Raw genomic sequence first — 115,343 nt, 5'->3', positions numbered from 1 at the left:
TTCCAGCAGTCTTGCTTGTAATTCAGAAGCCTTTCTGACATTATCCGCGTTACCGGCAAGCAGGATTATTCCCGCAGCATCTGCCTGCCTATTAATAGGAGGAATTAAGGAGCATCCTTCGCTATGACCCAGCAGGAAGATTCTTTCAGGATTGATTTCCGGCAGCTCTCGTGCCGCCTTCACGGCGGCTATCCCATCATTAACTAAATCCCACATTCCTGTTTCATAAAAATCACCGCCGCTTATTCCTGCTCCCCGCTTATCATATCTGAGGACAGCCACCCCAATGGAAGCAAAAAACTCAGCAAGCAACTTATAAGCATTCATCTGCATAACCTTTGCATTGCCATCCCGGTCGACTGGACCTGAGCCATGAAATATAACAACAAGAGGAAATTTCCCTTCTGACTTCTTCGGAAGGCTCACTGTTCCCTTGAGGTTTACATCTGTTTTAAAATCAATCTCACGTTCTTTCATTATCAGCACCCCTATGCAGCGACTTTACATATAAGACGCTTACTAATATATAACGTTCAGTTTTTTATTAAATTTTTTAAGGCAATACTAATTGCAAATCTTATTTGCAATAGAAAGGGGTGAATTCATGCCAAAGAAAGCAGCTGCAGAAGGCAGAGATGATGAGAGCAAAAAAGATACTGCAGAATCATCAAGTGCAAATGAAAAAAGTGAAAATGAGGTCAGCAAGCTGAATCGAATGTTAGCTGCTGTATTGAATTATCTGTCGGATGATGAGGTGGAAGAAATCGATATCGAGTATTTGCTTGCAAATACGGAAGGCCTTCGGGAATGGTGGGACCAATACAGGGAAACTAATAAGAAACAAATCGAGGAAGAAATAAAGAAATCACTTGGCTCATTATCGCTTGAGGAGCTTGAGAGCATCCGCGAACAAATAAAGAGTAAATAGCTCTGCCACATAAAAAAGACTCGTTTGCCTTAAGCATACGAGTCCTTGTTTTTTATTGTTCTACAAGCTCTCCGCCTGTTAATTCAATATGTCCTTCCCCCCAATTGCACATTGCATCCAGGATTGGGCGAAGTGACCATCCATAATCTGTTAATGAATAGACAACCTTAGGAGGAACTTGATCAAAAACAGCACGGTTTACAACGCCATCCGCTTCAAGTTCGCGCAGCTGCTGAGTCAGCATTTTTTGTGTAATCCCAGGCATAAGCCGCTTAAGCTCGCTAGTACGTTTTTCACCTTTAATTAAATGACACATGATTACAACTTTCCACTTCCCGCCAATCACATCTAATGTAGCTTCTACCGGAATATTGTAAGCCAATTTCCTTCCCCCTCTGTTTGGCAGGCACTAAAAAGTACCTACATTACTTTAAAGTGCGTACTATTCATTTCGAATCATGCCATCCATAATAGCATAAGGAAGCATAAAACAAAATGGTGAAATTGACCATAGGTTACTTTTTAGTACCTGCATTACTTTAAAGTACGTACTGTTCACCGTGTTTGGCATGCTCCATAATATCTTTCATCAAGACTGTATGGCCAAGGCGCCTGGCTATAATGTCTTTGCTCCATCCCATACTTTAAATATAAGGAGGATTCATTGCCAATGAGTTCTATTGCTATAAATGCACAAAAAGAAAAAGGCGGCACTCCTGCCCTGCTTGCACTCGCAATCAGTGCATTCGGAATTGGCACCACAGAGTTTGTGCCTGTTGGGCTGCTGTCGACCATTTCAGGTGATTTAGGAATTTCCATTACATTAGCAGGTTTATTGATTTCGGGCTATGCCATGGGAGTTGCCATTGGAGCACCTGTACTAACTGCTTTGACAAGTAAAATGAACAGAAAGTTTCTTCTCATGTCATTAATGGTTTTGTTTATCATCGGAAATTCTGTCGCAGCCCTGTCTACCTCTTTTTCCCTTTTGCTGGCTGCACGTTTCATTACAGCATTTTCACACGGAATCTTTTTCTCAATAGGCTCGACCATAGCCGCTGATTTAGTTCCAGAGAACAAACGCGCCAGTGCGATAGCCTTTATGTTCACTGGTTTGACTGTTGCAACCGTGACAGGTGTACCGCTCGGAACGTTTATCGGGCAGACATTTGGCTGGAGAGCCACATTTTTGGGAGTTGCACTGCTTGGGGTAATTGGAATTATCGCCAGTGCCATACTTGTTCCCAAAAACCTTAAGCAAGCACCAGCTTCTAAGTTTAGTGAACAGCTGAAAATTCTAAGCAGCGGAAAACTGTTTTTAGCTTTTAGCATTACCGCATTGGGATACGGCGGAACATTCGTTGCTTTTACCTACCTGACTCCGCTTCTCGAAGATGTAACAGGGTTTAGCCCAAAATGGGTCAGTATCATTCTGCTCGCTTACGGAGTGGCCGTGGCAATAGGCAATGTCCTTGGCGGAAAAGCTTCAGACAGGGATCCATTAAAAGCATTGTTTTGGATGTTCGCTCTGCAAGCCTTTATTCTTGTCCTGCTTACCTTTGCAGCACCTTTTAAAATTCTTGGTCTTGCTGCTATTTTCCTAATGGGCTTATTTGCTTTCATGAATGTGCCCGGCCTTCAAATTCTCGTGGTGAACCTGGCAGAGAAATATGTTCCTTCTGCTGTCAATGTTGCTTCTGCATTAAATATCGCTGCCTTTAACATCGGAATTGCTATCGGCTCATTTGCAGGCGGACTGATCGTCGACTCGATTGGCTTAATTCACACACCGTGGATAGGCGGAGTAATGGTGCTTGGGGCCGTATTTCTGACGGGATGGCTAAAAAAACTTGAGAAACAAAACAAACAAACTAACTAATTAAGGAGTGTCTTATATGAATAATCTATCTTTATCAAGTACTGCAGCACTTGCAAACGGAGTTAAAATGCCCATGGTTGGCCTTGGCGTATTTAAAGTAGAAAAGGAAGAAGAACTAATAACCGCTGTAAAAGCGGCAATTGAAATTGGATATAGAAGCATCGACACAGCATCCATCTATGGCAACGAGGAATGGGTGGGAGAAGCCATCCGCCAGTCTGGCATTAATAGAGAGGAACTCTTTATCACTTCAAAAGTCTGGAATTCCGACCAGGGCTATGAAGCAACACTTAAGGCGTTTAACACCTCATTGGAGAAAATGGGACTTGAATATCTTGACCTTTATTTGATCCATTGGCCTGTTGAGGGGAAATACACAGAAACTTGGAGAGCATTGGAAGACTTATATAAAGAAGGTAAAATCAAAACGATTGGCGTCAGCAACTTTCAGATCAGCCATTTAGAAAATCTATTGAAAACAGCTGAGATCAAACCAATGATTAATCAAATTGAATTGCACCCTAAATTGGCTCAAACTGAACTCCGCGCCTTTGCCGCCAAACATGATATGCACATTGAAGCGTGGGCTCCACTAATGCAGGGCGGATTATTTGAAAATGAGATCCTTAAGGAACTGGCTGAAAAACATGGAAAATCCATTGCACAAATTGTCCTAAGGTGGCACCTGCAAAACAGCATTATTGTCATCCCTAAGTCAACAAAGCCTCATCGCATCAAAGAAAATGCAGATTTATTCGATTTTGAACTATCTCAGCAGGACATGGAATTGATTGATTCTTTAGATGAACATTTACGCGTTGGACCAGATCCTGACAACTTTGATTTCTAAATAAAAGAGGCGAGGAGCAGCAGACTCCTCGTCTTTTCTTATTTGTCTAACGAATTTTCTGCCTTAAAAGCGGCAATGTAATCTCTATTAAAGTACCTTCACCAATCTTGCTTTTATATACGATGCTGCCATGATGCTGCTTAATGATCTTATGGCAAATCATAAGTCCCAGACCAGTCCCTTTTTCTTTTAGTGTATAAAAAGGTTCTCCCAGTCTCGGCAGAAATTCGTCAGGTATTCCGCATCCCTGATCCTGAAAGGAGACAATACATTCCCCTTCATTATTATCCTTGAGGGAAATCTCAATATCCCCTCCTTTTTCCATAGCCTCCATGGCGTTTTTTAAGATATTCAAAAAAACCTGCTTGATTTGATTTTTTTCACATGATATCAAAAAGTCACCATCTGCAAAATTCAGCTTGAACTGGATACCGTTCATATTTGCCTGGGGGGATAATAACTCGACTGTATTCTCTATAATATCCGTTAACTTAGCCGTGTCCATTTGAATGGCCTGCGGTTTTCCAAGCGAAAGCATTTCAGTGGTGATATTTTCAATGCGCTCCAGTTCGCTAAGCAGCAATGCATTAATTTGGCTATTGCCGCTCTTATAAAGCTGCAGAAACCCTTTGATGGTTGTAAGCGGGTTTCTGATTTCATGGGCAACCCCGGCTGCAAGCTCCCCGACAATCGATAGTTTCTCAGACTGCAAAAGAAATTCCTCTGCTTTTTTTCGCTCAGAAATATCTCTGCTAATCATGACAACATGCTCGATAACACCATTTTCACCCTCAACCGGCATACACCGTGACTCAAATTCAATCCAATGGCCTCCTCTGTGTTTTAGGCGGAACTCCATTGCCATACGCTCATTATTTTCGAATATCCTTTGCATGCCTGCCTGAAAATACTCCGCTTCATCTGGATGAATAACAAAATCAACTTCCATATTTTGCAATTCTGCTACTTCATATCCTAATACAAGCTCATGAGACGGAGATAAATAACTTAAACTGCGATCCCTGTCCATAACTGCGATTAGGTCTGATGTATTTTCAGCGATTAGCCGGTATTTAGATTCACTTTCTTCCAGCGTCTTTTCCATCCGCTTTTTTTCTGTGATGATTCGAATCAATCGTTCATAGGATTCAATCAGCAAACTCCCAACAATGACACCAAGCCCCACAAACAGAATATATTGCAGGTGAAAAATCGGGCTGTCCCTAAAAACATTAAAAATTATCGGTACCGTTATAATATAAATGGCACAATACACACCATATAATATGGCCGTTTTTCTAACTGCCTTATGTTGGCGGCAATATTTATGTATGACTGTAAAAGCAATCAAAATAAGCAATAACCCTATTATGGCAGGCAGCCAATTCTCACTGATTGCAAGCCTTGTGACAAGAGCAATAATTGCGGTAATAATCCCTGCCCCTGGCCCTAAATAGGAAAATACCAAAATCAGAATGGCATAACGAATATCATAGGAATAACCCTGCTCGTTAAAAGATAACCCCACAAGAATGACAGAAATAATTCCTGCATAAATGCCGCCCAAAAGATGCAGGTCCTTGAGCGGTTTATGACTGATAAACGAGCGGAGAATTAAAGGCACACTGACCAATAATGAAAAAATAGAGAGATTGACAATGTAGTCTAATAGTATCAAGGAGGCTCCCACCTATTTTGAGAAATTCTTAATATTCTTTCTTTATCATAAACCAGAGATGGTGACCTTTCCACTACTATTTTAGTACCCCCAAAAGGATATTTTAAAAGGCCAATCCTGAAAGGATAGGCCTTTTTCGTTACACTTTCTTCACAAACTCCGACTTAAGCTTCATGGCGCCAAAGCCATCGATCTTACATTCAATATCATGATCCCCATCCACGATGCGAATGTTTTTAACCTTGGTTCCAATCTTAATAACAGAAGAAGTGCCTTTCACTTTAAGATCTTTAATGACTGATACCGTATCTCCATCAGTAAGTACATTTCCATTAGAATCCTTAATCAACTTTTCGTCCTCGAAACTATTGATTTCGGATTCAGCTGTCCACTCATGTGCACATACCGGACATACAAAGAGCATCCCGTCCTCGTACGTATACTCTGAACTGCATTTCGGGCAATTAGGCAAGCTAGACATTTCGTTTTCCTCCATTGTTCAGCATTTTTTTCCTTTTAGCCATGAATACGAATATCATGACAGCCGCTATAATAATGAATGCTATAACAGTATATAAGATATATGTTGAATCTTCATTCACGTCCTGAGGAATAAACCGATTGGCAATGGATCCCGCAGACAAAAAAACGGGTAATATAATCGTAAACCATGTTTTTGTATAAATAGCAGATACGATAAATATGACCGCACAAATTGCCACAATAACATTATTCTGATAGGGTGTTGCAGTAAAAATCGGTTCAAATCCCTGTTTCTGATTCCATAGTAAAATTAAGACCATTGAGCCTGTAACAGCCATGCTGGTTACTAAAAGAAGAACCGCTCCCCACTTGGAATGAAGAAATTTAGGAAGCACTCTGAAAATCAGAAGACCATAAGCTCCGACTGCAATTACTCCTGTAATAACAGCGATCCAAAGTGTACCTTTGGATAATGAGAATTTCCCTTCAATTGCAGGACCAATGCTGATATAAGCACCCAGCAAAAGGACCATCAGCGGCACCAGCCCCGCAATCTGACGGTAATCGGTACTCATTGATTCCCCGATGCTTTTCATATATTGCTTTGGGCTATCCCCGATAATATGAGACACATCTTTCCCATCGGCTTCAGCTTCCATTAAATGCACTTCAAGCTCTTCTGTTATTTCATTTATTTCATCATCGTTTTTTCCTTTTGACATCAGGTAAAAACGAAGCTCTGACAAAAACTGTTCAGACTCCTTTGAGACCATTCTTCATATCCCCCTTTTTATTTAATACATTGTCAACAGATGAACTTACCTGTTCCCAGCGCCCGATAAATAACTCCAGCTCCTGCTCGCCTTTTTCAGTTAATGTGTAATATTTTCGTTTAGGTCCAGCTGTTGACTTTCGCAAAGTAGCACTGATCAGTCCTTCTTTTTGCATACGCAGAAGCAGCGGATAAATAGTGCCTTCGCTCAATGAGTGAAATCCATATGACTCCAATTTCGCCGCCAATTCATACCCATAAATCTCCCCTTCTTTAATTATGGCTAATAAACAACCGTCCAGAATTCCTTTTAACATTTGCGTGGTATCTGACATTGACCTTACTCCCTCCACTACCTTGCAATACAAGATATACTCTTACTATACCTCTCACTATATTGTAATGCAAGGTATTCTTGTAAAAACCAGGTAATTTTTTACTCTAATCAATCAAACGTTTGATTGAACTATTTTTACTGCCATATCGATTGTTTTTACCCAAAGAGGGAATAATAAGTGAATGTGGACCAGCACCTGATCATCGGCCGCCGTTTTTAAACACATTCTCAATTATAAACTTAAATCTCATATTAGTTGAGATTGATTGAGGCAAAAAAAGGGTAATCAAAATAAGGAAGAGTTATACTGTTATTAAGGAGCTTAAGGCTGTTTTAAAAGTTCCATTCCGTACTGATTTCACCCTAAAAAAAGCGCAATTAAACATCGGAGTCTTATCTTGCCACTTAAAGTTTTCGCCCTTCAGCCGAAAAGGAGCAAATTTTCACAGCTTATCCCTTGACAAAAAATATATCGTATATGATAATTATTACCGAATTAGAATTATTATTAAATAGTTCGCTATTTAATTAATAATCATATCACTCAACCATTTAAGGAGGAATTTTATCATGGCATTAATCGGTTCAGAAGTACTACCATTTGCAGCAAAAGCTTACCATAACGGTGATTTCATCGATGTTACTGAAGAAAACTTCAAAGGAAAGTGGAGCGTAGTATGCTTCTACCCAGCAGACTTCACATTCGTATGTCCTACTGAATTAGAAGATCTTCAAAATGAATATGCAACTTTAAAAGATATGGGAGCAGAAGTTTATTCTGTATCAACTGATACTCACTTCACTCATAAAGCATGGCACGATAACTCAGAAACAATCAACAAGATTGAATACGTTATGATTGGTGACCCTAACCAAAGAATTTCCCGCAACTTCGAAGTTCTGAACGAAGAAGATGGATTGGCTGAACGCGGAACATTCATCATCGATCCAGATGGCATCATCCAAACTGTTGAAATCAACGCTGGCGGAATTGGCCGTGACGCAAGCCAGGTTGTAAGCAAGCTTAAAGCAGCTCAATATGTACGCAACAACCCAGGTGAAGTTTGCCCGGCTAAGTGGAAAGAAGGATCTGAAACACTTAAGCCAAGCCTTGATCTAGTAGGTAAAATCTAAGGAGCACGATAATCATGTTACTTGATGCAGATATAAAAGCACAATTAGCTCAATATCTTCAGATGATGGAGGGCAACATCCTTCTAAAAGTCAGCGCTGGATCAGATAAAGTATCCAGCGACATGCTGGCTTTAGTAGATGAGCTAGCCAATATGTCCTCCCACATTAAAGTTGAGCGCACTGAATTACAAAGGACGCCAAGCTTTAGTGTAAATCGTCCAGGTGAAGATACTGGCATTACCTTTGCCGGCATTCCTCTTGGACATGAATTTACTTCCTTAGTGCTTGCTCTGCTTCAAGTTAGCGGTAGGGCACCTAAGGTTGACCAGAAAGTCATCGACCAGGTGAAGAAGATTGAGGGCGAATATCGTTTTGAAACTTATGTCAGCTTAAGCTGCCACAACTGCCCTGATGTAGTACAGGCTCTTAACGTCATGAGTGTTCTTAACCCTAATATTTCACACACAATGATCGATGGTGCTGCTTACAAAGAAGAAGTAGATGCTAAAGAAATCATGGCAGTTCCGACAGTTCTTCTAAATGGCGAATCATTCGGCAGCGGCCGTATGTCCCTTGAAGAAATTCTGGCGAAAATGGGAACAGGCCCTGACGCATCAGAGTTTGCAGATAAGGATCCTTATGATGTGCTTGTCATTGGCGGCGGCCCTGCGGGATCAAGCGCGGCAATCTATGCTGCACGCAAAGGCATCCGCACCGGCATCGTTGCTGAACGCTTTGGCGGCCAGGTAATGGATACTTTAGGCATCGAAAACTTTATTAGTGTGAAGCATACAGAAGGCCCTAAACTTGTTGCAAGCCTTGAAGAACATGTGAAAGATTATGGCATCGATGTCATGAATCTGCAGCGTGCAAAGAGACTTGAAAAGAAGGACCTTGTTGAAATTGAACTTGAAAATGGTGCTGTACTGAAAAGTAAATCAGTCATCCTTTCAACTGGTGCACGCTGGAGAAATGTCAACGTGCCAGGTGAAGCAGAGTTCAAAAACAAAGGGGTTGCTTACTGCCCTCACTGTGATGGCCCATTATTTGAAGGCAAAGATGTAGCTGTTATCGGCGGAGGCAACTCCGGTGTTGAAGCAGCCATTGACCTTGCAGGGATTGTTAACCATGTAACGGTTATCGAATTCAATCCTGAATTGAAAGCAGATGCCGTTCTGCAGGAACGTCTGAACAGCCTTCCAAACGTAACGGTTGTCACAAATGCTCAGACAACTGAAATTACCGGAACTGATAAAGTAAACGGTATTTCATACATGGATCGTGAGACAGAAAAACAACACCATGTTGAACTGCAAGGTGTATTCGTCCAAATCGGCCTTGTTCCTAACACAGATTGGTTAGGCGACCAGATCGAGCGTACTCGCTTCGGCGAAATCGTTGTGGACAAGCACGGTGCCACAAACATCCCTGGTGTATTTGCTGCAGGAGACTGTACAGACAGTGCTTACAAGCAAATCATTATCTCCATGGGATCTGGTGCAACGGCAGCTTTGGGTGCGTTTGACTATCTGATCCGTAATTAATTTTTAACCTAAAACCGCTTCCTGCCTTTGGCAGGAAGCGGTTTATTTTTGAGCACCATGGGAATTTGGTTCAGACTCATTCTTTCTTAGTTCCCCTTCCCCTGTCCGAATGAGCACTGTGTTCGGACTTACCAACTCGGTTTTCTTCTTCCCCTGTCCGAATAAGCACTGTGTTCGGACTCGCCAACTCGGTTTTCTTCTTCTCCTGTCCGAATAAGCACTGTGTTCGGACTCACCAACTCGGTTTTCTTCTTCTCCTGTCCGAATAAGCAACACTAAGTTGAAAAGCACCGCTATAACAACTTCCACCTTTTCAATCAAATGTTTGATTGAAATAGAAAAAGAGCACAGACATAGCCTGTGCCCTTCCATTCTATCAGTGTACCAATGAGCCTTCTTTATATTTCTTCTCAAGTGTTGGCCAATACTCCTTGTTGGCTTCAATCAGATCATCTAAAACCTTTTTAGCAACAATGGCAGATGGAATTGTCTTGTTAAGCGTGAATGCCTGTAATGCTTTTTCATAAGACCCCTCTGTTATGGCTTCCACCAAAATTTTTTCGGATGCCAATTGCTGTTCAATCATGGCTTTGTGGAAATATGGAATTTCCCCGACATACTCAGGAACAGGTCCTTTATTGGTAATAAGTGCAGGCACTTCGATCATGGCATCTGCCGGCAGGTTAGGAATTGTTCCATTGTTTTCTACCATTACAAGATATCGTTTTGCCAGATTCTGTGCAATGGATACAGTAACATCTACAATAAAAATTCCGTGTACACCCACATGAAACGCATCATCCAGGATGCCAGTCTCTTCAAATTTTCTAATTGTTTCAAACAAAGACTTTTCTCTTCCTTCCATAACCTCATTGGCACGGGTATGCTCTTTATTTGAATTCTCCACAATATAATCCGGCAACAGGTAATACTGCAGGTATGGATTAGGAATATAATCCGGGAAGAAATCCATGATCGGCTTAATATTTTTAAATGTCTTAATCCAGGAAGAATCAGCATGGCGATAATCAATTTTAGAGATGTCCTCTGTCAGCAGTCCCCATTTGCTGATATGCTCACGAAGCTCCGGAAGGCGGTCTTCTCCGTCCACTTCTACTTTGGTGAACCAGCCAAAGTGATTTAATCCAAAGTAATCTACCACAAGGTCTTCTCTCTCCACTCCAAGGATGCCCGCCATGTTGCGCATCGTTGCTACAGGCATATCGCAGATGTTAATAACCTTTGCATTAGGGCGCAGCTTCCGCACACCTTCTGCTACGATTGAAGCAGGATTTGAATAGTTGACAATCCAGCACGATTCCTTCGCATATTTTTCTACATCATCAATAAGTTCTACCATAGGGAAAATCGTTCTTAAACCATACGCCAATCCGCCAGGCCCGCACGTTTCCTGACCTACTACATTATGTGACAGAGGTATTTTCTCATCAAGCTCCCTCATCGCATATTTGCCGACACGCATTTGCGCAAATACAAAGTCTGCATCTTCAAATGCTGTTTCCGGATCAGTTGTCACGGTTATTTTAATAGAATCTGTATATTCTGCAATAACCGCTTTAGCAGCGACTGCTACTTTCGATTGGCGCTCTCCATCAATATCGTAAAATCTAATCTCGGATAATGGCAAATCTTCTAATCTATCCATTAAGCTTCTCACAATTCCTGGTGTATACGTGCTTCCGCCGCCCGCAATCGCTAATTTATACATTTTCATAATTTAGTCCTCCCAGTTTTTGATCAACTTGATCTCGAACAGACTTTACGTTCAGACCATATACAACTTGAACATTGTTGCCTGACTTGATGACTCCTTTTGATCCAGTTTCTTTTAACAGCTGTTCATCTACTGCATTTGGATCCTTTAAAACAAGTCTTAATCTTGTATAACAATTATCTACATTTTCAATATTTCCGCTTCCGCCAAGTGCAGTTACAATCGTTTCACCTAGAGGAGACCCTGCTGCTGCATTCCCTTTTGTCTGAACTTCTGCTGGCTGGACAGTTTCCTCTGTACCTTCTTCACGGCCAGGTGTTTTCAGGTTTAATTTCAGGATCAGGAATCTGAAGATGATAAAATAGGCAGCAAACATAATCAGACCTACGACAATGAACATAGGCCAATTGGACTTTTCTGTACCAAGCGGCAAATTATAAAGCAGGAAATCAATAACGCCATTCGCGCCGATTGCATGAACACCAAAGACATTTAAGAGCATCATTCCTGTACCAGCCAGAACTGCATGGATAAAAAACAGGATTGGAGCAGTAAATAGGAACGCGAATTCAATTGGCTCCGTTACCCCAAGCAGGAATGAAGTGACGGCTGCCGGCAGGAGAATCGCTTTTGCCATCGCTTTTTTATTTTTATCAGCCGTAACGTACATAGCTAAAGCTGCACCAATTAATCCGAACATCTTTGCCAGGCCGCGTGCATCCCAGTTTACTGTGCTGCTTAATACAGCCACACTTGGGTCAGCCATTTCAGCAAAATAAATATTCCTTGCCCCATGGACAACTTCTCCTGCAACAGTTGTCGTTCCGCCCAGTTCTGTATATAAGAACGGTGTATAAACAAGGTGATGTAGTCCTGTCGGAATCAGGATTCTTTCCAGGAAGCCATAGATAAGGAAACCAAAGTCCCCTAAGCTTCGGATACCATTAGCCAGCGCTGTAATTCCATTTTGAACAATCGGCCAAAACTCGGCTGCAAGCGCCCCTAGAACCATTGCACTTGGTATTGCTAAAATAGCTACAAAACGATGACCTGAATAGATGGAAAAAACACCTTTGAATTCTGTATCGCAATATTTATTATGAAGAACACCAACTAAAGCTCCGATTAAAATACCTGCGAACACACCCATCTCTAAAACTTGAACATTCAATACCATTGCCTGTCCGGAAATTTGCATATCCTCTGCAGGAACTAAACGCTCTGAAAGATTCAGGACCTGATGCATCGCATTAATAAAAATGACAAAGGTTACTAGACCTGTTAATGCTGCATAACCTTTATCTTTCTTTGCTAACCCGATCGGAATGCCGACCGCAAAGATCAATGCGAGATTCTGAAGTATCGAAACTGCCGAAGAAGAGATAAACTTTCCGATATTTTGTATTATCGGATTTTCAAGAAGCGGGACGTACTGTGCCAGGTTCCCGTTTCCAAACACATTGCCAAACGCAATGAAAAGACCAATGATCGGCAATATTAAAATCGGGGCAAACAAGGATTTTCCAAATAGCTGGAGACCATTCACCACTTGTTTCATAGATGTCTTCCTTTCTAAATAAAAGTAAACGCTATCATTTCACATCCACAGTATAGCTTGGATTATTAGCGGAAGGAATGGGAATGAAGGAATCTGTACAATGTCACTAAATAAAGTAACATGTTACAGGGCTTAATACTCTTTGATAATCCCCTTTTTAATCGCTAAAATCAGGATAATATCAATGAACATAAACATATTAGACTCAAACGATGTGATCTCAAATTCACGCTGGGATTCAATTGTCGGATCGAGAATAGTAAACACAATATCGGCCAATTTCGCTGTCGTGCTTTTATCATTTCCTGTGAACAGGACGGTCTTTAACCCCTTTTCCTTAGCAATTTGGACTTTTTCAATTACCTTGCTTGTCTCTCCAGATCGCGAAAAGACAATCATCAGCCCATACTTCTGGATATTATTAAAGAAAATCGCCCTGCTGTCACTAGTCGATGTATTTGAAACATAATACCCGAAAAGCTCCAATTTCTTAGCAAGATAATTGGAGAACAGCGTAGAAAAGCCTGCTCCATAAAAATAAATCATCTTATGCTTTTCAATTTCATTTAAAAATTCCTGGATGCTTTCCTCATCTATGTAATCAAATGTAGTTCTGATATTTTTTATAAATTCATTGATGCTCGCTTCCAATGGACGATGAATCTCTTCTACTGATTCAGCATCTGAACTATGCACCTTCTTCACTTTCAGACCAAGATTATATACAAACTCACTGTATCCGCTAAACCCCAGCTTTTTACACAAACGAATGATGGATGTAGTTGAAACAAACAGCTCATCCGCTGCTTTCCGTATACTTAAATGCTGGTCATCTATCTTGCTTTTAATTAAAAATGAAAGAATCTCTTTCTCTGACTGATTCAAGTCTTTATCAATTGTATAATCTAAATATATCTTCTCTGCATTATCCATTGATTCATCCTCTTTACATCTCATTTTTCTTATTATGACCGGCTGGTTCTATTTGCATTGCTTCTATTATTAATATCCTACTATTATATAGGCGACATCAAAAGAATTTACCTTTCTACAGCAAAAAAGGAATGCCGCATTAAAGCAGCTTTCCTTTTAACTTTAATTCACCGCCATCCTCCCCAGTGGCCCATTTTCATCAATAATATCCTGCAGTGCATAAACGGAAATCGGAAACATCGGGAATCCATAAGCATAAGGCGTTATTTCATACAGCTGGAAATAGATGATCAGTGCTTTATCCGCTATATAAAAGTCCTGATCTGGCCTGATTGCTTTAAAGTCTACTAAGAGCGGTATATCACGCTCCTTGATTTGCACCTTAATCAGTTCGGATATTTTTTTTACATAGTCACTTCCCGGCTTGAATAAATCCTTAAGCTCCACCTGCCTTCTCTTCTGAAGGTCAAATGTCAGCGATTTTATAACTGTCATTCCATGGGCAGCATGATAGTGATATACATAATTGTTCAAGGACAAACTCAGTACATCACGCTGATTATTTTTAATCTCATAGTATCCATACAAATCAACCACGGTTGTATCCATATTGCCTGTCTGCTCGTTAATGATCTGCTGGTTTTGTCGGACAATTGTACTGTTAATAAATTGCTGCAGCTGCTTATTTTGCATTCCTTTCACACGGGGATAATAAACCACTTTAGTCGGCCCGCTGCTGATTGTCACCGTTTTGATGCCTACTGGAAAGTTGATTGCCACGGCTATCCATCCTTTTTGGGTTTTTAACATTCTATTCATCGGATAGGCGTTAAGGTGCATAACAGGTAATGGAAGTTTCAATGGTATATAATGATATCGATATATAAGAGACAGGAGCACACAAAATGGATAAAAAGCAAACCAGCCTAAAACCATTCATTTCACTCATACTATCGACAAAAATACCAAAGGCTGCCCTCATCATTGGTTTAACAGCCAGCATTTTAACAACCTTGACTGGCCTTCTCGTACCGCTGCTGACCAAAAATCTGGTGGACGGTTTTTCTGTTAAATCTTTAAGCGTTCCGCTCATGATCGGAATTGGGGCAGCCTTTATCGTCCAGGCCATCATCAGCGGGATCTCCATCTACCTGCTCAGCTATGTCGGCCAAAAAGTGGTGGCGCGGCTTCGGGACCGGATGTGGATGAAGCTCATACGGCTGCCGGTCAGTTATTTTGACAAGCAATCCAGCGGCCAGACTGTCAGCCGTGTAGTTAATGATACCAGCATTGTCAGGGAGCTGATTACCAATCACTTTCCGCAATTTATTACCGGTATTATCAGTATTATCGGTGCAATTATTATCCTGCTTGTGATGGACTGGAAAATGACACTGCTGATGCTTACTTCTGTTCCTATTACACTGGCAATTATGATTCCACTTGGCCGAAAGATGGCCAAAATATCCCGTGGCCTTCAAGATGAAACTGCTATCTTTACCGGAAACATTACCCAAACACTCGGTGAAATCCGCTTAATGAAGTCTTCTACTGCAGAGCAAAATGAAGAAGAAAAGGGATTGGATGGGATCGACAAACTGCTTGGCTACGGCTTGCGGGAAGCCCGCATTTTTGCGATGATTGGTCCCACTATGTACCTGATCATGATGGTTGTTATTGTCATGATCATCGCCTATGGAGGCATGCGGGTGGCTAGCGGAACGATGTCAACGGGTTCTCTTGTAGCCTTTTTGCTGTATTTGTTCCAGATTATTATGCCAATTACCTCATTTGCGATGTTTTTTACTCAGCTGCAAAAAGCAATAGGCGCAACAGAACGGATCATTGATATTTTAGAGGAGCCTTTGGAAGACGGACAAGACGGCATCGAAATGGATATCAGCAGCAAGCCGATTACAATCAACAATGTCTCCTTCTCCTATAGCGCAGAAGAGAGTGTTCTGGAAAATATCTCTCTTGAAGCCCAGCCAGGTCAGATGATTGCACTGGCAGGTCCAAGCGGAAGCGGAAAAACAACCCTGTTTGGTTTGCTTGAACGATTTTACGAACCAGCTGCTGGTGAAATCAAAATTGGCGATACACCCATCCAGCAGATATCCCTTAAATCCTGGCGCAGCCAGATCGGCTATGTTTCACAGGAAAGCGCCATGATGGCAGGTACAATCCGTGAAAATTTATGCTATGGACTCGAAGATTCCAAAAGCATTGCGGATGAGAAGTTATGGGAAGTGGCGAAAATGGCATACGCCGATCAATTCATTGCCGACTTTCCGAAGGGGCTTGATACAGAAGTTGGTGAGCGGGGTGTGAAGCTATCCGGGGGACAAAGGCAGCGTATTGCTATAGCACGGGCTTTCCTGCGCGACCCTAAAATATTGATGATGGACGAAGCCACTGCCAGTCTGGACAGCCAATCTGAAGGTATCGTCCAGCAGGCCCTTACCCGCTTAATGGAAGGCCGGACAACTTTCGTCATCGCACACCGCCTTTCCACAATTGTCGACGCAGACCAAATTATTTTCATCGAAAAAGGCCAGGTCACAGGCATTGGCACACATTCCGAATTGACTCAATCACATGATCTATACCGTGAATTTGCCGAGCAGCAGCTTGCATAAGAAGTAGCCAGTCTATCAAAGACTGGCCATTTTACTGCAGATTTTGATTCCAGACCCCTCTTAAAACCGAAAACCTGTGATAAAATGTGACAAATTATCCATATAAACAAGAAGGTGAATTCCTTATAATGGAATTAAGATCTCAGTTAGTCATGCCAATCCAAAAGGAGGCTGAAGACTATGTCAATAGATCACACACTTAACATGCTTGAAACATTGAAATATTATTGTGACTCTGAAATCACTCAGACCTTTTCAAATGACAAGCAGCAGGTTTTATCTGTATGTTATTTGAAAAACAATCATTCTTTTGAAATTACCTACACAGAAACTAATATAAAGAAAAATTTCCGCCACATAGAATCAGCAGCAGAAGCAATCGAAAAAGCTTTAAGGTGATTAAGACATCCTTAAAGCTTTTTTTGATTGTTCTCCTTCCATGTAATTTACGAGTACAGGATACTGCTCCCTGCATCTGTTCATTTAAGCAGAAATCATACTGCAGCTTAAATCAATCAAACGTTTGAATGACTTTTTTCTGGCTGTTATAAAGCTTTCTCAGCCTGAAGAACTCTCATAATTTCCTTGCTGTCTTTTGTCAGAATGTCTTTCACATTTGGTCCAAACCATTCCAAAGATGCATCCATTTCCATCAAATTCGAAGCCTCTCTTAAAAACATCCTGTAATCTACAGCTCCTTCAAATAATGAAACCATGCCTTCCCTGCTGCCCGCTGCTGCATAGACATTATTAGGAGCAAACACGCCAAGCTGGGAACGGGACTGGATATTTTTAAAATGAAAGTGCGATATATATGGACGCAGCTGTTTTAGCGCAAAGATCGGATCCACTCCTGATTCCCATATATGAAGCACATCAAAATTAACCCTTAACGCTGAATGGTCTGTTTCCTCAATGAGCTGAAGTGTGGAGGATGGGTTATCTGTCAGTGTATTAGGATGAGTTTCAACCAGAAGCATCTGTCCCTCGGCTTCAGCCATTTTGCAGAGCATTTTCATGCGCGAAACCAGTTCGATTCTTTCCAGCCTGCTGATATCCGCACTGCCTTTTGTCCCGGCAAACGTTCTTACTTTCTTCGTTCCCCACCTATGTGCCAGTGCACATAATTTTTGCATTTCTGTCATTAAAACTGGAAGAGGAGCATCAAGAGGCAGATAGTCGCTCAGCATGGTCGTTTCAAGATTATAGGAGCTAAGCCACTCACTTCCATAATGAATATCTTCCGCCAGGTTTTTGGCATGTACACCCCATATTTCTATCCCCTGGAATCCATTTGTCTGGGCATAGTGTGCGATTTGGTCAATGGACTGAAGATGATGCCGGAATGAGATGGTGCAGAGAGATAGCTTCATAGAGTTGCCTCCTTCATATTTTGGGATTCCTGCAGTTTAATCCAGGCTTCAAAGCTTTTCTGCAATCCCTGCTTAATTTTAAATTCCAGGATATTTAGTTCATCCAGTTTTAAAGAGATTTCATTTTTCAAACCCAGGTTTCCTGTCATGGCAAGCTTCATCGCCCGATATTGGATAACCGTATATCCTTTTACGAGCTTCTCAATTTCATTACACCAGGCTTCAAAGCCTTCCCCTTCATACCCAAGTGAATCCCAGAAAAACGCAAAAGCATGTTCATAGGCGTATTTTCGGATGGCGAGGACAGGGAGTTCCCTTAATGCGAATGTCAATCCTGATAAAGCGTAGTTATCGCTTCCGGATGTATATAGACCGACAATCTTTCCAACTGCATCAGTCATTGGGTTGCAGTCAAGCTTAATGCATGTATTAAAATATGCCTCCACTGTTTCAGCAGATGGGGGAATGATATTGGCTGCATCAAAGAAATATCCCCCTTCAGCAGAAGGATCCTCAATAGCTGCCAAAATCCTCTCCTTCGGCAAAATTCCTTCCCAGCGGAAGTCCGGATCATACATAAACCATTCCTCTTCGTTTCCTGTCAATTCCAGCATCACATAATGCGGAAATGGACTTTGATGAAACTTATTCTCCCTTTCAGGCAGCTTGGACAAATCAAGCATCACCATTACATACTGGTGGTGCTTCTTGTTCTCAAGCAGGCCCAGAAGCTTGTTTATGTTTTCCTGTTTGCTGCGTTTTTCGTCATACCATCTATATAGCTTAATTCCATACAGCATTTCATACCATTGGTGGAAAAAATCATGGTCGATCCGTTTGGAATGATAGGTCAGAACTCCATTATCCAATACATCGAAATCAGCATCCCATACTCCGAAATAATAAGGTCTGTGATCGGCCCCTTGCGTCTTTTTGACTGCCTCACATACACAGCTCACAAAACAATGGACTTTAATCATAAGAAGCCTCCGCTGTGACAGGCTTCTGCAGGTGATTCAGAAAGTCGGCCAGGCTTCCTACAGTCCTGAAATCTTTAGGCACCAGCATTTCATCCGGGATATCAAAGCCAAGATCCACTTCCAAATGAAGGATAAGCTGCAGGATCATGATGGAATCCATATATAAATCTTCATTTAAACGGGCACCCTCATGAAAGGCCGCCATCGAAGGCAGTTCTATTTGATGCTGCATAATATCGTGTAAAGCCTGTAAAATTTCTTCTCTTGTCATGCCAGCACTCCTTCTCCTAGCCTTTTTCTGCTGATCTTGCCATTCGGGAGCTTTTCGATTTCTTCTGTCTGGATAAATTCCATCGGGATTTGGTAAGGAGCGAGATATTCCCTGCACCACTCCCGCAGTTCCTGCTCCTCTATAGGCTGGGTGCATACATACTGCGCACAGACTCTTTCTCCGGAAAGCGGGTGGATTTTTTTGTAAACCACTGCTTCTGCAATTCTTGGTTCTGCCATCAGGACATCTTCCACCTCCTGCGGATATACGTTCAATCCCGCTACATTAATGGTGTCATCCATTCTTGCAAGAAATGACAGGACACCGTCTTCCATAAAGCCAAGGTCCTTAGTAAAGATGGTTTTCTCAGAATCACGGATGATAATTTCATCAGGGTTTTCCTTACTTCCAGCCTCCACTTTTACATGGGGAAGCGGATAGCCCATCTCACGGGGGTCACATACATCCGGGTGAATGGCCACACACCCTGCCTCCGAACATCCATACTGCTGAAGAACCCGGTTTGAAACACTTTTTAAAGATTCCAGCCAGCCCGATGGCATTAAAGTGCCCGATGTCATCACACAATCGAACTGTACGCCATCACGAACCAGATGTGTTAATGTATGCAAAAGCGCAGGAGCCCCATAGAGAATATGCTTCGGATATTCCTTAATTTTGCTAAGCACATACTTCGGGTTCATATTTGTCAGAATGACCGGTTCCGAACCGCGCCTTAAGCTTGCAAATACGCCGCAGATCAACCCATATGAATGAGTAACCGGACAGGCAACAATAGATGTGGTCTGATGATCTGCCGGCAATACAGAAACATAGCTTTCCAGTTCAAGCTCGATGGAATCCCAGCTGCGTTCAATGCATTTTGGTGCACCAGTCGTACCCGAACTCATTTGGACCAGGACACCCTCACGGACATTCTTTTGTTTTGACAGTTCGATCGGTGTATGAGTATTTCCGTAAAGCAAGCTATGACTTCCAGCCGATGAAGCTATTCGGATTGCCCCTTCTTTCGGCATGGAAGGATGGATCGGAACAATGGATCCCCCTTTTCTGCGTACAAATAAACAAAGAGCGAGCCACTGAAACACATCCGGAATACAAACAGCTAATCTTCTATTTCCGCAATCACTTAAATGAGGAGTGTTTTCAAATTCTGTATATTGCTGCTCAAGGTCATCTAATGTATAGTAATGATCATTTACAAAAAACATCTCAATTCTCCTTTTGATGGTTATCTTAAAGAGTTTTTGACATAATGGCGAAACCCGCCAGCCTCATCTTTTTGAACTTTTCTCTTCAGCAGTGATTCCGCATAAATTACCGGTGCAGTATGCTGCAGCAAATAATTTCGGAATATCAATTCCGGATAACAGCTCAGGTGCTCCGTTAAAGCTTCTCCTGTCAGCTTCCAAAATCGCTTCTCACTGAAGCCATATTGCTCTTCAAGTACATAGGACAGTTCAGACAGATGAAAAACAAATAATGTATCCATTGCCAGTTCTCTAAGCGATTCAATAGAAGACATCCAATAATACTGATCTTCCCTGCCTTTTTTAAATTGTTCATGAATGCCCGCAAACTCCGGAATACGGTTTGGCTCCTCCAAAAAGTCATGGCAATACTCAACACTGTCATGGAAATCCCTCAGTGCAACACGTGTTGGCCAGCCGTCCTTATGAAGAAGAATCATATTCTGGGCATGCGCCTCAACGGCAATTCCATGCGCGGCCAGCAAATGCCATACAGGAACCACACATACTTCCACAAGCCTTTTCAGCCATTTTTCAATTCCATAGCGTTTCAGCCATTCGTCAATAAACGGAAATCCGTCCCTCTCCATTAATGGCAATGCCGTACAAGGCACCGCCGCTTCATCTTCTTCCATATAAAGCCGGATGCTCTCTCTCCATATAGCTCCGAACTTTGCGCAAGGTTCTTCCTCCTCGGGATGATAAGAAATCCCTGCGTATTCCTTAAGAATGACCAATGAAGCTTCATCTTTTAAAAATGGATCTCCTTCCACTGTATCTGCTATCCATTTGGAAATATGGGGTGCGGCACAAACCGCGTGTGTGTCCAGAGTTCTTAGCGATGATGTGTTCACCATATTCATCGATAGTTTCACATGAGCTTTTTCTGGATTTGTCATATTCCATAGCGTACGGACGGACTGTGTTGACCGATAAGAATCTCCGCTGCTCCCCAGAAGCACTATGTCTGCATCAGCATTTGCTAACTTCACCTGCCAGGGGTGAATGGGCAGAAATGTGTATTCTTCAAAGGTTTTGCCAATATGCTGCAAATCAGCAAGTAATTGTCCAAACATGGAAGGGCCAAGTTCCCGTTCCCAGAAACTTGTTTCATCCTCAAGCAGTTCGATTCTGGCATATTCACGTCTGACAGCTGCCCATTGCAGCTCGAATGACTGTCTTGCTTCCGGCCCATATGCCGCATGATCCCCAAGTGAAAATCCGCTTCTCGCCTTAAAGCAGGGATGGTAGGGGTGCCCTTCCCATATCTCTGATTCCAATTCTTCATAGCTGAAATTTCTCCTGGACATAGAATGCATTAGATGAGTTTCATTCCACTCACTCAGCAGAATGGTTTGTTCCAGCTCATTTATGAGCTGATTCCTTTTTTCCGGATCTGCAATAAGGTCTTCAGCCAATTCCTCAATCACGGTTTCTGTTCGTGAGCCATCAGGGTGGACTGAGCGAATGCTTCCTTCTATTAAACGCACACGGTCAAACGAAGTAATTTTCCCCTCACAGCAGTATGTTCGCCGATTTCCGAAAATCGTAAAATGTAAGAGCGGATCTTCTGGCCGTTCAGCCGATTTGGCATAATCCATTAATCCTTCAAAAATAATAGCCTCCATGAACTGTCTGAGTACTCTTCTTTCAATAGTTTTAGACAATTGCGGATGCAGCTTCAGCATAGTTTTCCTCCTTCTTCATGGCGGCGAATGGATTGGGCAAATAGGTGTATACCGCTTGTTCGTTCTTTGCCATCAGCTCATCAACATCATGAAATCGGGTTAAAAGATTGGCTTTATAAGATAATTTCTCAGATTGAAGAATATGCCGAATGAAACCTTTCCCCTGTCCAAACAATCCTTTTTCCAGAGAGCTCAGCTGGTTTCGGCACCATTTGATTAAACGGTCCTCACTGATAAGATCATCCTGCCCAAGTCTTGAGATGACTGAAAAAAGCTGATTCATGAACAGATAATATGTAAACCTTTCCTGAATGAGAGCATCCTCATAGAATAATTCCTGGCATTCTTCCAATTCAGGCAGCAGTTTGCAAAGTTTCTCTCTATGAAGATTTGATAGATAATATCCTTGATTATCCCTGTAAAAATAAGTTTCCGGGTAGCCGGAAGAAAGATCCAGAACGCTATTTTGCTGATGAGCCTCTAATGCCATCCCATGTTCATCATATAAACGAATGAGAGGCTCTATTGCACATTTCCAATATTTCCGGAACCATTCCATGCTGACATCTTGGATATTACGAGATTCTTCCAATGCTATTCTCTCAATGGTTCGGCGCAGCCTTGAACGCATGCCAGGCAAAGGATCCTGAACCAATGCCGCAATGGAAGTAATTCCTCTCTGTTTTTTTCCCTGAAATTGATTGGATCGCAGTATAACTTCAAAGCCTGATTCCTTCTGACCAGGGAATATGGCAGTAATATAGGCCGGATCATCAATCATCCTGAAAACCGGGTGTTCTTCTGTAAATCGGATTTTCTTGATTAACTCCGCCATAGCCGTGCCTGCCCTTAACTCATGGAAGCGATTTTTCCTTAGCGAATTTGTTATTTTTACCGGGACCGAAAACTTATACATCCACTCCTCTTCAGTATTGTAAACTGTCCTGATCGAAGAAGTAGCTGAATAATAAGGCCCCATACTGCCAAGGTCCTTTATAAGGCCCTTCTCTATTGCCTCTCTGACATAGTCCTGCTGCAGAAGCCATTGGGCCTGTAGAGGGTGCATTGGAATGAGGCATTCCTTTTCCGGAACAGTAAGGTGCGGCAGTGATTTTTTTATCGATTGAAGAATAATTTGACTTGCAGTTTCCTTGTCATTAGAGGATTCTTTTACCATCTCCCTGTCAAATTGGAAATAATGGAGCTGAAACTGTCCTTTTAATTCTGGCGCATAGCTTGGCTGCTGCCATCCAGTCATTCCTTGTCTGCTTTTCGGTGTAGGGTGAAGCCAGTGCCCAAACAGGAGCGATTGTTCTGCTTCAATGAAAGTACAATCCTCTGAATACAGGCTGTCCTCATCATTCATTCTCGCTTCAATATATGCCGCCATTGTCTGGTAGCTCTCAATCATCCTTAGCACAAGTTCATCAAAATGGGATGCAAGCTCATGACAGCCATTAGCTTTGGCCATCAAATGCATCTCATGGATTAGTGTAATCATCATCGGAAGTCTATCCTGGTGAATCCATTCCCGCCGATTTGAACAATATTTAAGTGCATGGCCGATTATATGTCTTCCTGTACGTGAACGATAAAGGACTTCGACAGCGAATTTAACGGACTGGCCAGATAATTCGATTTCTGCTACCGCCACCCCTGAAAGAGGGATGGATACCTGTTGTTCCTCAATCCACTCCCTGCTTTCCATCCAATGCCCGCTGTCCACTTCCCGCAAATAACTATTAATAAAAGCTTGAAACGTTGCATTTTCTGCAATTTGTTTGGCTGAATGATGCATAATTCCATCCTTTCACCGAGTCTTTAGACCTAGTAATTGATAACCATTCTCAATAACAGTTAAAAAATTTGATTCTTTTCCAATAAAAGAATCAAGATACTGGAGAGAACGGGTGCAAATGCGTCCCGGCCTCCCGCTGTAAGTTATTCGCTTAATAGAAGCGATTCAATTTCTTTCAAGCCCTTTTGACGCTCAATCGGATCCCAGAACCCCCATGTAGTGGAAAGAGTATGTACCTTGTCATTTTGAACAGCCTTCAGGCTTTTCCAAACTTCACCCTGAGTCACTGAATCGTAAAATTCACCGCTGTTAAAGAAAGTAAGGTCAATAATATTGTCAGGATTATATTTTGCTAGCCCTTCAATTGAAATATTCTCGCCAAAATCCTCTGGAAGGTTCTCAGCAGGTGTTAATTTCAAATCATCAAATAATAATGAGTTGGTTGCATGGTTTGTCAGTCCAAAAACACGAATATCTTTTTTATTGATTGCCACTGCCATGAAAGTTTCTTCTCCTGTTTTCTCACGGACACGTGTTCCGATATCCTCTGCTTTCTTCTCCAGGTCTTCTATGACTTTCTTTCCTTCATCAAGCTTGCCTACAGCTTCTGCAACTTTCAGGTGATCTTCCTTCCAGTCACCGCCCACTTCAACAACAACTGTTGGGATAGTTTCAGAAAGCTGATCATAGAGCGGCTTATAGCGATCACTGATGATAAGAAGATCCGGATCAAGCTTCACGATTTCTTCTGAATTCATTTCATCAGCATAAGGGAGCGCCTTAACACCTTCAAGCTCCTTCGTTAAATGCGGCGGGAACTCATTATCATATGCCATTACCGCATAGGGCTTTACCCCTACCGATACAAGTGATCCTTCCCAGGAAACATGTGAAAGCAAAACTACTTTTTTCGGTTCTGCGGGCACTTCTGCTTTTCCGAAAAGATGTTCAACCGTTCTGGTTTCCTCTGTCTTTTCTTTCTCTTTCTTTTCAGATGCTTCTGTAGAGGCCTCTTCACCTTTACCGCATCCTGTTAAAATTATTAAAAATAACATGAAAACAATGCTCCATGGAGCACAAAACTTCTTCATGGATGATTCCTCCTAAGCAATAATGAAATTCATTCTCAATGATAATCATTATCACAGCGGCTTAACATGGACTTTTGCAACTTCTTGCATGGACAAAACATACAAAACCTGCAATCCACTAAAAATAGGGTCCAGCGGAAAAAACAGCTGGACCCTTGTTCGCATTAATTAAGCCTTAAGTTTTGCTTTCAGCAAATCGTCCGGAAACGCCTCCAGCATTTTCTTTCTCCCAAGCGGTCCCCAAGGATCCCACTCATGGCTGTCAGGATAATATACCTCACCTGTTTGGACAGCACGGATCTTATTCCATTCGGGAGTATGCGCAGCTCTCCAAACATCTCTTTCATGGCTCCATAAGATGAGTAGCTTATCGGGATTAAGATCAGCCACATCCTTCAGGCCAGCAATCCGGTATCCTTCAAAATGCAAATCAGGATGAGGCTCGAAACCCAAATTCTGAAAGAACAGATTGAGCAGAGCATGCCCGCCCTGTCCATAAAGACGGATTTCCTCCGGGCGGATCCAAATGACTGCCCATCTGCCTTTTTTCGTTATTGGACATAGCTTATCTCTTACTTTACATTCAAGGCAGCGGATGTCTTTTTCTATGCATTCTGCCCGGCTTGTACATCCTATCATAGAAGCGATTTCGTAAAGATACTGCCGCCAATCCGGCTGCAGCTGAATATGATGGACCTTCTCCTGCTGTGAAAGAAGCACATTTTGGAGCTGATAATTATGCAGAGGCGTCTTTATGATTCGATCAGGCTGTGTTATGAGAATAGCCTCTGGCTGAAAGGGCTTTTCTGCATTAAGGAGCATGGTGCCCTCCAATTCTTTTTGAAGATAGCTCGGCACTCCATTGCTGGCAGGATAAACAGTTGGATAGGATGGCGCTGCAACAGGCTGTACACCCAGCGAAAGGAGATGGTCCTGCAAAAAGAGCTGACTGACTACCGCAATTCTTTCCTTAGCCCTTTTCATAAATACAGATGGCGGCAAGCCTGCTTTCATTTTAAAAAGACGGCTGAAATAAAACTCATCCTGCATACCGATTTGCTGCGCCACTTCTTTTGCCGTAATCCCTTTCTTCTGCAGCATAAGCTGTTTCGCTGCTCTCATTCTTTCTCCATTCAGGAATTCCTTCGGTGCCATCCCGGTTCGTTTTCGAAAGGCCCTGGTAAACGATACTGGGCTCATGTTTGCTTTAGATGCCAGCTCTGCCACCGTAACCGGCTGGGACAGATTATTTCTGATCAGGTCCACTGCCTCTTCAATCCCGTCTACTTCTGTCCTGTCTGTCAGAATTGACATCATATTCCACAGCTGGGACTGAAATCGGCACTCAGCCGATATCGATTTATCTTTGTTCCATTTCCTCAGCTCTTCCCACAAGGGCACCATCTTTGATGGCTCCTGATTAGCCAGTATCCCGGAAAGAAACCTGGAAAACACATCTTTATCCTTTGACCAGGTGAGTATATAAACCGTTAACAGGTCTGCAGATGCGGAAGTAATTATGCCGGTTTCCGAGAAAAAGCAGCTCTTCCCCGCCTCTATCTTCAGCCGGCGATTGCGAGTTTCGATTGTGCCTTTCCCTGCTGAAATATATATAAGTGTAAAATCATTGCTATTTTCATTGATGGTTTTCGACAATCCCCCTCTCAAGCTTGAAACTGCAATTTTATACGGTTCAAATTGTTTGCCGCTCAGCATATACAAAAAATACTCCCTTCTATTTCCTTAAATAAGAATTGACAAAAGCTGTGAAAGGATAGTAGATTAATTACGATTATTTAGAACGATAACGATTATCATTTTCACTTAAAATTTACATAGAAAAGGACTGAATGTAATGGCCAGAACCGCAGCTGACATAACAGAGCACAGGCAGCCTGTACACCAAAAATCTATAAAATGGGGCCTGGCAGGAATTGTGCTGGTGCTTATCGGGCTGCTTGCATCGATTGGGCTGGGTGCAATCTGGATTCCCCCTTCCGTGGTGTGGGAGTCATTTGTCTCCTTTCAGGGAGGCCAAATTGAACATCAGCTTATCAGAGAAGTCAGGCTTCCCCGGGCATTGACCGGGGCACTTATTGGGGCAGCTCTTGCTGTAGCCGGCACCATTATGCAGGGAATTACACGCAACCCGCTGGCAGATCCCTCCATAATCGGCATTACACATGGAGCGGGCCTGGCCATCGCAATTGCACTTGCTTTTCTTTCCGGCGGTTCATACTGGGTTCTGCTCATCTGGTCATTTGCAGGTTCCGCTGCTGGAGCCTTGCTTGTATTATCTTTCTCCATGCTGTCAAAAGAGCGGATATCACCTGTCACTTTGACACTGGCAGGAGCAGCATTAAGCACTTTGTTCAGCGCTCTTTCAACCGGCATCGCCCTTTATTTTCAGACTGCACAGGACCTGAGCTTCTGGTTTGCCGGAGGTCTTTCAGGAACACAATGGCGCCATGTGTATATTTTGCTTCCCGCCGTATTTTTAGGCTTGCTCCTGTCCCTTTGGATCAGCCGCTCCCTGACAATCCTGGCATTGGGAGAAGAAGTGGCTGCAGGGCTTGGTCAATCTCAGCAGAAAGTCCGCTGGATCGGGCTTGCAGCGGTTATATTATTATCTGGAGCGGCCGTTTCCATTGCTGGAGCTATAGGCTTTATCGGACTGGTGGTTCCCCATATGGTCAGGCTTTTGATTGGGTCTGACTACCGCTGGCTTATCCCGCTTAGTGCCATTGCAGGTGCACTGCTTCTAATAGCGGCAGATATCGGGGCACGGATGATCAACCCGCCGTTTGAGACTCCTGTCAGTGCTGTTACTGCACTAATCGGTGTTCCATTTTTCTTATATTTGTCCAGAAGGAAAAGGGGGTATATGTAATGGATTGGAAACAGGCTTTACTCCAATCGCGGGGCTGGATGGCAGCCTTTATATTCCTTATCCTGGTTACTTTTATACTAAGTCTCTCGACTGGTGTGATGCCAGTAGGAATGAATGAAATTTTGGCTGTTCTTTCAGGCAGCGGCACTCCGAAACAGGAGCTCGTACTGCTTCATTTAAGATTGCCAAGAATGATCATTGCCCTTCTAATAGGAGCAGGCCTGGCTCTTTCCGGCAGCATCCTTCAGGGGCTATCCCGGAATTCACTGGCTGATCCCGGCATTCTCGGCATTAATGCCGGGGCCGGATTAGCAGTTGTTCTCTCAATCTACCTGTTCGGGCAATCGGGAGGAAGCCTTCTGGCAAAACCGTTCTTCCTTCCCGTATTTGCTTTCGCCGGAGCACTCGCCATAGCAGCTCTGATCTATCGATTTTCGTGGAAAGGCGGAATAGACCCGGAACGGCTTCTCCTCGTTGGCCTTGGATTTAATGCACTATGCGGTGCCTTGCTGCTGATCCTGCAGCTGAAAATGGATCCAAAGGATTTTCAGCAGGCAGCCATTTGGCTGACTGGCAGCATCTGGGGTATTCAGTGGCCATATGTGTGGGCACTCCTTCCCTGGATTCTTGTTCTGATGCCAGTCGCCTTTATAAAAGCAAGAACAATGAATATCCTTCAATTCAAACAGGAAGTTCCTGTTGCACTCGGCTTAAGAGTCGAATCCGAACGCCGGCTTCTTCTCTGTCTTTCAGCCGCTCTTGCCGGAGCATGTGTAGCAGCTGGCGGCGGAATTGCTTTCATTGGACTCCTGGCGCCACATCTGGCACGCCGCCTTTGCGGCCCCAACTATTTCAGCAACTTGCCTTTAGCTGCACTAATAGGCGCGGCACTTGTTCTCATTGCAGATATGATAGGAAAAAATCTCCTTGCACCTGCAGATATTCCGGTTGGGATCGTCATCTCCGTAATCGGAGCTCCCTATCTGATTTTCATGCTTCTCACCCGGAAAGGCACGGGACTGAAAGCTTAATAGATAACAATCACATAAAAAATGCCCATTCAAAAATCCCTTTATGAATGGGCATTGCACTTTATTTAATTTCAGCTGGCTCACGGTACTGCTTCTGGCCCAATGAATGATAGACATCCTGACGGCTATCAATAATATATTCCGGCTTCGGCTTGCCGCGGTTTGCCTTGTGCCCGGCAATATGGACATCACTTGTTTCCCACGCCTTCCAGGCTCCTTCCGATTCCCAGCGAATCATAATAGCCACTTCTTCGTCCCCGCTGCGCTGCTTCTTCTTTAAAACATTCAAATCAATGAAGCCCGGCTGCTCTTCGATTATTCCTTCCCCTGCAAAGCGCTCGACTAGCTTATTTGAATGGCCTTCTTTCACAGTAATCGTTTTTAATTGAATAAACATATCTGTTCCTCCCCTGCTTCTTTTCTGTTATTATAATTGATAACGATTTTCATTTTCAACTATTTTAAAAAATAGATTCATTATTTCCTTGGTTTATAGTATCTTTAGATTATCGAACTAATCAGAAAACGGGGCCTGAGTATGTGGAAAAATAAAAATGTTTGGATTTTATTAACCGGGGAGTTTATAGCAGGGCTGGGCTTGTGGCTCGGTATAATAGGGAATCTGGAATTTATGCAGGAAAAGGTTCCCTCAGATTTTCTAAAGTCGCTTATTTTGGCTGGCGGATTGCTGGCAGGGATTGCTGTTGGACCCTGGGCAGGAAGAATAACTGACCAAATCAGCAAGAAGACAGTCATGCTGGCATCTGGCTTCGCCCGGGCATTGAGCGTTGTTTTTATGTTAATTGCCATACAAACCGGGTCAGTCTGGTGGATGGTTATTTTTCTGGTATTCCTGCAAATCTCGGCAGCCTTCTATTTTCCAGCTCTGCAGGCTGCCATTCCTCTGGTTGTGGAAGATAAGGACCTGCTGCAGCTGAATGGAGTCCATATGAATGTGTCCACACTTTCCAGAATATTAGGTACTGCTTTAGCTGGCGTTTTGTTAGTTATCTTGCCATTATCAATGCTTTACATCGCTTCGCTTGTCGCTTATCTGATTCTCTTTATAATCACCTTTTTTATGGATTTTGAAGAATCCTTCTCAAAGGAAAGCAGGGGAAGAAACTCAAGCAGTGGCAGCGGAGGCTTCAAGGAAGTATTCCCGATTATTCAAGGTCTGCCCATTGTGTTTATGACATTGATCCTAACCTTGGTTCCGCTTCTGTTCCTTGGCGGATTTAACTTAATGGTCATTAATATCAGTGAGCTTCAGGAAAGCTCATCCATTAAAGGCTTGATCTATACGGCAGAAGGACTCGGCTTCATGCTTGGCGCATTCATTGTCAAACAAATCAGCCAAAAACGTTCGCCTTATGCGATCCTGTTTTTCTTCTCATTCATCATCGGACTATCCCAGCTGCTTCTGTACTTTGCAGATGTGCCTGTTCTATCCATACTGGCTTTTTTTATTTTTGGGTTTGCCGTCGGCTGTTTCTTCCCTACTGCCGCTACCATTTTCCAAACAAGAGTGCCAAAGGAATTTCACGGAAGATTCTTCTCCTTCCGAAACATGCTTGACCGTGTAACTTTTCAGATTGTCCTGCTCCTGACTGGATTCCTTCTGGACGCAGTCGGCCTTCAGATAATGGTCGTGATCTTTGGAATACTGTCGCTGATTATGACGGCAGCATTCTTTGCTAAATTCAGGCAGCTTAGGACAGAAGCTCAAGTAAAAGAAAAGATCAGTACGTAAGAAAAGCGGAAGCGCCTTGCCCACGAAGGAACGCAGACTAAGAACGCCACGTCCTGTGGCAACGTCTGCATGACCCCCATCCTGGGGGCCTCAAGCACAAGACGAGCCTCACGGAAAGGCGTTCTTTGCCTTTTTGGGAGGCTTGTCCGAAATGTGGAGGCGACTGCCCAGGGACGACAAGCATAAGACGAGCCCTGCAAGAAGGTGTTCTTTCCTTCTGGAAGGGATTGACTAGTCTTTCGCTAGGAGCCGCAACTAGACAGGCTTGTGACCTCGAGAGGGTAGGCGCTGGAACTAGACAGCTGTCAGACTTCAGATTGTATAAATCTTACCTTAAAAAACCGGTCCACATCGTGTGGACCGGTTTTTCACTGCTAGTTCGCCTTAATTCCAGGCGTTTTTTCAATTTATGTGCGGATAGAATTTTTTCTGTGCGCATAACCAAGTTTTATGTGCGAATAAAAAAATTTATGTGCGTTTAGTTTTTATCCTAGTGGACCAGCTGCTTCACCAATTCCCGATTCCGTTTTTTAAAAACATCATTATGAGATGAAACCATCGCAGCTGCGGCAGCATCCGGTTCAATGTACTGCTTCGCTTTGTTTACTGCATTGGCAGCATCCTGGAATGCCCCGGCAATTAAGTGAAGTTTGCCGTCATGCTTTAGGATATCCCCTGCAGCATATAGCCCTTCAACCGATGTTTCGCTGTTTGCATTGCCTGCAATATAGAAATCTTCGAGCATTTCAATATTCAGATTGCTATTTTTTAAGAGTTCCGTATCCTGTTCATAGCCATGATTAATTACTACTTCATCAATCTGCAGATAAGAAACTTCGCCCGTTTCATTATTGGTCAATTCCACCTGTTCAATTTCCTCGTGATTTCCGCCGGCAATTAATTTTGTGATGGACGTATGGTTAATGCAGATAACCGAACTATTCATCAGCTGTGAAACCTGAGCTTCATGGCCAGTCAAAGCATCTCTCCTGCAAGTGATGTATACCTGCTTGGCAACGGGCTCCAATTCATTTGCCCAGTCTACTGCAGAATTTCCTCCGCCTGAAACAATTACAGTCTTATCTTTAAAGTGTTTAAGGGATTTGACTGTATAATTCAGATTGGAAACTTCAAAACGCTCTGCCCCTTCTATCTTCAGTTTCTGCGGCTTTAAAATTCCGCTGCCAACAGCCACAATGACGGTTTTCGTATAGTGCTCTTCTCCAGAAGAACCTTTTAAAACAAATAAACCATCTTCATTTTTGGCAATGGATTCTACCTTTTCATTGAGAACAACCGTTGGATTAAACGTTAGCCCCTGCTCCACCAGCTGTTCAATCAGTTTTGCCCCAGGAGTCGGAGTCAGGCCGCCCACATCCCAGATCATTTTCTCCGGATATACATGTATTTTACCGCCAAGCATCGGCTGAAACTCGATCAGCTTTGTTTTCATTTTCCTTAATCCGCTGTAGAAAGTGGAATAAAGACCAGCAGGTCCGCCTCCAATGACCGTCACATCAAACACTTCAGCATTTTTCATTTACCGTTCACTCCTATAACCAATTACTATTGATTATCATTCTCACTTCAACTATACGACCTTTCTTCTCCTTTGACAATGAAATTTTTTCTGAATACTTTTCCTTTAAATACTATTGACATAAAAATCAGATAGACTTATAGTAAAAAAGAACCGATACTGATAATCATTATCACTAAAATATATTCTCAACTAAACGGAGGTTACATAATGGTCCGCCTATATACAGATGGCTTGAACATTGGATATAGTGAACGCTTGATTGTGAAAGACCTTAGTGTCCAGATTCCCGATAAGAAGATCACGACTATAATCGGCCCGAATGGCTGCGGAAAATCAACCCTTTTAAAAGCGATTACACGAATCATTTCTCATCAATCAGGCACTGTCATTTTGGACGGCGAGAACATTTCAAAGGAAAATACAAAGATCCTTGCCAAGAAAATGGCAATTTTGCCGCAAACACCTGAAAGTGCAAGCGGTTTAACAGTTGGCGAACTGGTCTCATACGGTCGCTTTCCTTATCAGAAAGGATTTGGCAGATTAACGAAAAAGGACTATGAAGTCATTGATTGGGCTCTTGACGTTACTGGGATCAAGGATTTCAAATTTCGTCCGGTTGACGCCCTTTCCGGCGGCCAGCGTCAAAGGGTCTGGATTGCAATGGCTCTGGCACAGGAAACAGACATCATTTTCCTTGATGAACCGACCACTTACTTGGATATGGCCCATCAGCTTGAAGTTCTCGAGCTTCTCCAAAAGCTGAACCAGGAGCAGGAACGCACCATTGTAATGGTCCTTCATGATTTAAACCAGGCAGCCCGTTTTGCTGACCATATCGTTGCATTAAAAGATGGTGAAATTGTTAAGTCAGGAAGCTATGAGGAAGTCATTACACAGGATGTCTTAAGGAAAGTGTTCAATATTGATGCAGTCATCGGGCGCGATCCCCGCACAAACAAACCAATGTGTATTACTTATAATTTATTAAAAGGAGAAAATCAACATGAAGAAACTATTGATCCCGTTTACGATCTTGCTGCTTCTGCTTATTAGCGCCTGCGGCAATACAGAGCAAGGAGAATCAAAAGAAGGAGAACCAAATGAAGATAAGAAATCAGGCACCTTTACTTATGAATCTGAAACCGGGCCGGTTGAAGTCCCGGCTGATCCTAAGAGAGTTGTTCTCCTTTCCGGGTTTACAGGAAATGTAATGCAATTAGGCGTAAATATCGTCGGTGTGGACACATGGTCCAAGAATAATCCTCGTTTTGAAGAAGAATTGAAAGATGCTGAAGAAGTATCTGAAGATAACCTGGAAAAAATAATTGAATTAGAACCAGACTTGATCATTGCATTATCTACTGTAAAAAACTACGATAAACTTAAGGAAATTGCACCAACTGTAACTTATACATGGGGTAAATTAGATTATCTGTCACAGCATGAAGAAATCGGCAAGCTTCTTAATAAAGAAGAAGAAGCAAAGAAATGGGTGGCAGACTTTAAACAGCGTGCTGAAACAGCTGGTGAAGACATCCGTGCAAAAATTGGAGAAGATGCAACCGTTTCTGTATTTGAAATCTTTGATAAACAGCTTTATGTGTTTGGCGATAACTGGGCACGCGGAACTGAAATCCTCTATCAGGCAATGGACTTAAAAATGCCTGAAAAGGTTAAGGAAATGGCTCTTAAAGATGGTTATTACGCTATTTCAACAGAAGTGCTTCCAGAATATTCCGGAGATTACATTATTCTGAGCAAATACTCTGATGCTGACCATTCTTTCCAGGAAACTGATACGTACAAAAACATCCCTGCTGTAAAAAATAACCGCGTCTTTGAAATGGAAGGCAATGGTGCTTCCTTCAGTGATCCTATCACACTTGATGCACAGCTGGAGTTCTTTAAAGAATCATTTTTAGGAAAGTAATACTGCAGGAGGGATTCTTATTTTGGGAATTCCTCTTTCCTATTTAGAAAAGCGGAAGCGCCTTATCTACGAAAAGAATCAATTCTGTTATTATAAGAACAGCGAAAAGCTCCCGCATGTCAGCTGGAACTAGACAGTTTTCGAAGTTTAAGGCAGTTCTGATCCCATAAAGAAAGATGAGAGTACAATGACAAAAGATGCTCAACCCTTTATTCCATTTATCTATAAACTCGCCGCAGGCTTTGTTATCTTTGCCGGCATGTTTGTGGCTGCATGTGTGTTTGGAGCTGCGGATGTAACGGTCAAAGATGTTTGGCTGGCGCTTACTTCCAATGCTTCTGGAGAAAAAATTTCGATTATTCGTGAAATCCGTCTTCCTCGTGAAATTGCTGCAGTCTTCGTTGGAGCTGCGCTTAGCATTTCCGGTGCCATTATGCAGGGAATGACAAGAAACCCTCTTGCTGATCCAGGCTTGCTCGGATTAACGGCTGGAGCAAATGCCGCACTTGCATTAACTCTTGTGGTCATTCCTTCAGCAAATTACATAGGGATTCTCTTCGCCTGTTTTATCGGTGCAGCGGTTGGAGCTTCGCTGGTTTTCGGCATTGGCGCCATGAAAAAAGGAGGTTTTTCTCCTATTCGGATCGTATTGGCCGGAGCCGCGGTGTCCGCCTTCCTTTTCGCAATAGCCGAAGGAGTCGGCATTTATTTTAAAATTTCAAAAGATGTCAGCATGTGGACTGCAGGCGGAATCATCGGCACATCCTGGAGCCAGCTGCAAGTGATTGTCCCGGTTATTTCCATTGGCATTCTTGTTTCTCTTTTTCTGTCCAAGCAGCTGACTATCTTAAGCTTAAATGAGGAAGTGGCAGTAGGTCTGGGGCAAAATACAACTCAGATTAAGACCATCCTTTTCATCTTAGTGACCCTGCTTGCTGGCGCATCAGTGGCACTGGTAGGCAATATGGCTTTTATCGGGCTGATGGTGCCTCATATTGTCCGTGCTATTGTAGGTACAGACTACCGTTTTATTCTTCCCATGTCTGCCCTGACAGGAGCTTCTTTTATGCTTCTGGCCGATACATTAGGGAGAACCATCAACGCTCCTTACGAAACACCGGCAGCTGCTATTATCGCCGTTATGGGGCTTCCTTTCTTCCTGTTTATTGTTCATAAAGGAGGTAAGGCGTTCTCATGATTCAGCCAGAGTTAGTAAAAAAACAGCGAATTTTAATGGCCGTGTTATCAGCACTCATTATTGTTACCATTGTGATTGGAATGGGATTAGGCTATGCCTCCCTTTCATATGACCGATTGCTCCCGACTATTATGGGACAGGGCACATTTAAAGAAGAATTTGTGTTATTTTCCATTCGGCTGCCGCGGGTATTTATCACTGTCTTGGCCGGCATGGCACTCGCATTATCCGGTGCCATTTTACAAGGGATTACACGCAATGACCTGGCAGATCCAGGCATCATTGGCATAAACTCCGGTGCCGGAGTTGCTATAGCGGTTTTCTTTCTGTTCTTTCCGATTGAAGCTGGCACTTTCATATACATGCTGCCTTTATGCGCATTTTTCGGCGCTTTACTTACTGCAATCCTTATCTATGCTTTTTCCTATAAAAAAAGCGAGGGGCTTCAGCCTGTAAAGATGGTGCTGGTCGGGGTCGGATTTTCCATGGCGCTTTCCGGTGTCATGATTGTCCTGATTTCTTCAGCGGAAAGAGAGAAAGTCGATTTTATAGCTAAATGGCTATCAGGGAATATCTGGGGAACGGATTGGCCGTTCATTTGGGCACTCCTCCCCTGGCTTCTTCTGCTGATTCCATTTACTTTATATAAAGCAAATCGCTTGAATCTATTAAGCTTAAGCGAGCCTGTCGCCATCGGGATAGGGGTATCCATTGAAAGAGAACGGATCGTCCTTCTGCTTACAGCCGTTGCATTGGCCGCTTCAGCTGTGTCGGTAACCGGCGGAATTGCTTTTATCGGCTTAATTGCACCGCACATGGCTAAAGCGCTTGTTGGACCGCGGAATCAGCTTTTCATTCCGATTGCTATCCTTTTAGGAGGATGGCTTCTCTTATTCGCCGATACGCTTGGCCGGAACCTGGTTGATCCTGACGGCCTGCCAGCCGGCATTATGGTTGCACTGATCGGTGCTCCTTATTTCATGTATTTACTGCTAAAAAAATAGCCGATTAAAAAGACGTGTTCGCACGTCTTTTTATCTTTTTGAAATGTATATTAATATATTAATTTCTTAAAAACATGTTTCTTCCTGCTTTTTTCAGGGCAATAGATACAGTGTATATTTGGAAATCTATAGCATAGGAGGAATTTAGATGTTTTTTCATGTAAAAGAATTGCAATTTGAAGCTAAGCCGGAACGTCCGGATCCCGTTTTTGCCAAAAAGCTTCAGGAATTGATTGGCGGCCAATATGGTGAAATGACGGTTGCCATGCAGTACATGTTTCAGGGTTGGGCAACTCGTGGGAATGAAAAATATCGCGACCTTCTGCTGGATATTGGGACTGAAGAAATTGGACATGTGGAAATGCTCGCAACAATGGTTGCCAGACTAATGGACGACGCCCCTGTTAATCAGCAGCAAGAAGCAGCAAAGGACCCAGTGGTTGGAGCGATTATGGGCGGAATGAATCCGCAGCATGCCATTGTCTCCGGACTTGGTGCACGTCCGACTGACAGTGTAGGGAACCCTTGGATGGGTACCTATATTACAGCCAGCGGAAACCTATTAGCAGACTTTCGTTCAAACTTGAATGCAGAGTCACAGGGCCGGCTGCAGGCTGCACGTCTCTATGAAATGACTGATGATAAGGGCATTAAAGAGCTGCTTTCAGTTCTGATTGCCAGAGATGCCTACCACCAAAACCAATGGGCTGCTGCGATTGCGGAGCTTGAAGAAAAAGAAGGCCTGCTCGTCCCTAGTACCTTCCCTCGTGAGAAAGAACGCACAGATATCTCTTACACTCTCTACAACCTATCAGCAGGCGAAGAAAGCAGCACAGGCAGATGGGCACAGGGCCCTGCTCTGGATGGCCAGGGAGAATACAAATATGTAGGCAATCCAAAGCCTGAAGGGGACAAGCCTATGCTCAAGCCTGCACCTCCAAACCTTCATAACACATTACCGATGGATTAATAATAGAACTAACAAAACAGGCTGAAGCATCAGCTTGTTTTGTTAGTTCAATCAAACGTTTGATTGAATTGGACATCGCTTTCCTCTTTAATATCCATCCTCTCCATTGACTTCCTTCAGATTTTTTATATGATAAAACCATCCCACCCTTTTGAGATGACTGGAATATTGAATCTAAATTCTATTTTCATTACATTCACTATGAACATTAAGGTTACCCTCACTATAAAAGGGGAATGAAAATAAGTGATACACCGCCGGAAAGGATCTAGTTTGCATGATTTATTTTTTTACCGCCGCACTGATTATATTTATTAGTTACGCAGTTCTGCCCACTGTACTCATACGATCGCTGAATTGGGGAATTGTAAAAGAAATAACCGAACCCAATTCCATTGCTTTAACCTTTGATGATGGTCCGGATCCACAATATACAGCGAGGCTTCTGGATGTCTTAAAAAAGCATGAAGCAAAGGCAGCCTTTTTTGTTGTCGGGGAAAAAGCAGCCAAGCATCCGCTGCTGCTTAAAAGAATGCAGGCGGATGGTCATACAATTGGCATCCATCATTATAGGCATGTCTCAAGCTGGATCCTTTCACCGGGATCTTTAAAAAAACAGCTGGAGCAAACAAAACAAGTTATTGAAGAAACGATTAATGAAGAAGTCTATTTTTATCGTCCGCCATGGGGACACTTCAATTTATTTACCCTCTGGATGGCAAGAAAGTATAAGATTATTATGTGGTCGGGCATTTTTAAGGATTGGAAGATCCAGCATATCAGGAACACCCTTTCAAAGTCGCTGGCAAAAGAAACCGTGCCTGGCCGGATTTTTCTTCTCCACGACAGCGGTGAAACTCTTGGCGCAGACTCCAATGCACCTGAATATATGATCGGCCATCTGGACCAGTATTTGCAGCAGTCAGCACTAAAAGGGATCCATTTTGTTTCTTTAAAAGAAGGATATCAGGGGCATCGCACATGAGTACTGAAACAATTATTGAATTTATTTCGTCCTACGGGTATTGGATTATCTTTTTATTTTTATTTTTCGGGATTGTCGGCATTCCTGCTCCGGAAGAATCGCTATTATTCCTGATTGGCGTGTTAATTGGAAATCATCAACTAAGCTTTGCCGAATCCGCTGTCTGTGCAGAAGCAGGTGTGCTGCTTGGGATGCTTTCAGCGTATTGGATCGGTAAAAAAGCAGGTACGCCCTTTCTCAAAAAATATGGCAGATATATTGGGATCACGGAACAGAGATGGAATACCGCCCAGAAAAAGTACATGGAGAATCATCGATTCATGATCTTTGCTGGTTTTTATATGCCTGGAATACGTCAGATAAGCCCTTACTTTGCCGGCATTTCAAAAGTTCCTTTTCATCAGTACCTTCTATATTCTGCTGCAGGCTCCCTTAGCTGGGTGCTCCCTATAATTGCCGCGGGATACTTTGCAGGAAGCCTATTTGATATAAATCCTGAATATGTTCCATATCTCGGGGGTTTATTATTAGTTATATTCGCAATCTACATGCTCTTTAAGTATGAAAAAAATAAATCCAAGTGACAGAAAGGAGGGTATTATGAAAGTTCTGCTGCTCCCATTATTTCAATTCCCCACGGGACATTCAAAAGTTGCCAAAACAATTCAGGATAATATTCAAAGCCAATATCCTGATGCTGAAATCAAAATAGTCGACTTTCTTTCCTATTGCAGTGATAAGCTTGAGAAGCTGGTATCAGGGATATATTTAAAAGGTTTCCTGGGTGCCCCTTTCCTTTACAGGGCATTATATTACACCATTATGTATAAGCAGCACCCTTTTAAATTGCAGCCTGATTTACAGGTTTTATCCTATTATTTTGAACGAAAAATGCAGAAGTTCCTTGATGAAGAAAATCCGGATTTAATATTTTGCACTCATTCTTTTCCATCTGGAATCATCAGTTCACTAAAGCAAAAGGGACGATACCGGAACGTCACGGCGGTGAATGTTTACACGGATTTTTTTATTAATGATATATGGGGAAAACGGGGAATTGATTTTCATTTCGTACCTCATCCCGAGGCGAAGGAAAAGCTTATTAAAAAGCACAATATTCCTGATGAGCAAATTTTTGTAACAGGCATACCGGTTCATTCTGCGTATCACCTCCAGGTTCCATTAAAGAAAGATAACCGGATACGCCATATTCTGGTTGCAGGAGGAAACAGCGGCTTAGTAAACTGTGATTTTATAGACGCTATGCAGAAGGTTCCTCATATTCGATTTCTGATCCTTTGCGGAAATAATGACGAATTATATAGCTCACTCCAAGCACTCGATTCAAAGCAGATCGAGCCCATTGGATATATTGAAGACCCTTTTGAAATGAACCAGCTATATAATAAAGCCGATGCTATTTTGACCAAACCAGGCGGAGTTACAATTAGTGAAGCACTGCAAAAGAAACTTCCGATTCTGGTCCATACCTCACTCCCCGGACAAGAGGAAATCAATTTGGACTATTTGCTTGAGAAAAATCTGGTGCTTGTCATTAATGACAAGCACATTGCTGAACAGCTTAATAATGAAGAAGCTATACTTAGTCTAAGAAAACACATTGATTCTTATCTGGCAAAAGTCAATTGCCCATTGGACTATGCCATGTTCATGTCAATTAAAAGCACCGGCAGAAAAACGCCTGAAACTGTACATTCCATAAGAGCTATCCCCACTTTAAAGTGAAACTTCGCTCAGCTGGGCTCTGGAAGTAAGACTGCGATAAATAATTAACAGCCTGGAATCTCCAGGCTGTTTTCCATTTCAATCAAACGTTTGATTAATCAAACCCTCTTCATAAAGAATATCCTCAATCCCAGGGCTAGTTCCTTGATCATCCATGTTCTCATCACAGCCAACCGAAAAATAGGTATACGAATATTCATAACCATCTCCCTGTACACCGCCTGATCCGCCATATGAAATACAGCTTTCTGATATCGCTTCACGCTTCCCCTTTTCATCCACATAATAGTACAAATCGTCAATATATCCTTCACTTTGCGGTAAAGAGGTAATGGCATATCCTCTATCATTCACCCGAAATACATCGTACTTCCCTTCTGTCACAGGCACAGGGGCATTCTCTATTTCATGAACAATTCTCACCTGACCAGCATACCCTTTTGGAATCAGATAAAGATCATGAGTTTTTTCTTCCAGATCTGCCTGCTGAAGCATCCAAAAGCCCCCCATCGGCAGCAGGCAGGCGATGAGAAGACCAGCTGCATTCAAGGCAATCCTCCATCCCCCTGGCATCTCGCGGTCCCATTTCCGCCACTCGTCCACTAAAAAGAAAAGCACCGAAGCAATTAATATGTAAAAAGCAAACCCTTCCATAATAAAATAAGTGACAGCAGCCAAAATGGTATGTATAAATGCCGCCGCGGGAAACCGCCATATTGCTAGATTCTTAGTAAAAACCTCAGAAAGCAGCGACACTGGAACACCGTATATCACATTTCCGAAAAAGCAGTAAAAAAAAATCATAATCAGGAAGAAAGAAAACAGTTCCCCTTCAGACAAGAAAAAGAGAAGCCAAAAACCAAATGTAAAAAGAATGGAAGCCTGCAGGGCCGTTTTTATTTTAAATCCCAGCATAAGAAATAAATGAACCTCCTCTCTCTGTTGTGATTAATTTCACATATAACTAAGCATACATACAAGGTATCATTAACCTTTTATTTTCAACGTGCACAAAATTAATGCCAGGCGGCCTGCTTCCTTAACTAACAGACCCTTCCTCAATGACCTCTATTGCCCACCCGATCCCTTCTTCTACCATTTTTTCCGGAGGGTTCGTGTGTGGAGTGTATTCCATGACAAAAAATACATCCTTGCATTCTTTAGCTAAAAAATCCATCAGCTTCTTAATTTTATGATGATTGCCATCATTCTCATGAGATGGATGCACAGGCACCCAAATATATTTATCACCCTGATATTCAACATTATGTAAATGGACCACTCTTACAAACTCGGACCATTTTTCTATATAATTTATGGCCTTCTCGCCTGCGGCCAATATATAATCCCCAATATCGACACAGAGGCTGAGTCCGTATTTCTTCCATGTCTCTACAGGAAAGCGGTCAAGATAATGAATCCCTGCTGGCGATTGCTGGAATCCCAATTTAGGTTCACACACAATCAGAATCCCATACTTACTCTGAAGAGAACTGAGTTTCTTGAGTCCCTCCTCAATGATCTCTGCTGGATTCCCATTGGTTTCCTTTTTAAAGTAAGGAAAGTGCACCAATATGTATTCAGCTCCAAGCCGGGACATTCTTTCCACTTCCGTCTCAAACTGGATCCAGGCTTCCTTCGGATTTATACGGATCTTTTCCAGCAGATCGTATTTGCTTTGTCCCCGGAAAAGAGGCGAATGTAGACCAAAGCTTTTGTTTGTTTTACCCAGCATTTCAATAAAACAGCGGAAGGATTCTTCATCTTGAAATTCGCCTATCTCAATATGCGGCAAATGACGTTTAAAAAGTTCAGGAAACAGCTTGCTGTCTGACAAAATGACGCTTCCCGATATCCCTATATGATGAGCCATGATATCCCCTCTCTTATGTATTCTTATAGCAATCTTATCATACCTCTATGTAACTTATTGGAAAATAATGCCGTCTAATCATTAAAATACATGAGGAGACTTTTATGATAAAAAAAGTGTTTGCTTCCATTATCGCAGTACTGTTATTATTCATTCTTTTTTTCCGAAGCGGAATCATTCTGGATTCCATCGGCATTCATTTTGAAAATCCTTTGGCTAAGAAAATGGAAGTGCCTGCTGCTTATTCAAAGGCCGATTCTAATCAAAACGGCATTGCCGATCCGCTTGATATGGTCCTGACAGCCAGAAAAGAAGTGGAACAGCGCACGCCATATAAAAGTGCCTACTATGCGGGAGGATATCCGCCCGATGGTGAAGGTGTCTGTACAGATGTGGTTTGGAGGGGTTTCCAGGGGGCGGATGTAACTATAAAGGATCTTATTGATCAGGATATCGCCGAGAATACGGACTTGTATTCAAGAGTGAAGGGCAATCCGGATCCAAACATTGATTTCAGGAGGGTGCCAAACCAGAATGTCTTTTTTAGCCGCTTCGCAAAGTCATTAACAACAGAACTGATTCCAGGAGATATTAAGAACCTTCAGCAATGGCAGCCGGGTGACATTGTGGTTTTCCTTTCTCCTAAATTCGACCATGTTGCCATCATATCTGACAAACGGACGAAAGATGGCATTCCATATGTCATACATAACTCCACACCATTTGCAGCAGAAGTAAAACTCTCTTCTTTTAAGACTCCTATTACCGCTCATTACAGATGGGATTTTGAAAAAACGCCTGCACTGCCATAAAGCAGATGCAGGCGTTTTTCTTATTAAATACGAAAGTATAAAATTTTGAACTTCGATAACTGTCTAGCGCAAGCAGCCCCCCCCCTTGAGGTCACAAGCTTGTCTAGCTCCGGCTCCTAGGAACCCGGGGCCATAAGGAACCGTCTTATCCCTGAGGCCCGCAGGACAAGGAAGGCTTCGGCAGCATAATCATCGCACGACCAAAAGCGGCAGATTATGGGAGGATGTGGGTCATGCAGACGTTGCCACAGGACAAGGAAAGCTACGGCAGCGATACATCGCACGACCGAAAGCGGTAGCTTTTGGGAGGACGTTGCGCTCTTAGCCTGCGTTCCTTTTTGAGCGAGGCGCTTGCGCTTTTCTTATCTTACTGCTGCAGGATTGCCTGCCGGCCACTCTTCGCAGGTGTAAGCCATCTCCCAGAAGCCAAGCTCCAGCTGGCAGCTTTTTCGGAAAGCATCCTTCATTCGCTGCCTTTCTTCCGGTGATGCCGCATCAGCAAGCTCATCCAAACGGTTTCTCATATTCATGGTCACAGCTTCGACCCTTAAATTTGCGTAAAAAGAGATCCATGGATAAAACGGATGGTTCTCATCTGGCTCATATTGCTTCATGAGTTCAAGCCCAATCTCCCAATAAGTCCATGGACAAGGCAATAATGCAGCAAGGATTTCACCCATGCCGCCTGTGTGGGCATGATACATCATATGCTTAACATAATGATCAGCTGTTGGAGGGAGCGGATAGCCCTGCAATGCTTCGTAATCCACGCCAATCTGCTGGCAAAAATTATGGTGGGGATGTACTTCGCTGTTCAATACAAATTCTATTTGCTGATTAAAATATGCAATATCCTTACGCTCTGCTGACTTTGAAATGGCAATCCCATAAATATGCATGAACGCATTCAGATACTCAAAGTCCGCTTTAATGTAATGGGCCAGTGCCTCTTTCGGCACGTCCCCTCTCCCGATCCCCTGGACAAATGGGTGCTCAAATATCAGCTGAAACAAATCTTCATTTTCCTTGCGCAGAATCTCTGAAAAAGTCATAAAAAATAGCCTCCTTATTAATTACAGAAGCTGCCGGGGAAAAAGCATGAGGATATAAAACGAGGTCCTCACTGCTTCCCTGCGCTGGCATTATCCAGATCAGGTTCCAAGGGACAAAGGAAAAGCTCCTTATCTCAGCCGTAGCGCCCCTAGCAGTTTTCTAACATTTTAATTGTTTTTTACCGACTTTCTAACTTGACGTTTTTCTCTCATAAATTTGGGATTTCGCTTATAACTCTTGAAAATCGCTCATTAAGTCAGATTTCTTTACTATGCTGCTTACTCATCTAGCTTCGCCAGCTCAAAATCATCACATATTCTGAACCAGATTCTTCTCTTTAACCTTTGCCAAAACCATCCAGCCTATGGCCGCACCGGCAATACTGCTGACCAGGAATGGCGGCACAAAGAAGAATGCCCCAGCTGCGCTTCCCATGAGAACCTTTGCAAAAGGGACTGCAAACAATGCACCGATTATGCCGGTACCTACCACTTCTCCTACAGCAGCCCATATTTTCCGGCCGAACTTCAAATAAAGCACACCTGCCAAAAACGCTCCGATCATGCCGCCTGGAAACGCAAGCAGCGTCCCGAATCCAAGCAAATTACGAAGCAGGCCAATCATAAATGCCACAGCTGCTGCAGGCAGGGGGCCAAGCGTCACCGCTGCCAATACATTCACCGCATGCTGCACCGGATAGGCCTTGGCTATGCCTGCCGGAAACCAGAGCAAATGGGATCCCAGTGTCCCAATTGCTACAAATAAAGCCATCGTAGTTAACAATCGGGTTCTGTTCATCTAAACCTCCTTTCTAAAGGGCCGCCTGATTGCTTATCAGGATGGGAAGTATGTATACAAAAAAGCCAGATTCCCATAAGGACCTGGCTTGGTTTAAGTATATGAATTGACATATAGTCAAATCCTACTTCCCTCCGCTGGCATTAACCAGATCAGGTCCATAAGAGTCAGAAAGCTATAACGCGCTTTCCTCTCAGCCCACACATTCGGGGCACCCCTAGTAGCTGCATAGATATTTAGTTTGATAAGCTATCTCAAGCTTAACAAATTATTCCGGCACTGTCATCAATCTTTTTGCTTATATACTTTTCTTGGTGCAATCAATGTATTAAGCGCTCTTCGATTTCTGCTGAGAAACTATCGAAGTAGCTTCAGACTTGCCATTTCCTTTAGACTCCCGACTCCTGCCAGAGAAAGTGACACTTTTGTTTCTTCAATAAAGTTGGCAAGTACTTTTTCAACTCCATTCTGCCCGCCAATGGCCAAACCGTACACATACGGCCTTCCCAGGCAAACTGCGTCGGCTCCTAATGCCAGTGCTTTGACCACATCGGAACCGCGGCGAATGCCGCTGTCAAACAATACTGGAATTCTTCCTTTGACTTCCTTCACAACCGGTCCAAGCGCATCAATCGCCGCAATCACTCCATCAAGCTGCCTGCCGCCATGATTGGAGACTATGATTCCGTCTATCCCTTTTTCAACGGCCAGCCTGGCATCTTCGGGATGGAGAATACCCTTTAATAGAATCGGCAGATTTGTTTTCTCTTTTAACCTAGCAATATGCTCCCAGCTCAAGGTTGGATGATGGATATTATCAAGGATTCCCTGAACTACATCACCGTCATGGAGAGTGGCCATAAAGACCGGGTCACTCTCATAGTTTGCTTTTCCATAGCCAAGCTTTAACGGTGAAAAATTGTTTCTTAGATCAGCTTCCCTCCACCCCATCATCACCGTATCTACTGTTAACACAATTGCTTCATAGCCTGATTCCTCCGCCCGGCGCACCATACTGAACGCAGTATCTTCATAATTGGACCAATATAATTGGAACCATTTTGGACTCGTGCCTGTTGCATTTGCGATTTCTTCAATGGAATAACTGGATACCGTGCTCTGGATAAAAGGAATTCCAAACGAAGCTGCCGCCCGGGCAGATGCAAGCTCTCCCTCACTGTGTTCAAGACGCTGCATTCCTATAGGTGCAAGGAATACTGGATAGGGATACGTTTTTCCAAATAAATTCACACTTATATCCGGCACTGATACATCTCTAAGCATCCTCGGTACAATTGAGTATTTTGCAAAGGATTCGATATTCTTTTTCAGCGTTTCTTCTCCCCCGGCTCCTGATTGGACATAGCCAAATCCGCCAGCTCCCATCACTTTCTCTGCTTCTTCTTCCAGTTCCTTAAATGAAATAGGAAAGTTTTCTGCGAAACTAATATTCTCTACTTTTGCCATATTCCAGCCCTGCCTTTTTTGAATTTATTGAAAATAATAACACTTTTTCAGATTTTATGAAACCATCTAATAAAATCATAAATTCGCAGTTACAGCCTTTCCTATACAAATTAGCCGCAATAAGCAGGGATTTCACAAAAAATCATGAATAAACATTTTAACCTTAATGAAATTGGAGTGTACAAAATGTTAATCAAACAGCCTTTTGATGAATTTCTGAAATTCCATTACGAAAGAGTCAGTGAAAGCAATATGAAAGTGACTTTGCCAATTCAGCCGCTCTTTATTAACAGCGCGGGGCTGGTTCATGGAGGCATCATTTCCACTCTTGCGGATGTAGCGATGGGGAATATTTTCGAGCCGGATGAAAACCAGATGCAATCCGTGGTGACAGCTGATTTAAAGGTCACTTTCCTAATGGGGGCGACAGGTGAATTTCTTATCGCCAATGCTCACCTTGTGAAGAGGGGGCGCACCCTCAACCACACAGACTGCCTGATTTATAACGACCAGGATCAGCTGGTCGCCAAAGCATCGGGAATCTTCGCATCTATCTAAAGTGATTAATCCTATCGTTGCCTGAATAGTTTCGCTGACAGCGATAGGAGGAACCATTAAAGGTTAAAGACAGTCCTAATAGTTTCTATCCTTCTTCTTTTTATACAAGTGGGATACACTGTAAAATACCCCTATCACAACCGAAACGACTAATAAAAGCTGTGAGCCAGATAAAGATAAGGCATTGGCCAATGAAAGCGAGTAAGCCAGCAGCAAGGAAGTTAACATTTTGGAAATAGACGCAATTCCCAGGAACTTTTTAAATGAAACACCACCCATTCCTGCTCCAACACAAATGATCTCATCCGGCAATATCGGAATAACAAACATCAGCATTAGTATGGTGTTTTCATTTTTCTCCATGTATTTTTGGTATTTGATCAGATGCCGCTCTTTTATAAACCGGGATACAAGCTTTAATCCTCCTATCCTTGCAGTCAAGAACATAACAATAATCCCCGAAAGTGTACCTGTGAATCCAAGAAAGGCAGCGGCTGCGGGACCGAATACGGCACTTCCGGCAGGCAGTGTTACGGCTTCAGGAAGCGGCAACAGAATAGGCTGTAAAAAGCAAACCAGGAAAAAGATGAGCTTGCCCTCCGCTTCATATTCCCTCAGCATTCTCTCGAGCCCATAGGCATCAGTCAAAACAAGTATTTTTGTTAAATAAAAGGTCATAAAAACTATTAACAGCAGACAGAACATATAAATAAGTGCCAGTCTGCTGTATTTCAATCGGGATAACTTGCCTGCAGCAAAAAAGTAAAAATCCATCACTAATATGGCAGCCATGCCTGCAATAATACCCCATTTATAAGCCGGCAAAAGTGTCGGCATATAATTAAACAATATATACAATGCTAATAAAATGATAAGTCCATGAAAACTAACTTCAATTTTTCCATTCATACATTTTCCCCTTCTTGCTTTTCTTAACTATAGTTTAGAAGAGAATACAAAGAGGATTAAGCTCCCTTAGCATTAAAATAAGCTAAGGCCAGAGACTTAAATATTAAAAAAGCAGGACTTATCCTGCTTTTTTAATACTCTATCTCATCATAATCCTTAGGCTGCGGAACCGGCTGATCCCCTTTATACTTTCCAAACTCATTGACAAGTTCCCTCTCTTCTTTTGGGCCTTGTGTCTGTTTCTTATTTTGCTCATCTTTTCCAGACAACTCATTTGCTCCTTCCTTATGGTTCTTTAAATTAATATGTACTCATTACTTGCATTTCACGCATATTTAGCAGGATTTTTCCTGCACTCTGTAAAATAGGTAAAAAACTCGATATAAAAGGAGGGTCCAAATGTTTATTTCACATATTGCTACTGTTGAGATACCAGTTTCAAACTTGGAGCGGTCAGTAGCATTTTATGTAGAGGTTCTGGGTGTTAAAGTTGAATTCAAAGGTGAGAAAAATGCTATGCTAAGCTTTCAAGCAAAGGGTGTTCCAACAATCTTCCTGGTAGAAACCGAAGACAGAAAGTCATTATCTTTTTCCAATTCCCATAATGGTGTCGAACACAGCATCATTGATTTCTATACACAATCCTTAGAAGAGTTCCATCATTGGCTGCAGGTGAAAAACATTGAAGTTGGTCCGCTTAATATTAATGAGGAACATGGCTTTGGAGGATTTGGCTTTAAGGATCCGGATGGCAATCTGCTTAGCGCATGCAACGTGCTGCATAAAGGCCAATAAAGAAAAAGCCTCAAGCCGCAATTTACAAACTAGGCTGATAAAAGGGAAAAAGGTTGAAAAACTGCGAATTCAGATGATTAATAAGAAGGAGATTCCCATGATAAGATTAGAACCTTTTACAGAAAAAGATTTCGATTTGCTCATCAGCTGGATCAGTACACCGGAATTAATGGTTCAGTGGAGCGGTGCCCATTTCAAATTCCCCCTTAATCATGAGCAGCTTGCTAAGTATATAAGCTCTGCAAATCTGGAAACCAGCTCGGAATATATCTGCAAAGTTTTGGCAAACGATGAAATCGTCGGTCATATTTCCCTTGGCAGAGTTGACCGTGTCAACGAAACTGCGAGGATTGGCAAGGTTTTCATCAGCCCCACAGCACGGGGGAAAGGGTATGCTTCAGAAATGATTCATCAAATCCTGAACTTAGCCTTTCAAGAGCTGAGATTAAATAGAATCAGCCTTGGGGTTTTTGATTTTAATTTGCCTGCTATTAAGATTTACGAGCAGGCAGGGTTCCAAAAAGAGGGACTTCTTAGGCAGACCAATAAAGTTAGAAATAAATATTGGAACTTGATAGAAATGAGCATCCTGAAAGCTGAATGGCAGGCCAGACCCGGGCTCATGGGTATTCAATCAAACATTTGATTGAATGATCCTCCACATAAAAAACAGGGCGGGTATACTCCGCCCTGTTTGATTTAGCTTGCTTTTTCTTCAGCCGGCACTTCCTGTTTTTCCTTGGAAAGAAACCATCCAGCTAATGCTATTCCAATTAAGACTACATAGAAAGTAGTTTTCCATTCGGTCGATTTGGCAAATCCTTCAGGCAGGATCGCCAGCGCCGGATGGGACATTGTATAGACAGCCAGTTTGACACCAACCCAGCCGACAATACCAAATGCTGCAACCTCAAGTCCAGGTCTCCTGTGAAGCAGATCCACAAAGAGGTTTGCAGCAAAACGCATAATGATCAATCCGATCATACCCCCGGCAAAGATGACAAAGAACTTTCCGCCGTCAAGTCCGCCTATATGGCCAAGTCCTGAATCCGGAAGGGCCACGGCCAGAGCGACCGCTGCCAGAATGGAATCTACAGCGAATGCAATATCAGCCAGCTCAACCTTAAATACTGTCAGCCAAAAACCAGATTGTTTCTTTTCTTTCGTTACTCCTGCTTCTTCCTCGCCTTTTTTTACAAGGAATTTTCTTAATATATGATTAGCCGCGATAAACAGAAGGTATAGCGCTCCAATGGCTTGAACCTGCCATACATCTACTAGATATGAAATCGCAAATAACGATCCAAAGCGGAAAACAAACGCTCCAGCTAACCCGTAAAATAAAGCCTTCTTCCTCTGCTCCTCCGGAAGATGCTTAACCATAATCGCCAGCACCAGCGCGTTATCAGCAGCCAATAAACCCTCCAGCGCCACAAGCAGCAGCAATACCCATCCATACTCAAGTATTAGTGATAATTCCATCTAAACACCCTCCCTTATTTCACCTTTGTATATTTTTCGTCTACACGTTTTTCAATTTTAGCCAGCAATTCTTGATCTCTCAGCAGCTCTTCTTTGTTTTTCTTAATTAATTCTGCAAATGATACTCTAGCTTTTTTCATCTTGGTCTCCTTTCCTTCTATTTTTTAAGTATTGAAAGCTTCGCACTGTTTCCCTGCAGTTATGTCGATTGAGGATTTCCATTGCCAAGCTATATCAGGCAATAAAAAAACCTCTACCAGCAAGCGGTAAAGGTTTAAAAAAACAAAAAGACCTTTACCCGAAACAGGCAAAGGTCTTGCTAACAACGTTAAGGTTGCCAACAAAGCCGGGAGCTCTAAACTCCGAAATGACGACTCTGCTGTAAAAGCTACTCCCCTTTAGGAGAAACTATTCAACTATACGTTAATCATATTCTATTTTTCTTAAGGTGTCAACCCTTATGCAAATCGGTAATAAATCAGAATGAATGTCGCAAGGACGAAAATAAAGTTCAGGAAAACAAACACAAATTGATCTGCCCTGGTTTTATGAAGCTTAATAGGCGGGTTATAAAAAGACACCCCTTCAATGATGAAGATAATCAGGACAATATGGATCATAAAATGGCCGATTACTTCTGTCATTCCAAACAGCATCGTGGTTGTAATAAAAATAACCGTAACCACAAAGCCAACTCCCCGGTTAAGGATCCCTACCACTAGAAGGTAACCGACAACAAACTCAATGAATGCAGCCATAACAACGAATGCAGCCGGGGCAAAGCCGAATGTGGGAACTCCGTGATTGGCTACAATATCAAGAGACATGCTTGGATATACCCATTTTTCAACAGCCACCCAGCATAAAGATAAACCTGTGCCTAAATAAAGGAATGGAAATCCAACCTGCTCAAGCTTTGTGCTGCCGACCAGCAAGACTCCAATAATGGCAACATAATATCCATAATCAAGCATATGGAAAATGCCATTCAGAAGGGTAACGTACACAAATAGCCCCAATAAAATAACGGCTCCGGCCTTTGTAGAGATGTGATGCGGAATAAGCAGAAAGCCAATTGCTGCCCAAGTTAGAATCATTGCAATCGTATTGGTTAAATAAAATTCAGGCGCAAATAATGTTCCATTCGTCACCTGTATTATTAATGCCGCGGCTGTACCATACTTAAGGATATACCTGCTATATTTGCGGAATCCTGAGAGCCAGTCATCCAGCTTTTTAACTTTGTCCCATTGCGCTGTCCTTGGGATAATCAATGTCAGCATCGCAAGGACAATCGCAGCTGTCAGTGCCAGTCCCAAAAATAAAGGTGATAATATATTTTCAATCGTTTCCTTTTGAGGTGTCACATTTGTGAACCATTTCACATGTGCGCTCGCAAAAAAAGGCGTCATGACCAATCCTGCTATTAATAAAAACTGGAATATTTTTTTCATGATGATCGTGCCTCCCTAATGGCATTTTAGGTAAACAATATAAGTACAGTATTAATATATAATACTTTTCATTCCAGTGGATGAATCAAAAATGAACAATATGTGAAATATTTCACATATTGTTCGCAATAAAAATACAGGCTAATTCGCTTGCCTGTATTTTTATTTCCTACTTTTCTTTTTTCAAGGCTGAAAGTACCGGCTTTTGCTCTTCCTTCTTTTCCTCATCTGATACCAAATCCTTTGCCGCACTTTTAAACTCCGTTAAGGTCCGCCCAAATGCCCGCCCGATTTCAGGAAGCTTGGATGGCCCAAATATGATCAACGCAATGACAAGAACGAGAATTAAGCCTGGAATGCCAATGTTGGAAATCATCTTCTCACCGTCCCGTTAATGTAATACCTTTTCTCGCTTTTTCTTAAGCTGCTTTTCATGTGCCCTTGAATGAGCGTGATGGCGATCTTCTTCCACCTCAGAAGAGATTCCAGCCCCCTGAGGTACAGCAGATGCCGATACCTGCTTCAAGCCAGCCTGATCTTTTTCAAAAATAAATGATGCTCTTGTTGAAATATCCGCTCCAGGCTCTGTTACGAAAGGAAGAACCCGATAATCTGCACGCCATTGCTCTGGTGTTACCCGGCAGCGGACATAGCCTCTATAATTATTAAAGAACTTAATATGCGGATTTTCTGCAAGCGTCTTTTCCGTATCCGCTCTCACATCTGATCCGTTTCCTCCTGATGTGATAGAGGTTCCGACAAATTCAGCCCCAATCAGCTTTGCATTTGGATCATTATAGTCTGTTAGAATATTCGAAGCCCAGCTTGCATGGACATCCCCAGTCAGAACGATTAGGTTTCCGATATTGTTTGAAACAGCAAAATCTGTCAGACGCTGCCGGGCAGCAGGGTAACCATCCCATGCATCCATGCTGAACTTCGGCGAAGCAATTGATCCAAAATTTCTCTGGGCAAAGAACACCTGCTGTGCAAGTACATTCCAATGCGCATTGGAGCTGGCTAGATTGCTTTCCACCCATTGTTCCTGTTCATTGCCAAGGAGAGTGCGGGTTGGATCAAGCGACTCCGGAGTATGCGGCTTGCTGCCATCACCATTTGCCTGGTCATCCCGATATTGCCGGGAGTCAAGCACAAGGAATGACGCTAGGTTGCCATAGCTGAATTCCCTATACAGCTGCATACCATCACCATTTGGCATGGAAGATAACCGGAGCGGCATGTGCTCATAGTAAGCCTGATAAGCAGCTGCACGGCGTTTAATAAATGCTTCTGCCGACTGGCCTTTTTCCGGAATCCCAGCTGCATAGTTATTTTCCACTTCGTGGTCATCCCAAGTGACTACCCAAGGGAAAGCAGCATGCGCTTCTCTCAGATGCGGATCCGTTTTGTACTGGGCATGGCGATTCCGGTAATCTTCGAGAGAGATAATTTCCTGTCCGCTATGATGACGGACATTTCCTGTTGGTGAAATATATTCATTTGGTCCATATTCATATATGTAGTCACCAAGGTGAATGACAAGATCCAGATTTTCCTTTGCCATATGCTGATAGGCTGTAAAAAATCCATGTTCATACTGCTGGCATGAAGCAAATGCAAAAGATAGCCCTGATACTTTGGCACCCGCAGCCGGAAGCGTCTTTGTTTTCCCAATTGGGCTTAATTCATTGCCGCTTTTAAAACGATAATAATAGACAGTGTCCGGCATTAAGCCTTCTGCCTCCACATGCACAGAATGCGCCAAATCCGGCACTGCAATTTCTGTCCCGCGTTTAACAACTTTTCGGAAATGTTCATCTGCAGCAAGTTCCCATTTGACTGGGACAGCATGATGAGGCATCCCGCCTCCATTAAGCGGATCTGGTGCAAGCCTTGTCCACAAAACCACACTGTCCGAAAGAGGATCTCCTGATGCCACACCGAGGGTAAAAGGATATTTGCTGAACTTAGGAGCTGCATCAACCGTTAGATTACCCACCCCTAATGATTGCGCCATAGCCAGCGCAAGCGAAAAACCGGCAATTTTCCCTGCACCAGATAGAAAGCTCCGGCGGTCAATGTCCCTCTTTAAGTTCTCTTCATTAAACTTCCTGATTAAATCATCAATCGATCTCTCATGTCCCATTTTTCTTCACCTCTTAAATCAATCTGGATTCACAGTTGATTATAAGAGGCTATTTTTAAAGCAATATGAAGATGTGTAAAGGAGAATGACAATACCTCTGCCTATTTTATCAGGACTTTGTAAGCATTAGGTTATTCATTCAACCTATAATCCAGACTTGCAGCCAAAATCCCTTTGTGCCCCTGTAACATTTGTCCCAGCTATTTTTACAATATATACATAGAATATTAACGAATCCTGTCAAAATCTTTTAGTTTACTAATCTATAAATAGTGTTTATGATGATAGTTATAATCTTGAAAAGGGGTGAGGGAATGAAAAAAATGAAGTTACTGCCACTTTTAATGCTGTCTGTATTTTTATCCTTCCTCATCACCCAATACCCTGGTGTCCATTTTAATGATATTCCAATGGACCAAAGCAAAGCGGTAACGGTTTCGGACTTTACCGAGAGCTTTCTATTAAAAGATGATCCTAAAAAACATATCTTCACACAGGATATGCTTTCTATAGCCATCATAAACCTAACCATTATCCTTTTTGTATACAGTGCCCTTCACATCATCGCCCGCAGAAAAAAGATATTTTATACCCCCATCTTCTACGAGGCGAATTATGTAATCCACACTCCTTAATTGTCCAACAAAACAATTGAAGGAGGAAACGAATAATGTGGATTCGATTCTTAATGATTGGCTTATTTTCATTAACAGCTTCCAGCCTGTTCTTTTATCAGGGAATGGAAATGTATCATGCTTTCACAGATTTCTTTAGACAAAAATAAGAAGCTGGCGCCCAGGGACTCCCTGGGCGTTTTTAATGCTTTTATCAAGGGGAAACTACCTATCTGCATTAGTTTCCTTCGTCCTCTTTTCATCTTCTTCTGGGGCACTACCCATTCTTATTATCTCCCTTCACTCCCGCTTGCCTCTCCTCAAAGGCAATGTTCATCCTTATCAGTTCTCCTCACTCCCGCTTATCTCTCCCCAAAGGCCCTATTCATCCTTATTAGTTCCCTTCACTCCTCTTGCCTCTCCTCAAAGACGCTATTCTCCCTCATTAGCTCCCTTCGTTCATTTCCTGCTCTTCCGCAGACACTAATCTCAATAAGTCTCGCGCCATTTTCACTTCTTAACCCAGCTCCATAAAAAAACACCCGGCCTGTTTTACTCCCAGACCGGGTGTACTCTCTTACTGCGCTTTTGCATATTTATCGTCTATTTTCTTTTCAATTTTTTCAAGCTCCCGGCTATCTTTTAAAAGCTCTTCTTTATTTGCCTTAATCATTTCAAGCATTGATAATTTTTTCTTTTTCATTTCTGCTCACCTTCTCTCATGATGTCTGTAATCTCCTGGATGCTGGATCTATTTTTTTTGACAGAGTATGGTGTCTGTCTATCACCTAAAAAACAATCGTCTTATTTCCATGCACAATGACTTTGTCTTCCACATGCCAGGCGACTGCCTGAGCGAGGACCTGTCTTTCCACATGCCGTCCTGCAATTTTGAGATCCTGTGCAGTGTGGCGGTGATTAACCCGCTGGACATCCTGTTCAATGATTGGGCCTTCATCCAAATCATTCGTTACATAATGAGCTGTTGCCCCAATCAGCTTTACTCCGCGGTTAAACGCCCGTGCATAAGGATTGGCTCCCACGAAGGCTGGCAGAAAGCTATGATGGATATTGATAATCCTGTTTGGATATTTAGAAATAAAGCTAGGCGAAAGGATCTGCATATATCTCGCGAGCACAATGAAATCCACTTTTCCTTCCAGAAGCTCCACCGACTTTTGCTCAGCTTCAGCTTTAGTGTCAGGTGTAATCGGAATATGATGATAAGGTATTCCGAAACCCTCCACCACTTCCCTCATGTCGGGATGATTGCTGATCACCAAGGGAATATCCACTTCAAGCTCCTTCGATTTCCAGCGCCATAGGAGCTCCAGCAGACAGTGATCCATCTTAGAAACAAAAATAGCCATCCGCTTACGCTCGCCTTTGCCGCTCAGCTTCCACTCCATTGAGTATTCCCTGGCCATTTCAGGCAGATCCTCTTTCAGTTTTGAAAAGGACTCATCAAAATGATTCATATCGAATTCAATCCGCATAAAGAATATGCCTGCCAGCGGATCGGTTGTATGCTGGTCAAAATGGACAATATTAGCCTTATGCTCCAGCAGGAAATTGGAGACTGTGGAGATTATGCCCGGCCGCTCAGGACAAGATATCAGCAATGTCGCCCTGTTTGCATTGATATTTTTATTCATATAGATTCCTCCATCTGCATTTCCCGAAGCTGCCATCCATATAAAAAGGACAGAAAAAAGGCGGCTTCTTCATCCCCCTTCTCTGTCCTTTTACCTGAGAGTTTAACCCCTTTGGTGTCGCAGGATTCCTGCGCGCTCTCCAGAGATGCGTCCGACTGCGGTTCTGTCTACCTGAGAGATTGGCTTCAAGGGTATTTTTGAAGCTTGCTCCTTCGGTGGCTACTAAATGCTCTCTCCCGCAGCCGTCATTCGCTCAATATTTTTGTTATTTTCAGAATAATACATTATTTAGGCTGTGTCAATCGAACTGCGTTTCTTTCACAAAATTGCCACAATTATAACCTAACTATTTTTCTTTCAATATCATTTGAGAATAAAGGGCAAATAAAAAAAGCCTGAAGACAATGTCTCCAAGCCGTTTTCTATACAGCCGCTTTCGGTTTTGGTTCCTTTTTTTGCCAGGCAATCGTGATACACAATGTAACGATCAATAGGGCCAGACCGAGAACAAACGGATAGGTTATCTGCACATCGTAAAGTACGCCGGCAATCGTTGGTCCAAGTACGTTTCCAATGCTCATATAAGCATTATTCATCCCCATCGCAAATCCCTGCTCATTGCCAGCCATTTTTGAGATAAGCGTGGTTAAAACCGGACGCAGGATGGAAGTGGCCAGGAAAATGATCAGTGAAATGAAAAAGAATAGTGCATAACTTCCTGCAAACAGCGACACAAGGAAACCTGACGCCGCAACAGCCAAGAAGATATTCAATACCTTTCCTTCTCCGAATTTATTAACCACCCGATCGACTACAAATAACTGAACAATAACACTAATAACCCCCGTTGAAGTCACCATAATGGCGATTTCCTGCGGAGTAGCAGCAAACTCATTATCAAGATAAAGCCCCAGCACTGATTCATATGCCATTAGTCCAAAGCTCATCACCAATGTGATAACAAGCGGAATAAAATATGGCTTCTTAACAGACATTGCCAGCTTCTTGACCATTGGTTCCTCTTCAGGCATCTCTCCCGGCACCGTCTGCAATGTGCTGCTCTCTTCGAGGAGCATAATTGAAAAAATAACTGCAACTAGAGATACAAGCGCTGAAATCAGAAATGGCATTTTCAATCCGAAGTCAGCCAAAAATCCGCCAATTCCAGGTCCGACCACGATTCCAAGTGACATCGCAGCTGAGACAAGGCCATTCCCTTTTGCACGCTGCTCCATGGTTGTAATATCTGCAATGTAGGCAAAAATAGCTGGAATCAGCAATGCTGCTCCAACGCCTCCAATGACACGAGAAAAATATAGCAGCCATATGGAATCCACTGCATAAAAGACAAGCATGGATAAAGTCAAACCAGCTAACCCGTAAATAATCATCTTTCTGCGGCCGTATTGGTCAGCCCATTTCCCTGCAATGGGTGAAAAAATCAGCTGGGCACCCGCAAAAATGGCAATCATCAAGCCTGCTGCCGTTCCACCCTGATTAATGGATTCCAAATAAGCGGGCAAAATCGGAATAATAATCCCAAAGCTTCCGATCGCAATAAACATATTGATCATTAGTATGACCATCTTTTTCTTTTGATCCCCAGACATAGCGGATACCCCTCCTTCTATATGTGAAAAATTTACATTAAATTATTTAGCACGCTAAATAGCTTATAATGAGACAGGCTGCTTTGTCAAAGGAAAAATAATAGAAGCTCCAGCATGTACTGAAGCCTCTTGTATTCACCCTTTGAATTTGTCCGGGAATTGCTTCACAACTGCATCTGAAATGGCATCTGCCATCATGATAATATGCGACAATCCATCATCAATTGAAACAATTCTTGCATCCCAATCCTTAACCAGGCTCGCTGTTAAATCATCCGTCACCAATTCGAGGTGCGTGTACAGCAATTTTTTTACATCTTCATTTTGCAAATTAGGATTGGCTCCGCTTAGAAAAGCAGCAATCTCATCTGCATTGCGATGCCATATTTTGTTCAGCTGATTCACTTTTGCGCCTTGCCCGCTCTTGGCAGCTTCAACAATATCTCCGGCAATAACAATATGCTCCTTAAGCAGCTCTGTAAGCTTATTACCTGCAGCATCTCCATAATAAGGCTTTATCGAATTGCCGATATCCTCCTGGTTTTTCAAAAGCCTTGCCAGAACCTGCTTCTGATCCTCCGCTCCGGCAGTTGTGGCACTTGTAATGTAATTGCTTGTCCATAATACATGGTCGACCCATAACCTGCGGAATTCATTTCCAAATTTAACCTCTGATTGGGTGATACACGGTTTCTGTGCAGCCGCATTGCCTGGAGCTGTTAGCATATTCAGCGGCAGCAGCAGCATTATTCCCAATATCAATACTTTCTTCATATCCTTTTCTCCTTCCAGATTGAAAAAGTTTCCTTCTTATTTTGATTATCTTAAGATTTTTCATTCCAAAAAATAAAGCTCGAGGCTAATGCCCCAAGCTTTTTCAATCAAACGTTTGATTTATTTGCATATAAAGCCTATTTACTATCGGATAAAACATTTTACTTTCGTATAAACAGATTTACCTTCGGATAAACCATTTTACTTTCGTATGAGCAGATTTACCTTCGGATAATGATCACACAGCTGCCACCGCAGCAAAAAACTCATTATATAGAGCCTGTACCGCGCGTTTTTCATCCACTGCCTGTACGCCAAACATCATGCTCACTTCAGATGAGCCCTGATTGATCATTTCCATATTTACCTTCGCTTTAGCGAGGGCCTTGGAGGCGCGGGCCATTGTTCCGATGTTTTGGCGCATCCCCTCACCAACTACCATGATAAGCGACAGGCTATGCTGGATTTTCACCTCATCCGCGTGAAGCTCATATTGAATGCGGCTCAGAATTTCCTCCTCCACACCATCAGTAAATTGGTTTTCCCGAAGAATAATGGAGATGTCATCAATTCCTGACGGGGTATGCTCATAGCTGAGGCCATACTCTTCCAAAATGGTCAGCAGCTTCCTTCCGAAGCCGACTTCCCTGTTCATTAAGTATTTGCCGACGTATATGCTGCAGAATCCCTGATCACTGGCAATCCCGATCACAGGTCCGTTTGTGTTATCGCGCTCGTTCACAATCCTGGTGCCAGGAGCAGATGGATTATTCGTATTTTTAATCTGCACAGGAATTCCAGCCCTGAATGCCGGCACAAGTGCTTCATCATGCAGGACGGTAAAACCTGCATAGGAAAGCTCCCGCATTTCGCGGTATGTCAGTTCTTTGATTTCTTTAGGACTTTCCACAATAAATGGATTTACCGAATAAACAGCATCCACATCTGTAAAGTTTTCATACAAGTCCGCTTTGACTGCTCCAGCCAAAATGGAACCTGTCACATCCGATCCGCTCCTTGAAAATGTGAACACCTGCCCATCCCTGCTGTATCCAAAGAAACCTGGAAAAATGATAATCCCGTCCTTTTCCTTTAAGGAATATAGATTCTCATATGCCTCAGGAAGAACCTGTGCATTTCCGGGCTCCGGGCTTACAAGCAATCCCGCTTCCTTCGGGTTCACATACCTTGCTTCCACTCCCTGCTGCTGAAAATAAGCTGCAACAAGCTTAGCGTTATTATCCTCGCCGCTCGCTTTGATCAGATCCATAAAAACTTCAGGATCATCTGTATCGCTTGAAAGCCTTGTAAAAAGATCCTCCCTGATCATATCTTTAATGTCCAGACCCAGCTCCAATTCATCAGCTATTTGGCCATACCGATCCAATACAGCTTCAGCCAAGTCATCTGCTGATTCCCCCTGAATCCGTTTCTCCGCACATGCGATTAATAAATCAGTAACCTTATTATCTGCTGAAAATCGCTTTCCAGGAGCCGAGACGACGATTATCTTCCGCTCTGGATCAGCATTTACAATATTGAAAACTTTTTCGATTTGCTTTCCGGATGCTAAAGAAGATCCTCCGAACTTTACGACTTTCATCCTGACATCTCCTAATCTCTGAAAATTTAATCTTTATTTTACTCTTATCCGAAAAGAAATCAAGAGAAATTCTATCCTAAAAATACAGATGTTCACCATAAAAATACACAAAGTTATATAGATATATTTAATATAGCTAGTTTGTGTGATTATATCACTTTATAATATTATTTCAGAAAAACAAAAGAAAACGCTTACAATATAAAGTTTATTTTATGCCGTTCTGCCAAATTGCCCAAAGCAAATAAACTATTAATATTATGGTTTTCCCCTTGTCAAAACGGGGTATATGTTAAGGATATTTATATAAAGAATTAAATCGTAAAACACGGGAAGGGAAAAAGTCTATGGGAATCCTAATTGTGGACGATAATCAAGCCAATTTATTTGTCATTCAGCATATATTAAAACGCGCGGGTTATAAAGACCATTTAACGTTTTCTTCTGCAAAGGATATGTTTCAGCATCTTCAGGGATATTCACCTTTTTCAGCTGATATAAAAGCAGACATTATCTTAATGGATATTATGATGCCGGAGATGGATGGAATTGAGGCATGCCGGCGGCTTCAGCAGATTCCGCATTTAAAGGATATACCGGTGATTTTTGTAACTGCATTGGAAGATTCAAATAAGGTAGCTGAGGCTCTTGATGCGGGCGGAACTGATTATGTTATGAAGCCCATAAATAAAACGGAACTGCTTGCCCGGATTCGTGCTGCTTTAAGACTTAAATATGAAAAGGACTGGCATAAGGAGCAGGAAAATAAAATCAAGAATGAATTGGATTTATCCATGCAGGTTCAGACCAGCATGCTGAGCGAGCCGATTTATCATGAACATACACTGTTAAAAGCTTCCTACCTGCCAGCCAACAAACTTGCAGGGGATATGTATTACTGGCACCAAATAGATGAACACCGCTTTGCTGCCATCCAGCTGGACATGATGGGCCACGGGATTTCAGCATCCCTTGTATGCATGTTTATTTCTTCTGTTCTAAGGGATGCCATCAGAACATGCAGCGATCCTGAATACGTCATGAAGGAACTAAATCGGTGGATGAATTCCCTTAATCAGCGCAATCAGCGGATTCCATATTATTTTACAGCCATTTACCTCGTCCTTAATAAAAAAGACAAAACCGTTGAGTATGTGAATGCCGGACATCCAACCGGATATGCGCTCACAGATAAAAAGGAAATGGTCAGCTTATCAAGCAATATGTGTGCAGTAGGCTTTTTTGAAGATATTACGATACAAAAAGAAACAATTCCCTATATAGACTCCATCCAGCTGCTCCTGTTTACGGACGGAGTGGAGGAGGCAGTGGAGCAGAATAATCTTAACCCTTGTGAATATCTTCAGCGCTTCGCATCCTTCCATTGGAATGCAGCCAGAACAGCAGAGCCAATCGATATGATTCTGACTAAACAGCAGCAGGCAAGCGCTGATGATGATATGTGTGTTGTTTTGGTCCAGGCAGATTAGTGTGTATACATAATATTTTTGCAAAAAAACAGAGTGCAGTCCCTCAAATAGGGTCCGCACTCTGTCTTTATATAAAAGATAAAAATGTGATTCCTTTTGAACTTTGAGTATTGTCCAGCTCCTGCGCCTGCCCCTCGAGGTGTCGGGGGCGGGCAAGGCGTTTCCGCTTTTTTATGCTGGAGCGGTCTTCCTGAAAATCTTTTCCTGAAGGTTGATTTCTTCAAATACAGGCACTTCCATCCTCAGCGCTTCCTTGCTTCCAAGTCCCAGAAACCCTCCCATGCTGAGGCTTTCATTGAAAAGATTAAAAACATGGCTTTGCAGATCAGTATTAAAATAAATCATGACATTGCGGCATATAATCACATGAAATTCATTAAATGAGCCATCGGTCACCAGATTATGCTGCGCAAAAACCATTCGATTAAGCAGGGATGAATTCAAATAAGCTGCTTCACAATCTGTAGTATAGTATTCAGAAAATGATTTTTTTCCGCCTGCCATAATGTAGTTCTTTGTGTAGAGCTGCATTTTTTGCAAAGGGATCATTCCGCTCTCTGCTTTTTTTAGCACTTTTTCATTGATGTCTGTGGCATAAATTTTAGTTCGTTCTCCCAAACCCTCTTCTTCCATCAAAATAGACATGGAATAGGCTTCCTCTCCAGTCGAACAGCCTGCATGCCAGATTCTGATCTCAGGCAATTCTCTGAGCATCGGGACAACCTCATTTCGAAAAGCTTTAAAAAACGAAGGATCCCGGAACATTTCGGTAACATTGATTGAAAAATCGCTCAGGACCTTTTGCAGATACCCATCTTCATGTATAACCTTCTCTGTGAGGCTTGTTATGCTGGGCAGCCGATCCCTGCTAATGCGATTTTGAATCCTCCTTGTAATGGAAGAGCGCATATATTGCCGGAAATCATACCCGGATAAACCGTAAATGGCCTTTAAAAGTAAATCTATCTCTAATTCTTCCTTTTTCAATTCTAGTCATTCCTCAACTTTCGAGAATAAAATTATGGATACGGGGAATGCTCCTCTGTCTGTCCGTACATTAGAAATGGCGCTCCCCTGGTTCCTTCTATGAAAGCCACACCCTCATAACGGACAGCAGCTGGTCCAGTTTTAATGGCTTGCTGATATAATCTGTTGCACCGGCTTCCATGCACTTTTCCCTATCGCCTTTCATTGCCTTGGCAGTAAGGGCAATGATTGGAACATCCTGATGCCTGTCCAGCCCGCGAAGCCTCTTCATGGTTTCATAACCATCCATAACCGGCATCATAATATCCATCAGCACAATATCAATCTTTTCTGTCCCCATTATTAAATCCAGACATTGCATCCCGTTTTCTGCTGTAAGGACATTCATGCCTTCTTTATTCAAAGCATTTTTCAGCGCATAAATATTTCTGTGATCATCATCTACGACAATGACTGTTTTATCTTTAAGCTCGGTACCTGTATGCTGATGGTCTGCTTCACTATTTCCTTCAGCGGCTGGGGGGGATGCTGGCTCAGACACTTCCTCCAGAGGTTCTGCGGTTACAGCAGCTTCTTCAAAAGCAAGCGTTCCTGCCTCAATTTCAGGCATGCCGTTTGGCAGATTCGGAATGACCAGTGTAAAACGGCTTCCTTTTCCTTCTTCACTCTCCACTTTGCATATGCCGCCGAGCAGCTGGGCAAATTCCTTGGAGATGGACAATCCCAGGCCCGTTCCGCCATATTTTCTCATCGTGGCTCCATCAGCCTGCTGGAAGGCTTCAAAAATCAGCTGCTGCTTTTCTGCTGGAATGCCAATGCCTGTATCCAGCACTGTTATTTTAAGCCAATCATCTGTATAGGCGGATAACGGCAAACCAAAGAAATCGCTCTGTGCAGCTTTTTCAAAAGTGACTGCTACTGAACCTTCTTCCGTAAATTTAAATGCATTTGACAGGAGATTTTTCACAATTTGCTGCAGCCGCTGCTCATCTGTATGGAATACAGGCGGCACTTCTTCTGAAGAGCTTACAGTAAACTCAAGGTTTTTATGCTTTGCCACTTGTGTAAAATGCTGATTCATACGCTGCGACATTTCACCCATATTGACTTCCTCAAAGCTGATCTCCAGTTTTCCTACTTCCACTTTTGAAAGGTCCAGAATATCATTGATCAGGGTAAGCAAATCCTGTCCTGATGTATGAATAACTTTGGAAAACTCCTTCTGTTCTTCAGTTAGCATTTGATCCGGGTCTTCTGCCAGCATCTCTGATAAAAGCAATATGCTGTTAAGCGGCGTGCGCAGCTCATGCGACATATTTGCCAGGAATTCTGACTTGTATTTTGAGCTTAAACTCAGCTGCTTTGCTTTTTCCTCCAGCTCTTCCTTGGCAGCCTGAAGTTCTTCAGACTTCATTTCCGCATCTCTGGAGCGCTCTTCAAGCTGTTCATTAATCATACGCAACTCTTCGGACTGACTCTGCATTTCTTCAGATTGCGCCTGCAGCTCCTCCGACTGGGACTGCAGCTCTTCAGCCTGTGCCTGCAGTTCCTCTGTCTGTGCCTGAGATTCTGCCAATAAGCGTTCGATCTCCATTCTTCCTGAAATATTCGTAATGGCTATTCCTAATGTTTCAATTACTTTTTCCAGGAGCTTGATCTGTGCATCAGTGAATGGCCGCAAACTTGCCAATTCCACAACTGCAACGGCCTCGTCTTTGAGCATGACGGGTGCCATCATGATGCTTTTCGGCCTGACATCTCCCAAACCGGTTGATAGGACCTTGTAATCCTCAGGAACATCATGGAGGAATATTGTTTTCTTATCCCTGACTGTTTGCCCTGCTATTCCTTCCCCAGCAAAGAAAAAGTCTCTTCCTGCATCTTCCGCCCCATCGGCATAAGCAGCTTGTTTTTTATATACAGGTTTGCTTCCGCTGTCATCTTTCACGTAAAAGACTCCGAGATTGGCTCCGGCGGCAGGTGCCAGCCTGGAAATAAAATCATCTGCCAAATTCGCTATGGTCACATGCTGGCTATAGATGCTTACTAATGCAGCAGACTGGCTTTGAATCCAGTTCTGCTCACTGATTTCAGCCGAATAGCGCTGTTCTTTTTCGTAATAGTTCTCGAGTGAATCAGCCATAGAGTTAAAGGCTATCGCGATTTCACCGATCTCATCTTTTGTTTCAATATTCAGCCTTGAGATGGAAGAAAGGTCTTGATAATCAATATCCTTAATCCCTTTTGTAATTAAGCTGATGCTTCTGCCTGTACTTCTAATCACCCAAACCGTAACTCCGACGATTAAAATAATGGCTATTGCAACCGCAGCAACCAAAGTCGCTACTAACTGGCTATATGTTTCATTTGCATTTTCCAGCGAATCAGCCATGATGGATTCCTGATATTCTTTAAATTCAGCCAGCTTTACTAGAAGAGAGTTCCGGTTTTCCCTTTCATCCCTGTACAGATCTTCCAAGGAATCCAGATCTCTGCTTCCCATTAATCCAATGAAGCTGTTTTGCATTTGGGCATATGATTCATATGCCTGTTCTACTTCCTTTAATAGCAGACTGGATTTCTGTCTATTTAATTCATTTTCCAATTTCAAAATCCGGGTTTGTATCCCTTCATGGTTTGCCTCGATCAATTCAGCCGTCATGGCGGGATCTGCCGATTCTATGTCGGTGAGCACACTCAGCAGCTGCTGATCTGTCTGATAAAAAAGCTGTCTGATCTCTGTAGCCTGGTTTACCTTATAATAGCGATCCTCCACAATTTCCAGCATGTTTGCCTTCATTCCGTTCACCATAGACAGAATGACAAACATTAGAATAAACATAAAAAATACAGTTAGGCCCAAACCCATTATTTGCTTTCTCTTAAAGCTCACCTGTTCTCTCCTTCTTTCCCCCAATTTTTCTTTATCTTTGTTTCCGTTTTCAAGTTCCTGTTCACGTTTATGAGTTTAAAAATTTTAATAGACTGGCTTCTTTACCCTTATTCGGTATAAATCAAACCTGTTTTTCTATTTTTTTCATAAAAAAAAGGAAGGAAAACTCCTTCCTAATGTTTAACGATATTCCTTAACTTTCTCCCCTGCTGAAGTCATCCATTCAAACTGGCGGAGCTTCAGGTCAAATAGTGTCAGAGGATCCTGGTAAATCTCAGGATTTTTGCGCATATCGCTTAAAGCTTCTTTATTATCTGCAATGTCCGTATAGGTCTCTTCAACCGTATGATTCAATACATCAAACGGATTTCTGAAGAACATTTTAATATCCCGTTCAAGCGATTTCTCGAAAAGCTCGAATTGCTGCATGAATTTATTGGTGATGGATTCTGCGATCTCGCTATAATCTTCGTGTTCAATGAACTGTTTATATTTATTATGGAGCATGGCTTTATTCTGCTGGATCGCACCAAGCAGCTTGCCTGCACTCTTCAGCAGGAACTGCGATGGCGAAAAGCGGTTTAGAATGTTGGCCTTTTCCAGCTGAACACTTCCCCGCGTCATTCGATCCGCGTCGCGGCGCCAGTCATCCAGCACCCTGAAGTCACAGGCCAGCGAGATTTTCTCCTCGCCATATAGCTCATTGAAGCTTTCGCTCATTTCATCCAGATATGCCTGGCTGCTTCTGAACTCTCCTTCACTTTCAGCAATCCACTCCTGAATGGAGACATGGAAATCCGGCAAAACCGTCTCTTCAATATATTCGTGTACCCGATTATTCATTTCGTCATTGAGTTCAGTGTGGATTTTTCCAAAATCACTGTCCTCTGTCACCATTTCTGAACAATTCCGAAGCAGTTCCGGAATCTTTTTCTCAAGATCCTGTCTCATTTTATCTTTAATTTGACTGTAGGACTTTTTAATTGTCCGGACCTTTTCTTCTTCCATATCACTCAGCTGATTGTTGGCACCCTTAAGTTTTGTTACCATTTCTTCGTTCCATTTAATAGTGTCAATCAAGCTGTTTTCCATTTCAACGCGTTTTTCAAGAAGGAATTTGATCGATTTTTTAACATAGTATAGAACCTTTGCTGTACGCTCTTCTTTCCGGTCCCGTCCATCCATCATCGACCTGATAAAGACTGCTAAATCTTTCAGCTGGCTTTCGCTCTCATAATAGGCGGAGAAAGCAAACACCTTTGCTTTTGGAAAGTAGGTATGAACACGGGACTGAGTTTCATCAAGAAGATCCATGGCATCCTGGCTGTCTGGAATCCGGTCCATTTTACTGAGAAGGAAATGAATAGGCAATTCCGGAGCCTGTTCTCTCATTCTCACAGCAAGATCCAGCTCTTTATCTGTCAGAGGCGAATCCGCATTCAGGACAAACAGCATGCTGTCTGCGAAATGGAGATATTGGAACACACCATTTCTGAATTTGCTTTGCCCCGCAAGACCTGGCGTATCAATAACAGCAAGTCTATTATTCTGTAAAAAAGCGAATGGCATTCTGCATCGTATAAGTGTCTGCTGGCTTTTTTCTGCGCTTTGCCTAAAGTCCTCCAGGTCAGAAATACTCCGGACTTCCTCGTCCGTAACGGCATGAATTTCCGCTACATCACTATCCTTGAACAGCACTGAGGCAGAAGTGGAATCTCCCATCAGCTTTTCACCGAGAAGAGTGTTGACAAACGAGGATTTCCCATTTGATGCCGTACCGGCAATCAGCAAATGCCCTGCATCCAAATCAAGGAGCTCACGGACCATCCATTCAAAGCGTTCACCCATCAGCACGCCCTTTTCCTTCGCCCATTTCATGACATTTTCAAATAGCTTGAAGCTTTCCTCCAAGCCGTCCTGATAGCGGACAGAGCGATTCACAAGGCCTTCTGCCTCGCTGACAGCTGAAGAATCAATATTAGACGGGAAAATTTCGCTCCACGCCAGCACTGCCGAGGCCGAAACAAGGGAATGCGAAGGTGCAGCTATTTTCAACCAGTTAGTTATATGATTCGGTATCAGGTGTGATAAGTCCCTGATTAGATGCTTACCACTGATTAGTTCAAAATAAGTATCCTTGTAAAGCTCGGAAAGCTGGCTCCATGTATGTGAGCGCCCTGGCTCCATATTCAGGAGAAGATGGTTATATTCTTTCAGCCATGAGAAATAAAGACCTGATTTCTTGTAGCTACTCCATAGAGCGGCTGATAAACTTTCAAAATGAGCATGGTCCACACGGTATAACACCGAAAGCGCCTCGCTGAAATAGTTCGGCTCCATTTTAGCTGTCCGCCCCTGGTCCACATACGAATGAAGAACTTCAAACCAAGATAGGGATTCTGTCCTGATTGCTTCATTGACAGCCAGCTCCACCGCATTTCCCCAATCGCTGTGTTCCTCAAAGAATCCGCGTGCCAGATCAGTCACATCCGGATAATCCGGATTTAACCGGACCGCATCTTTAATGGATCCAACAGCCATTTCAAGCTTGCCGCGCTGTATGTAAAGTGAAAACAGCTGAAGGAGCACTTCGGTTTTCAGCACTTCTGAATCTGTCTCAATCGATTTGTAAAAGTCCTCTGCATTTGAAAGCAAATCCAATTCAAAATAGGCATCAGCCATATTTTTCTGTGCCCATGGCCCCAATTCATTCGGAATGCTCTCCCATTTAAAAATGGCCGCTTCGTAATCCTTGTTAAGGAAATACACCTCACCCTGGGCGAAACGGATATTGGTTAAATCGGGCACTTCGTTCTGCTGCTCAGCAACATACAGTTCACCCAAAACCCTGATCGGATGCACATTTTCATTAGATTCCATGAAGGTCTCATAAAAGGTTTTGCTGATTAGCTGCTTCTCTAAAGTCATCTTGATCCCCCGCAGTGCTATTTTTAAAAGTGCGCCTAAAGGCACCGGCTTTTAAAAGAGTTTTATTGAACAGCCTGCTGATTTCCTAATATCATAGGGCTTTATCAGCATGCTTTTATAAGAAAAGCGGAAGGCGCCCGCCTATCGGCTTATGACCTCGAGCCGATGGCGCCTGGAGCTAGACAGTTATCTAACTTCAGAGTTTACCTTCTTATCTTTTATAAAAAACGCATAATGCGCCAATTTTCATCCTTTATCCTTATATTGTAACAAAAATTTTTCTGCAAAAAATTTCATTTCTCTATCATTTTTGAAACATTGCTGTATTCCTGTGTAATATTCTTAATAGTTAGAACCAGCTTCTATATATTAATACCACCCCAATCAAAATAAAAACTGGCAGACAGAAATATATATTCCTGCCTGCCAGTTTATATTCTTCATCAAGAGGCTTGCTGCGGCCGGGCAGCTGAGCGCCGTCTGCCATAGAGGATTGTAACAGCCATGCCTAGAATCAGGAACACACTTGATATTTGGAATAGGGCTGCCGTTTCCACAAACTGTGCAAGCACACCAAACACAAGGCCGCTTAGCCCAATGCCAAGGTCGATAGATGAGAAGAACATTCCATTTGCCACACCCCTGCGGTTGGATGGTGTCATTGATAGTGTCCAAGACTGCAGAGTAGGTATCAATGATCCAAAGCCAATTCCGAACAAAATTCCGCTTATGATAATAAACAAATTCGAATGAGCGAAAGAAAGTACCCACATGCCGATAAAGGTCAGGAACGTGCAAAGCAGGACAAGTCCCTTTGGCCCCCGCTGGTCAAACCATTTTCCGGAAATCGGTCTCGAAAGCGATGCCATGATTGCATTGAACAGGTAAAAAAGGAAAATTTGATCAATACCGCGCTCTTCTCCAAAAATAACAATGAACGTTACGATGGAACCATACCCAAATGTCACAATTATCGTAATAAAGGCAGGAAACCAGCTGGTTTTTTCGATTAAAGAGTCTAAGTAAGAGAATTTCAGATCCTCTTTCCTTGTTTCCAGAACAGCTGCAGGCGTTTCGTAGCGAACAATGGATAGGAGCCCAATGGCAATTACGCCAAGTACACTCGAGATATAAATAAGATTGGTAAAAGAGGTAATCTGATATAGATAGATTCCAAGACTCGGAGCGATGATCATCCCGATTGTAACGCTAAGGCCATAGTAACCCATTCCCTCTCCAAGACGGGAATTAGGCACTACATCTACTGCTGCCGTACCATTCACAGTAGTTGACCAGCCCCAAGCGAGTCCGTGGATGAATCGGAACAGCAGAAAAATCATCACCACGCTTGACAGCGGATAAATAACCGTTATGGCCAGAAGCGCCGCTGCCCCTATCAGCACCAGCTGCTTCCTTGCTCTATATTCAAGCATAAATCCGATGAATGGCCTGCTCAAAACGGCTCCAATCGAAAACAGCGCCGTAACCAGACCAATTTCAAGACCAGTTGCTCCTATGGACTTTATATATGGGGGCAGTGTCGGAATCAGCATCTGAAACGACATAAAGACAAATAAATTCCCGATCATCAGCATTATGAAAGACTTGGTCCATAAAGTCTCTTTTACAGCCCTTACCAACTGCATCCCCCGCTTTCCTTTTATCTCCAGAATAAATCAGTTAATTATTTCGCATCACTAAATACTACCATAACTGATTGGAAAAAGGAACGGGAATTTTGCATCATATCAAGGGGTAGAACTTTATTAAGACAATGAAAATCTTCTATAATAAAGTCCATAAAAAAAAGGAGCCAGATTAAGCTCCCCCATCACCCCTGCAGACTGCTTGTTTCCAGTACCCGCTGCAGAAAATGCAGTGTTCTTTCTATAATGATGTCCTGATCGTTATCCAGTGTTGCCACATGATAGCTGTTGTCCAGGGTGACCAATTCCTTTGCAGCCGATTTAATGCTGCTGTATATTTCCTGCGAATTGGAAGGCGGAACTACATGATCTTCTTTTGAGACAAAAATCAGCGCAGGACAATTCACTTTTTCTAAATCGCCTTTGACCTTCTTCATCAGTTCCGTTATTTCACCAATCGATTTAACCGGTGTTTTTTCATAGGCAAGCTCTTTTATATCAGGGTTTTTAATGTCTGAACCAATTGCATCAAGGAAGCGGACATCCTCCAGGCTGGCTGCTGCCTCCATATCAGAAATCTCAATTGCTGCATTAATCGGGATAATCCCCTTAATCTCCGGATATTTCTCGGCCATATACAATGTCAGGGTGCCGCCCATCGACAGACCTGTAACGAATATCGTACTGCAGCGCTCTTTCAGCCACTGATAGCCTTCTTCAACAGAATGAATCCAATCCTGATAGGTCGTTGTTTCCATTTCTTCATAATGAGTGCCATGTCCCCGCAAGCGTGGACCACAGACCGTATACCCTGCATTTGCATAAGCTTCCCCAAGCGGACGCATGCTTTGAGTTGAACCGGTAAAGCCATGTGAAACCAAAATCCCAATCTCATTTCCTTCATAATAAAAAGGTTCTGCGCCTTCTATAATCGGATACTTTTCAGACATGTTCATTCCTCCATTCAATAGATTAATTCCTAATAAGAGGTATTCTTCCCACCCCACTCTATCCCTCCTTATTTGAAAATATTTAACATTTTTGTAAAACTTCGCATCCAGTCTTCAGAAAAACTTTTTTTCCAGCATCGTCTTGTTTATAATAGATAGAATGAATAAAAAATTTAGCAATATTGCCCTATTAACAAAAAGCAAGCCTTAGGAGCGCAGCAAAGGGAAGTTTCGCTTTATTTTCCTTCCCGAACTTATTAAAATAAGTACTAACTACATAAACAGAAAGGCTGATACCGGTTTGGAAAACAATTCAAATTTTATACGAACGATTATTAAAGAGGATCTGGAGTCGGGAAAGCGTAAAGAGGTCATTACCCGTTTCCCGCCTGAGCCGAACGGTTATCTTCATATCGGACATGCCAAATCGATTGTTATCAACTTCGGCCTGGCAGATGATTTTAATGGCAAGACGAACCTCCGTTTTGATGATACGAACCCGCTAAAGGAAGATCAGGAATTTGTGGATGCCATTAAAGAAGATGTTAAATGGCTTGGCTACGACTGGGAGGAGCTTCACTTTGCTTCGAATTATTTCGAGGAAATGTATAACCGTGCAGTTCTTTTAATCAAGAAAGGAAAAGCATATGTGGATGACTTAAGCCAGGAAGAGATCCGCCAATACCGCGGAACGCTGACAGAACCTGGAAAAGAAAGCCCATACCGCAGCCGTTCAGTTGAAGAGAATCTTGATTTATTTGAACGTATGCGGGGCGGGGAATTCGAAAATGGAGCAAAAGTTCTAAGAGCAAAGATCGACATGTCATCACCGAACCTGAACTTGCGCGATCCGGTTATCTATCGTGTTTCACATACAACTCACCATAATACGGGTGATACGTGGTGCATCTATCCGATGTATGCCTTTGCCCATCCGCTTGAGGATGCAATCGAGGGGGTTACCCATTCCTTATGCACAACCGAGTTTGAAGACCAGCGTCCGCTATATAACTGGGTTGTCACAGAGTGTGAAATGGAAAGCACACCGCAGCAAATCGAGTTTGGCCGCCTGAATATTTCTAATACAGTTATGAGCAAAAGAAAACTGAAGCAGCTTGTGGAAGAGAATTATGTTGACGGCTGGGATGACCCGCGCATGCCGACGATTTCCGGTCTAAGACGCAAGGGCTATACTCCGGAAGCAATCCGCGAGTTCGTAAAAGAAACGGGTGTTTCAAAAGGTTCCGGTGTGGTGGATGAAGCTATGCTTGAGCACTATGTCCGCGAAGACCTGAAATTAAAAGCCCCTCGTACAATGGGTGTGCTTCGCCCGTTAAAGGTTGTGATCACGAACTACCCGGAAGATCAGACTGAAATGCTTGATGCGGAAATCAATCCAGAAAACCCGGAGATGGGCATACGCCAAATTCCTTTCTCGAGAGAGATTTTTGTAGAACAGGACGATTTCATGGAAGATCCTCCGAAAAAATATTTCCGCCTCTTCCCTGGCAATGAAGTACGCTTAAAGCATGCTTACTTCATCAAGTGCAACGAAGTCATCAAGGACGAGGATGGCAATGTTGTTGAGCTGCATTGCACATATGACCCAGAAACAAAGAGCGGAACAGGCTTTACAGGACGAAAAGTGAAGGGTACCCTTCACTGGGTGGATGCAAAGAGTGCTATTCCGGCTGAATTCCGTTTATACGAGCCATTGATTCTTGACGAAGATGCCGATCAGAACGCTGAGGCAGACACAGATGATGCTGCTGAAAGCGATGCTGAAGGAAAAACGTTCCTTGACTACGTAAACCCGAACTCACTTGAAATTGTTAATGGTTTCATTGAACCTAACATGAAGGATGTAAAAGCCCAGGATAAATTCCAATTCTTCCGTCATGGCTATTTCAATGTCGACCCGAAACACACAACAGCAGAAAAACCTGTTTTTAACAGGATTGTGTCGCTTAAGAGTTCATTTAAGTTAAAGTAATTTCTAGGCTTGAGGAAGAATTTCCTCAAGCCTTTTTTTAGGAAAAACTGCTCTTAAACACAGCTACCTTCCGGCTTGAAAATATGGTAAGGTTTAAAAGGTAAGCATTTACATAAGGAGGAATAGCATAATGTCAAATCAGCATGATCCAAATACATTACCGCCAAAAACATGTTCCGTAGACAGAATGGTCACAGTTAAAGAGGACGTGGAGAAGGTTCTTGCAGGAAAAAAAACAGCCACACGCCGTAATGGCAGATATGCTGATGTCGGGGAAATCATGACACTTGAAGGCCAGGACTTTGTTGTAAATAAAGTTTATTCCCAATCCCTTGGTGAATTAACAGACGAGCATGCCCGCCAGGAAGGCTTCGAAAGCTTGGAAGACTACAAACAATCCATTCTTTCCATGCATCCGGGAATGCCATGGCTTCCGCAGATGCGTGTATGGGTTCATGAATTCAGCGCAGTGAAGAAGTAATCTGCCGGAATGGACATACTGTACCGAATACTGCTGTACATCCATGTCAGCAGTGCCATACTTTCTGTTGGCCCATTTTTTGTTCTAATTCCAATCGTCAATAAATTGGAATCGGCTGAGCCCGGGGTTCAGCAGGCATACATAAGCATCTTCAGGACATCCGTGCGCCTTGTCAAGCATGCAGGACATGTACTTGTAGGCTCGGGTGTCCTTCTTATCGTGAACAGCCATTGGGGCTGGACGACATCCTGGATCGTTGCGACCCTGGCGGTAATGGGAGGCTCTGTCTTTTTTCTCGCCCGAGCCTTTTCTCCCGTTCTGAAGAAATTTGATGCGCCTGGAGCAGATCAGCAGTTTCTTGTCAGGAAACTTACCCGCTCAGTCTGGATTTACCTTTTTCTATTAATGCTCATGCTCTGGTTCATGGTGGCCAAACCTGTACTTTGGTAGAGTTAACTAAAAACAAGCGCTGGAGATCCGCGCTTGTTTTTTTGATGGCATTCTGCTGCATGGCATTCGAATTCGCGTTTATATCCGAATGTCTGATAAATCCTAATTTTCGCGGAATTTGTGTTTACGTGAATATATTCTGAATTTCGCGAATATCTTGATATTTTCGCGGATATATCAAATGTCTCGGAGATAAACGGAATTTACATAGGCAATAAACTCTTCATTAAAAAAACCTTTCCGGAAAATCGGTCATAATCACTTCGACTCCGGCATTATTTAACAATCCGCTGCGGGTTTCATCATTTACGGTATATACCCGCAACGGAAACCCTGCTTCTTTTGCTTCCCTCCCAAACTCCGATAGAGCAAACCCCTCTTCACAATGAATGCTGTTTGCCCCTATTTTTTTTGCCATTTCGAGTGTGTTTTCAGAGATGCCTTCAATCAAATAGCCCGTCTGCAAAGTGGCATGCAAGTCCCGGACTCTTTTCAGACTCTCTGGATTGAAAGATGATATTATGACACGCTGTTCCAATTTATAATTTAGAATAAGATCAATAACCTTTTCTTCCATCCCGGGATATTCAATCAAATCATTTTTCAATTCAATATTAATCAGCAGTTCGTTGCCTTCCCTAACTGCCCATTGTAAAAGCTGCTCCAGATCCGGAATTGTTTCGCCGGTGTTAACATTCCCAAACCAGCTCCCTGCATCAAGCCGCAGGATTTCTTCAAAGGTCATGTCCTTTATATAACCGGTGCCGCCCGTTGTTCTATCCACAGTTTCATCGTGAATGATCACCAGCTTTCCATCCTTCGCCATCTGCACATCCAATTCAATTCCATCTGCCCCTGCCTCCAATGCGGCCTGGAAGGCGGCCATCGTGTTTTCTGGAAAATGTCCGCTGACGCCGCGGTGTGCAAAGACTTTTGCTCTTTTATTCAAATTATCTCCTCCTAAGTCAACAACATCATTATTAATATTCTATTCTACGGCCTGCCCCAAAACCATTTTTTTCATCCTCAGAATAGCCGCTCAAGTTTCCCTTCGCTTCCAATTCCCTTATAATGAAAACTATGAAACTTCTTTCTTCTCAGAACGTATAAAAAGAAAAGCGGAAGCGCCTTGCCCCCCCGGCAAGCACAAGACAAGCCTTCCGGAAAGGCGTTTTTTGCCCTTTTGGGAGGATTGTCCGAAATGTGGAGGGGACGACAAGCATAAGACGAGCCCTGCAAGAAGGTGTTCTTCCCTTCTGGAAGGGATTGGCTAGTCTTTCGTCCCTAGGAGCCGCAACTAGACAGGCTTGTGACCTCGAGGGGGTAGGCGCTGGAGCTAGACAGTTTTTAAAGTACAAAGTTTTTAATTCTAAGTATAAAAACAAATTAGGAGTGAAATCTGTGGGAGTTCGATTGAGCAAGGGACAAAAAGTAGATTTGACCAAAACCAATCCTGGTTTGCAGGTTGTGATGGCAGGATTGGGCTGGGATGTCAGCCATAATCAATCGCAATATGACCTGGACGCTTCAGCCTTTTTAACAGGTGCATCCGGCAAAGTGCAAAGTGATAGTGACTTTGTGTTTTATAATAATCCATCCGGCGGAAACGGATCCATCCTTTACAGCAGTGATAATAGAACTGGGGCAGGTGCCGGGGATGATGAGCAAATCCGCATTGAGTTACATAAGGTGCCGCAGCATATCCATCGAATTGCTTTTACTATTACCATTCATGATGCCCAGATGAAAGGACAGAGCTTTGGACAAGTTTCCAATGCTTATGTGAGAATTTTTAATGCCATGACAAATGAAGAGCTTCTCCGCTTCGACCTTGGGCGCGATTTTACTGTTGAAACAGCAATCGTCGCTGCAGAGCTTTACCGTCACAATGGCGAGTGGAAATTCAATGCTATTGCAAGTGGATTCCAGGGTGGATTAGCTGCCCTTTGCCGCAACTTCGGTGTTTCCGTAGATGATGAGCCTGCTCCAAGTCAGCAGCACTCATTCAGCCAGGGTCAATATCAGCAGCCAGCTCAAGGATTCAGTCCTCAACAAAACCAGCAGCAATATAGCCAGCAGGCACAATCAGGATACAGCTCACCGTCCTTTGGCCAGCCTGCCTACAATCAGACTTCTTATAACACGCTACCTTCGCAGCCATCATTTGGCGGGCAGACAGGTATTGGGCAGCCGGTCCAGGCTCAATCCTATACAGATGGAAATATCGCCTGCACCCGCTGCGGATCCACTAACATCCGGACCGGCCAAAAAGGATTTGGCCTTGGAAAAGCGGCGATTGGAGGACTCATCCTTGGGCCTGTAGGACTTCTTGGCGGCTTTATCGGAAAAAACCAGCTGAAGCTCACCTGTAATTCCTGCGGTAATTCATGGTCACCTAATCAGAAGGATTACGCACAATGGGCCAATGACCAAAAGCGCCGTGCCCAGGAGCTGTTTACACGATTCAAGAGCCAGGATGTCCTGGACGCCGTTGTAGCTTCATGCGCCCTTGTCGGCATGGCAGATGGCAGGCTTGATCCAACTGAACGTCAAAAGATGGTCGAGTTTGTAAACAGCAGCCAGGAATTAAAAGTGTTTGATACACAAAAAGTGATACAGCAATTCAATATGTTCGTACAGCGGATTGAAATGGACCCGATCATCGGGCGGGCCGAAGCCTTTAAAGCAGTTGGCCGGGTAAGAAATAAGCCTGAGATCGCCCGCCTCGTAGCCCGTTATTGCATCGCGATCGGATATGCCGACGGGAACTTTGATCAAAATGAAAAACAGGCTGTTACAGAGATCTGCATGGAACTCGGTTTAAACCCGCATGAATTTCTATCTTAATATATAATGTACCCAAGCTCTGCCGAATATCAGGCAGAGCTTTTTTGCATTTATTCCCTACTCCTCCTGAATATGCCGCATACAAAGTTCACATGCGGGTATACTCAAAAAGATAAATGCCCTGTTATTTCTAAAATTACTAAGGAGGTAATATCCTTGAAGGAAAGTTCATCTACTGAACGCTATATGCCCATGACTTCCTCCACGAGCGGAATGATTGTTAATGAAGCGGATGGAGTCTACTGCCTGACAGTTCAGATTGTGAATGTTTGTTTTGTGCGAATATCAGAAAAGCCCGGCGACTGGGTTCTGGTTGACGCAGGCATGCCAAAATCTGCAGAAAAAATTATGGATGCGGCGGAAGAACTCTTTGGAGAGAACGCAAGACCGAAAGCCATTATTCTTACACATGGCCACTTTGACCATGTTGGTGCAATTATTGATTTAGTTGAGCACTGGCAAGTTCCTGTATACGCTCATACACTCGAAATGCCATTCTTAACAGGACAGCAGGATTACCCAAAACCTGACGCGAGTGTTGAAGGCGGACTTGTCGCAAAGATGTCCCCCACTTTTCCGCATGAAGGCATTGATCTCGATACCCATATTCAGCCTTTCCCTGAAGACGGAAATGTTCCCCATATGGAAGGATGGATATGGATTCACACACCAGGTCATACTCCCGGCCATGTTTCCTTATTCAGGGAGTCGGATCGCGTGCTGATTGCAGGTGACGCTTTCGTAACAGTGAAGCAGGAGTCCTTATATAGTGTGCTCACCCAGGAACAGGAAATCAGCGGCCCGCCCCGCTACCTCACAACTGATTGGGATTCTGCCCGGACTTCCGTACAGAAACTTGAAGCCCTTCAGCCAGATGTCGCCATCACCGGTCATGGCATTCCAATGGCTGCTGCTGTATTAAGGGAAAGCCTCGCCAAGCTCGTAAATGATTTTGATGAAATTGCCGTTCCTGATCACGGAAAATATGTAGACGGGGAAGGCTAAAAACAAAAGTGTAAGCGCCTCGCTCACCCCTGACACCTCGAGGGGGCAGGCGCTGTGAGCCAGCCGTGAATAAACTTATCCTCAAACTTATTTACACGTTGCGATTTTTTAATTTTCTGGTAAACAATAAAAAAGCGAGGTTCACCAAATCGGGTGGATCTTGCTTTTTTGATGTTTAAAACAATCAAAAAAAGGAAGAGTATAATAAAACGAATTTTAATAGTTCAGGAGGTTCATACATGCATCTTGAAAACTTTACAGGACAAAAAATTCAAATAAAATTCAAGAACTTCCCAAATGATCTCGTCGGCTCCATCACAGGCATTTATCAGCCCGATGAATGGTACCTTGTTAAACTGATCAAAACAGAAAGCATGGGAATATGGGTTGAGAATCCTTGCTTCAAACGCACTATGGTCAAAGAGGAAGACGGTACCGACATCCCAGAAGAACAGCAGAAGGAAGAAGATTGCGTCACCCATTTTCTGATCCGCTGGGATTATATCAGTTCTGTCATTACCTTCCCGGATAAACAGACACTCGGCGTTGATAAGAAAGCAAAATTAATAGGGTTTCAGCCCTCTTAATAGATAATTAAGCCCCCGGGTCCATCGCCCGGGGGCTTTTTGTTTTCGTACCGCTCAACCTCAACAAACTTATTTATCTTATGATAGCTATTTTATTCGAAAAGTTCACATTTATAGTTTTATAGACTATGATATATTTACCGACTTTTCAAAAAATAAAATTTGGAGGAACACACATGTCAAATAGAACCTGTATCGTCACACATGATCTGGAACCCTCACAGATTGATAAAATTAAAGAAATCATCCCCGATTGGGAGCTCATATCCGGAAAAGATTCAGCAAACTGGCACAATGAGCTGAAAGAAGCCGAAGTGATCGCCGGCTGGAAAAAGGAACTAAAAGAGATGGTCCTTGAGGGAAACAGCAATCTTCGCTGGTTCCAGTCCTGGAGTGCCGGGGTCGATTCTCTGCCCCTGGCAGAAATGGAATCACAGGGCATCCAGATTACCAGCGCAAATGGCGTACATGCTAACCCCATTTCAGAAACGATTTTCGCATTAATGCTTGGGCTCACCCGCAAAATCCATACATATGTAAAAAATCAGCAAGCTAAGGTATGGCACCATTCTGGAATGAAGCTTGAAATTCACAATAAAACCATCGGCATGATTGGCACCGGAGCCATCGGGAAGGAAACTGCCAGGATTGCCAAAGCATTCGGCATGAAGGTTATTGGGGTTCGACACTCCGGAAAACCTGAAGAGTATATAGATGAAATGTATACTTCCAGCCAGTTGAACGATGTGCTGCCTCTATGTGACTATGTTGTCGTCACACTTCCGCTTACACAGGAAACACGGCAGCTATTCGGAGCCGAACAGTTTACCCGCATGAAGGACACTGCTTTCTTCATCAATATCGGCCGGGGTGAAATTGTAAAAGAAACAGATTTGATTGCTGCACTGCAGAACGGACAGATTGCCGGTGCAGGGCTGGATGTATTTGAAAAAGAACCGCTTTCTGAAGACAGCCCGCTATGGGAACAGGATAATGTCATCATTACCCCGCATACTGCCGGATCGACGGAATACTATACCAAGCGTGTGATTGAAGATATATTCATTCCTAATTTAAAGGAGTACATAATCAGCGGTAATCCCGGCATTAATCAGGTAGATTATAAAAAGGGATATTAATAAAGAGAGCCTTGCAGCATTCGCAAGGCTCATTTTTTATAAGATACGATATAAAACCCTTCTTCTTCCGACCACTCTGCACAGAAAATATCTTTGATATTATGGTAGCCTTCCGTTTTAATAGACTCCCTCAGCCAATCCCCATCTTTCCCCAGTAATTTAATGCCGTCTTCCACTACTTCTCCTTCATCAATCAGTAAAGTTGAAGGTTTCTTTTCCTTCACCTCAAGTTTCATCAATTCAGGAGTGACAGGCTCTTGTTTTTGGTATTTCATTACACTTAAGCCGCCATTGGTCTCAAGGTAAGCGTATTTAACTTCATTCATGCTGAATATTCCTTTTTGGCGCAGCATTGTTCTCAGCTGTTCCATTTCAAGATGGTTTTTCTCCATCTCCTTCACATTCAGCTTGCCATCCTTGACAAGGACCGACTCCCTTCCCTTTAAAATCGCCCTGAATATATTTTTCTTTTTTGCCAGAATTTCAATAATGTAAATAAATGCTCCCCACAATAAAGCCGAATAGATCACCTGCAGCGTTGTTATTTTTTCATCATAAATGGTTTCCTCAATAATCCCTCCAAGAACAACCGCATAAACAAAATCAAACGGAGTTACCTGTGAAAGCTCCTTCTTTCCAAGAATTCGGGTAACAGCTAACAAGGCAACTAGCCCAACAGCCATTTTTACTGTTATTGATAAATACATCAATGCTCCTCCTCTCTCTATATCCTCTCTATTCCCCTTACCAGACTTCGAATACACCTTTTCTCCTATTCCACTTTTTGCAAAAAAAAGTGATCCCTATGTCAAGAGACCACTTTACATATACTGGCTATTTTCTTTTCTCCGCTTCCTGAATACTAATTCCTCCAATGCTCCGGATCCTGAAATGACACCTCCCACAATAAGAACCAGCCCGAGCATATGGTTTATAGTAATTACTTCACCAAGAATGAACGCTGAGCCTGCCAATGAGAAAAAGGTATTCAGGTTCAAAAATATACTGGCTTCTGCAGGCCCAATATTACGGATGGCTGTGTTATAAACCATATGGCCGATAGCTGTTGCCAATACGGCAGATGCGGCAAATGCAGCCCAAACATAGGCTGGGGCTTCGGTTATACCCTTAAGTCCGCCGGGTTCCATTATGCTGGCCATTACAAAAAGGATCACCCCTCCAAAAATCAGCATATAGCCTGTCAGCAATCGCGGATCAAGCGTTTTCGAAGCCTTGCTGATTACAATGAAGCTAAGAGCCTGTGAAAGAATGGACAGGAACACAAAGAAATCTCCTGGAGTTAAGCTCGATATCCCTTTATTTCCTGAAAGGACAATAAAGGTCACGCCTGCACCCCCAAGCAGAAAACCCAGAACCTGGATGCCTGTAGGCTTATTGCGCAGCAGAATGGAAGACAGTATGGCTGTTAAGAGCGGACCTGCACCTAGAATAAGCCCCCCATTCACCGCACTTGTTCCCGTTAAGCCTATAGCCAGAAAAAGATGGTGGCTGACAACACTTAAAAGGCCGCCAAATACAATGTACGAGATTTCCTTCCGGCTCGGCTTTCTTACTTTCCCCATTATGCTTAATATCAAAAATACGGTTATACCCGCAGTTAGTATTCGCAAAGAAGTAATCGAAACCGGAGGAAAATAACTGACAAGAATTTTTATAATGCTCACATTCAATCCCCATAAAGCCATGATGGAAATGAGGAGAATGTATGTTTTTATGTTTTTCACATCGATCCTTCTTTCCAGAAAATCCAAGTTCATAATTTGTATCATTTTATCATATTTCAAATGGGAAGATGACTTTTTAAGGCTTTAAATATGAAAGTGATGGCATGAAAAACACCCATCTGGACTGTTGGCATACCAGGGTTTTTCGGTGGATGAACAACCGTGAAAAGCGCAAAGCAGCTGTATAATAGCAAGAGCAGCCTCCCATCAAAGGAACGGCTGCTCTTCTGCTTATTTTACATCTAACTCGTGAACCATTTCAGGTGCTGCTTTCATTTTATGCTGCTTTTTCGGTTTAGGGCCCATGTTATCAAAACGCGCCTTATCATAAATGGCAGCACCTACAACCTCCGCTACATCCTGAAGCTTTTCTTTGCTGATTTTATCAATTGTGTCTTCTGGAGAGTGGTACCATGGTTCAGTTGGGCTGTGAATGAATAACGCGGCTGCAATGCCTGCTTCGGCAAAAGGCACATGGTCACTTCTGCCTCCCTGGTATACTGGGGTCGGCTCACCGTTCAGCCTTTCACTGGATGCTTGAGAAAGTTCTGTTACAAGATTTTCTTCTCCATCCAAAGTCATCATTACTAAATCGCCTGCATCCTTGCTTCCCACCATATCAAGATTAAAGTTTGCAATGGTTCTGCTGATTTCGTCGTCAGAAAGACTGTCAACATAATGATAAGATCCAATCAATCCCAGCTCTTCTGCACCGAATGTTGCAAAGCGGATCTCCGTATCTGTCGGAATATCCTTGAATACGCGTGCCAGCTCTAATGTCATCGCTGTTCCGGAAGCATCATCATTCGCTCCAGGAGCCCCTGCTACAGAATCATGGTGTGACCCAACCACAATAATGTCATCGTTTGCTTTCTTATTGTTGGTTGGTTTCTTTGTGGCAATCACGTTGTGGGAAACCTTTTCTCCTGCATCCGCACCTTCAATGGATAGGGATGCTGATAAAGTTTCACCGCTCTCCAGCAATGCAAGAATTGCCTCACCTTCTGCTTTTGACAGGGCTAACGCCGGAACATATTCTTCATTATGAGCTCCAAGCGTACCGCTTAATGGACCCTCTGCATTATTAAAAATAACTACTCCGGCAGCCCCTTTTTCTGCTGCATTTAAAACTTTCTCGGCAAAAGAAATGGAACCGCGCTGGATAAGAGCAATTTTGCCTGTGAGATCAACGCCTTCCAGTTCTTCCTGTGTGCCTAGCCCAGCAAATGCCAGCTCCCCGCTCACATCCCCATTGACTGAATAGGTAAAGGATCTTGGCTGCAGTTCTCCTCCATAGCCATCAATAGTCACTTCCATACTGCTCGGAGGAGTATATCCATAAAAAGTGAATGGCTGAATCTCTGTTTCATAGCCATAGGATTCGAATTGGCTTTTAATATACTGAACAGCGTTATACTCCGATTCCGTACCGGCTACACGCGGGGTTTGTGAAAGATAATCAATATTATTATAGATATTCTCTGCATTAATTTGATTGACTACCTTCTTGTCGAATACATTTACAGGCTGAGTCTGTTTAACGTCTGACGGATGTGCAAAAACTGCCTGTGTCCCAATAGCTCCAAAGATAAGAGTCGAAGCTAATGCCACTTTTAAAATTGGTTTTCTCATCTAGTACCTCCAATAGAATAATAGATTCCGCTCATTAAATTTTATAATGTTTCGAAAACTCTTATAAGGGTACAAGATACTAGAGTACAGTAGGTACAATCATCTATATTTTGGGTATATTGTCAATATTAGTAAATATCTAATAGGAAAAATAGACAAAAAAAGAAGGCTGCCCCACCCCAGGTACGCCTTCTTTCCTTCTTTATTTCATTATATCGTGGTCCACATAGCGCTCGCCGTTCAATTCACTGATTACGTTAATTGCAACTTTTGCACCGTCTCCAGCTGTAATGATTGTATGGACGCTAACTCCTGCAACGGTTCCGGCTGCCCAAATGCCATCGACATTCGTCTTGCCGTCAGCATCTACATCCAGAACCGTTTTAATGCGCGGCTCGGTGCCTGCTTTAGTCTTCAAACCGGCTTTTTCTGCTAAATCAGTAGATACGCCAGCTGCTAAAATCACATGCTTCGCTGAGTACGATTTTTCTCCTGCTGTTATTGTAAAAATTCCTTCAGCTTTTTCAATGTTATCAACAGTTCCTTCTGCGATCTCTGCCCCAAACTTAGCTGCTTGCTTTTTGCCTGTTTCAATCAGTTCCGGTCCAGTAATTTCCATAAGGCCATAATGATTTTCTACCCAGGCACGTTTAGTCATGCTTTTATCATTGTCCACAACCACTACCTTCTTGCCCGCTTTTGCAGCAAATAGCGCAGCACTTGCACCAGCAGGGCCTGCACCTACAATTAAGATATCAAACATCCATACTTCCTCCTTCAACACATTATTTACTTATATGTTATCTAATTTAATAATAATTGTAAAATAATGTGATTTCAGTAAAATTGTCCAATTTAATCTTCATCTTTGATATCCCGATCCTCCGGTATCGGCTCATTTAGTATTTCTTCCACCAGCTCCCTGTATTTTTCCACCTGCTTTATATGGGCACTAAATTGTTCCTTATATATTAAATACTGTTCTCCATCATAAATGGCGCGTATTTTCTTTTGCTGAATCAAGCTTTCTACATATGACTCAGGGTAAGATAAATATTCTGCGGTTTCTTTAATGGTAAGATACATGCTTGTTCTTCCCTTTCTAATTCCCTTATAATATGGTTTTACTATTTTCTAGGCACTAGAAGACTCTACTAAAATCATATAGAATAGAAACTGTAAATAATTTGTATATGCAACTTATATTCTTTTATTATACAGCGAAAAAATACTATTTGACTGAATTCCAGCTCTTTTTTCAGCCAGATAGAGAACAGGAGAAATATAAGCTAATGAATAAAAAATGGTTATTGGGCTTATATGTGATCATCAGCCTTATTTGGGTATTCGGAACGAACTACCTTTTGCATATGCTGGAGCCCTCTTCTCTTGTCAGCTTCCTTTTTAGAGCAAAAGAGTTTCTGTACATTATCGTTACAGGCTGGCTGCTCTATTATTTTATTGGCAAAAGAGATGAGCTTATTGCCTCAAGGGAAGATGAAAAACGTCTTTCCACTTTAATTAACTCCATGGTGGATTTTGTCAATTTCAAAGACGGCCATGGCCGCTGGATCGAGTCCAATGAATTTGGACTCAAATTGTTCAATCTTGAAAATGTCGATTATAAAGGCAAAAGGGATTCTGAACTGGCCGAGTACACAGATTTTTATGCAGACGCACTGCGCTACTGTGAAACATCAGATGAGGAAGCCTGGAAAAACGGCAAAATTACCCGTCTGGAAGAAGTCATCCCATTGCAGGACGGAACAGAAAAAACGTTTGATACGATTAAGGTACCGCTCTTCCATGCAGATGGAAGCCGTCAGGGTCTCGTCATAATCGGCAGAGATATTACAGAAAGAAAGCATGTGGAAAAGCTTCTTGCCGAAAGCCAGCAGCAATATAAATCCTTGTTTGAATATAATACTGAAATTGTCTTTATGACAGACCTTCATGGCACCATCACGAAAGTAAATCCCCAATTCAAAGCGGTAACAGGATACAGTCCTGATGAGACATTGGGTAAGAGCATTAATGAAATCATACCAGCTCCTTATAAAATGAAGGCCATTAAAGGCTTTAAAGGCATCCTTAAGGATAAACAGCCCAAAACCTGCGAATTTGAGTTCAATCATAAAAATGGCAGCAAGCTCACTATCCAATGCACCGCACTTCCGCTCATTGTGAACGGTCAAATTGCCGGAATCATCGGCTATGGAAAAGATGTGACAAAGCTGCGGCAAGCTGAAGAAAGACTGCGCCGCACCGAAAAGCTTTCTGTGGTTGGAGAGCTGTCTGCCAGTGTGGCGCATGAAATCAGAAATCCGCTGACATCTTTAAAAGGCTTCGTGCAGCTCATGCAGCTGGAAGATGAAAAGCATCAATTCTATTATCAGATCATGCAGGAGGAGCTGGACCGGATCAACCATATTGTCGGCGAGCTGCTGCTCCTTGCCAAGCCTCAGGATATTTGTTTTACAAAAGCGGATGTTCAGAAAATCCTTTTTAATGTCATTTCGCTTTTAAAAACAGAAGCCAGCATGCACAATGTCCAGATCGAATTTCTATTAAAATCGGATGTGTATATGATTGAATGTGAACCAAATCAGCTAAAGCAGCTATTTATTAATATAATAAAAAATGCCATTGAAGCATCAAGTGATGGCGGTAAAGTAACGGTTACGCTGCAGGCGGAAGACCGGCAGCTGACTATCCTGGTTAAGGATAATGGCTGCGGCATGTCGGAAGAACGCCTTAACAGGATTGGTGAACCTTTCTATTCATCCAAGGAGAAAGGAACTGGCCTCGGACTTACAGTCAGTTTCAAAATTGTCCAATCCCATAATGGTTCCATTTATTTCAATAGTAAAAAAGGGAAAGGAACAGAAGCTGTCATCAAGCTGCCAGTAAGAAAAAATACATCTGCCCCTGAGGCTGGATTAACAGTTTAACAGTAAAGAGCGATGTTCAATCAAACGTTTGATTGAACATCGCTCTTTTTTAACCCTGCTAATTCCCCTTAATCTCCAGCAGCTTCTGCCTCAAATCATTTTCCATATTCGCCAGGTCGTGTTCTGCCTGCCGGCGTTTATGGCGGCCCTCCTCCTGGATTCTAAGGGTTTCTTCAAGAGTGGAAATCAGGTTCTCCTGTGTTTTCTTTAACGTTTCAATGTCGACAAGGCCCCGCTCATTCTCACGTGCTGTTTCAATTGTATTCATTTTCAGCATTTCGGCATTTTTCAAAAGAAGATCATTAGTTGTTTTCGAGACCTTCTTCTGGGCTTCGACAGCATGGCGCTGGCGAAGCAGTGTCAAGGCGATGGCCACCTGGTTTTTCCAAAGCGGGATAGCCGTCATGATGGATGACTGAATTTTTTCAACCAATGCCTGATTGGTATTCTGTATAAGGCGGATCTGCGGTGCGCTTTGAATCGTTATTTCACGGCTAAGCTTCAAGTCATAAAGGCGCTTATCCAGGCGGTCGGCAAACTGCATCATATCGTTCACTTCCTGGAACTTCATCTGGTCATTCGACTCTTCTGCCTTCTTCTTCAGCTCGGGAATCGTCTTTTCATGAAGCTCTTCAAGCTTCAGTTCACCTGCTGCAATATATACATTTAAAGCATGAAAATACTCTTTATTATTTTCGTATAGCTTATCTAACATGACAATGTCGGAAAGAAGTGCATTCTTGCTTCTTTCCAGTTTGACGCTGATGCGGTCAATCTGAGCACCTGTTTTTTGGTATTTGGATAAGACCTCCTGAACAGAGCCGGATATCTTTCCAAACATACGCGCAAAAAAGGTTGATTTCTCCGGCTTCAGCTCATCCGGATTCACATCATTGAATTTCTTCATCAGATCATTGATGATTGTTCCCACTTCACCAACATCTTTTTTCTGAACATGCTCAAGCATTGTATGAGAAAACGTCAGCAGCTTTGATTGAGCCGGTGTTCCGTATGAGATCATCGCCTGGTGATTGGCAGGATCGATTTGCTTTGCAAGCTGATAGGCTTTTTCCCGGTTTTCTTCCGGAATCATATCGATCAGCCTTGTCCGCTTTTCCGATTGCAATGGCGAGGGAGCTGCATCCTGCTTTTCCCCAAAAGGATCTGCCATCAGATCATCCAATAAATTAGTGTTTTTTAACAGGGACGGTTTATCTTCAGTCATTTTAATCTCCTGCTTTCATCATGAATTCTTGAATCTTTTATCTTCTCAATCGAATTCTTGGCAACATCAATTTCAAGATGAAGCTGATCAATATCTTCAGCTATAACCCTGTGAAGATCTTCCTCCACATGATGGGTAAGTGCATCGAGTGTACGTCTGGTCTCCTGGAGGGACTGATCCAGTTCACGGGATTTTCTCGGCTGGGAAGACAGAAAGACATACTTTTCCGCCAGCTCCACTGCGGAATCCAGATGAGAAAAGTAAAACTTCTCGGCCTGGTAAAAACGTTTCGGCTCACTCCTGGTCAGTCTGTAAATCCTTCTCGTCACCCTCATGAACTCCATGCGCTGCTTCAGCGTCGGGAAATGCCGAATCGAGAACATCGCTTTATGCAAACGGGTTATCTTGCGGCGCGCCTCATCAAGATTTCGCTTAATGTATTGGTATTCCCTTTTCGTCAATCCATGCTTTTTCAAAAAGCGGCGGCGCTGAATCAATCCCCCTGCCCAATAAGTAAGAAGCCCGGCTCCGGCTCCATATATCCCTGACAAAATGAAAGTTTGCCCGAATGCAAAGTAACTAGCCAGCCAAACGCTGACAGACAAAGGAACAGCCGTCAGCAAACGAAAAGCAAATGCTAAAAAGGAATTCATATTTATCGACTCCTACTCATAGTCCTACTTATTTATACGTTATTTATAAACCTAAAGTTTCATCCACAGACATATTTCAGCAAGAAAATCGCGAGCACCTTCGGAACAAGTCAACTCCGCTTGTTCCTGCGAAGAACATCCAAGGAGGCTTTGACTTGGTTCCCACCACCGGACCCCTCAAGGGGGCAGGTGCGAGCTATAAAGCAAAAAAAGGCGTACATCCTTAAATCTATTAAAACACTTTTAAAAAACTTCTCAAGTTATACGATACAAAATAACACGATTGCCCGCCATAGACCACAAAAGTAATCCTTGCTAAGACCTGAGACGTATATTTCCCTGCAAAAAAAGCACCTGCGGAAATTTCCCGCAGATGCTTTCTGGCTATTTTACAGCCAATGCACGCTTGCCCATGGCATCGTAGATCTTAATGAACTTATCCTTAGGCATTTTCACATCTTTCTGAACTGCTTCACTGTCATTAAAGTAAACATAATCTGCATCCACACCGGTTACGACAATGCAGTGCAATGGTGTCGGTGCACTGATCGTTTTGCCGGCAGGCGTTTTCCAGCTTCTATTATTCGGCATTTCATGGCTGATTGTAAACCATGCCAAAACAGGATTACCCTCTGAAACAGCCTTTTCTATTTCTGAAAAATCTTTTCCGGTCAGATTTACACCGCCTGGACGATACTGATCAAGCAGCTTTTTCAGCGGTCCCGGGTTTATCGTATGGCCGTTGCCAAAAGGTGTTCCGACAAACCCGACATCAGGATCCCCCCAGGTTTTAATAGAACCATCCGCATTTCTAACCAGCTTGGTTGAGTCATATGGCATTTCTTTTGCAAGTGTTGTTTTGCTTACATTCACTCCATAAAATTTCAATGCCATGGCAAGAGAAGTTACTTCACATCCGCTTGGCAGCTCCGGCCGCTGGGCAATGAGCGGTACATTGATCCTTGCCTGACGGGGATCACCAGCTGTCACATAATCACCGCTTACATACCCCGTGCTGCCGTTGTAGGAAATTTTATACCAGCCGTTGCTTTCCTTATGTATGACACTTAATAATGTTCCGTTTTTTAAAAGGCCGACACTGCTGTAATTTAATCCCGGACCTTTTCGGACATTTAATGATGTTGCATCCACCCGGTAAAGTTTTTCATTTGTTTTGACGTATTGGCCGCTGACATAGCCTGTTTTTCCATTATAGTTAATTTTATACCAGCCGCTGGCAAGGCGTTCAATTGCTTGTATACTGCTGCCTTGGGGCAGACTGCCGATCCGATCGTAATTTGTTCCGGGGCCTGAACGGACATTCAGACTGGTTGCATCCACTGTGTAAGTATAGGAAGCCGCTTCTGCCACTGCCTCGTTTGAAAAGCCTGGAATTATTGGTGACATGATTCCTCCTGCAAAAATAGCTGCAGCAGCAGTCCCTTTTAATAAAGCTCTTTTTCCATATGAACTTTTTATAATTGCCATATACTTTCCTCCATATCCTTAATTTATTTCTGTCGAATTTTGCAGACTACTCTAAAAATATCGATTCGGAAACTCCCAGTCTACCTTTTTGGGACTGGAAAAATATTATTGATTCTATTGAATCAGCTAATATGGGGGAGTCAGTATATTTGGCATCTGCATATCTTCCTTCTTCCTGCCATTCAATTAAGTGCCCCTAGCAGCAGAAAGACGATTTTTTGTTTATTTATAAGAAATACAGGGAATATGCTCTTGTACCAATTTACTTACACCTTGGAGGAAACATAATGAATAAGTACTATTTTTATATAATTATTTTTTTTATAGGAGCGATTGTATTTCCTTCCTCTGGATATGCAGAGGATCGGGTTGAACAGGAAAACAAGGTTGTGCTGATTTCATTTGATGGAATGAGAAATGACCTGACAAAAGAGTATGTAAAGAAAGGCAAGCTTCCCCACATTAAAGCACTCATGAAGAATGGAGTGGCCGCCAAGGATTCCAAAACCGTAACCCCATCGCTGACCGCCCCATCTCATGCGGCAATTGCATCAGGAGCAGCCCCGTCGGAAACCGGCATGGTCAGCAATAAGTGGCAGGATCCCCAAAAAGAATTGGCAAATGGAGAAAGCGCCTTCCATCAGCCGCTCGATAAAAGCCCGCTTTGGGCAGAGGCAAAAAAAAATGGCAAAACAACTGCCACAGTGCTGTTTCCCGGATCAAACCCCAGTGCAGGAACACAGGCTGATTACGCAGTTTATTATGGCGAAACCTGGGCAGAAAGTTCCCTGGATAAGCTTCAGTTCAAAAAAGCAGAGAGCTGGAAGCACACAGAAAGCAGCTTTAGCCCTTTAAAGGAAGCTATATTGAAGCTGCCATTAAAAAAAGCAAAGAATAAAGAAATTTATATACTGGCTTTAGACACTTCAGATGATGGAAAGACCAACTATAACCGCTTCATTTTTTCGGAAAATCGTTCGGCAGACCCCAAAGATGTCATTGTCAATGCCAACGAATGGGGGTCAATTCCTGTCGAAGCTGATGGCGAATCTGCAGGATTCTGGTTTAAGCTGAAAATTGACCCTGGCCTTGAGAAAGCAAGCATTTACCGGACAGCCGTTACGTCAGCCCTCATTGAAGGTCCCGACGGATTTGAAGAGGAGCTGCTTTCAAAATTCGGCTTTTTTCCCGTTCAGGATGATACAAAGGCCTTTGAAAAAAAGTGGATTACTAGAGAAGAGTACGAAGAAATCAGTTCACGTTTTGTCAGCTGGGCAACTGATGTGTCTCTTTATATTAAAGAAGAATACCAGCCGGATTTGCTGATGTTTTATACACCTCAAATAGATCATGAATCACATCACTTTCTGCTGACAGATCCACGGCAGCCAGGGTATTCAGAGGAAAATTCTCAAAAACATAAAAAATACATTGAATGGGCATACAAGCTTTCCGATAATGTCGTTGGACAGACGATGGATAGCCTTAACGGAGAAGACCACCTTCTTGTTGTATCCGACCACGGCATGGAGCCAGTTCACACCATCCTTGCCCCAAACACTCTTTTGAAAGAAGCCGGCCTCTTAAAGACAGATAATAAAGGCAAAGTGGATGAGGAGTACTCCAAAGCAATGGCTGTGGCCAGCGGGTCAGCTGCACAAATTTATCTGAATGAGAACCTCACTAAGAAAGAGAAGGAAAAGGCAGCAGACCAAGTAGAGAAACTCTTTAGCGAGTATAAAATCAAGCCGGAATTTCAGACGAAAGTCCTTAAGGGCTATTTAGGTGAAGCAGGTGATTCCATTGTGCAAGGGCAGGTCAGCCATTTTAATCAAGCAGCGAAGCAATTTTTCCATTACCTTTTTAGAAAGGAAGAAAAACCTTATCAAATTGCCTATGGAAATAAAAAAGAGAATAAGCACCCTAACCAGGGAGACATTTTGCTGCTTGGCTCAAGGGGCTATATGATGGGCAGCAGCCTAACAAGCCCCCATATGCCGGCCATTGAACTCGGCAGCCACGGAGGCAATCCTGATCGGAAAGAACTCAGGGCCGTTTTCTTTGCACACGGCCCTTCTTTTAAAAAGGAACACCGGATTAGCTCGATTACCACACTGGATATTGCCCCAACTGTCTATAAGCTGCTGGACATACCAGCTCCGGACTTCTTGGAGGGTGAAGTTCTAAAAGATGCTTTAGATTAAAAATACTGCCTTGCATGTGCTGCAAGGCAGTATTTTATTTTTGAAAATAAAAAACCCACCCCTAAAGAGATGAGCTGTACACACTATATACAATCCAATTCCACCATCACCGTAGTGCCTTTGCCTATAACACTTTCAATGGCCATCAAACCTTGATGCTCCTGAATAATCTTATTGCTGACTGTGAGCCCCAAACCGATTCCTTTATCTTTTGTCGTATAAAAAGGGGTCCCAAGATACTTCAGCATTTCACCATCAATGCCTGCTCCTTCATCTTCAAAAGCAATCCTTACACGTCTGCTCTCTATTCTTTCAGCACTAATATATACATTTCCGCCATTTGGCATAGCTTCAATCGCATTTTTTAAAAAGTTGACAAACACTTGCTTCAGCTGGGGAGGTGAGCATAATAGCATGATATCATTCTCAAAATGATTGAGATGGATTTGAACATTGTGAAGCAGTGCCTGCGGATGAAGTACATTAATCGTACTTTCAAGAATGGACATTAAGCTCCCTTTCTCAAACTCAATTGCCTGGGGTTTTGCCAGGGACATGAACTCATTGACAATGATATCAATCCGATCAAGCTCTTCCATAATAATGGATAAATAATCATCCTGTTTTTCCTGATTAACGCTGGATTGGAGCAGTTTTGAGAAACCTTTTAAAGAGGTCAGCGGATTTCTGATCTCGTGTGCAACCCCTGCTGCAAGCTGTCCGATAATGGAAAGGCGGTCCAAATTACGCAAAGCCGCATCATTATTAACTCTGTCTGTTATGTTTCTGCCTACTGCCACAAATAATTCAATCTCTCCTTTATCGTTTAATATAGGAGAAATGCTTGCCTCAACGAAAACGATTTCGCCATTAATGGTATCCATCTTTGTTTCAAGCAGCTGAGGCTCACCCGTTTCCAGCAGCTTTTGACATACCTTGCTAAACTTTTCTCTCTCTTCCTCAGAGTTTATGACAGTGCCGCAGGTCTTCCCAACAAGCTGCACCGGCGAATAACCCAAAACTTTTCCATGAGATGGGGATGCATAGATCAACGTTTGATCCTTTGTGAATACTTTGATCATATCTGTCGTATTCATCGTAATCAAATCGTACAGTTCCCTGGTTTTTCTTAATTCCCTCTCCATGCTTTTAAACTCTGTCATATCCCGGAAGATAGCCAAAACGGCGATGATTTTGCCCTTGGAATTTCTGAAGGGAGAATACGAAACCGATATATCCAGAACCGAACCATCCTGATGATAGCGCTGTGTGATCACATTGCTGTATACTTTCCCAAGCTTGACCAGTTTTATAATCTCCTTCACTTCTTCAGGGTTCTGAAACTCGGTAAACTTTCTGCCAATAACTTGCGCTTCGGTATAGCCAAAAATCACCGTATACATATGATTTACCCTTATAAAACGGTTCTCCATATCAATGATGGCAACCCCATCTGCAGTGCAGTTCAGGAACAAATCGAGTAATTCATCAGGATTGGAATAAATCGACTCACCATCATTGCCAAGTATCGGGAAATCATTGACCAATTAGCTCACCCCATTTAATAACTCTATAAACTATATTTTACAGAATTATAAGAAAAAAAGCAGGGGAATTCTTGAGAGAACCTAAAAAAGCAGCTTCCCAATAGGTCAGCTGCCCTCTTTCCATTCTAATCCAGCGACTGCTTCACAATGCATAGTCTGAGGGAACATGTCCACCGGCTGCACTTCGATTGTCCTGTATCCGCCATCCTCCAGAATACGAAGATCCCTTGCAAGCGTTCCCGGGTTGCAGGATACATAGACGACTTTCTTTGGCTTCATGCTTAAAATGGTTTTCAGCAGAGCTTCATCACAGCCTTTTCGCGGCGGGTCAACGACAAGCACATCTGCGGTGTTCCCCTTTTTATACCAGTCAGGGATTACTTCTTCTGCTTTCCCGACTGCAAATGAAGCATTTGTCATGCCATTTAAATCAGCATTCCGCTTCGCATCCTCAATGGCTTCCGGCACGATTTCAACGCCGAACACTTCTTTTGCTTTCTGTGCCAGAAAAAGAGAAATGGTGCCAATTCCGCAGTACGCATCGATAACCTGTTCTTCTCCGCTCAAATTCGCATATTCCAGTGCTTTATCATATAAAACTTTCGTTTGCTCCGGGTTCACCTGATAAAAGGAGCGGGCGGAAATCGCAAATTTGATATCGCCAATAAAATCATAGATCACTTCTTCACCCCAGAGGACTCGTGTGACATCTCCCATGATCACATTCGTCTTCCTAGAATTCACATTATGGACGATGGATTTAACACCTTCAATGCTTGATGCAATCTCTTCCACAATCCTTTGCTTATGCGGGAGCTCGTTCGTCCTTGTGACAAGGACAATCATCACTTCGCCTGTCACAAGCCCATAGCGCGCCATCACGTGGCGGAGCTCGCCTTTATGCCTGCCTTCATCATAAGCACGGACACCATAGCGTCCGCAAATTTCCTTTACCTTTTGTACAACCTCATCATTTTTTTCCTGCTGGATGAGACATTCCTTCATATCGATGATCTGGTGGGTACGCTGCTGGTAAAATCCGCCGATCAGGCCGCCCTCCTGCTCGCCAATCGGAACCTGCGCTTTATTTCTGTAACGCCAAGGGTCCTTCATGCCGAGAACCGGATGCACCTTGACGCCCTCAAGTTTTCCGATTCTTTCCAGAACATCTCTGACCTGTTTTTCCTTGGCGAGAAGCTGGCCTTCATAGCTCAGGTGCTGCAGCTGACATCCGCCGCACTCCTTATAAATCGGGCAGGGAGCTTCTACTCGGTATGGGCTTCTTTCATATGTCTCGATCAGGCGCCCAAAGCCATATCCCTTATTCACCTTAATCACTTTTACCTTTGCTCTCTCACCGGGAAGCCCATCCGGAACAAATAGAGGATAACCATCCACCTTTGCAACTCCTGTCCCTTCATGGGTCAAATCCTCAAATATAACATCTATATAATCATTTTTTTGAACCGGTAATGTTCTGCTCATCATTTTCTTCCTTTTCAGCTTAATTCCGTGACCTATTTGACTAGACAGATTGTATCACAAAAAAGGGGTGAATACGAAATAGATATGGTGCGGATTTTGAACCTGTATACCCTTTATCATGCCTATTTGAAAAACCCGCCACTCTATTAGCATATTTTCCAGTCTATTTGTAAGCTTACCCTGTCTGTTTGCAGAATCACCCTTCTAATTGCAGTAATACTATTCTAATTGCATCGTTCACAAATTCATGTGTTTTGCAAATAAAAGCCCGCCCTGTAAGAGGGCGGACTTCCTATTATTCGCGGGAACTTTCCCAATCGGTCGGGCGGTCTTCTTCACGAATCTGATCAATTGGGACAAATACTTCCAAATGCCTGTACAGGTTTACGAATTCAGCAGGAAGCAGGCCGCCAAATTCACCGTCCAGATTGAGCTGGACTTTTTCTTTGGACTGTACTTTGATGCGGTTTGCCTGTGTATAGATGACGTTCGGATCTTTTACATGCTCACCCCGGACAGCCATTGTCGCGATCCGGATAAAATCAGCAAGATTGGTTTTCTTTAATATCAGCAGGGAGAATAGCCCGTCATTTATACAGGAATCCGGCGCCAGCTTTTCAAAACCGCCGACTGAATTTGTCAGGCCGACAAGGAAAAGCATAACTTCACCTTCAAAGATTTTCCCGTCAAACTCGATGCTTACTTCGGTTGAACGGATGGAAGGAAGCATTTCAATTCCCTTTAGATAATAGGCAAGCTGGCCAATCATGGTTTTCAGCTTGCTTGGCACCTCGTAAGTCAGCTCTGTCAGCCTTCCGCCACCAGCAATATTAATAAAATATTTATCATTTATGCGACCAATATCGACAGGTATGGTATCTCCTTTTACAATGATTTCAGCAGCCGCATCCACATCTCTTGGAATATGGAGCGCACGGGCAAAATCATTGGTTGTGCCCGTTGGAATAATGCCGAGGCGAGGACGGTAATCCTGTTCAGCGAGTCCGTTTACCACCTCGTTAATCGTACCGTCGCCGCCTGCTGCAATAACCAGATCGAAGCGGCGTTCAACAGCTGCCCGTGCAGCTTTAATCGCATCTCCTTCACCTGTGGTGGCATGGCATGAGGTTTCATATCCTGCACTCTCCAGCTTTTGCAGAACCTCTGCTAAATGTCTTTTAAAAATTTCCCGGCCTGAAGTCGGATTATAAATAATTCTTGCTCTTTTCATAGCCATCATCCTATTATTGAAATATCTAAACTTAATCCTTATATATTATTCCATCTTTTTACATCATAGCGAATAGTCCACGGCTTAGCAATTATTCACTGCCATCCGTTTCTATTCTATTCACTTCCCGCTATTTTCACAAGTGGTCAGATGCACAAATGAATTATACCCTCATTAGGCAAAAAAGTATCGTAATTAAGTTATATTTCTTGGAGATGTAACTGAAATCGCATTAAGCAGGATGCAATTGAGCATTATTCCTGTTTCAGGTCCTTCAAAACAAGGCTCTTAACATAGTCAATAATGGATTTATATGGATACTCTTCATTAATTACCCTATGAAGCATTGCCCCGTCCATAAAAGTCCAGAATAATCCCGATAAATGGCTTGGATCTGCATCCGGACGGAATTTCCCGGCAGCCTGCCCTTCCTCCATAATGTCTGTTATCAATTTCAAAAAGAACTTCTTTCCTCGCTCGTTCAGAATTCGATTCAAGTTCTCATCTCTGGAGGAATGCAGCGTAAATTCCAGCTGAACAGTAATTCTATCTTTTCGTTCCTGGCTGAATGGGCTCATATCCCTATACAAATCAAAAAGATATTCCAGTTTCTCTTCCGCAGAAGAGAACTTGGAAATGTTCTCTGCAAGTCTTGCATTAGCTGATTCTGTCTGCTCATTCAAAAGCTCCAGATAGATTTCTTCCTTGCTTTTAAAATAATTATAGATAGCTCCCTTGCTGATTCCTGAATAAGCGACAATGTCATCAATGGTCGCTGCCTGAAATCCTTTTTTCGCAAAGCAGGCCAATGCACCCGCCAGGATCTCTTTCTTTTTCTTCCGCTTATATTCCTCTGATACGATAGGCGACAAGTCTGTCCCTCCATTGTATTTGTTTAGTCTCTGAGAAAATTATTCCCGCGCATTAAACATCAGCAGCACTTTTGACTGATGTCACTTCTTTTCAGAACTTCTTCTATATAAAGGCTGGCATGTTCACTCGTGATTTCTGTATTTTTCTCCGCCAATCCGGCCATTACCAGGTCTTCTTTCACTTTAGCGAGAAATAAATCTCTGATAGCTGCTGAACGGCATGGCTGCATCTGCGCTGCCAAGTCCCAGATCCATTGCTCAAGATGGACGCTCTTGTTCTTTTTTTGCATCTCCTGCGGAACCCGCCTTCTTCCCATATTTCTCACTCCCCAAGCATATTCTTATCTTTTAAAATAAACTGATTAGTCTTTTTATTGTAAGGATTTTTAAATGAATTTTCAAACTTTTCGCACACAAAAAAAAACTCCTAACTGTCCGTTAAGAGTTAATCCTGATCTATTTGGTTTTTATCCCGGTACATTGTTACTAATCCCCCAATCAGCATAAAGCAGGCAAATGCAATGGGAAACCAGCGCTCAAACCAGGATTCTTTATTGGGAAGTTCTTTGTGTTCCTTGTCCGCTTCTTCCGAAAATCCTCCTGTAATTTGAGCCATAATAAGATTGGTAAACTCATCTTCCCCCGGCATTTCCGGCAGGGAATTTTCCTCCTCGTCCATTGCTTCGAGGTATACTTCCAGGCATTGATCACATATATAGAGATGATCTTCATAGAGTTCACGTTCTGGTTCTGACAGCACATTTTTCACATATTTCCGCCATTCTTCCAATGAAAAATGATCCATGAAAAATCATCTCCTTCCAATGTTCCTGACAGCGTAGCGTTCAGGAGCATGAGAATATCCTGCTGGGTATTGCCGATCGTATAAATCCTGGGTTATATCAGCTTCCCTTATATCTATTCGGATTACATTCTTTCTTTTTGAGTGCCGAAACAATCATAATCGAGAGAATTGAATAATTCAATACATTTTTTATAAAAATCTCCCCCAAAAAGCTTTTATTTCCATATTTTTTCATCGCTTAATATTAAAATAATGATTAATTTCCCGCTTCGAACAAAACCATTATATGGTAAACTGTAAGCGATGACTTCAAAGAGGAGGGCAGTGAACATATTTTTAAATAATGGACAACTCTAAACCATTATTGAATATATTGATTGAAAAAGGATGGTTACGATGACATTTCTTATTTACTTGGCAGCGTACCTGATAGGATCAATTCCTACAGCCTTATTGATCGGCAAATATGCCTTTGGGATCGACATCCGTGATCATGGCAGCAATAATCCTGGTGCGACTAATACACTAAGGGTACTGGGCAAAAATGCAGCTATCGTGGTTCTGCTGGTGGATGTGGGCAAGGGAGCAGCAGCTGCAGCATTGCCTGTCATTCTGAACGCTGAGACCGATCCGTTAATGGCTGGGATGGTTGCAGTAGCAGGCCACTGCTTTCCGATCTTTGCAGGATTCCGCGGAGGGAAAGCCATTGCAACCACGGCAGGTGTATTGCTTTTAGCAAATATATGGATGTTTTTGATCGCCTACATTTGTTTTGTCGCAGTCATTTACAGAACGAAGTATGTATTTTTTGGCTCTTTATCGGTGGGTGCATCTTTACTTATCTATTCCTTATTTACCGAAGGCACTGAACATGAACTTATCTTTTCTATTTTCCTATTATTTTTGATTTTCCTTCACCGTTCGAATATTAAAAACTTCATTGATAAAAATGAGCCTAAAATCAATGATAAGCGCCTGAAAAATGACCGCATCCCTCCTAGAGACCAAAAAAAACGAGCCTAATCGAAGCCCTGATCCTGCATTCGGGCTTTTTTTATTATTTCTCACATGAAAGCCGTTCATTAAGCAAATCCTTTGAATAAAAGTGCAGTCAAAGGAGCTTCTATATGTTTTTGATCTTAAAAATATTAAGTCTTTACTTAATCACAATCATGATTATGAGACTGATGGGCAAGTCGACAATTATCCAGATGACTCCTTACGACCTCGTCGCCATCATTATTGTTGGTACAGTTGCCTCTGAGCCTCTTATTAGCACAGAATATTGGCCGACATTAGCAGCATTGGCGATTCTTGTAGGACTTCATATTCTCTTTTCCTATTTGACTTTAAACCAAATTGGCAACCGATTTTTTCTTGGGGAACCGACAATGCTGATTAAAAACGGGGAAATCCTGGAAGACAATCTGGAAAAATCCCACCTTTCCATGACTCAGCTGCTGTCTATCCTAAGAAGCAAAGGCTATCCAAAAATTGCGGATGTGGATTACGCCATTCTCGAGCCTATCGGTGAAGTGAGCATCATACCGAAAGTGGCCAATACGCCTGTTACCGTCGAACATTTAAATATCTCCATTCAGGATGAGGGCCTCCCTATTGCGGTTATTGTGGATGGGAGGATTCAGGCGCGTAATCTCGAGCTGCTGGGACAGACTAAAGATTGGCTTTTAGAGCAGCTGCGGCAAAACAATTTGAATGAGAAAGATATTATGTACGCTTATGTAAATGAAAAGTCAAAAAAATTGAATATAAACAGACGCAGATAATATTCTAAAATAGGTTTAAGGTTTGAAGTTAAGGGTATATAACATTGGTTACTTACTAGACAAATAAAAAGTTACTTAACTATACATATCAATATCAGGGGGTAATGGTATGACAGAAAATAGCCTAGTGCTTGAAACAAAAATTGATGGTTTTGATTTTAATTGGGACCTTGAAAAAGGTCTGTTTAATTTTGAAGGCGATGATGCGGTCCTATTTTGGATAAAATCTGCCATGAAAAGCTTCTTCGATACGATTGAAGAGATCTCTGGAAAAGAAACATCCAGCCTTGTACTTGAGACCACCGGCTTCAGGCAGGGAATGGTAGTAGGGGAATTCTTCAAGGATTTAAAACTTCCGATAGAAGAAGTGGCTAATATCATACCCAGAATATATGCTTCTGCCGGCTGGGGGAAATTCATAATCACTGATTTAGATCCCGCTGCGAAAACCGCCAGGGTCAGAGCAATTGACAGCTGGGAATATAAGATTAACAAAGAACAAGGGAAAAACGAGTCTGGAACATTCCTGCCGGGACATTTTGCAGGAATCTTTTCCGCTGTGTTTGGCACAAGCCTTTGGTATAAAAAAGCAGCTGACCAGTTGGCCGGACAGGATTATACAGAGCTGGATTACTTCCCTTCAAGCGTTACTGTTGAGGAAAATATACACGCTTTGGCAAGGCGAGAGGAATCAAAAAAAATCAGCGAGCTTGAAAAATTAGTGGAGGACCGGACGATTGAATTAAAGCAGCTTGTTAAAGAAATCTCTTCACCGGTTATTCCAGTCCTGGATGGAATCGTTGTTGTCCCTCTATTGGGAAGATACGATGAATTCCGCTCTGAAGAACTCGTGGATAAAACTCTCCACAGCCTTCCGAAGCACCAGGCAGATTGTCTGATCCTGGACTTAACCGGGTTAAATCAGTCCATCAGCTCCTACACTGTCGAATTCTTAAGCAAGTTGGCCGCTGCAGCTAACCTGATTGGCACCGAAACCATTCTGGTTGGCATTTCACCAGAACTTGGCACAAAGATTACGGAAACTAATTTTAACCTTTCTAAATTTAACTGCTTCACAAACCTGCAGCACGGCATTTATTATGCACTGTCCAAAAAAGGCAGGAAAATCTTTTAATAACGGAAAAAGCTGACTCCTCATTGGGAAGTCAGCTTTTTTGAGTTAAATGTGTACAAATTATCTGTATCGTTAATTTCTGCGGATAAAAATTTTTATGTGCTCATAGCCTTGTTTTAAGTGCGGATAATTTTATTAATGTGCGTACAGGTTATTTTAGTCTGTCTTATCAGTTGATTATACTTTCTTAGGAGCCCCCCTATATTTCGCTTCGCGCAGCTCAAGCGCATAGGCCTCAATATTAGGCATACCCATATCCTTGGCAATGCTTATTTCCTTTTCAATATCATAAGGAATCCGGACAATTTCGATTGAGAAAGGCCCAGCCTCTTTCGATAAGTATTCCCCATGCAAAATTGCATAGGTTGCCTGAGGAATATCCAGGGAATTCCCAACGCTTCCTGCATTGAAAAGCGTCCTATGCGGATGGACCGGTTCAATCAAAGCAGCATGAATATCACCATAGCCGACAACATCCGGAATTAGCCCGTCCTCTCCGGCATTAATATTTTCTGTATTCTCAAACATAGCCAGCTTTTCTTCATAAGAATCCCGCATCGGTACAACCCGATGATAAATGCTTTTAGCGGAAGCATGGTAGAGCCTGACATATTTGCCGCTCATATAAAAATCGTGATGGAATGGCAGAGTTCCCAAATAGGCTAACGCCTCTTCCCCAAGCTGTCTCTGATGCCATCTGCCCTCTTCAAAGTCCAGCGGCTTCTGCATGAAATCATCCCAGTTTCCAAGGAGGACCACTTCACAGGTTTCTTTTATCCGTTCAACGGCTTTAAGGGAGTTTGGCCCCTTTCCTATTAAATCACCTAGGCAGAAAATAATCTCTATTCCGCGTTCGCGGATATTGTCCAGCACCGCCTCCAGAGCTGTGATATTCCCATGAATATCAGAAATTATGGCTACTTTCCCCATGTATGTCTCCCCCTTACTATTCTTATTTAATTTCTCCAAAACATCCAAGCTTCCTCTAACAATTGAAAAAACAAAATTTGATTTTTCCCTGTACCGCCATTACATTAGAAATATGGTAAAATAACAGCATGCCAAAACCAACATTACATATAGAAGGAGTAGGATTTATGTCAAAAGTATTTGTATTCGGACACAAAAACCCAGACACTGACTCAATCTGTTCAGCACTTGCTTATGCAGAATTAAAAAACAAATTAGGCGTTGATGCTGAGCCAATCCGCCTGGGCCAGGTAAATGAGGAAACACAATATGCTTTAAATTATTTTAAAGCTGAAGCTCCCCGTCTTGTTGAGGCAGTTTCCAAAGAAGCAAGCGAAGTAATCCTTGTAGACCATAATGAGTTCCAGCAAAGTGCTGATGATATCAGAGATGTGAAAATCCTTGAGGTTATTGACCACCACCGCATAGCGAACTTTGAAACAAGCGATCCGCTTTACTACCGCGCAGAGCCTGTTGGCTGCACAGCAACTATTTTGAACAAAATGTACAAGGAAAACGGTGTAGAAATCAGCAAGGAAACAGCTGGTTTAATGCTTTCGGCCATCATTTCCGATTCTTTGCTGTTCAAATCTCCAACATGCACAGATCAGGACGTTTCAGCAGCACGCGAGCTTGCTGAAATCGCGGGAGTAAACGTTGAAGAGTATGGTCTGGAAATGCTTAAAGCAGGAGCAGATTTAAGCAAGAAGAGCGTGAAAGAGCTAATCTCCCTTGATGCTAAGGAATTCCAAATGGGCAGCTATAAAACAGAAATCGCACAGGTTAATGCCGTGGACCTAAATGACGTATTAAGCCGCCAGGAAGAATTGGAAGCTGCCATTACTGAAAATATCAATAATAAAGAGCTTGACCTTTTTGTTTTTGTTTTAACTGACATCCTTAACAACGACTCAGTTGCCATTTCTCTGGGCAAAGAAGCTGCAGCAGTTGAAAAAGCTTATGATGTAACACTTGAAAACAACAGTGCCGTATTAAAGGGCGTTGTGTCACGCAAAAAGCAGATTGTACCGCCGCTTACTAACGTATTGGCTGGCAAATAAGACAAAGCAGTGCCGCACTGGGCACTGCTTTTTACTTATCCAATAAAGTTTCTGTCCCCATAACAAGTTTTATCATTAGTTCCTTCACTGTTACTTCTTCAGCCAGTGTCACTCCCTGTCCGGCCCATAATGACATAAACTCCGGCTGCTCCAGCTTGGCTGCCTGTTTTCGGATAGGGGCTGTCATATCATTCTGTAATGGATAAGGCAATGTCTGCAGACCTTTCATCTCTTCCATGAACCTGTTGCGAATTCCTCTTGCAAGCTTTCCGGAAAATGCTTTCGTCACAGCTGTCTGATCTTCCCTTGCATTTAATAGTGCATGTTTGTACAGTGAGTGAGCTCCGCTTTCCCTGCATGTAAGAAAAGCAGTTCCCAGCTGGACTCCTGCTGCGCCAAGCATCATAGCAGCAGCAATGCCGCGGGAATCCATTATTCCCCCTGCAGCAGCCACGGGACAACTGACCGCATCTGCTACCTGTGGTATTAGGGCCATGGAACCAATAAGCCCGCTTTCTTCGCTGCCGAAAGTTCCACGGTGCCCCCCGGCTTCAACCCCCTGAGCAATAATCACATCTGCGCCAGCCTCTTCCCATTCCACTGCTTCTTTTACATTGGTTGCGGTTCCAATAATAATCGTACCCTGTTTCTTTAATTCAGAAATAATGGCAGATTCAGGAATGCCAAATGTAAAGCTGCAAACAGGCACCTGTTCCTCCATCAAAACATCAAGCTGTTTTCTGTATAAAGCAGCATAATTCTTTTCTGGCAGAGAAGGTTTTTCCTTCATACCCAGCTCACTGCTGTATCCGGCGAGTACATCCTCCATGCTGCTGATTTCCTCTGCATCCGCCGAAGCCTCACTATCCGGAACAAAGAGATTAACGCCAAATGGCTTATCTGTCAGATTTCGAATCCGTTTTATATCGTTCCTTATTTCATCTGAACTCATATAGCCTGCGCCCATATTTCCAAGTCCTCCACTATTGGATACCCCGCTGATTAATTGCGGCGTTGTCATCCCTCCAGCCATAGGAGCCTGGAAAATAGGATATTTTATATCCAGCATCGCTGTTATGGAATTCTGGTTCCAGCCCATTTAAAACATCCTTCCGCCTTTATTTCCCCGAAACAATAGCATCTACTATACTATCAGCAACAAATTGCCAGATCTTAGAATCCTCCTGATAGGAAGCAGTTAGTCTCCTGTACATGCTCATTTGTTTGTCCTTAAAGTCTTCCGCATTCTGTGCGGGGAGCTTACTTCTTCCATCATCAACCATTTCCTGAACCTGTTTGGCACGAGGTCCCCAAACAGCTTTTTCCTTCCCCGCCTCATCTATAAAAATATAAATCGGTATTGCTCTGGATGTTCCGTTAGTCAAATATTGATCCATCAGCTCAAGATTCTGATCCCTTAAAATAAAACGGACTTCCATCCCTGCTTCCTCTGCGATTTTCAGCAGAATCGGATTATTCAGCATCGCATCTCCGCACCAATCTTCAGTGAGTACAATCACTTTCATGCCAGTGTCCTTAAATTCTGCCAATCTTGCTTTCTCTTTATCTGATAAAGAAAAACGATCGTAAATGCCCATCATTTCATCTTTATTTACTTTCATTCCCCCTATGTATTCATGCAGACTCAGCCCTTTTTGGAACCAATCCAGTAATTCCATTAATCAACACTCCTTTTTTCTAAATGACTAATTACTAATTCTGTATGGCTCCCCAGCATTCCTTCTGATTACTGCTGGCGAATTTTGCAGAAAAACATCTTTTCCTGGGAAATTAGACAAAGAGGCTGTCGGCAAAAAACGAAGGCCGGCGAAAAGCGGCCGGCCTTGTCATCAATCCATCATTCGTTTTTTGTATACGGCGGCCACTAGAGCAAACACAGCAGCAGTCCATACAATTATTGCCGCCAGATGGGACCATACATCCGATAGGCCAGCCCCCGCTTCAACCTGATTAGCCAAGTCAATGAGCTGCAGATTTGGCAAGTACTCAATAAATATTAAAACTGGATATTTATCTATAAAAGGGGTCAAGAACGAGCCAAAGGAAAAAATCATCATAATGGGCAAAATAACAACCGATGCTTCCATTACGGATTTTGTCAACAATCCAAGTAATGTGCCAATTCCAATATAAAAGACAGCAGACAGAATAATAGCCATACCAACTATTATTACATTATCAGGATTATAACCAGTTAAAAATGCAGCTATAATGATAACGGTAATGGTGCTAATAAAGCTCAATAAACTTTTCCCGAATAATATCTCCAGGGTACTTGCAGGAGACAGCATAAGTCCCCTTAATGTATTTTTTTCTTTTTCCTCTGCAATTAGTGAGCACTGCACATAGGCTGCTACTAAACTAAAAATCATATTGATGACCATATAATGTGCATCGATTGCCTCAATACCCATGCGTCCATAAATCGCGGCCATAACAAGGGGCAGGAAGACGGTAGTAGAAACATATAAATTTTTCGAAACATCTTTATAATCCTTATATAAGATGGCCATAGATCGTTTCATTGAAAAAGTCATGCTAATTTCCTCCCTGTTACTTCTACAAAAATATCCCCTAAAGTCGGTTCGTTCGAATAGATGGAAACAATTTTATTTCCAGACATGTAATCATACACAGTTTGTGCTCCGCCCGGTCCTTTATCGACAATTACTTTGCTCCCATCGGTCAGCTCAACAGTCAATGTATGATCGGCAAATTTTCGGCGAAGCGCTTTAGGTGAATCCAGCAATTGAATAGCCCCATTATTTAAGAACGCAACGCGGTCACATAGCGTTTCAGCCTCATTCATATCGTGTGTGGTCAAAAAGATCGTGGTTCCTTTTTCTTTTAAGTCTTTTAAGCCTTTATAAATATGTTTTGTATTTACTGGATCAAGTGCTGAAGTCGGTTCATCAAGAAACAGCAGCTCAGGCTGATGCAAGAATGCCCGTGCCAGTGTCACACGCTGAGTCATCCCTTTTGATAGTTTAGAAACAGCCTTCTTCTTATCATCTATTAAATTGACCATGCCCAGAACTTCATCAATCCTCTTATCCGGTACATCATAAAGATCACAGTACAGCTTTAAATTATCATAAATTGTTAAACGGCTATATAAACCGCTATTATCAGTCAGGATTCCGATTTTCTTACGGTATTCTTCTTTCTTCAGATTGGAAGCATTTACCCCAAATACTAAAGCCTCCCCATCTGTCTGGGCTAATTGAGCGGTTAGAATTTTTATGGTAGTTGTTTTGCCGGATCCGCTTGGCCCTAAAAACCCGAAAGTCTCTCCCTTTTTTACTTTAAATGATACATTTTCCAGTGCTGGCTGATCTGAAAAGTATTTGGCCAATGATTTGACTTCAATGATATTCTCCATTTTCATCCTCCATGCGGTTTGTTTTCTTATGCATTCATCTTAATTCATAAAGAAAACCCCCACATTATATTCCAGATAAAAAGAGCAATACAGAGGCTGAATGGAGCAATACAGAAGTGGAATGGAGCTTACTTTAACCCCAGCATTTCTTTTAACTCCGTCATTTTCCCTTTTGATAAAGGGATTGATGATTTAGAAGCATCATTGAGCACCAGTGTAAAACTATTCCTTGTCCACGTCACGACCTCCCGGACCTTCTGCAGATTAACAATATAAGAGCGGTGGCATCTGAAGAAGCCATAGGGGTGCAGTTTTCTTTCCAGCTCTGCCAGAGTAAATACACTTGGATACACTTCACCTTTAATAAAAATATTGGATTGGCCATCGCTGCTTTCAATGTAATCAATTTCAGGCGGGTCGAATAATACGATTTTATCGTTCACTTTTGTAGGGACTTTTTCGAAGCGAACAGGCTGTACCGCTGGCGTTTCTTCACTCAGCAGACCGGCATGCTGTTCCTGCACCGCTGTATCCGGTTCATCCTGTAAAACGTCAAGCTCCTGCAGACCGGTTTCACCAAGCCTATAAACCTTGTTGGTCACTGCAAGCGCACTCTCCAAATTACCAGTTAGTATTAAAACACCTTTCCCATTTTGATTAAGTTTCCTTATCAATTTTATGAAAACACGCTTTGTTTCCAAATCAATATTTTGGTCTGGCTCTTCAAAAATAAACAATGCAGGGTTCTGAAAAAGCATACGGCCAAAATGGACTCGTCTTTTTTGTGAATAGGATAACTTTCTAACCTGCTGATTTCGCTCTGCATCCAGCTGAACAGCACGCAGCCCTTCTTCTATTGATATTTCCGATCCATATAGGTTCTTATAAAAAGAGAAGTTTTCCTTCGCCGTTAATCTTTCATATAACCCGTCATTTAAAGAGAAGATTCCAATGCCCGTCAAGAATTTGCGTTTGTCTATCGCCGCACTAATTTCATTAACCCTTATTTCTCCATTGGAAATCGGCATTGTCCCCATGAACATACTCAATAATACGTTCCTTACATTTGTATTTGTATGAACTGCTGCGGCCTCGCCCGCAGAGATCTCCAGACTAAATGGAGGAAATACAACTGTATGCTCATCATGCTCTTCTAAATTTGTTATTTTTAAAATGGCCATTTCTAATCACCTGGTTTTTTTAGATTTCATACCTGTAATTATAACGCTGAAGGACATGTAAAATATAGCTTTTCCTGGGAAATAATAGGGGTATTTGTCGAAAGACCGTTTTCTTCAAACAAAAAAGGGGCATGAAACCGAATGATTTCATACCCCGATAAATAGCTATCTTTTCTGAATTTCCTGCTGCAATAATTTGTTGACAAGCGGCGGGTTGGCCTGTCCTTTTGTGGCTTTCATGATTTGGCCGACAAGGAAGCCGATCGCTTTTTGTTTTCCATTTTTGAAATCCTCAATCGATTGCGGATTCGCATCAAGCGTTTCTCCGATAATCTTAAGAAGTGCACCTTCGTCCGAAATCTGAACCAGGCCTTTTTCTTTTACGATTGTTTCCGGATCTCCGCCATTTTCAACCAGTTCTTTGAAAACGGTTTTGGCAATTTTGGAAGAGATGGTGCCATTTTCTATCAGTTTAATCATGCCGGCAAGTCCCTCTGGTGTCAGAGCTATATCTGTCAGCTCTTTTTGTTCAGCATTCAGGTATGCTGACAGTTCACCCATCACCCAGTTGGAAGCCTGCTTTGCGTCAGCTCCTGCTTGGACAGCCGCTTCAAAGAAATCGGATGTTTCTTTCGTGACTGTCAGGACAGCTGCATCATAAGCAGGAAGCCCAAGTTCTTCAATATAGCGGTTCTTTCTTTGGTCCGGAAGCTCAGGGATCTCAGCACGAATGCGCTCTTTCCACTCTTCATCAATATGGATATCAAGCAAATCAGGCTCAGGGAAATAACGATAATCATCCGAACCCTCTTTTACCCTCATTAGAATGGTTGTATTGGTTGCTTCATCATAGCGCAATGTTTCCTGCTGGATTGTACCGCCTGAACTTAAAATCTCTTCCTGTCGTTTCTCCTCATACTCCAGTCCTTTGCGGACAAAGTTAAAGGAGTTCAGGTTCTTAAGCTCTGTCTTTGTGCCAAATTCCTCCTGGCCCACAGGACGAAGGGAGATATTCGCATCACAGCGAAGTGAACCCTCCTCCATTTTACAGTCAGAAACGCCTGTATACTGGATGATGGACTTTAACTTCTCGAGATATGCGTATGCTTCATTTGGCGTGCGGATATCCGGCTCAGACACAATCTCAATCAGCGGGGTACCCTGGCGGTTATAGTCTACAAGAGAATATCCTTTAGCATGAGAAAGTTTTCCTGCATCTTCTTCAAGATGGATTCGCGTAATGCCGATTTTTTTCTTATAGCCGTCGACTTCGATCTCAATCCAGCCATGCTCTCCAATTGGCTTATCGAATTGCGAAATCTGGTAGGCTTTTGGGTTATCCGGGTAAAAATAATTCTTCCGGTCAAATTTGGTGACAGGTGCAATTTCACAATTCAGTGCCATCGCAGCTTTCATTCCGAATTCAACTGCCTTTTTATTAATGACAGGAAGCACTCCAGGGTAGCCAAGATCGACGACCGTTGTGTTGGAGTTAGGCTCTGCCCCAAAATGGTTTGGGCTTGCCGAGAATATTTTTGAATCTGTTTTTAGCTCAACGTGTACTTCAAGTCCAATAACCGTTTCGTATTTCATGATTCCCCCCCCTTACAGTCCCGGTTTTTGCTTATGGAATTCTGTAGCCTGCTCAAAAGCATGCGCTACGCGGTAAACAGTGCTTTCATCAAAATGCTTTCCGATAATCTGAAGGCCAAGCGGCAATCCATCCGCGAATCCGCAAGGTACGCTGATTCCAGGTACGCCGGCAAGGTTTACTGGAATTGTCAGAATATCATTTGCGTACATTGTCAGCGGATCAGATGTATTTTCACCAATCTTAAAGGCAGGAGTTGGTGCTGTCGGTCCAATAATGACATCATATTTTTCAAAAACATTTTCAAAGTCTTGTTTAATCAGTGTACGCACCTTTTGTGCCTTTTTATAGTAAGCATCATAATAGCCTGAACTTAAGGCGAATGTGCCAAGCATGATGCGGCGTTTCACTTCATCACCAAAGCCTTCTGCACGGGTCTTTTTGTATAAATCGATTAAATTCTCAGGATCTGCTGTTCTATAGCCATAGCGTACGCCATCAAAGCGTGCCAGGTTTGCCGATGCCTCAGAGGAGGACAGCAGATAATACGTTGCCAGTGCATATTTCGAATGCGGCAGGGAAACTTCCTCCCATGTTGCCCCAAGTTTTTCTAACACTTTCAGGGCGTCCAGTACTGACTGGCGCACCTCTTCATTCACACCTTCAGCCAAATACTCTTTCGGTACGGCAATTCTCAGCCCCTTTACATCCCCAGTCAAGCTTTCCGCATAGCTTGGGACCTCAACATTTGCTGAAGTAGAATCCATAGGATCCACACCTGAAATTGCCTGAAGCAGATATGCGTTATCTTCAACGGTCCGTGTAATTGGCCCGATTTGGTCCAGAGATGAGGCAAACGCGATCAGTCCGAATCTTGATACTCTTCCATATGTAGGCTTTAACCCAACAACTCCGCAATAAGAAGCAGGCTGTCTGATTGAGCCGCCTGTGTCTGATCCAAGAGAAAATAAAACTTCACCGGCTGCAACAGAAGCAGCAGAACCACCGGAAGATCCTCCGGGAACTCTTTCTAGATTCCATGGGTTTCGGGTTACTTGAAAGCCTGAGTTTTCATTGGATGATCCCATTGCAAATTCATCCATATTCAGTTTACCGATTGTAATGGTTTCAGCATTATGTAATTTGGATGCAGCAGTCGCATCATAAATCGGATCAAAGTTTTCAAGGATTTTACTCGCACTGGTGGTGCGCAGCCCCTTCGTTACGATGTTATCCTTCACGCCGATTGGCATACCGAACAAAAGGCCTTTTGCCTCGTCTGTTCCAATTTTCCCATCCATTCTTTTAGCTGCTTCACGGGCTTTTTCTTCATCAAGCGTCAAGAAAGCCTGTACTTTATCTTCAACTTCACCGATTCGCTTGTACGATTCGCTGACAAGGTCGGTAACCGTGATTTCTTTCTTATGTAAAAGCTGATGAAGTTCCGATACCTTATGGTCAAATAAACTCACCATTTTCCCCTCCCTATTCAATAATAGACGGCACTTTTATATAGCCATCCTGATGTTCCGGCGCATTTTTCAGAACTTCTTCCTGTGGAAGCCCCTTATTTGCCTTATCTTCTCTCAATACATTCTTCATATCAAGAACATGGGATGTTGGTTCAACATGGTCTGTATCAAGCTCATTCAGCAGTTCGGCAAATGAAATCATCTTGTCCAGCTGTTCGGTGTATGCAACAGCTTCTTCCTCAGTCATTGCAAGTCGCGCCAGGTGTGCAACATGCTTAACCTGATCTATTGAAATTCTCGACATTAATGCCACCTCCAAAAATTGAATACTGTCAATGCACAATTATTATGATCATACCAAACTTTCGCGCGTTAAAGCAATACGCGCACGCCAGCTGGCTTAGCAATCTTCTGCTTATTTTACCATGAGTTCAGTGAATTGTGTGTTTGCTTCTCTTTTTAGAGGATAAATGAAAAGCGAAACCGAATAAATGGGGGTTGCGGTAATAAATACAGGAGGTGCGATTATGGAATTTTTCCGATTTGATTTGGATGTCAGCAGGGAAATTGCCCAATTCAGCAGCCACAATGCCAGCATCACCCCGATTATCCGAAACAAAACAGCTACAGTTGGGTGTATCCACCTGAAGGATAATAGTGTTTTAGGCATGCATCCGGCAGCTTGTCCCCAGCTATTTCTCATCGTTGACGGCGAAGGATGGGTTAAAACTGCTGGCGGTGAGCAAATTGCAGTCCAAAAAGGAACCGCTGTTTATTGGTCTGAAGGTGAGGAACATGAATCAGGCTCTTACCTTGGCATGACTGCAATTGTGATTGAAGGTCCTGATTTGGATCCCCATCTGTACCTGAAGGGCCTTCGAATAGATAGTGGAACACCTCGCATGGGCCGGTAAGTGCTGAATTTTGGCCGGTAAATCCCGTATTTCGGCCGGTATTGTGGTGCTTTCCTCTCAAAATAGAGCAGCGCTGAAGACGCTGCTCATTTCCGCTTGAATAGTTTGGCAAATAGGCCGCGCTTTTTTTCTTTTTTTGCTTCTGCTTTGACCGTTTTCCTCTCCACGAAAATTTCCGGTTTATCAATCGCATAGTCATAGGCTAGAACCAGCCCGATCTCTGAATTATGATCTTTATTGGTGACGATTGTATATTCGACCTTATAGGTTGAGGCAAGCTTTATATATTTTGATAAATAGGAGTAGCTCATATTCCCATTTAGATAAAGATGAGCCTTGCTGTTGGCTTTAAGGGCCTCTTCCACCTGCGGATAGATTCCATCTTCCCTTATCTGCGGCTGCTTCAAGGCAATGACCACCCTCTCCCGAAGCGAGCCAAGAAACTTGCGGCGTTCATCAGGCTTGGTCTGCTTTTGTCCATGAATCCCCTGTTGAAGATAATCATCTATATTTTCAGCCAATTGTACATCCTCCATCCTTATATGACTCAATGCTTCCATTGTATTCAGTATTACGTCCTATTTCAAATTTCGCCTATATAATATGTATGTTTTTGCAGCATGTACTGTGCTTGCCCCTTAAGCAAAAAAATACCCCCCTTCCAGGAAGAGAGGTTCAAAATAGGAGAATATACAGGTAAGAAATCAAGTTTACATACGGGTAGAATTTAAGCTTCCTGCTTTTCAGTAAACTGTTCTTCCTCAGTGGATCCTTTCAAAGCAGTTGTCGAGGATGTTCCTCCAGTAATGACCATGGAAACCTGGTCAAAATAGCCGGTACCCACTTCACGCTGATGTCTTGTCGCCGTGTAGCCATGTGTTTCGCTGGCAAACTCGGCCTGCTGCAGTTCAGAGTACGCTGCCATTCCGCGGTCTTTATAGCCGCGAGCCAGTTCAAACATGCTATGGTTTAGCGCATGGAATCCTGCCAAAGTAACAAACTGGAACTTATAGCCCATTTTGCCGAGCTCAACCTGGAATTTTGCAATCGTTTCGTCATCGAGCTTTTTCTTCCAATTGAATGAAGGAGAGCAATTATACGCTAACAGCTTGCCAGGGAATTTTTCATGGATTGCTTCAGCAAAGCGTCTCGCTTCATCAAGATCCGGTTCTGATGTTTCACACCATACCAGGTCTGCATAAGGAGCATACGCCAATCCCCGAGCGATCGCTTGGTCAAGACCTGCCTTTGTACGGAAGAAACCTTCAGGTGTGCGTTCCCCAGTAATGAAAGGTGAATCACAAGGGTCCACATCGCTGGTTATTAAGTCTGCAGCGTTGGCATCAGTCCGTGCGACAATGACAGTCGGCACGCCCATAACATCCGCTGCCAATCTTGCAGAAATTAAATTCTTAACAGCAGTCTGGGTAGGCAGTAAAACCTTTCCGCCAAGGTGGCCGCATTTCTTCTCAGAAGATAGCTGGTCCTCAAAGTGTACTCCGCCGGCACCCGATTCAATCATGCCTTTCATAAGTTCAAATACATTAAGCTGGCCGCCGAATCCTGCTTCCGCATCTGCTACAATCGGAGCGAACCAGTCAATGGAATGATCCCCTTCCATATGATGAATCTGGTCAGCTCGCTGAAGGGCCTGATTAATTCGTTTTACAACACTCGGAACACTGTTGGCCGGATATAGACTTTGGTCCGGGTACATATTTCCGGACAGATTCGCATCTGCAGCAACCTGCCAGCCGCTTAAGTATATGGCCTTCAGCCCTGCCTTAACCTGCTGGACAGCCTGGTTTCCCGTTAACGCCCCTAATGCATTGACGAAGTCTTCTTCATTCACAAGCTTCCACAGCTTCTCTGCACCACGGCGCGCTAATGTATGTTCAATATCAATTGACCCTCTTAATTTAATGACTTCCTCAGCCGTATACGGTCTTTCTACTCCATTCCAGCGTTCATCCATTTCCCAGCTTTCCTGTAACTGACGCACTCTTTCATCTGCCATTTGATTAAATCCTCCTTTTAATTTAGAAAATCATCATTTGAGCAAAATCCCAGTTGCACTGCATTTCTGTATCACAACAGGCATTAAATTATTAGCTGTTATGATATAAGTCTAAGTTGTTATAAAACAATTGATAATCTATGTTTTGTATTATATAACAGAGATTTCTTAATGGGAACCCTTTTTTAAAAAAATTTTCAAAATTTACCGCTAATTCTCTAATCTATCCAATAAAATAGCTCTTTTCGCCAACTTAATTTTATAAATTTAGATGAATAGATATGTTGATATATGTGATATAACAGCAAATTAATGCGAAATAACGTATTTTTATACATTCGTATCTTTATAGCTTACAAGGTTTTTTGTCCCTCAACCTTTATTATGTTATGATAATAAACGTCTTTTCAAAGTGGACCATTCCCCAAACCGATTTTTCCACAAACACAAAACTGCATGTTACTGTATAAAAGGAACTTTTCCACGTATGTTTTAATGGGGACATAAATAGAAAAATGGGGGTGAACATATGGATTTCACTATGGCGACGTGGCTTTGGCTTCTTATTCCAATGCCATTATTGATCGTACTATCAGGCATCTCATATTTTGTTGAAAGGAGAGGATAAATAAGTATGGATATAAATATACCAACTTTAATTGCCATTATTGTTTATCTGGTCGGCATGCTGCTGATTGGCGTGCTTGCAGCCAGAATGACTAAAGATTTATCTGATTATGTTTTAGGCGGACGAGGGCTTGGAGCTGGAGTTGCAGCCTTGAGTGCCGGAGCTTCTGATATGAGCGGATGGTTAATGCTGGGATTGCCTGGAGCTGTTTACTTAGGCGGTATGGGTGAAATATGGCTTCCTATCGGTCTGGCAGCCGGTGCCTATCTGAATTGGCAGTTTGTTGCTAAGCCACTGCGTGTCTACACAGAAGTAGCCAACGATTCGATTACAGTTCCCGGGTATTTTGAAAACCGGTTCCATGATACTTCAAAATTGCTGCGGGTAGTTTCTGCAATCGTCATATTAGTCTTTTTCACTTTCTATACTTCTTCCAGCCTGGTCGGCGGTGCCATTCTATTAGAAAATTCATTCGGGATGGATTATACACTCGCTCTTTGGGTCGGAGCTGCTGTCATTTTGTCATACACATTATTTGGCGGCTTCCTTGCAGCCAGCTGGACAGACTTTATTCAAGGCATTTTAATGTTCTTAGCCTTGATTATCATTCCGATTACAGCGATTCAGGAGCTTGGCGGTTGGAATGAAACACTAGATCAGATCAGCGCGATAGATCCAACACATTTAGATGTTGCTTCAGGAGCCACTTTTGTTGGCGTAGTTTCCCTGCTGGCATGGGGGCTTGGCTACTTTGGACAGCCGCATATCCTTGTCCGCTTTATGGGATTAAAATCAACCAACGACGTTCCAAAAGCCCGCTTGATCGGTATGACGTGGATGGTTCTTTCGTTATTTGGAGCTCTGTTTGTAGGGTTTGCCGGCATCGCCTATTTTGCAGATGCACCGCTTGCCAATTCTGAAACAGTATTCATCATGTTTTCACAGGTACTATTCAATCCATGGGTAGCTGGATTCTTATTAGCAGCCATTCTCTCAGCAATCATGAGCACAGTTGACTCTCAATTGCTCGTTTCTTCAAGTGCACTGGCGCAGGATTTTTATAAATCCATCTTCAGAAGAAATGCTTCCAAAAAGGAAGAAATGATTGTTGGCAGAATTGCTGTACTGGGCATTGCCATTATTGCCATCTTCTTAGGGTATAACCCAGAAAGCAAGGTGTTGGAACTTGTCAGTTATGCTTGGGCGGGATTTGGTGCAGCCTTCGGGCCAGTTATCATCCTGAGCCTGTTCTGGAAGCGAATGACACGGAATGGCGCCCTTGCCGGCATTATTGTTGGTGCCGTAACAGTAATTGTTTGGGCACAGCTTACCGGCGGACTGTTTGATTTGTATGAATTGGCGCCCGGCTTCCTATTTGCAGGTCTAGCGATCATCATCGTCAGCCTTCTGGATAAAGCACCTTCAAAGGAAGTTCAGGAGCAGTACAATCAATATAAGTCTGTCCTTAAAAATTAATTGCAGCAACCCTCTTCCTTTGTGGAGAGGGTTTTTTGTATGTCTGTCGTTTATCCATACAATTACAGGCTTGAGCCGGGAATCAATATTTTGTGTTGCCGGCTTAATTACAAAGCAGGAATCATTAAATTACTTCTGCTCCAAGCGTATTTGCAAAATGCCTTAAGGCCCACTGATGACCCTCCTGATCAAATGAAGCAACAGCATCATTATAAATCACTATTTTAAACCCTTTATTATAAGCATCGACTGCTGTATGAAGCACGCAAATGTCTGTGCATACACCGACCAGGTGCACCTCCTCAACACCGCGTTCCCTCAGTTTTATCTCGAGATCGGTTCCTGCAAATGCAGAATATCTTGTTTTGTCCATGAAATAAACATTTTCAGCGTCTTTGTTTGTTTCATAAATCTGCTGCAATAAACCGTACAGATTTCTTCCCTCCGTGTTCCTGATATTATGCGGCGGAAATAATTTTGTTTCTGGGTGATGGATGTCTCCTTCATCATGAACATCAATGGCAAAAACAGTGAAATGCCCACTCGCGATAAACTCTCCTGTAAGGTCCGCGATCTTCTTTTCCAGCAGCTGTCCAGGCTTACCGCATGTCAGGGCACCGCCTTCCGCTACAAAATCATTTGTGTAATCGATATTAATCAAAGCTTTGTTTGGCATTTTCGCATCACTCCAATCTATAGGCTTATTTTCATCATATACTTCAAAGTCCTGAATATCCAATAAAAAAGGAACAGCAACCAAGTTGCTGTTCCCGCCTCCAATCGGAGGTTTATTAATACATTTCAGAAGTAGTCTTCGCCTGCATATGCAGAAGAATGTAGTCAGGGCCGCCCGCCTTGGAGTCAGTTCCTGACATGTTGA

At 42.8% G+C, this 115,343-nt stretch carries 109 protein-coding genes and 3 riboswitches (1 of these 112 running past the window's edge); of the genes, 39 read left to right on the top strand and 70 right to left on the bottom strand.

Annotated features, from left to right (window positions below):
* Positions 1-477 carry the 5' portion of an alpha/beta hydrolase gene (locus NR125_RS18180; RefSeq protein WP_009335861.1) on the bottom strand. The gene continues 462 nt to the left of window position 1, outside the view, so only the first 477 of its 939 coding nucleotides appear in the window; the start codon lies at positions 475-477; the stop codon falls past the left edge of the window.
* Between the two features lie 127 nt (positions 478-604).
* Here NR125_RS18180 and NR125_RS18175 point away from each other — a divergent pair, with 127 nt between their 5' ends.
* A complete protein-coding gene (locus NR125_RS18175) occupies positions 605-928 on the top strand; it encodes a hypothetical protein (RefSeq protein WP_009335862.1) in 324 nt (107 codons plus the stop codon).
* A 52-nt stretch (positions 929-980) separates the two neighbouring features.
* On the opposite strand, the gene NR125_RS18170 is transcribed toward NR125_RS18175, so the two are convergent.
* The gene (locus tag NR125_RS18170) at positions 981-1,310 is read right to left on the bottom strand and encodes a winged helix-turn-helix transcriptional regulator (protein ID WP_009335863.1); all 330 of its coding nucleotides are present in this window, start codon (positions 1,308-1,310) and stop codon (positions 981-983) included.
* Between the two features lie 288 nt (positions 1,311-1,598).
* Between NR125_RS18170 and NR125_RS18165 the strand changes: the two genes are divergently transcribed.
* Together NR125_RS18165 and NR125_RS18160 are read left to right on the top strand one after the other, a co-directional pair.
* Positions 1,599-2,807: an MFS transporter gene (locus NR125_RS18165; RefSeq protein ID WP_009335864.1), complete on the top strand. Its 1,209-nt coding sequence runs from the start codon at positions 1,599-1,601 to the stop codon at positions 2,805-2,807.
* 16 nt (positions 2,808-2,823) lie between these two features.
* On the top strand, positions 2,824-3,657 hold the full coding sequence (locus NR125_RS18160; RefSeq protein ID WP_009335865.1) for an aldo/keto reductase: 834 nt from the start codon (positions 2,824-2,826) through the stop codon (positions 3,655-3,657).
* Positions 3,658-3,703: 46 nt separating this feature from the next.
* Here the strand turns inward: NR125_RS18160 and NR125_RS18155 are convergent, their stop codons facing one another.
* The 4 genes from NR125_RS18155 to NR125_RS18140 form a co-directional block, all read right to left on the bottom strand.
* Entirely contained in the window at positions 3,704-5,335 is a 1,632-nt protein-coding gene (locus NR125_RS18155; RefSeq protein ID WP_009335866.1) for an ATP-binding protein, read from the bottom strand.
* A gap of 139 nt (positions 5,336-5,474) precedes the next feature.
* On the bottom strand, positions 5,475-5,816 hold the full coding sequence (locus NR125_RS18150) for a zinc ribbon domain-containing protein YjdM (RefSeq protein ID WP_009335867.1): 342 nt from the start codon (positions 5,814-5,816) through the stop codon (positions 5,475-5,477).
* Positions 5,809-6,591: a hypothetical protein gene (locus NR125_RS18145; RefSeq protein ID WP_009335868.1), complete on the bottom strand. Its 783-nt coding sequence runs from the start codon at positions 6,589-6,591 to the stop codon at positions 5,809-5,811. Before NR125_RS18145 ends, NR125_RS18150 begins: the two co-directional genes overlap by 8 nt.
* Entirely contained in the window at positions 6,572-6,925 is a 354-nt protein-coding gene (locus tag NR125_RS18140; protein WP_009335869.1) for a PadR family transcriptional regulator, read from the bottom strand. Before NR125_RS18140 ends, NR125_RS18145 begins: the two co-directional genes overlap by 20 nt.
* A 572-nt stretch (positions 6,926-7,497) precedes the next feature.
* Between NR125_RS18140 and ahpC the strand changes: the two genes are divergently transcribed.
* Together ahpC and ahpF are read left to right on the top strand one after the other, a co-directional pair.
* Positions 7,498-8,061, top strand: a complete 564-nt coding sequence (ahpC, locus tag NR125_RS18135) for an alkyl hydroperoxide reductase subunit C (RefSeq protein ID WP_009335870.1) — start codon at positions 7,498-7,500, stop codon at positions 8,059-8,061.
* 14 nt (positions 8,062-8,075) lie between these two features.
* Positions 8,076-9,605, top strand: a complete 1,530-nt coding sequence (gene ahpF / locus NR125_RS18130) for an alkyl hydroperoxide reductase subunit F (RefSeq protein WP_009335871.1) — start codon at positions 8,076-8,078, stop codon at positions 9,603-9,605.
* A gap of 376 nt (positions 9,606-9,981) precedes the next feature.
* Here ahpF and NR125_RS18125 read toward each other — a convergent pair whose 3' ends face one another.
* The 4 genes from NR125_RS18125 to NR125_RS18110 form a co-directional block, all read right to left on the bottom strand.
* On the bottom strand, positions 9,982-11,340 hold the full coding sequence (locus NR125_RS18125) for a 6-phospho-alpha-glucosidase (protein WP_256815864.1): 1,359 nt from the start codon (positions 11,338-11,340) through the stop codon (positions 9,982-9,984).
* Complete coding sequence (locus NR125_RS18120; RefSeq protein ID WP_256815863.1) at positions 11,327-12,898, bottom strand: PTS transporter subunit EIIC; 1,572 nt, start codon at positions 12,896-12,898, stop codon at positions 11,327-11,329. Before NR125_RS18120 ends, NR125_RS18125 begins: the two co-directional genes overlap by 14 nt.
* Positions 12,899-13,030: 132 nt before the next feature.
* Positions 13,031-13,831, bottom strand: a complete 801-nt coding sequence (locus NR125_RS18115; protein WP_009335875.1) for a MurR/RpiR family transcriptional regulator — start codon at positions 13,829-13,831, stop codon at positions 13,031-13,033.
* A 162-nt stretch (positions 13,832-13,993) separates the two neighbouring features.
* Positions 13,994-14,611 carry a DUF3298 and DUF4163 domain-containing protein gene (locus NR125_RS18110; protein WP_009335876.1) on the bottom strand — a complete coding sequence of 206 codons (618 nt, stop codon included), beginning with the start codon at positions 14,609-14,611 and terminating at the stop codon, positions 13,994-13,996.
* A gap of 125 nt (positions 14,612-14,736) precedes the next feature.
* On the opposite strand from NR125_RS18110, the gene NR125_RS18105 reads away from it, so the two are divergent.
* Both NR125_RS18105 and NR125_RS18100 read left to right on the top strand, forming a co-directional pair.
* Positions 14,737-16,470, top strand: a complete 1,734-nt coding sequence (locus NR125_RS18105) for an ABC transporter ATP-binding protein (protein WP_009335877.1) — start codon at positions 14,737-14,739, stop codon at positions 16,468-16,470.
* Between the two features lie 180 nt (positions 16,471-16,650).
* Positions 16,651-16,869, top strand: coding sequence for a hypothetical protein (locus NR125_RS18100; RefSeq protein WP_009335878.1), 219 nt, complete (start codon positions 16,651-16,653; stop codon positions 16,867-16,869).
* 146 nt (positions 16,870-17,015) lie between these two features.
* On the opposite strand, the gene NR125_RS18095 is transcribed toward NR125_RS18100, so the two are convergent.
* The 8 genes from NR125_RS18095 to NR125_RS18060 form a co-directional block, all read right to left on the bottom strand.
* Positions 17,016-17,843, bottom strand: coding sequence for a sugar phosphate isomerase/epimerase family protein (locus tag NR125_RS18095; protein ID WP_009335879.1), 828 nt, complete (start codon positions 17,841-17,843; stop codon positions 17,016-17,018).
* On the bottom strand, positions 17,840-18,823 hold the full coding sequence (locus tag NR125_RS18090) for a DUF6005 family protein (protein WP_071156445.1): 984 nt from the start codon (positions 18,821-18,823) through the stop codon (positions 17,840-17,842). Before NR125_RS18090 ends, NR125_RS18095 begins: the two co-directional genes overlap by 4 nt.
* Positions 18,816-19,094 (bottom strand): petrobactin biosynthesis protein AsbD, encoded by a 279-nt coding sequence (gene asbD / locus NR125_RS18085; protein WP_009335881.1) that lies wholly within the window; start codon positions 19,092-19,094, stop codon positions 18,816-18,818. Before asbD ends, NR125_RS18090 begins: the two co-directional genes overlap by 8 nt.
* On the bottom strand, positions 19,091-20,326 hold the full coding sequence (locus NR125_RS18080; RefSeq protein WP_009335882.1) for an AMP-binding protein: 1,236 nt from the start codon (positions 20,324-20,326) through the stop codon (positions 19,091-19,093). Before NR125_RS18080 ends, asbD begins: the two co-directional genes overlap by 4 nt.
* A 20-nt stretch (positions 20,327-20,346) precedes the next feature.
* Positions 20,347-22,053: an IucA/IucC family protein gene (locus tag NR125_RS18075; protein WP_009335883.1), complete on the bottom strand. Its 1,707-nt coding sequence runs from the start codon at positions 22,051-22,053 to the stop codon at positions 20,347-20,349.
* On the bottom strand, positions 22,025-23,851 hold the full coding sequence (locus tag NR125_RS18070) for an IucA/IucC family protein (protein WP_256815862.1): 1,827 nt from the start codon (positions 23,849-23,851) through the stop codon (positions 22,025-22,027). The genes NR125_RS18075 and NR125_RS18070 overlap by 29 nt, the downstream gene beginning before the upstream one ends.
* Positions 23,852-23,994: 143 nt before the next feature.
* Positions 23,995-24,942, bottom strand: a complete 948-nt coding sequence (locus NR125_RS18065; protein ID WP_009335886.1) for an ABC transporter substrate-binding protein — start codon at positions 24,940-24,942, stop codon at positions 23,995-23,997.
* Positions 24,943-25,110: 168 nt separating this feature from the next.
* Complete coding sequence (locus tag NR125_RS18060; protein ID WP_019380075.1) at positions 25,111-26,658, bottom strand: helix-turn-helix domain-containing protein; 1,548 nt, start codon at positions 26,656-26,658, stop codon at positions 25,111-25,113.
* Between the two features lie 139 nt (positions 26,659-26,797).
* On the opposite strand from NR125_RS18060, the gene NR125_RS18055 reads away from it, so the two are divergent.
* Both NR125_RS18055 and NR125_RS18050 read left to right on the top strand, forming a co-directional pair.
* Positions 26,798-27,832 (top strand): FecCD family ABC transporter permease, encoded by a 1,035-nt coding sequence (locus tag NR125_RS18055; RefSeq protein WP_009335888.1) that lies wholly within the window; start codon positions 26,798-26,800, stop codon positions 27,830-27,832.
* Complete coding sequence (locus tag NR125_RS18050) at positions 27,832-28,863, top strand: FecCD family ABC transporter permease (protein ID WP_256815861.1); 1,032 nt, start codon at positions 27,832-27,834, stop codon at positions 28,861-28,863. The genes NR125_RS18055 and NR125_RS18050 overlap by 1 nt, the downstream gene beginning before the upstream one ends.
* A 61-nt stretch (positions 28,864-28,924) precedes the next feature.
* On the opposite strand, the gene NR125_RS18045 is transcribed toward NR125_RS18050, so the two are convergent.
* A complete protein-coding gene (locus NR125_RS18045) occupies positions 28,925-29,260 on the bottom strand; it encodes an antibiotic biosynthesis monooxygenase family protein (protein WP_009335890.1) in 336 nt (111 codons plus the stop codon).
* 141 nt (positions 29,261-29,401) lie between these two features.
* Here NR125_RS18045 and NR125_RS18040 point away from each other — a divergent pair, with 141 nt between their 5' ends.
* Positions 29,402-30,616, top strand: a complete 1,215-nt coding sequence (locus tag NR125_RS18040; RefSeq protein ID WP_009335891.1) for an MFS transporter — start codon at positions 29,402-29,404, stop codon at positions 30,614-30,616.
* A 490-nt stretch (positions 30,617-31,106) separates the two neighbouring features.
* Here the strand turns inward: NR125_RS18040 and NR125_RS18035 are convergent, their stop codons facing one another.
* Positions 31,107-32,156 (bottom strand): NAD(P)/FAD-dependent oxidoreductase, encoded by a 1,050-nt coding sequence (locus tag NR125_RS18035; protein ID WP_009335892.1) that lies wholly within the window; start codon positions 32,154-32,156, stop codon positions 31,107-31,109.
* Positions 32,157-32,366: 210 nt separating this feature from the next.
* Between NR125_RS18035 and NR125_RS18030 the strand changes: the two genes are divergently transcribed.
* The 8 genes from NR125_RS18030 to NR125_RS17995 all read left to right on the top strand — a co-directional run bounded on the left by NR125_RS18030 (position 32,367) and on the right by NR125_RS17995 (position 39,992).
* Positions 32,367-33,212: an ABC transporter ATP-binding protein gene (locus tag NR125_RS18030; protein WP_009335893.1), complete on the top strand. Its 846-nt coding sequence runs from the start codon at positions 32,367-32,369 to the stop codon at positions 33,210-33,212.
* Complete coding sequence (locus NR125_RS18025) at positions 33,163-34,089, top strand: iron-hydroxamate ABC transporter substrate-binding protein (protein ID WP_009335894.1); 927 nt, start codon at positions 33,163-33,165, stop codon at positions 34,087-34,089. Before NR125_RS18030 ends, NR125_RS18025 begins: the two co-directional genes overlap by 50 nt.
* Before the next feature lie 187 nt (positions 34,090-34,276).
* Positions 34,277-35,287 carry a FecCD family ABC transporter permease gene (locus NR125_RS18020; protein ID WP_009335895.1) on the top strand — a complete coding sequence of 337 codons (1,011 nt, stop codon included), beginning with the start codon at positions 34,277-34,279 and terminating at the stop codon, positions 35,285-35,287.
* A complete protein-coding gene (locus NR125_RS18015; RefSeq protein ID WP_009335896.1) occupies positions 35,284-36,291 on the top strand; it encodes a FecCD family ABC transporter permease in 1,008 nt (335 codons plus the stop codon). The genes NR125_RS18020 and NR125_RS18015 overlap by 4 nt, the downstream gene beginning before the upstream one ends.
* 148 nt (positions 36,292-36,439) lie before the next feature.
* Entirely contained in the window at positions 36,440-37,261 is an 822-nt protein-coding gene (locus NR125_RS18010; RefSeq protein ID WP_009335897.1) for a manganese catalase, read from the top strand.
* A gap of 277 nt (positions 37,262-37,538) precedes the next feature.
* Entirely contained in the window at positions 37,539-38,246 is a 708-nt protein-coding gene (locus NR125_RS18005) for a polysaccharide deacetylase family protein (RefSeq protein ID WP_009335898.1), read from the top strand.
* Complete coding sequence (locus NR125_RS18000) at positions 38,243-38,830, top strand: DedA family protein (protein ID WP_009335899.1); 588 nt, start codon at positions 38,243-38,245, stop codon at positions 38,828-38,830. The genes NR125_RS18005 and NR125_RS18000 overlap by 4 nt, the downstream gene beginning before the upstream one ends.
* A gap of 16 nt (positions 38,831-38,846) precedes the next feature.
* On the top strand, positions 38,847-39,992 hold the full coding sequence (locus tag NR125_RS17995) for an MGDG synthase family glycosyltransferase (protein ID WP_009335900.1): 1,146 nt from the start codon (positions 38,847-38,849) through the stop codon (positions 39,990-39,992).
* A 78-nt stretch (positions 39,993-40,070) separates the two neighbouring features.
* Here the strand turns inward: NR125_RS17995 and NR125_RS17990 are convergent, their stop codons facing one another.
* Positions 40,071-40,907, bottom strand: a complete 837-nt coding sequence (locus NR125_RS17990; protein WP_034297746.1) for a DUF6843 domain-containing protein — start codon at positions 40,905-40,907, stop codon at positions 40,071-40,073.
* A 124-nt stretch (positions 40,908-41,031) separates the two neighbouring features.
* Complete coding sequence (locus tag NR125_RS17985) at positions 41,032-41,865, bottom strand: TIM barrel protein (protein ID WP_009335902.1); 834 nt, start codon at positions 41,863-41,865, stop codon at positions 41,032-41,034.
* A gap of 104 nt (positions 41,866-41,969) precedes the next feature.
* Between NR125_RS17985 and NR125_RS17980 the strand changes: the two genes are divergently transcribed.
* Positions 41,970-42,677 carry a DUF1287 domain-containing protein gene (locus tag NR125_RS17980; protein WP_009335903.1) on the top strand — a complete coding sequence of 236 codons (708 nt, stop codon included), beginning with the start codon at positions 41,970-41,972 and terminating at the stop codon, positions 42,675-42,677.
* A gap of 362 nt (positions 42,678-43,039) precedes the next feature.
* Here NR125_RS17980 and tenA read toward each other — a convergent pair whose 3' ends face one another.
* From tenA to NR125_RS17965, 3 genes are all read right to left on the bottom strand, one after another.
* On the bottom strand, positions 43,040-43,729 hold the full coding sequence (tenA, locus tag NR125_RS17975) for a thiaminase II (RefSeq protein ID WP_009335904.1): 690 nt from the start codon (positions 43,727-43,729) through the stop codon (positions 43,040-43,042).
* Between the two features lie 59 nt (positions 43,730-43,788).
* Positions 43,789-43,890, bottom strand: a riboswitch (TPP riboswitch).
* A 149-nt stretch (positions 43,891-44,039) separates the two neighbouring features.
* Entirely contained in the window at positions 44,040-44,528 is a 489-nt protein-coding gene (gene thiW, locus NR125_RS17970) for an energy coupling factor transporter S component ThiW (RefSeq protein WP_009335905.1), read from the bottom strand.
* Between the two features lie 112 nt (positions 44,529-44,640).
* Positions 44,641-44,757: riboswitch (TPP riboswitch) on the bottom strand.
* Between the two features lie 128 nt (positions 44,758-44,885).
* A complete protein-coding gene (locus NR125_RS17965) occupies positions 44,886-45,995 on the bottom strand; it encodes an alpha-hydroxy-acid oxidizing protein (RefSeq protein WP_009335906.1) in 1,110 nt (369 codons plus the stop codon).
* A gap of 186 nt (positions 45,996-46,181) precedes the next feature.
* Here NR125_RS17965 and NR125_RS17960 point away from each other — a divergent pair, with 186 nt between their 5' ends.
* Entirely contained in the window at positions 46,182-46,553 is a 372-nt protein-coding gene (locus tag NR125_RS17960; protein ID WP_019380081.1) for a PaaI family thioesterase, read from the top strand.
* A gap of 75 nt (positions 46,554-46,628) precedes the next feature.
* Here the strand turns inward: NR125_RS17960 and NR125_RS17955 are convergent, their stop codons facing one another.
* Together NR125_RS17955 and NR125_RS17950 are read right to left on the bottom strand one after the other, a co-directional pair.
* Positions 46,629-47,462 carry a TVP38/TMEM64 family protein gene (locus NR125_RS17955; RefSeq protein ID WP_009335908.1) on the bottom strand — a complete coding sequence of 278 codons (834 nt, stop codon included), beginning with the start codon at positions 47,460-47,462 and terminating at the stop codon, positions 46,629-46,631.
* Positions 47,463-47,593: 131 nt separating this feature from the next.
* Positions 47,594-47,731, bottom strand: coding sequence for a hypothetical protein (locus NR125_RS17950; protein WP_019380083.1), 138 nt, complete (start codon positions 47,729-47,731; stop codon positions 47,594-47,596).
* Positions 47,732-47,861: 130 nt separating this feature from the next.
* Here NR125_RS17950 and NR125_RS17945 point away from each other — a divergent pair, with 130 nt between their 5' ends.
* Both NR125_RS17945 and NR125_RS17940 read left to right on the top strand, forming a co-directional pair.
* Positions 47,862-48,257, top strand: a complete 396-nt coding sequence (locus NR125_RS17945; RefSeq protein ID WP_009335909.1) for a VOC family protein — start codon at positions 47,862-47,864, stop codon at positions 48,255-48,257.
* A gap of 97 nt (positions 48,258-48,354) precedes the next feature.
* Positions 48,355-48,903, top strand: coding sequence for a GNAT family N-acetyltransferase (locus NR125_RS17940; RefSeq protein ID WP_034297751.1), 549 nt, complete (start codon positions 48,355-48,357; stop codon positions 48,901-48,903).
* Between the two features lie 53 nt (positions 48,904-48,956).
* On the opposite strand, the gene NR125_RS17935 is transcribed toward NR125_RS17940, so the two are convergent.
* The 6 genes from NR125_RS17935 to NR125_RS17910 all read right to left on the bottom strand — a co-directional run bounded on the left by NR125_RS17935 (position 48,957) and on the right by NR125_RS17910 (position 53,339).
* Positions 48,957-49,739, bottom strand: coding sequence for a TerC family protein (locus tag NR125_RS17935; RefSeq protein ID WP_009335911.1), 783 nt, complete (start codon positions 49,737-49,739; stop codon positions 48,957-48,959).
* 14 nt (positions 49,740-49,753) lie between these two features.
* On the bottom strand, positions 49,754-49,879 hold the full coding sequence (locus NR125_RS17930; protein WP_019380085.1) for an FbpB family small basic protein: 126 nt from the start codon (positions 49,877-49,879) through the stop codon (positions 49,754-49,756).
* Between the two features lie 24 nt (positions 49,880-49,903).
* Entirely contained in the window at positions 49,904-50,083 is a 180-nt protein-coding gene (locus NR125_RS17925; protein WP_256815858.1) for a hypothetical protein, read from the bottom strand.
* Between the two features lie 114 nt (positions 50,084-50,197).
* Positions 50,198-51,193 carry a hypothetical protein gene (locus tag NR125_RS17920; protein WP_009335912.1) on the bottom strand — a complete coding sequence of 332 codons (996 nt, stop codon included), beginning with the start codon at positions 51,191-51,193 and terminating at the stop codon, positions 50,198-50,200.
* Positions 51,194-51,362: 169 nt separating this feature from the next.
* Complete coding sequence (locus NR125_RS17915) at positions 51,363-51,569, bottom strand: twin-arginine translocase TatA/TatE family subunit (RefSeq protein ID WP_009335913.1); 207 nt, start codon at positions 51,567-51,569, stop codon at positions 51,363-51,365.
* A 15-nt stretch (positions 51,570-51,584) separates the two neighbouring features.
* Positions 51,585-53,339 carry an alkaline phosphatase D family protein gene (locus NR125_RS17910; protein WP_009335914.1) on the bottom strand — a complete coding sequence of 585 codons (1,755 nt, stop codon included), beginning with the start codon at positions 53,337-53,339 and terminating at the stop codon, positions 51,585-51,587.
* Positions 53,340-53,662: 323 nt separating this feature from the next.
* Here NR125_RS17910 and NR125_RS17905 point away from each other — a divergent pair, with 323 nt between their 5' ends.
* The gene (locus NR125_RS17905) at positions 53,663-53,974 is read left to right on the top strand and encodes a hypothetical protein (protein WP_256815857.1); all 312 of its coding nucleotides are present in this window, start codon (positions 53,663-53,665) and stop codon (positions 53,972-53,974) included.
* Between the two features lie 556 nt (positions 53,975-54,530).
* Here the strand turns inward: NR125_RS17905 and NR125_RS17900 are convergent.
* The 5 genes from NR125_RS17900 to NR125_RS17880 form a co-directional block, all read right to left on the bottom strand.
* Positions 54,531-54,656, bottom strand: a complete 126-nt coding sequence (locus NR125_RS17900; RefSeq protein ID WP_019380090.1) for an FbpB family small basic protein — start codon at positions 54,654-54,656, stop codon at positions 54,531-54,533.
* An 85-nt stretch (positions 54,657-54,741) separates the two neighbouring features.
* A complete protein-coding gene (gene purU, locus NR125_RS17895) occupies positions 54,742-55,608 on the bottom strand; it encodes a formyltetrahydrofolate deformylase (RefSeq protein WP_019380091.1) in 867 nt (288 codons plus the stop codon).
* 148 nt (positions 55,609-55,756) lie between these two features.
* A riboswitch (glycine riboswitch) is annotated at positions 55,757-55,857 on the bottom strand.
* A gap of 173 nt (positions 55,858-56,030) precedes the next feature.
* Positions 56,031-57,218: an MFS transporter gene (locus NR125_RS17890; protein WP_009335917.1), complete on the bottom strand. Its 1,188-nt coding sequence runs from the start codon at positions 57,216-57,218 to the stop codon at positions 56,031-56,033.
* Between the two features lie 135 nt (positions 57,219-57,353).
* Entirely contained in the window at positions 57,354-57,992 is a 639-nt protein-coding gene (locus NR125_RS17885) for a hypothetical protein (RefSeq protein ID WP_009335918.1), read from the bottom strand.
* A gap of 238 nt (positions 57,993-58,230) precedes the next feature.
* Positions 58,231-59,595, bottom strand: a complete 1,365-nt coding sequence (locus tag NR125_RS17880) for an aspartate kinase (RefSeq protein WP_009335919.1) — start codon at positions 59,593-59,595, stop codon at positions 58,231-58,233.
* A gap of 347 nt (positions 59,596-59,942) precedes the next feature.
* On the opposite strand from NR125_RS17880, the gene NR125_RS17875 reads away from it, so the two are divergent.
* Positions 59,943-61,085, top strand: a complete 1,143-nt coding sequence (locus NR125_RS17875; protein WP_009335920.1) for a PP2C family protein-serine/threonine phosphatase — start codon at positions 59,943-59,945, stop codon at positions 61,083-61,085.
* Positions 61,086-61,256: 171 nt separating this feature from the next.
* Here the strand turns inward: NR125_RS17875 and NR125_RS17870 are convergent, their stop codons facing one another.
* The 5 genes from NR125_RS17870 to NR125_RS17850 all read right to left on the bottom strand — a co-directional run bounded on the left by NR125_RS17870 (position 61,257) and on the right by NR125_RS17850 (position 70,489).
* Entirely contained in the window at positions 61,257-62,072 is an 816-nt protein-coding gene (locus NR125_RS17870; RefSeq protein WP_009335921.1) for a CheR family methyltransferase, read from the bottom strand.
* A 97-nt stretch (positions 62,073-62,169) separates the two neighbouring features.
* Positions 62,170-64,965, bottom strand: coding sequence for an ATP-binding protein (locus tag NR125_RS17865; RefSeq protein WP_009335922.1), 2,796 nt, complete (start codon positions 64,963-64,965; stop codon positions 62,170-62,172).
* Positions 64,966-65,145: 180 nt separating this feature from the next.
* Positions 65,146-67,893, bottom strand: a complete 2,748-nt coding sequence (locus tag NR125_RS17860; protein ID WP_217027435.1) for a dynamin family protein — start codon at positions 67,891-67,893, stop codon at positions 65,146-65,148.
* A gap of 443 nt (positions 67,894-68,336) precedes the next feature.
* Positions 68,337-69,539, bottom strand: coding sequence for an MFS transporter (locus NR125_RS17855; RefSeq protein ID WP_034297759.1), 1,203 nt, complete (start codon positions 69,537-69,539; stop codon positions 68,337-68,339).
* Between the two features lie 185 nt (positions 69,540-69,724).
* Entirely contained in the window at positions 69,725-70,489 is a 765-nt protein-coding gene (locus tag NR125_RS17850; protein WP_050807844.1) for an alpha/beta hydrolase, read from the bottom strand.
* A gap of 301 nt (positions 70,490-70,790) precedes the next feature.
* Between NR125_RS17850 and NR125_RS17845 the strand changes: the two genes are divergently transcribed.
* From NR125_RS17845 to NR125_RS17835, 3 genes are all read left to right on the top strand, one after another.
* Positions 70,791-72,482, top strand: coding sequence for a glutamine--tRNA ligase/YqeY domain fusion protein (locus NR125_RS17845; RefSeq protein ID WP_009335926.1), 1,692 nt, complete (start codon positions 70,791-70,793; stop codon positions 72,480-72,482).
* A 130-nt stretch (positions 72,483-72,612) separates the two neighbouring features.
* Positions 72,613-72,963 (top strand): ASCH domain-containing protein, encoded by a 351-nt coding sequence (locus NR125_RS17840; protein WP_009335927.1) that lies wholly within the window; start codon positions 72,613-72,615, stop codon positions 72,961-72,963.
* A 9-nt stretch (positions 72,964-72,972) separates the two neighbouring features.
* On the top strand, positions 72,973-73,413 hold the full coding sequence (locus NR125_RS17835; protein ID WP_009335928.1) for a hypothetical protein: 441 nt from the start codon (positions 72,973-72,975) through the stop codon (positions 73,411-73,413).
* A 226-nt stretch (positions 73,414-73,639) separates the two neighbouring features.
* Here the strand turns inward: NR125_RS17835 and NR125_RS17830 are convergent, their stop codons facing one another.
* On the bottom strand, positions 73,640-74,362 hold the full coding sequence (locus tag NR125_RS17830) for a glycerophosphodiester phosphodiesterase (protein ID WP_256815853.1): 723 nt from the start codon (positions 74,360-74,362) through the stop codon (positions 73,640-73,642).
* Positions 74,363-74,814: 452 nt separating this feature from the next.
* Between NR125_RS17830 and NR125_RS29645 the strand changes: the two genes are divergently transcribed.
* The 4 genes from NR125_RS29645 to NR125_RS17805 all read left to right on the top strand — a co-directional run bounded on the left by NR125_RS29645 (position 74,815) and on the right by NR125_RS17805 (position 78,991).
* Entirely contained in the window at positions 74,815-76,260 is a 1,446-nt protein-coding gene (locus NR125_RS29645) for a TerD family protein (protein ID WP_372675465.1), read from the top strand.
* Between the two features lie 186 nt (positions 76,261-76,446).
* Positions 76,447-77,265, top strand: a complete 819-nt coding sequence (locus NR125_RS17815) for an MBL fold metallo-hydrolase (RefSeq protein ID WP_226280802.1) — start codon at positions 76,447-76,449, stop codon at positions 77,263-77,265.
* Positions 77,266-77,504: 239 nt separating this feature from the next.
* A complete protein-coding gene (locus tag NR125_RS17810; RefSeq protein WP_009335932.1) occupies positions 77,505-77,852 on the top strand; it encodes a hypothetical protein in 348 nt (115 codons plus the stop codon).
* A gap of 176 nt (positions 77,853-78,028) precedes the next feature.
* The gene (locus tag NR125_RS17805; RefSeq protein WP_256815852.1) at positions 78,029-78,991 is read left to right on the top strand and encodes a D-2-hydroxyacid dehydrogenase; all 963 of its coding nucleotides are present in this window, start codon (positions 78,029-78,031) and stop codon (positions 78,989-78,991) included.
* A 29-nt stretch (positions 78,992-79,020) separates the two neighbouring features.
* Here NR125_RS17805 and NR125_RS17800 read toward each other — a convergent pair whose 3' ends face one another.
* From NR125_RS17800 to NR125_RS17780, 5 genes are all read right to left on the bottom strand, one after another.
* Positions 79,021-79,698, bottom strand: a complete 678-nt coding sequence (locus NR125_RS17800; RefSeq protein ID WP_009335934.1) for a DUF421 domain-containing protein — start codon at positions 79,696-79,698, stop codon at positions 79,021-79,023.
* Positions 79,699-79,812: 114 nt separating this feature from the next.
* A complete protein-coding gene (locus NR125_RS17795) occupies positions 79,813-80,769 on the bottom strand; it encodes a DMT family transporter (protein WP_050807845.1) in 957 nt (318 codons plus the stop codon).
* A 198-nt stretch (positions 80,770-80,967) separates the two neighbouring features.
* The gene (locus NR125_RS17790; protein ID WP_009335936.1) at positions 80,968-82,368 is read right to left on the bottom strand and encodes a M28 family peptidase; all 1,401 of its coding nucleotides are present in this window, start codon (positions 82,366-82,368) and stop codon (positions 80,968-80,970) included.
* 202 nt (positions 82,369-82,570) lie between these two features.
* Positions 82,571-83,131 (bottom strand): FAD-dependent oxidoreductase, encoded by a 561-nt coding sequence (locus NR125_RS17785; RefSeq protein WP_251175358.1) that lies wholly within the window; start codon positions 83,129-83,131, stop codon positions 82,571-82,573.
* Positions 83,132-83,223: 92 nt separating this feature from the next.
* On the bottom strand, positions 83,224-83,454 hold the full coding sequence (locus NR125_RS17780) for an excisionase family DNA-binding protein (RefSeq protein WP_009335938.1): 231 nt from the start codon (positions 83,452-83,454) through the stop codon (positions 83,224-83,226).
* Between the two features lie 206 nt (positions 83,455-83,660).
* Between NR125_RS17780 and NR125_RS17775 the strand changes: the two genes are divergently transcribed.
* Entirely contained in the window at positions 83,661-85,319 is a 1,659-nt protein-coding gene (locus NR125_RS17775) for a PAS domain-containing sensor histidine kinase (protein ID WP_009335939.1), read from the top strand.
* 58 nt (positions 85,320-85,377) lie between these two features.
* Here NR125_RS17775 and NR125_RS17770 read toward each other — a convergent pair whose 3' ends face one another.
* From NR125_RS17770 to NR125_RS17760, 3 genes are all read right to left on the bottom strand, one after another.
* Complete coding sequence (locus NR125_RS17770; RefSeq protein ID WP_256815850.1) at positions 85,378-86,544, bottom strand: toxic anion resistance protein; 1,167 nt, start codon at positions 86,542-86,544, stop codon at positions 85,378-85,380.
* A complete protein-coding gene (locus NR125_RS17765) occupies positions 86,541-87,197 on the bottom strand; it encodes a 5-bromo-4-chloroindolyl phosphate hydrolysis family protein (RefSeq protein ID WP_009335941.1) in 657 nt (218 codons plus the stop codon). The genes NR125_RS17770 and NR125_RS17765 overlap by 4 nt, the downstream gene beginning before the upstream one ends.
* A 384-nt stretch (positions 87,198-87,581) precedes the next feature.
* Positions 87,582-88,685 (bottom strand): SH3 domain-containing protein, encoded by a 1,104-nt coding sequence (locus tag NR125_RS17760; RefSeq protein ID WP_256815849.1) that lies wholly within the window; start codon positions 88,683-88,685, stop codon positions 87,582-87,584.
* A 287-nt stretch (positions 88,686-88,972) separates the two neighbouring features.
* On the opposite strand from NR125_RS17760, the gene NR125_RS17755 reads away from it, so the two are divergent.
* Positions 88,973-90,889 (top strand): alkaline phosphatase family protein, encoded by a 1,917-nt coding sequence (locus NR125_RS17755; protein ID WP_256815848.1) that lies wholly within the window; start codon positions 88,973-88,975, stop codon positions 90,887-90,889.
* An 83-nt stretch (positions 90,890-90,972) separates the two neighbouring features.
* Here the strand turns inward: NR125_RS17755 and NR125_RS17750 are convergent, their stop codons facing one another.
* From NR125_RS17750 to NR125_RS17725, 6 genes are all read right to left on the bottom strand, one after another.
* A complete protein-coding gene (locus NR125_RS17750) occupies positions 90,973-92,436 on the bottom strand; it encodes a PAS domain-containing sensor histidine kinase (RefSeq protein WP_009335944.1) in 1,464 nt (487 codons plus the stop codon).
* 105 nt (positions 92,437-92,541) lie between these two features.
* Positions 92,542-93,921 carry a 23S rRNA (uracil(1939)-C(5))-methyltransferase RlmD gene (rlmD, locus tag NR125_RS17745; protein WP_217027453.1) on the bottom strand — a complete coding sequence of 460 codons (1,380 nt, stop codon included), beginning with the start codon at positions 93,919-93,921 and terminating at the stop codon, positions 92,542-92,544.
* A 295-nt stretch (positions 93,922-94,216) separates the two neighbouring features.
* Positions 94,217-95,152 (bottom strand): diacylglycerol kinase, encoded by a 936-nt coding sequence (locus NR125_RS17740; RefSeq protein ID WP_009335946.1) that lies wholly within the window; start codon positions 95,150-95,152, stop codon positions 94,217-94,219.
* A gap of 254 nt (positions 95,153-95,406) precedes the next feature.
* Positions 95,407-96,024, bottom strand: coding sequence for a TetR/AcrR family transcriptional regulator (locus NR125_RS17735; protein ID WP_256815846.1), 618 nt, complete (start codon positions 96,022-96,024; stop codon positions 95,407-95,409).
* A 59-nt stretch (positions 96,025-96,083) separates the two neighbouring features.
* Positions 96,084-96,341, bottom strand: a complete 258-nt coding sequence (locus tag NR125_RS17730) for a hypothetical protein (protein ID WP_256815845.1) — start codon at positions 96,339-96,341, stop codon at positions 96,084-96,086.
* A 128-nt stretch (positions 96,342-96,469) separates the two neighbouring features.
* The gene (locus NR125_RS17725) at positions 96,470-96,829 is read right to left on the bottom strand and encodes a hypothetical protein (RefSeq protein WP_009335949.1); all 360 of its coding nucleotides are present in this window, start codon (positions 96,827-96,829) and stop codon (positions 96,470-96,472) included.
* Positions 96,830-97,225: 396 nt separating this feature from the next.
* Here NR125_RS17725 and plsY point away from each other — a divergent pair, with 396 nt between their 5' ends.
* The 3 genes from plsY (at position 97,226) to NR125_RS17710 (ending at position 99,751) form a co-directional block, all read left to right on the top strand.
* Positions 97,226-97,852 carry a glycerol-3-phosphate 1-O-acyltransferase PlsY gene (gene plsY / locus NR125_RS17720; protein WP_256815844.1) on the top strand — a complete coding sequence of 209 codons (627 nt, stop codon included), beginning with the start codon at positions 97,226-97,228 and terminating at the stop codon, positions 97,850-97,852.
* A gap of 104 nt (positions 97,853-97,956) precedes the next feature.
* On the top strand, positions 97,957-98,616 hold the full coding sequence (locus NR125_RS17715; RefSeq protein ID WP_019380112.1) for a DUF421 domain-containing protein: 660 nt from the start codon (positions 97,957-97,959) through the stop codon (positions 98,614-98,616).
* A 109-nt stretch (positions 98,617-98,725) separates the two neighbouring features.
* Positions 98,726-99,751 (top strand): STAS domain-containing protein, encoded by a 1,026-nt coding sequence (locus tag NR125_RS17710; protein ID WP_009335952.1) that lies wholly within the window; start codon positions 98,726-98,728, stop codon positions 99,749-99,751.
* Positions 99,752-99,928: 177 nt separating this feature from the next.
* Here NR125_RS17710 and NR125_RS17705 read toward each other — a convergent pair whose 3' ends face one another.
* The gene (locus NR125_RS17705; protein ID WP_192908057.1) at positions 99,929-100,681 is read right to left on the bottom strand and encodes a metallophosphoesterase family protein; all 753 of its coding nucleotides are present in this window, start codon (positions 100,679-100,681) and stop codon (positions 99,929-99,931) included.
* Between the two features lie 167 nt (positions 100,682-100,848).
* On the opposite strand from NR125_RS17705, the gene NR125_RS17700 reads away from it, so the two are divergent.
* The gene (locus tag NR125_RS17700) at positions 100,849-101,781 is read left to right on the top strand and encodes a manganese-dependent inorganic pyrophosphatase (RefSeq protein WP_251264835.1); all 933 of its coding nucleotides are present in this window, start codon (positions 100,849-100,851) and stop codon (positions 101,779-101,781) included.
* 31 nt (positions 101,782-101,812) lie between these two features.
* Here the strand turns inward: NR125_RS17700 and NR125_RS17695 are convergent, their stop codons facing one another.
* From NR125_RS17695 to gatC, 8 genes are all read right to left on the bottom strand, one after another.
* Positions 101,813-102,880, bottom strand: a complete 1,068-nt coding sequence (locus tag NR125_RS17695) for an NAD(P)H-dependent flavin oxidoreductase (protein ID WP_009335955.1) — start codon at positions 102,878-102,880, stop codon at positions 101,813-101,815.
* Between the two features lie 19 nt (positions 102,881-102,899).
* Positions 102,900-103,460 carry a thioredoxin family protein gene (locus tag NR125_RS17690; protein WP_019380116.1) on the bottom strand — a complete coding sequence of 187 codons (561 nt, stop codon included), beginning with the start codon at positions 103,458-103,460 and terminating at the stop codon, positions 102,900-102,902.
* A gap of 171 nt (positions 103,461-103,631) precedes the next feature.
* On the bottom strand, positions 103,632-104,339 hold the full coding sequence (locus NR125_RS17685) for an ABC transporter permease (RefSeq protein WP_217027471.1): 708 nt from the start codon (positions 104,337-104,339) through the stop codon (positions 103,632-103,634).
* Complete coding sequence (locus NR125_RS17680) at positions 104,336-105,184, bottom strand: ABC transporter ATP-binding protein (protein WP_217027473.1); 849 nt, start codon at positions 105,182-105,184, stop codon at positions 104,336-104,338. Before NR125_RS17680 ends, NR125_RS17685 begins: the two co-directional genes overlap by 4 nt.
* Before the next feature lie 128 nt (positions 105,185-105,312).
* Positions 105,313-106,365, bottom strand: a complete 1,053-nt coding sequence (locus NR125_RS17675; protein WP_217027477.1) for a LytTR family transcriptional regulator DNA-binding domain-containing protein — start codon at positions 106,363-106,365, stop codon at positions 105,313-105,315.
* A gap of 165 nt (positions 106,366-106,530) precedes the next feature.
* Positions 106,531-107,958, bottom strand: a complete 1,428-nt coding sequence (gene gatB / locus NR125_RS17670; protein ID WP_009335960.1) for an Asp-tRNA(Asn)/Glu-tRNA(Gln) amidotransferase subunit GatB — start codon at positions 107,956-107,958, stop codon at positions 106,531-106,533.
* Between the two features lie 12 nt (positions 107,959-107,970).
* Positions 107,971-109,428: an Asp-tRNA(Asn)/Glu-tRNA(Gln) amidotransferase subunit GatA gene (gatA, locus tag NR125_RS17665; protein WP_026041578.1), complete on the bottom strand. Its 1,458-nt coding sequence runs from the start codon at positions 109,426-109,428 to the stop codon at positions 107,971-107,973.
* 13 nt (positions 109,429-109,441) lie between these two features.
* Positions 109,442-109,732 (bottom strand): Asp-tRNA(Asn)/Glu-tRNA(Gln) amidotransferase subunit GatC, encoded by a 291-nt coding sequence (gatC, locus tag NR125_RS17660; protein WP_009335962.1) that lies wholly within the window; start codon positions 109,730-109,732, stop codon positions 109,442-109,444.
* 223 nt (positions 109,733-109,955) lie between these two features.
* Here gatC and NR125_RS17655 point away from each other — a divergent pair, with 223 nt between their 5' ends.
* Entirely contained in the window at positions 109,956-110,342 is a 387-nt protein-coding gene (locus tag NR125_RS17655) for a cupin domain-containing protein (protein WP_009335963.1), read from the top strand.
* An 86-nt stretch (positions 110,343-110,428) separates the two neighbouring features.
* Here NR125_RS17655 and NR125_RS17650 read toward each other — a convergent pair whose 3' ends face one another.
* Positions 110,429-110,863 carry a YueI family protein gene (locus tag NR125_RS17650; RefSeq protein ID WP_256815841.1) on the bottom strand — a complete coding sequence of 145 codons (435 nt, stop codon included), beginning with the start codon at positions 110,861-110,863 and terminating at the stop codon, positions 110,429-110,431.
* A 206-nt stretch (positions 110,864-111,069) separates the two neighbouring features.
* Entirely contained in the window at positions 111,070-112,359 is a 1,290-nt protein-coding gene (gene aceA / locus NR125_RS17645; protein ID WP_251175368.1) for an isocitrate lyase, read from the bottom strand.
* Between the two features lie 634 nt (positions 112,360-112,993).
* Here aceA and putP point away from each other — a divergent pair.
* Positions 112,994-114,463: a sodium/proline symporter PutP gene (gene putP, locus NR125_RS17640; RefSeq protein ID WP_009335966.1), complete on the top strand. Its 1,470-nt coding sequence runs from the start codon at positions 112,994-112,996 to the stop codon at positions 114,461-114,463.
* A gap of 124 nt (positions 114,464-114,587) precedes the next feature.
* Here the strand turns inward: putP and NR125_RS17635 are convergent, their stop codons facing one another.
* The gene (locus NR125_RS17635; RefSeq protein ID WP_175502150.1) at positions 114,588-115,139 is read right to left on the bottom strand and encodes a cysteine hydrolase family protein; all 552 of its coding nucleotides are present in this window, start codon (positions 115,137-115,139) and stop codon (positions 114,588-114,590) included.
* Positions 115,140-115,343 lie beyond the last annotated feature (204 nt).

The organism is Cytobacillus sp. Bac17 (assembly GCF_024519925.1).
GTDB classification, from domain to species: domain Bacteria; phylum Bacillota; class Bacilli; order Bacillales; family Cytobacillaceae; genus Cytobacillus; species Cytobacillus pseudoceanisediminis.
The sequence above is the reverse complement of the archived record's forward strand: the minus strand, read 5'-3'. Positions and strand labels throughout refer to the sequence as shown.

Coding starts and splice junctions, on each gene's coding strand:
- NR125_RS18175 (WP_009335862.1), top strand. CDS start 605: ATGCCAAAGAAAGCAGCTGCAGAAGGCAGAGATGATGAGAGCAAAAAA.
- NR125_RS18165 (WP_009335864.1), top strand. CDS start 1,599: ATGAGTTCTATTGCTATAAATGCACAAAAAGAAAAAGGCGGCACTCCT.
- NR125_RS18160 (WP_009335865.1), top strand. CDS start 2,824: ATGAATAATCTATCTTTATCAAGTACTGCAGCACTTGCAAACGGAGTT.
- NR125_RS18150 (WP_009335867.1), bottom strand. CDS start 5,816: ATGTCTAGCTTGCCTAATTGCCCGAAATGCAGTTCAGAGTATACGTAC.
- NR125_RS18145 (WP_009335868.1), bottom strand. CDS start 6,591: ATGGTCTCAAAGGAGTCTGAACAGTTTTTGTCAGAGCTTCGTTTTTAC.
- NR125_RS18140 (WP_009335869.1), bottom strand. CDS start 6,925: ATGTCAGATACCACGCAAATGTTAAAAGGAATTCTGGACGGTTGTTTA.
- ahpC (WP_009335870.1), top strand. CDS start 7,498: ATGGCATTAATCGGTTCAGAAGTACTACCATTTGCAGCAAAAGCTTAC.
- ahpF (WP_009335871.1), top strand. CDS start 8,076: ATGTTACTTGATGCAGATATAAAAGCACAATTAGCTCAATATCTTCAG.
- NR125_RS18125 (WP_256815864.1), bottom strand. CDS start 11,340: ATGAAAATGTATAAATTAGCGATTGCGGGCGGCGGAAGCACGTATACA.
- NR125_RS18120 (WP_256815863.1), bottom strand. CDS start 12,898: ATGAAACAAGTGGTGAATGGTCTCCAGCTATTTGGAAAATCCTTGTTT.
- NR125_RS18115 (WP_009335875.1), bottom strand. CDS start 13,831: ATGGATAATGCAGAGAAGATATATTTAGATTATACAATTGATAAAGAC.
- NR125_RS18105 (WP_009335877.1), top strand. CDS start 14,737: ATGGATAAAAAGCAAACCAGCCTAAAACCATTCATTTCACTCATACTA.
- NR125_RS18100 (WP_009335878.1), top strand. CDS start 16,651: ATGTCAATAGATCACACACTTAACATGCTTGAAACATTGAAATATTAT.
- NR125_RS18095 (WP_009335879.1), bottom strand. CDS start 17,843: ATGAAGCTATCTCTCTGCACCATCTCATTCCGGCATCATCTTCAGTCC.
- NR125_RS18090 (WP_071156445.1), bottom strand. CDS start 18,823: ATGATTAAAGTCCATTGTTTTGTGAGCTGTGTATGTGAGGCAGTCAAA.
- asbD (WP_009335881.1), bottom strand. CDS start 19,094: ATGACAAGAGAAGAAATTTTACAGGCTTTACACGATATTATGCAGCAT.
- NR125_RS18080 (WP_009335882.1), bottom strand. CDS start 20,326: ATGTTTTTTGTAAATGATCATTACTATACATTAGATGACCTTGAGCAG.
- NR125_RS18075 (WP_009335883.1), bottom strand. CDS start 22,053: ATGCTGAAGCTGCATCCGCAATTGTCTAAAACTATTGAAAGAAGAGTA.
- NR125_RS18070 (WP_256815862.1), bottom strand. CDS start 23,851: ATGCATCATTCAGCCAAACAAATTGCAGAAAATGCAACGTTTCAAGCT.
- NR125_RS18065 (WP_009335886.1), bottom strand. CDS start 24,942: ATGAAGAAGTTTTGTGCTCCATGGAGCATTGTTTTCATGTTATTTTTA.
- NR125_RS18060 (WP_019380075.1), bottom strand. CDS start 26,658: ATGCTGAGCGGCAAACAATTTGAACCGTATAAAATTGCAGTTTCAAGC.
- NR125_RS18055 (WP_009335888.1), top strand. CDS start 26,798: ATGGCCAGAACCGCAGCTGACATAACAGAGCACAGGCAGCCTGTACAC.
- NR125_RS18050 (WP_256815861.1), top strand. CDS start 27,832: ATGGATTGGAAACAGGCTTTACTCCAATCGCGGGGCTGGATGGCAGCC.
- NR125_RS18045 (WP_009335890.1), bottom strand. CDS start 29,260: ATGTTTATTCAATTAAAAACGATTACTGTGAAAGAAGGCCATTCAAAT.
- NR125_RS18040 (WP_009335891.1), top strand. CDS start 29,402: ATGTGGAAAAATAAAAATGTTTGGATTTTATTAACCGGGGAGTTTATA.
- NR125_RS18035 (WP_009335892.1), bottom strand. CDS start 32,156: ATGAAAAATGCTGAAGTGTTTGATGTGACGGTCATTGGAGGCGGACCT.
- NR125_RS18030 (WP_009335893.1), top strand. CDS start 32,367: ATGGTCCGCCTATATACAGATGGCTTGAACATTGGATATAGTGAACGC.
- NR125_RS18025 (WP_009335894.1), top strand. CDS start 33,163: ATGAAGAAACTATTGATCCCGTTTACGATCTTGCTGCTTCTGCTTATT.
- NR125_RS18020 (WP_009335895.1), top strand. CDS start 34,277: ATGACAAAAGATGCTCAACCCTTTATTCCATTTATCTATAAACTCGCC.
- NR125_RS18015 (WP_009335896.1), top strand. CDS start 35,284: ATGATTCAGCCAGAGTTAGTAAAAAAACAGCGAATTTTAATGGCCGTG.
- NR125_RS18010 (WP_009335897.1), top strand. CDS start 36,440: ATGTTTTTTCATGTAAAAGAATTGCAATTTGAAGCTAAGCCGGAACGT.
- NR125_RS18005 (WP_009335898.1), top strand. CDS start 37,539: ATGATTTATTTTTTTACCGCCGCACTGATTATATTTATTAGTTACGCA.
- NR125_RS18000 (WP_009335899.1), top strand. CDS start 38,243: ATGAGTACTGAAACAATTATTGAATTTATTTCGTCCTACGGGTATTGG.
- NR125_RS17995 (WP_009335900.1), top strand. CDS start 38,847: ATGAAAGTTCTGCTGCTCCCATTATTTCAATTCCCCACGGGACATTCA.
- NR125_RS17990 (WP_034297746.1), bottom strand. CDS start 40,907: ATGCTGGGATTTAAAATAAAAACGGCCCTGCAGGCTTCCATTCTTTTT.
- NR125_RS17985 (WP_009335902.1), bottom strand. CDS start 41,865: ATGGCTCATCATATAGGGATATCGGGAAGCGTCATTTTGTCAGACAGC.
- NR125_RS17980 (WP_009335903.1), top strand. CDS start 41,970: ATGATAAAAAAAGTGTTTGCTTCCATTATCGCAGTACTGTTATTATTC.
- tenA (WP_009335904.1), bottom strand. CDS start 43,729: ATGACTTTTTCAGAGATTCTGCGCAAGGAAAATGAAGATTTGTTTCAG.
- thiW (WP_009335905.1), bottom strand. CDS start 44,528: ATGAACAGAACCCGATTGTTAACTACGATGGCTTTATTTGTAGCAATT.
- NR125_RS17965 (WP_009335906.1), bottom strand. CDS start 45,995: ATGGCAAAAGTAGAGAATATTAGTTTCGCAGAAAACTTTCCTATTTCA.
- NR125_RS17960 (WP_019380081.1), top strand. CDS start 46,182: ATGTTAATCAAACAGCCTTTTGATGAATTTCTGAAATTCCATTACGAA.
- NR125_RS17955 (WP_009335908.1), bottom strand. CDS start 47,462: ATGAATGGAAAAATTGAAGTTAGTTTTCATGGACTTATCATTTTATTA.
- NR125_RS17945 (WP_009335909.1), top strand. CDS start 47,862: ATGTTTATTTCACATATTGCTACTGTTGAGATACCAGTTTCAAACTTG.
- NR125_RS17940 (WP_034297751.1), top strand. CDS start 48,355: ATGATAAGATTAGAACCTTTTACAGAAAAAGATTTCGATTTGCTCATC.
- NR125_RS17935 (WP_009335911.1), bottom strand. CDS start 49,739: ATGGAATTATCACTAATACTTGAGTATGGATGGGTATTGCTGCTGCTT.
- NR125_RS17930 (WP_019380085.1), bottom strand. CDS start 49,879: ATGAAAAAAGCTAGAGTATCATTTGCAGAATTAATTAAGAAAAACAAA.
- NR125_RS17920 (WP_009335912.1), bottom strand. CDS start 51,193: ATGAAAAAAATATTCCAGTTTTTATTAATAGCAGGATTGGTCATGACG.
- NR125_RS17915 (WP_009335913.1), bottom strand. CDS start 51,569: ATGATTTCCAACATTGGCATTCCAGGCTTAATTCTCGTTCTTGTCATT.
- NR125_RS17910 (WP_009335914.1), bottom strand. CDS start 53,339: ATGGGACATGAGAGATCGATTGATGATTTAATCAGGAAGTTTAATGAA.
- NR125_RS17905 (WP_256815857.1), top strand. CDS start 53,663: ATGAAGTTACTGCCACTTTTAATGCTGTCTGTATTTTTATCCTTCCTC.
- NR125_RS17900 (WP_019380090.1), bottom strand. CDS start 54,656: ATGAAAAAGAAAAAATTATCAATGCTTGAAATGATTAAGGCAAATAAA.
- purU (WP_019380091.1), bottom strand. CDS start 55,608: ATGAATAAAAATATCAATGCAAACAGGGCGACATTGCTGATATCTTGT.
- NR125_RS17890 (WP_009335917.1), bottom strand. CDS start 57,218: ATGTCTGGGGATCAAAAGAAAAAGATGGTCATACTAATGATCAATATG.
- NR125_RS17885 (WP_009335918.1), bottom strand. CDS start 57,992: ATGAAGAAAGTATTGATATTGGGAATAATGCTGCTGCTGCCGCTGAAT.
- NR125_RS17880 (WP_009335919.1), bottom strand. CDS start 59,595: ATGAAAGTCGTAAAGTTCGGAGGATCTTCTTTAGCATCCGGAAAGCAA.
- NR125_RS17875 (WP_009335920.1), top strand. CDS start 59,943: ATGGGAATCCTAATTGTGGACGATAATCAAGCCAATTTATTTGTCATT.
- NR125_RS17860 (WP_217027435.1), bottom strand. CDS start 67,893: ATGACTTTAGAGAAGCAGCTAATCAGCAAAACCTTTTATGAGACCTTC.
- NR125_RS17855 (WP_034297759.1), bottom strand. CDS start 69,539: ATGCAGTTGGTAAGGGCTGTAAAAGAGACTTTATGGACCAAGTCTTTC.
- NR125_RS17850 (WP_050807844.1), bottom strand. CDS start 70,489: ATGTCTGAAAAGTATCCGATTATAGAAGGCGCAGAACCTTTTTATTAT.
- NR125_RS17840 (WP_009335927.1), top strand. CDS start 72,613: ATGTCAAATCAGCATGATCCAAATACATTACCGCCAAAAACATGTTCC.
- NR125_RS17835 (WP_009335928.1), top strand. CDS start 72,973: ATGGACATACTGTACCGAATACTGCTGTACATCCATGTCAGCAGTGCC.
- NR125_RS17815 (WP_226280802.1), top strand. CDS start 76,447: ATGCCCATGACTTCCTCCACGAGCGGAATGATTGTTAATGAAGCGGAT.
- NR125_RS17810 (WP_009335932.1), top strand. CDS start 77,505: ATGCATCTTGAAAACTTTACAGGACAAAAAATTCAAATAAAATTCAAG.
- NR125_RS17805 (WP_256815852.1), top strand. CDS start 78,029: ATGTCAAATAGAACCTGTATCGTCACACATGATCTGGAACCCTCACAG.
- NR125_RS17800 (WP_009335934.1), bottom strand. CDS start 79,698: ATGTATTTATCAATAACAGTAAAAATGGCTGTTGGGCTAGTTGCCTTG.
- NR125_RS17795 (WP_050807845.1), bottom strand. CDS start 80,769: ATGAACTTGGATTTTCTGGAAAGAAGGATCGATGTGAAAAACATAAAA.
- NR125_RS17790 (WP_009335936.1), bottom strand. CDS start 82,368: ATGAGAAAACCAATTTTAAAAGTGGCATTAGCTTCGACTCTTATCTTT.
- NR125_RS17785 (WP_251175358.1), bottom strand. CDS start 83,131: ATGTTTGATATCTTAATTGTAGGTGCAGGCCCTGCTGGTGCAAGTGCT.
- NR125_RS17780 (WP_009335938.1), bottom strand. CDS start 83,454: ATGTATCTTACCATTAAAGAAACCGCAGAATATTTATCTTACCCTGAG.
- NR125_RS17775 (WP_009335939.1), top strand. CDS start 83,661: ATGAATAAAAAATGGTTATTGGGCTTATATGTGATCATCAGCCTTATT.
- NR125_RS17770 (WP_256815850.1), bottom strand. CDS start 86,544: ATGACTGAAGATAAACCGTCCCTGTTAAAAAACACTAATTTATTGGAT.
- NR125_RS17765 (WP_009335941.1), bottom strand. CDS start 87,197: ATGAATTCCTTTTTAGCATTTGCTTTTCGTTTGCTGACGGCTGTTCCT.
- NR125_RS17760 (WP_256815849.1), bottom strand. CDS start 88,685: ATGGCAATTATAAAAAGTTCATATGGAAAAAGAGCTTTATTAAAAGGG.
- NR125_RS17755 (WP_256815848.1), top strand. CDS start 88,973: ATGAATAAGTACTATTTTTATATAATTATTTTTTTTATAGGAGCGATT.
- rlmD (WP_217027453.1), bottom strand. CDS start 93,921: ATGAGCAGAACATTACCGGTTCAAAAAAATGATTATATAGATGTTATA.
- NR125_RS17740 (WP_009335946.1), bottom strand. CDS start 95,152: ATGAAAAGAGCAAGAATTATTTATAATCCGACTTCAGGCCGGGAAATT.
- NR125_RS17730 (WP_256815845.1), bottom strand. CDS start 96,341: ATGGGAAGAAGGCGGGTTCCGCAGGAGATGCAAAAAAAGAACAAGAGC.
- NR125_RS17725 (WP_009335949.1), bottom strand. CDS start 96,829: ATGGATCATTTTTCATTGGAAGAATGGCGGAAATATGTGAAAAATGTG.
- plsY (WP_256815844.1), top strand. CDS start 97,226: ATGACATTTCTTATTTACTTGGCAGCGTACCTGATAGGATCAATTCCT.
- NR125_RS17715 (WP_019380112.1), top strand. CDS start 97,957: ATGTTTTTGATCTTAAAAATATTAAGTCTTTACTTAATCACAATCATG.
- NR125_RS17710 (WP_009335952.1), top strand. CDS start 98,726: ATGACAGAAAATAGCCTAGTGCTTGAAACAAAAATTGATGGTTTTGAT.
- NR125_RS17705 (WP_192908057.1), bottom strand. CDS start 100,681: ATGGGGAAAGTAGCCATAATTTCTGATATTCATGGGAATATCACAGCT.
- NR125_RS17700 (WP_251264835.1), top strand. CDS start 100,849: ATGTCAAAAGTATTTGTATTCGGACACAAAAACCCAGACACTGACTCA.
- NR125_RS17695 (WP_009335955.1), bottom strand. CDS start 102,880: ATGGGCTGGAACCAGAATTCCATAACAGCGATGCTGGATATAAAATAT.
- NR125_RS17690 (WP_019380116.1), bottom strand. CDS start 103,460: ATGGAATTACTGGATTGGTTCCAAAAAGGGCTGAGTCTGCATGAATAC.
- NR125_RS17685 (WP_217027471.1), bottom strand. CDS start 104,339: ATGACTTTTTCAATGAAACGATCTATGGCCATCTTATATAAGGATTAT.
- NR125_RS17680 (WP_217027473.1), bottom strand. CDS start 105,184: ATGGAGAATATCATTGAAGTCAAATCATTGGCCAAATACTTTTCAGAT.
- NR125_RS17675 (WP_217027477.1), bottom strand. CDS start 106,365: ATGGCCATTTTAAAAATAACAAATTTAGAAGAGCATGATGAGCATACA.
- gatB (WP_009335960.1), bottom strand. CDS start 107,958: ATGAAATACGAAACGGTTATTGGACTTGAAGTACACGTTGAGCTAAAA.
- gatC (WP_009335962.1), bottom strand. CDS start 109,732: ATGTCGAGAATTTCAATAGATCAGGTTAAGCATGTTGCACACCTGGCG.
- NR125_RS17655 (WP_009335963.1), top strand. CDS start 109,956: ATGGAATTTTTCCGATTTGATTTGGATGTCAGCAGGGAAATTGCCCAA.
- aceA (WP_251175368.1), bottom strand. CDS start 112,359: ATGGCAGATGAAAGAGTGCGTCAGTTACAGGAAAGCTGGGAAATGGAT.
- putP (WP_009335966.1), top strand. CDS start 112,994: ATGGATATAAATATACCAACTTTAATTGCCATTATTGTTTATCTGGTC.
- NR125_RS17635 (WP_175502150.1), bottom strand. CDS start 115,139: ATGCCAAACAAAGCTTTGATTAATATCGATTACACAAATGATTTTGTA.